This is a genomic window from Streptomyces sp. NPDC055955 (assembly GCF_042270245.1).
Classification (GTDB): domain Bacteria; phylum Actinomycetota; class Actinomycetes; order Streptomycetales; family Streptomycetaceae; genus Streptomyces.
In genome coordinates, this window is sequence record NZ_JBHJYS010000011.1 from 230687 (window position 1) to 324642 (window position 93956).

Genomic DNA, 93956 nt, shown 5'->3' on the forward strand with positions numbered 1-93956 from the left:
CGGGCGTCATCGTGCGCACCGCCGCCGAGGGCGCGAGCGAGGAGGAGCTGCGCCGCGACGTCGAGCGTCTGCAGGCCCAGTGGGAGGACATCCAGAAGAAGTCGAAGCAGATCTCGACGTCGTCGCCGAGCCTGCTGTACGGCGAGCCGGACATGACCGTCCGCGTCGTGCGCGACATCTTCAACGAGGACTTCTCCAAGGTCGTCGTCAGCGGTGACGACGCGTGGGACACCATCCACGGATACGTCAACCACGTGGCGCCCGACCTGGCCGACCGCCTCTCGAAGTGGACCTCCGAGGTCGACGTCTTCGCGACGTACCGGATCGACGAGCAGCTCGCCAAGGCGCTCGACCGCAAGGTCTGGCTGCCCAGCGGCGGTTCGCTGGTGATCGACAAGACCGAGGCGATGATCGTCGTCGACGTCAACACCGGCAAGTTCACCGGCCAGGGCGGCAACCTCGAAGAGACCGTGACGAGGAACAACCTCGAAGCGGCCGAGGAGATCGTGCGCCAGCTGCGCCTGCGTGACCTCGGCGGCATCGTCGTCATCGACTTCATCGACATGGTCCTGGAGTCCAACAGGGACCTGGTCCTGCGCCGGCTCCTGGAGTGCCTGGGCCGTGACCGGACCAAGCACCAGGTGGCCGAGGTCACTTCGCTCGGGCTGGTCCAGATGACCCGTAAGCGTGTGGGCCAGGGCCTCCTGGAGTCCTTCTCCGAGACCTGCGTCCACTGCAACGGGCGCGGTGTCATCGTCCACATGGAGCAGCCCACGTCTGCCGGTGGCGGCGGCAAGCGCAAGAAGCGCGGCCGTGGCGGCAACGGCGCGGAGCCCACGCACGAGCACGACCACGAGCAGGCGGCGCCGGAGACGGAGGTGGAGACCGAGGCTGAGGTCGCCGCCGAGGTCGCGGCCCCGGTCGCGCTCGCCGAGCCCGAGTTCGTGCCCGACGAGGAGCTGTACAGCAGCCCCGCCGAGGCGGAGGCCGCGGCCCGTGGTGGCCGTTCGCGCCGTCGTGCGACCCGCAGGGCGTCGGCTCCGGCCGGCGCGCCCAAGGGCGAGGCGGCCCCGAAGGAGGCCGCCGAGGCGGAGGCTCCGAAGGCGGAGGCCGCGCAGGTCGAGGCTCCCAGGGCTGAGGCCCCGCAGGCCGAGGCGGAGCCGGTCGTGGCCGAGCCCGCCCCGGTCGAGGACGCCGCTCCCAAGGGGCGTACGCGTCGCCGGGCGACCCGTAAGGCGACGGCCCCGGCCGGTTCGCCGAAGGCCGCCGCCGAGGCCGAGGCCGAGGTGACCGTCACGGCGCCCGCCAAGCCCGAGCCGGAGCCCGTCGTGGCCGAGGAGCCCGAGGCCGCTGTGGCCGAGGAGAAGGCCGAGGCGCCCGTCGAGAGCGCGGCTCCGGCCCGCCCGCGTCGCCGTGCCGTCCGCAAGGCCACCGCGCCCACCGCGTCCGAGGAGACGGCCGTCGTGGTCGTCCCGTCGGCCACGGAGGCGCAGGCCGAGCCGGAGCAGGCCGAGCCCGAGGCCGCCGAGGAGGCGCCCGCCGCCAAGAAGACGGCCCGTAAGACGGCCAAGAAGGCGACGGCGAAGAAGGCCGCCACCAAGAAGACCGCGGCCAAGAAGACGGCCGCGAAGAAGACGACGGCCAAGAAGGCGGCGACCAAGACCGCCGCCAAGAAGGCGACCGCGAAGAAGACCGTGGCGGCCGAGCAGAAGGCTCAGCCGTCCGTCTCCGCCGCGGCCGACGAGGCCTGAGCAACGCGGTAGTTCCGGATCCGACGCCCCCGAGCCGCACTCCGCGGAACGGGGGCGTCGGCGTGTCACAGGTCATGTGACGCCGGCTGGACCGCCCCCTGCTCTTGGAGAGCGGCCAACTACCTGTAAAACTCATGGAGTCGCACGAGTGAACATGAACGATCACGCGACCGCGCGTTGGGGAGAATGCGCGGCCCGTGAATCCGGGGAGGGGTAGCAAATGGCGCACGCGCGCCTGAGAGGCACGGGCCGTCACCGTGCCGTGAAGCCGGTCAAGGGCGGCAGACAGGCCGTGGCCATCGCCACGGTCCTCTCGGCGGCCGGGATCCAGGCCACCGCGTCCGGGGGGACCGCAGCCGCGGACACCCCGACGTGGACCGAGGGGCCGATCTTCAACGACCCGCACGGCACCACGGACCAGCAGTACGCGATCCGCACCAGGCTGATCGCGCTGACGAACGCGGCGCTGCCGGGTTCGGTGATCAAGGTCGCGGTCTACCACGTGTGGGAGCAGTCGGTCGTCGACGCGCTCGTCGCGGCCAAGAACCGCGGCGTGAACGTGCAGATACTGCTCGACGAGTCCAGTGTCAGCGACCGCCCCACCAACACGTCGTACACCCAGTTGAAGACGGCCCTGGGCACCACCAGGACGAGCCCGTCCTTCGTGACGCTCTGCCCGGCGCACAAGTCCTGCCTGGGCGATCCCAAGTACGGCCAGTCGATCATGCACAACAAGTTCTGGCTGTTCTCCGCGGTCGAGGGCGCCACGAACGTCGTCGTGCAGACCACGTCGAACTCGACGCCGTCGGCGCACACGAGGTTCTACAACGACGCGCTGATGCTGCCGAACAACGGCGTGATGTACGAGGCGTACTCGGACTACTTCACGGACATGACCGGCAAGAGCTGGTCGACGTGGGACTACCGCACCGTCAGCAACGGCCTGTACAAGGCGTATTTCTTCCCGCGGGCCGGCACGGTCAACGAGTCCGACACGATGTACTCGGTCCTCAACAACGTCGCCTGCTCCTACAAGGACCCGGTGACCGGCGCCGCGAAGAAGACGGTCATCCGGGCCGCGATCTTCAAGGTCACCCGCAAGCAGATCGCCGACAAGCTGGTCTCGCTGAAGAAGCAGGGCTGCACCGTCAGCCTCATGTACGCGGAGACCGACAGCGCCAAGAGCCTGGGCGGCTCCAAGGGGACGTGGGAGGCGCTGCACGCCTCCGGCGGGCCCTCGCTGCGCTGCTTCAACGACGACCGGGACCCGCTGAACCCCGGCAAGAAGCTCACGACGCCGTACATCATCCACTCGAAGTACCTGCTGGTGGACGGCATGTACGACGGCAAGCCGAACAAGATCACCTTCACCGGGTCGCAGAACTACACGGGCCCCGCGCTGCGCGAGAACGACGAGGCGATCGTCAAGGTCGACGACGACTCCGTGCACGACGCCTACCGCGACCACTTCAACCGGGTGTGGAACGTCACCTGGCCCGGCACGGCCGACGCCACGGACCTGTGCAAGGGCGTGAAGCCGCTGCCGCAGGACGGTGAGAAGCCGCCCGCGTAGTCCGCGCGCACCCGGCGGAAGGGGGCTGGTTTGACCCTTTCGGCGGGTGACCCGTAACCTTGACCGTCGGCGTCTGTTGCGCGCCGCACCCCTGAGCACCTCACCTCCCGGTCCGCCGGGGGAGGCCGCTCGTCCAATCCGGAACATCACGGGCCCTCGGGCACGTGTGAGCGGCTGGCTTCAGGGGTTTCGTTCCGAGCGAGAGAGAGATCCGCGTGTACGCCATCGTGCGCAGCGGTGGTCGCCAGCACAAGGTTGCTGTCGACGACATCGTTGAGGTTGACAAGATTTCCACCGCCAAGGTTGGCGACACCGTAGAGCTCTCTACGCTGCTCGTTGTCGACGGCGACGCTGTGACCAGCGACCCGTGGGTGCTGGCCGGCATCAAGGTGCAGGCCGAGGTCGTGGACCACCACAAGGGTGCCAAGATCGACATCCTTCGGTACAAGAACAAGACCGGCTACCGCCGTCGTCAGGGTCACCGTCAGCAGTACACGGCGATCAAGATCACCGGCATCCCCACGGCTGCGAAGTAAGGGACTGAGACAAGATGGCACACAAGAAGGGCGCATCGTCCACTCGGAACGGGCGCGATTCCAATGCTCAGCGGCTCGGTGTGAAGCGCTTCGGCGGTCAGACCGTCAACGCCGGTGAGATCCTGGTCCGCCAGCGCGGCACCCACTTCCACCCCGGCACGGGCGTCGGTCGCGGTGGCGACGACACCCTGTTCGCGCTGAACGCCGGTGCGGTGGAGTTCGGTACGCACCGCGGCCGCAAGGTCGTGAACATCGTTCCGGTCGCCTGAAACCCCTAGTTCCTAGGACTCAGGCTCCGTAGAGCGTTTTCGCGAGGGCGGACCTTGCTTGCCCGGCCAGAAGCTTCGGCTTCCGGATCGGGAAGCAGGTCCGCCCTTCGTGTGTTTCCAATGAACGACGAGCAAAGACATTTCGTACTCCTCCGGCCTCTCGCCGGGGGAACCCCCAGGAGGCACTGAACCATGACCACCTTCGTGGACCGCGTCGAACTGCATGTCGCCGCGGGTAACGGAGGCCACGGCTGTGCCTCCGTTCACCGTGAGAAGTTCAAGCCGCTCGGCGGCCCGGACGGCGGCAACGGCGGCCGTGGCGGCGACGTCATCCTGGTCGTCGACCAGTCGGTGACGACGCTCCTCGACTACCACCACTCGCCCCACCGCAAGGCCACGAACGGCAAGCCGGGCGAGGGCGGGAACCGCTCCGGCAAGGACGGCCAGGACCTCGTCCTGCCCGTGCCGGACGGCACCGTCATCCTCGACAAGGCGGGCAACGTGCTGGCCGACCTCGTCGGTCAGGGCACGACGTACGTCGCCGCCCAGGGCGGCCGCGGCGGCCTCGGCAACGCGGCGCTGGCCTCGGCCCGCCGCAAGGCGCCCGGCTTCGCGCTCCTCGGCGTGCCCGGTGACCTCCAGGACATCGTCCTCGAGCTCAAGACGGTCGCGGACATCGCGCTCGTCGGCTACCCGAGCGCCGGAAAGTCGTCCCTCATCTCGGTCCTGTCGGCCGCGAAGCCGAAGATCGCCGACTACCCGTTCACGACGCTCGTCCCGAACCTCGGCGTCGTGACGGCCGGTTCGACGGTCTACACCATCGCCGACGTGCCGGGCCTCATCCCGGGCGCCAGCCAGGGCAAGGGCCTCGGCCTGGAGTTCCTGCGCCATGTCGAGCGCTGCTCGGTCCTGGTCCACGTACTCGACACGGCCACCCTCGAATCGGACCGCGACCCGGTCTCCGACCTCGACATCATCGAGGAGGAGCTCAAGCAGTACGGCGGCCTCGACAGCCGCCCGCGCCTCGTCGTCCTCAACAAGATCGACGTGCCGGACGGGCAGGACCTCGCGGACCTGGTCCGCCCGGACCTGGAGGCCCGCGGCTACCGCGTCTTCGAGGTGTCGGCCGTGGCCCACAAGGGCCTCAAGGAGCTGTCCTTCGCCCTCGCCGAGATGGTCGCCGCGGCGCGCGCCGCCAAGCCCAAGGAGGAGGCGACCCGCATCGTCATCCGCCCGAAGGCGGTCGACGACTCGGGCTTCACGGTCGCGCAGGAGGAGGACGGCCTCTTCCGCGTGCGCGGCGAGAAGCCGGAGCGCTGGGTGCGCCAGACCGACTTCAACAACGACGAGGCCGTCGGCTACCTCGCCGACCGCCTCAACCGCCTCGGCGTCGAGGACGCTCTCCTGAAGGCCGGCGCGGTCACGGGCGACGGCGTGGCCATCGGCCCCGAGGACAACGCGGTCGTCTTCGACTGGGAGCCCACGGTCATGGCAGGTGCCGAGATGCTCGGCCGCCGGGGCGAGGACCACCGCTTCGAGGAGCCGCGTCCCGCGGCCCAGCGCCGCCGCGACAAGCAGGCGGAGCGGGACGACGCGGAGCAGGAGTACGACGAGTTCAAGCCGTTCTAGGCGGTCGGGCGGTCCGGCTCAGCTCATGAAGAAGGCCCCCGGGAGAATCCTCCCGGGGGCCTTCTTCATGAGCTGCCTGCGCGCCGAGCTTCAGTGTCCGGCCTGCGCGCCGAGCGCTATGCCGTGACCGTGTCGCCGGACTCCGCGTCGGAGTCCAGGGCCTCGGCGAACTCGTCCGCGTCCGTGTCGCGCTGGCCGGGGATCTCGGCCGCGAGGCGGGACTCCATGCGGACGCGGCGCTCGTCGGCCCGGTCGCACAGCGCGCGCACCGCGTCGTTGAAGCGATCCAGGGACGGCGGGTCGGAGGGGCCCAGGAGGTGCTCCTTGAGCTCCGCGCGGGCCTCCGCGTGGGAATCCGTCTCCGGGGCGCGTACGGCCGCGAGAAGGGCGGGTACCTCCGTTGCCGCGGGCGTCAGGATCGTCGCCGCGCTCACCGTCGGGAATCCGGCGCGGAAATCGCTCTCGGACATGCCGGAGGTGTTCGCCACGGCGTACGGCTTCTCGCTCGTCAGCCAGTCGGAGACGACCGAGGAGACATCGCTGATGAGGACGTCGGCCTGGTTGAAGCAGGTGAAGATCGCCGGGCGGGCGTCCGTGATGACCAGGTGCTCCCACTCGGGGAAGGACGCCCAGTAAGCGGCCTCCCACGCGGCGGTCGCCTCGGTGACGGCGGACTGCCGGTCGCCGTCGGGCGAGCCCTGGAGCATCATGCGCTCCATCTCGTCCGCGCTGGCACGGAACGCGGTCGAGGTCAGCGTGTCCAGCTCCGCCGCGCGGCGGACCAGCTCGGTGGCGGCCTCGGGGCCGGGCCGGGCGCCGGAGCGCTTCGCGGCCGCCTCGCGGACCATCGCCTTGATGCGCTCGTTCGCGACGCCCGCGCGCGGGTCGACCGAACCGGTCATCGGGTGCGGCTTGTAGAGGAGGCGTACGGAGTCGTCGGCGAGCAGGTGCTTGACGATGTTCTCGCCGGCGAGCAGCACCGACGTGTTGCCCGGGTTGCCGTCCCAGCCCTCCCAGGTGGGGGCGTAGAGGACCGTCGTGTACGTGCCCCGGGGCGCGCCGGTGGCGCGCTTGATGGGCGACAGCTGCGGGCGGCCCACCTCCACGACGTCCTTGTCCTCGACGCCGATGTCGGCGAGCTGGTAGCGCTCGCGGGCCGCGGGCCCCGCCACCCACACCTCGTCGTACGCCTTCGCGTAGGGGTTGCAGGAGGACAGCTTGTCGCTCTCGCCGTGGTTGATGAAGGCGTGCTTGATCGTCGGGATGCGCAGGACCTGGGAGGTCTTCGCGGCGTTCGCCGGGTGCAGCACCATCTTCAGCGTCGAGTTCTCCAGGGAGAACATCGTGGCGACCTTGGGGAAGCAGATGATCGGCACGTCGGTGGCGTCGATCTTCTGGACCATGAACCGCTCGCGCAGCACGATCAGCGGCTTGCCGTCGACCTCGGAGAGCGTGGAGAGCCACATGTTGGCCTGGTACGCGGACGACGTGCCGCCCGAGAAGTACATCGCGACGGTCGGCTTGTAGTCGGCCAGCCACCGGTCGAGCCAGGCCATGACCTTCTGCTCGCTGAGGGCGCGCTTCTTCGGGAGCAGCCAGGTCGCGAGGTAGACCGTGCCGCCGCCGAGCAGCGCGATCGAGACGGCGAGGCCGATGCCGCCCCAGAGCGCGTCGGTGGTGGCCGCGGTGATCAGCAGGCCCACGGTGCCGGGGGCGGCGAAGCTGAGCAGGCGGTGGCCCTGGCGGCGGGCCAGGATGCGCGGCGGGGCCGCGGAGAGCCGCAGCTCGGACGCGTCGATGTTCCGCGTCACGATGGGCAGCGCGCGCGTGCGTCGCACCAGCACGGCCACGGCCTGGCACACGAAGTGCAGGGCGTAGAAGGCGAGCAGCGCGATGGTGAGGGGGGACTGCTCTGCCAGCGGCTCGATGCCGTCGATGCGCAGGAGACCGACCAGGATCAGCATGTCGCGCAGCAGCTGCCGGACGGTGACATCGAAGCGGATCTTGCCGAGGAGGGAGAGCAGGCCGGGCTGCTTGTACTGGAGATACGTGTCGAGCGCGAGACCTGCTGCGCTCGCGGCGACGAACACCGGGACGTACGGGATCAGCGCGCTGACGAGCTGGGCCGTGTAGAGCGCGAACATCGCGAAGAGCGCGGAGAGCTGCACGACGCGGCGGGGGGCAAGGCCGGCGGAGGGCACTGGGCGGGGCTCCTGGCAGGGGGGTCGGGTGGGGAAAGATGTGCGGGGGGTGCGCGGCATTCTTCGACGAAGGCCGACCACTGACCGTATGACTTTCGCGCCCTCGCTAGCAATCCTTCGTGACAGCAATCACCGGATAAAGGGGCAAAGGCCCCACGATCTCTGGGCAGCGATTGCTATCGCCGGCTCCGGTGGAATTCCTTTCGCGTGAGCCTGCCGTCCGCCCCTCGGAACCCGGAGGCGCCGCGCCGTGTCGCTCACGTAGATTGCAGGACCTGGGCCGTGGCCGGGACGAGGCCCGCGGCCGGTCAGCACCGATGGGGAACGCACGTGTCAGCGGCAGGGCAGGACATGAGGCAGGGCGTGGCGGAAGCCCGCAGGATCGTGATCAAGGTCGGATCCTCCTCGCTCACCACCGCCGAGGGCGGCCTGGACGCCGACCGGGTCGACGCCCTCGTCGACGTGCTCGCCAAGGTCCGCAGCGGCAGCGAGAAGGAGATCGTGCTCGTCTCGTCCGGCGCCATCGCCGCCGGACTCGCGCCGCTCGGCCTGCGCAGGCGTCCCAAGGACCTCGCCCGCCAGCAGGCGGCCGCGAGCGTCGGCCAGGGACTCCTGATGGCCCGCTACACCGCCTCCTTCGCGCGCTACGGCGTCCGCGTCGGCCAGGTTCTGCTCACCAGCGACGACATGGCCCGCCGCGCCCACCACCGCAACGCGTCGCGCACCCTCGACCAGCTCCTCGCGATGGGCGCCCTGCCCGTCGTGAACGAGAACGACACGGTGGCCACGGACGAGATCCGCTTCGGCGACAACGACCGGCTCGCCGCCCTGGTCGCCCACCTCGTCCACGCCGACCTCCTCGTCCTCCTCTCCGACGTCGACGGCCTCTACGACGGCGACCCCGCCAAGCCCGGCAGCTCGCGGATCTCCGAGGTCCGCAACCCCGCCGACATCGCGCACGTCAAGATCGGCAGTGCCGGGAAGGCGGGCGTGGGCACCGGCGGCATGGTGACCAAGGTCGAGGCGGCCGGGATCGCCGCGGCCGCGGGCATCCCCGTAGTTCTCACCAGCACGGTGCACGCGGCCGACGCGCTCGCCGCCCGCGACACGGGCACGTACTTCCACCGCACGGGCCGGCGCAGCGCCGACCGCCTCCTGTGGCTCCAGCACGCCTCCACGCCGCAGGGCGCGCTCACGCTCGACGACGGGGCGGTGAAGGCCGTCGTGGAGCGCCGCAAGTCACTCCTTCCCGCGGGCATCGCGGCCGTCGAGGGCGAGTTCAACGCGGGTGACCCCGTCGAGCTGCGCGACACCACGGGGCGCGCGGTGGCGCGCGGCCTGGTCAACTTCGACGCCAAGGAGATCCCGCAGCTCATCGGCCGCTCCACCCGTGAGCTGGCGCGCGAGCTGGGGCCCGCGTACGAGCGTGAGGTCGTCCACCGTGACGACCTCGTGCTGCTGCAGTCCTGATCGCACCGGCGCATTCGTGAAGATCTTGCGTCCGCGCCCGTCGTAAACCGTGTAGACGGCCGAAAGCCGGGCCTCCGGCGGGGGACCTTCCCCAAAACGGCCCCACGATGCCGCTTGGCCTGCTCAACTTTGTTTCAGGAAGTTCCGCACGACCATTGCGCAAAGGAGGCCGTCGTGAGACGAGCGCGCCCGGGGGCGACGTCCCGAGGGTCGGCGGAGCGGGCACTGACCAGCGTCGCGGCCGGCGAGTCGTACCAGGGCAGCGGGCAGGAGGAGAGTGTTGTGACGGAGGAAGGCCCCCGCCTCTGGCATGTCACCCTCAGCGTCTCCGGCGCCGATGCGCCCCTCGCGGAGGTGCGGCGGGGACTCGAACAACTGGCGCATGACCACCCCTTTCTGCTGACGAGCCGGTACGCCGTCGACCACGCCGAGATCCGCTACTGGGAAGAGGCCCGCGACCTGCACGACGCGGCCGCCGTGGCGCTGCGCCTGTGGGGCGAGCACCGCCAGAGTTCCCAGCTCCCGCCGTGGGAGATCGTCGGCCTCGAGGTCATCGACCGCGACACGTACCACCAGCGCATCGCCGAGGGGTACGGGCCGCTGCCGGCCACTCCGGTCGGCGTACACCCCTTTTAGGTCACATCTCAGGGTTCGGAACAGCCGCCGGACGGCCCCGGCGCGCCCATTACCCTGCCGGTATGACCTCGCTCTCGCCGTACGACTCGATGACCCCCGTCACCCAGGCCGCCTACCGCGCCCGGTCCGCGGCCGGTGTGATCGCCCCGCTGCCGCGGGCCGCGAAGGACGATGCCCTCGCCGCGATCGCCGACGCGCTCGAGGTGCGCACGGCCGAGATCGTCGAGGCGAACGCCAAGGACATCGCCCGCGCCCGCGAGGCCGGCACCAGCGAGTCGATCATCGACCGCCTCACGCTCACGCCCGAGCGGGTCCGCGCCATCGCCGCCGACGTGCGCGACGTCGTCGCCCTGCCCGACCCGGTCGGCACGGTCGTCCGCGGCAACACCCTCCCGAACGGCATCGACCTGCGTCAGGTCCGCGTCCCGCTCGGTGTCGTCGGCATCATCTACGAGGCCCGCCCGAACGTGACCGTGGACGCCGCCGCCCTCTGCCTCAAGTCGGGCAACGCCGTCCTCCTGCGCGGCAGTTCGTCCGCGTACGAGTCCAACACCGCCCTCGTGCGCGTCCTGCGCGACGCCGTCGGCGGCTCCGGGCTGCCCGCCGACGCGATCCAGCTCGTACCCGGCGAGGGCCGCGACTCCGTCACCGAGCTGATGCGGGCGCGCGGCCTGGTCGACGTCCTCATCCCGCGCGGCGGCGCCTCCCTCATCAAGAACGTCGTCGAGAACTCGATCGTCCCCGTCATCGAGACCGGCACCGGCAACTGCCACGTCTACGTCGACGCCCACGCCGACCTCGACATGGCCGTCGACATCCTGATCAACTCCAAGGCGCAGCGCCCCAGCGTCTGCAACGCCGCCGAGACCCTCCTCGTCCACCAGGACATCGCCGACGCCTTCGTGCCCCGCGCCCTCGCGGCCCTCGCCGAGGCCGGCGTCACCGTGCACGCCGACGAGCGCGTCCTGGCGTACGCCGAGGGCTCCAAGGCCACCGTCGTCGAGGCGACCCCCGAGGACTGGGAGACCGAATACCTCTCGTACGACATCGCGGCCGCCGTCGTGCACTCCCTGGACGCCGCCGTGGAGCACATCCGCCTCTGGTCGTCCGGCCACACCGAGGCCATCGTCACCACCTCGCAGCAGGCGGCCCGCCGTTTCACCCAACTGGTCGACTCCACGACGGTCGCCGTGAACGCCTCGACACGCTTCACGGACGGCGGCCAGTTCGGCTTCGGCGCCGAGATCGGCATCTCCACCCAGAAGCTCCACGCCCGGGGCCCCATGGGCCTTCCGGAGCTGACGAGCACCAAGTACATCGTCACGGGCGACGGCCACATCCGGTAGCCGTGGGCATGCGGACAGGAACAAGGGAATTCCCGCACCGACTGCCCAAAACGACCCCCCAGGTCTACTCTGGACGCGTGCCGGAGGACGTGGGGGGCACGCCGTTCCCTGACGGCTGGGAGCCCGACGACGACCGCGACCGCGGGGGTGCGGACGAAGAGTTCGCCTCCGTGGTCTTCGACGAGGACTTCGTGCAGGCCGCCGAGGTCCATGAACCGACCGCGGTCGAGCGGCTGCTCGCAGCGGCGCAGGCGCGCGCCGAGGCCCAGGAAGCCGAGGCGCGAAGGGCCCGCACGCGTGGCTCCGGGGTCGACGACGATCTCTACGACGACGGGTACGGCCCCGACCTGGGGGGCGGCTACGGTCACGGCCCGGACGCCGACGACCTCTACGACCCCGATGTCGACGAGGACGGCTACCCGCGCCCCGGCGCGTACGGCGCGAAGGTGCGCTGGCGCCGCCCCGTCGCCTGGCTGCTCGCCCTCGTCATGGGTGTCGGCATGGTCGCGCTCGCCTTCACCGCCGTCTACCGCGGCGCCTCGTCGGGCGGCCGCCCGGACCGGGTCCCGCCGCCCGCGACGACGGAGCTGGAGAAGGGCTTCCCGTCCGCCCCCGGCGCCTCCGCCGACTACTCCCCGTCACCGGTCCCCGCGACTCCGCGGATTCCCTGACCACGGACGGGTGCACCCCGTCAGCACAGGGTGGAGACCCTGTCGGAAGTTGTCGTGTACCAGGGCGTTTACCGGACCTTCCGCAGACCTACCCTGAAGGTATGGGCGAGCCAGGAGACCCACCGGAGGGGACCCCCGAGAGCGCTCCCGGCGGTGGTGGGGAAGACGAGTACCGATCCGTCGTCTTCGACGAGTCGTTCATCCGCGCTGCCCGGCTCCAGGAGTTCTCCGCGCAGGAGCGCATCACCGACCACGCGCCCGCCGTACGCCGGCGCCCCGGTCTGCGCCACGGCCTCACCCGGCAGGCCGTCATCCTCGTCGTCCTGATCGTCATCGCGTTCGGCACCGCGATCTACATGGGCGTACGCAACCCCTACCAGGGCGTCACCCCCGCCCGCCGCCCCGAACCGCTGCGGATGACCGTCATCCCGCTCGCGCCGCAGGGCCGGGTCCCCGGCGCCGTCTCGGTGTCCGAGCTCTACGCGCACAGCCCCGCCGCCCAGTTCGGGACGGCGGCCAAGGGCATAGCCCTGCCCCCGGCCCGGCACACCTCGCACTTCTCCGAGAGTGAGGTCTACGCCGCCCTGACCACCGCCAAGGACTACCTCGTCGAGTCCTCGCTCGACCCCGACGTGCTCACCGGGAAGTCGGTGCGGTCCGTGCGGATCCTGCTCGACCCGCAGCAGCTCGACCAGTTCGACCGGAGCTTCGACCGGCCCGCCGCCGACGGCCGGCACGAGGCCACGGGCTGGCTCGTCCGCTTCGACCCGAAACAGGCCGCGCTCGCCGGCACCGGGATCCGCGTCCACGGCACCCTGCGCGCCACGGAGTCCGACGCGAACACCCTGGAGGTCGCCTCCGACCACACGTTCGTCTACGCCCTGCGCCCGGCCGGCGCCGGCTCCCACGCGAAGGCGTCCCTGTTCACCGTCCGCCGTGAGCTGCGCTTCCGCTTCGACCGGGACGACCTGCGCATGCACCAGGCCGAGGTGCTCGTCAGCTATGTGCAGGCCGGGCCGCTGTCCTGCTCCGTCGACGCGACCGCGCGGCTGCACCCGCTGCTCGCGGAGCAGTCGCCGAAGAAGGGCGGCCCGGCCGGCACCGACCCGTACGCCACGAGCGGCACCACCTCGCTGTGCGGTGCGCTCGCGCCGGGCGCCCAGCCTTCGCTCTGAGCCCCGCGGGACCTACGCGTCGTCCGTCCCGTGGTTGCCCGTGTTCGCACCGCCGTTGCCGCCGCCGAACTTGCCGCGCAGCTTGCCGCCCAGGTCGCCCGCGCCGCCCGCGATGTCCGTGACCAGCTTCATCAGCGGGTCCTTGGAGCTGCGCACGTTGTCCGCGTAGTGCGCGGCCGACTGGCGGAACGAGTCGGTGACCGAGGTGTCCTTGTCCTCGGTGCGGCGCGGGTAGTGGCCGTCCATGATGCGCTGGTAGTCGCGGGTCGCGGCCCACTTCTTCAGCTCGGCCGCACGGACCGTGGTGAAGGGGTGCGTGCGCGGCATCACGTTGAGGATCTTGAGCACGGAGTCGCGCAGGTCGCCCCCGGCCTCGTACTCCTCGGCCTGCTTGAGGAACGCGTCCACGTTCATCTCGTGCAGGTGGTTGCCGCCCGCGATCTTCATCAGGCCGCGCATCGACGCCTTGAGGTCCTGGCCGACCAGCAGGCCGGCGCGGTCCGCCGACAGCTCCGACTTGCGGAACCACTCGCGCAGCGCCGTGACGATCGCCATGATCGCGAAATTGCCGAGCGGGATCCACGCGACGCGGAGCGCCAGGCTGGTCAGGAACAGCAGTATCGTCCGGTAGACCGAGTGGCCGGACAGCGCGTGGCCCACCTCGTGGCCGACGACCGCCTGCATCTCCTCGTGGTCGAGCAGCTCCACCAGGCCGGTCGTGACGACGATGATCGGCTCGTCCAGGCCGATGCACATCGCGTTCGGCTGGGGGTCCTGGTTGACGTACATCGGCGGGACCTTCTCCAGGTCCAGGATGTAACACGCGTCCCGCAGCATGTCGTTGAGGTGCGCGAACTGCTCGTCGGAGACCCGGACCGAGTCCGACAGGAACAGCAGGCGCAGGCTGCGCTCGGGCAGCAGCCCGCTGAGTGCCTTGAACACCGTGTCGAAACCGCTGAGCTTGCGCAGTGCCACCAGGGCCGACCGGTCCGCCGGGTGCTCGTACGCCCGCGAGGAGATCCCCTCGAAGCGCCGGCGCTGCCTGCTCGGTACGTGCTCGCGCTGGTCGTCGTTGCCGTCGTTGACGTCGGGCATGCGTCCCCCATGTTCGTGTGCCGTCATGTTCTGTTGTGCCCCCGAGGAGGTCTCCACAGTAGGCGGAGATACCGTGGCGGGGCAGCACACCGAAGGAGCGAAAACGTCATGGAGCACACACTCGACGCCGCCTGGCTCACCCACGTGGTCAGCGCCGCCGCCTCCGACCAGCAGGGCGCCGGCAATCTGCTGCGCACCGTGATCGTCGTGGGCGTCCTCGGCAGTGTGTTCCTGGGATGGTTCCTGCTGCGCGGCTACAAGCGCGACGAGTGACGCGGCCGCGGGGCGGACACGCGTACGGCAGAGTCGGCGTGATCGCCGAGGACACCCCCGCATACGATGGGCGGGAAGTCTTTATCCAGACCTCATGTCACCACCCAGAGCCCGACTCCCCATCCCGTCTCACCCGGATAGGTCCTGCTGACGATGAGCCTCCACAGCACCGCTGCCCAGCTGGCCACTCTCGCCGCCGAGGGCGGCGAGGGCGGCGGCAACCACCCGAGCCTCAGCCCCTTCCTCACCGGCGGCGGCGCCCTGTTCCTCCTGCTGCTGCTGCTGTGGATCGTCACCCGCTTCAACCGGGACCGCTAGACCCTGACGGCGAAGGCACCCCGATCGGGCCAGTAGGCTCTGCACGCATGGGAGAGCAGGACATGCCTACCGGCCCGGTCAACGGCCCGGCCGGCGGCCCGGACCGGGCCCGGATCAGCACCGCCAAGCGGCGTCTCGGCGTCATGGGCGGAACGTTTGACCCGATCCACCACGGACACCTGGTGGCGGCCAGCGAGGTCGCCGCGCAGTTCCACCTCGACGAGGTCGTGTTCGTGCCGACCGGGCAGCCGTGGCAGAAGACGGACCGCCTGGTCACCCCGGCCGAGGACCGCTATCTGATGACGGTCATCGCGACCGCCGAGAACCCGCAGTTCTCGGTGAGCCGCATCGACATCGACCGCGGCGGGCCGACGTACACCACGGACACGCTGCGCGATCTGCGCGCGCTCAATCCGGACACGGACCTCTTCTTCATCACGGGCGCCGACGCCCTGGGCCAGATCCTCACCTGGCGGTACACGGATGAACTGTTCTCCCTGGCGCACTTCATCGGGGTCACCCGGCCGGGCCACCCGCTGACCGACCCCGGTCTGCCGGAGGGCGGTGTCTCGCTCGTCGAGGTGCCGGCCCTCGCCATCTCGTCCACGGACTGCCGTGCGAGGGTCGCCAAGGGCGACCCCGTCTGGTACATGGTCCCGGACGGTGTGGTGCGCTACATCGACAAGCGCGAGCTGTACCGCGGCGAGTGAGCCGAGAGGGGCACCGGTGAACGACCGATACGACGGTTACTCGGGCAGTTACTCGGGGGACGCGTCCAACACGTCCGACCAGTACGAGCTCGTCGGCTACGACGAGTACGGGCAGCCCGTGTACCGGCAGGTGCCCCAGCAGCCTGCGCAGTACGAGTATCCGCAGGCGACCCAGAACCAGGGCTACGGATACGACCCGTACGCCACCGGCCAGCAGCCGCCCGTGCCCTCGTACGACACGTACGACCCCTACGGGGCGGGCGCGCCCGCCCAGCAGGGCTCGCCCCCTTCGTACGACCCCTACGGGGCTGTCGCGGGAACGGGGCAGCAGCAGCGCGTCGAGGAGCAGACCGCGACCGCCCACATCCCGGCGCAGGCCGGGCCCCGGAACGAGCCGGCGGCGCGCGAGCGCGACGGGGCGCCCGAGTACCGCACCGAGCAGTTCTCCTTCGTCGAGGAACCGGACGAGAACTCCGAAGACGTCATCGACTGGCTGAAGTTCACCGAGTCGCGCACCGAGCGCCGCGAGGAGGCACGCCGCCGCGGCCGCAGCCGGGTCGTCGCCCTCGTCGTGGTCCTCGTGCTCTGCGTGACCGGCGGCGTCGGCTACCTCTGGTACGCGGGCAAGCTGCCCGGCTTCGGCCCCGCCGACTCCGGCAAGGGCGCCGCGGACACCGCGGGGCCGCAGAACCGCGACGTGATCGTCGTCCATCTGCACAACACCAAGGGCGGCGGCACCTCCACGGCGCTGCTCGTCAACAACACCACCACCAAGCAGGGCACCACCGTCCTGCTCCCCAACTCCCTTGCCCTGACGGACGACGAGGGCAGCGCGACGACGCTCGGCAAGTCCGTCGACGGCGACGGGTCCTCCGGCACACGTGACGCCATCGACACCGTCCTCGGCACGGACGTCGAGGGCACGTGGCGGCTCGACACCCCGTACCTCAACAACCTCGTCGAACTCGTCGGCAACATCGACATCGACACGAACGCCGACGTCCCCGACCCGGCCGCCAAGTCCGGGAAGAAGGCGACGGCTCCGCTGGTCAAGAAGGGCAAGCAGCAGACGCTGAGCGGCCCCATGGCCGTCGCCTACGCCACCTACCGCGCGCCCGGCGAATCCGCGACCGCGCAGCTCATGCGGTTCGGCCAGGTCATGCAGGGCGTGCTGCGCAAGCTGTCGTCCGACCCGCACGCCGCCACCGTCACCGTCCAGTCCCTCGCCCAGATCCTCGACCCGTCGCTGGGCGAGAAGGACCTCGGCGCGTTTCTCGCCAAGCTCGCCGACCGGGCCAAGGGCGGCGACTACAAGACCGCGCTCCTGCCCGTGCAGCAGGACGGCACCCTGTCCGAGCAGGCCACCGACAGCGTCGTCAAGGACGTCCTCGGAGGCACGGTCAAGAACCCGGGCAAGGACGCCTCCGTACGCGTCGGCATCAAGAACGCCACCGGCGTGAAGGCCCGCACGGAGAAGGCCAGGGTCACGCTCGTGAACGGCGGCTACACCTTCGTCGACGCCGGGACGGGCGCCGCCGCCCAGGCCGCGTCGCAGGTCACCTACCAGGACGCCGACCGCAAGCAGGACGCCGTCGAGGTCGCCAAGACCCTGGGCCTTCCGGCGACCGCGGTGCGCAAGGGCAAGACCGTGGCGAACGCGGACGTGTCCGTGGTCCTCGGCCAGAACTACACGGGCGGACAGTAGGCGCGCCGGGCCCCGGGGGCGTGCTCCCGGGGCCCGGACAATCCAGTAAGGGCCGTCGGCGGTCCGTGAGACCCTTGGGGTATCCCTTCAGGGGATTACTGCCCGCCGACGGAAAGCCTTGTAGTGACCGCCACTGACCGTTCCCTCGAGCTCATCACCACCGCCGCACAGGCGGCCGCCGACAAGCTCGCGCACGACATCATCGCGTACGACGTCAGCGATGTGCTGTCGATCACCGACGCCTTCCTGCTGGCCTCCGCGCCCAACGACCGCCAGGTCAAGTCGATCGTCGACGAGATCGAGGAGCGCCTCAACAAGGAGCTCGGCGCCAAGCCGGTCCGCCGCGAGGGCGACCGCGACGCCCGCTGGATCCTCCTCGACTACGTCGACATCGTCGTCCACGTCCAGCACAGCGAGGAGCGCGTCTTCTACGCCCTCGAGCGCCTGTGGAAGGACTGCCCCGAGCTGGAGCTTCCCGAGGACGCCAAGGCCACCCGCGGCAAGGCGGAGGAGTACGCCCAGCGGACGCAGGCCGCGGAGGAGGCCGAGGAGCTTCGCGAGCTGGGCGGAGAGCTGCGTTGACCGCCGCGGGGGCCGGCGCCGGAGCGGCCGGGGGGCCGACCCGCGGACGGCGCGTCATCCTGTGGCGGCACGGCCAGACCGCCTGGAACCTGGAGCGTCGCTTCCAGGGCTCCACGGACATCGGCCTGACCGAGACCGGCGTCGCCCAGGCGCGCCGGGCCGCCCGGCTGCTCGCCTCGCTGAAGCCGGACGCCATCGTCGCGTCCGACCTCAGCAGGGCCGCCGCCACGGCCGCCGAGCTGGCCGCGCTCACGAGCCTCGACGTCACGCACGACGAGGGCCTGCGCGAGACCTACGCCGGTGAGTGGCAGGGCCTCACGCACGACGAGATCATCGGCCGTTACGGCGACCAGTACGCCGCGTGGAAGCGCGGCGAACCGGTGCGCCGCGGCGGCGGCGAGCTCGAGACGGAGGTCGCCGACCGGGCCGCCCCCGTCGTACTCAGCCATGCGGAGAAGCTGCCGCAGGACGGCACGCTCGTCGTGGTCAGCCACGGCGGCACGATCCGCACCACCATCGGGCGCCTCCTCGGTCTCGAGTCCCACCACTGGGAAGGTCTCGGCGGTCTCTCCAACTGCTGCTGGTCCGTCCTCGGCCAGGGTGCACGCGGCTGGCGGCTGCTCGAGCACAACGCGGGCACGCTCCCGGAGCCGGTGCTCGGCGACGACGACTGAGCCCTCCCGGCGGGGCGGGACGGCCGGATTTCACTTTCCGGCAGGTCGCAGGCTAAAGTTCTTCTTGTTCGCAGCCGCGCAGAGCGGGGAGAACGCAAGGGGCTATAGCTCAGTTGGTAGAGCGCCTGCATGGCATGCAGGAGGTCAGGAGTTCAATTCTCCTTAGCTCCACAGTCGAAGCGTCCGCTTCACAAAGATCCCGTCCGGGTAAGGGCGGGATTTTTTGTTACCCGGCGCACTTTTTCCAACTGCCTTGAGGCGCTCGGTGTCCCAGGGGCGTATAGGTCTGCGGATGTGCTCCTCGTGTGTGGGTGTGTGCGTAAGTGCTGGCCGGAGCGGGCGAACTCGGCGCCGTGTCCGGACCGGTACGCATGCGTCGCTGACCGTGACGCTCCGGCCGTGGCAGAATCGGACGGCCGGTAGAGGGTCGCGTCCGTTCGACGAAGACGGCCCGACGGGAGGGAGAACGCGATGCCCGCGCGCATCACCGAGGCGGCCGACCGCCCCCTCGGCGTGACAGTGAGACCGGCCGAAGCAGCCCATTGCGGGCAGCACCTGACGCTCCCTCCCCCCTCTCCCTCTTCTTCCTCTTTCCCCGACTGTCCGTCCTGCGGCTCCCTCCACGTCGCGCAGATGCTCGGCGACAACGGCGGGTTCTCGTACCTGTGCACGGCCTGCGGCCACAGCTGGAGCTGATCGATGGGTGCACACAGGAGGACGTGCGACTGGTGCGGCAGCGGCACGCCCATCGTCAGGGACATGGAGCCGGTCAACCCCGACTTCCAGTACTGGTGCGAGGAGTGCGCGCGGGCGCTGATCATAAAGGGCGACCCGATCGAGACGTATCGGGAGCTGGAGGGTGAGCCGATCTACGGCCGGCTGCTCGACGAGCACTGCACGCTCAAGCGGTTCTATTCGTTCGCCACTGCCTGAGGGTGGAGTAAATGCGGTCAAATCGGACCAAGCTGGAAACGATTTGGTGATGCACCGGGTGCCCGGTAATGTTGGCGTCGCCGCCGGGGAAACCGGGCGACACGGTGAACATGCGGCTCGGCCGCGTGGCCGCAAGGGGCTATAGCTCAGTTGGTAGAGCGCCTGCATGGCATGCAGGAGGTCAGGAGTTCAATTCTCCTTAGCTCCACAATAGTTGGACATGAAGACGGGCCACCCGAACAGGGTGGCCCGTCTTCGTATGCCGTCACGCAGCCTCGCGGGGTCAGCCGCGCCCGCTGCCCAGCGCCCTGCGCCCCCGGCCCGGCGGGAGCGCAGGCGGCAGGGCCGGGCGGGCCGCAGCCGCCGCCGGGTCCTCCTCGATGCGCAGGGCCAGCGCGGGGCACCGGCGCACGGCCCGTACGGCCCGCGCTTCCGAATAGCGCGCCACCGGGGCCTCCGCCACCGAGGGATAGCCGTCGGGGCCGAGCTGGATCAGCTCCGGCACGATGTCCGCGCACAGGCCGTGGCCCTCGCACAGCGTCCAGTCCACCGCGAGCCGCCGGCCGCTGGGGGACTCGCCCTGCGGCGCCTGCGTGTGCAGGGGCAGCACGCCCTGCACCGGGCGTCCGCAGCCGCCGCCCAGGACATGCTCGGCCAGATCGTCCGTGAACGCCGAGATCGTCGACTCCAGGAACGCCGCCGAACCGTCCGGGTGCTTGCACGCGCCGCGCCGCTTCACCGCCCTGGTGACCTGCTGGAGGGCTTCGAGGGCGGTGGGGCCGCCTCCGTTCAGCACGTCCTCCAGACCGCGCGCCGCCGCCGGCAGACCCAGGTAACAGGGCCCGCACTGGCCCGCGCTCTCCGAGGCAAGCCACTGCGCCACCCGCAGCGCCTCGCCGAGCGGGCAGGTGTCCGGGCCGATCGGCAGGATCGCGCCCGCGCCGAGCGCGCCGCCCGCAGCCTCCAGAGAGGCGCGGGAGACCACCGCCTCCTGTGCCGCGAAGGCGTCGAGCCACTTGCCGTGATAGCCACCCGTGAGCACGCCCTGGGGCATCGGCGGGGCGCCCGCGAGCTGGAGCACGTACCGCAGGGGCACCCCTGCCGGCACTTCGAGGACCATCGGGCGGGCGACGGCTCCGGAGAGGGTCAGCAGGATCGTGCCGGGCTCGTCGCGCAGGCCCGTGCGGCAGTAGCGCTCGGGCCCGGTGCGGGCCGCGACGGCGAGCTGGGCGAAGGTCTCGGCGTTCGACAGCAGCGTGGGCGCGCCGCCCACCCCGGAGTCGGAGGCGCGCACCTTGCGGCCCGGCGGCACCGGGGGGCCGCCGTCCGCCGAGCGGATCAGCGCGGAGGACTCCCCGGTGACCATGCGTACGGGGTTGCGCTGCACCCGCGCGCGCAGCGGGGCGCCACGGCGGTTGGACAGGCCCCTTTCGAGGAGCGCGGCCTGCATGGACGCCTCGGTGGAGTCGCGGGTCACGCCCACCACGAGGGTGCGGGCGCCGAGCGCCTCGGCGACCAGGAGCGCGCCGTCGAGGATGAGATGCGGGGCGCGGTTGATCAGCACCGTGTCCTTGCGGCAGGCGGGTTCGTCCTCGCTGCCGTTGACCACGACGACGGGCCGCACCCCGCGGCGTATCGCGGACTGGGCGACGGCGCGCAGCTTCTTGGCGAAGGGGAACCCGGCGCCGCCGCGGCCGCGCAGCGATATCTGCCCGGCCAGCGCGGCCAGTTGCTCGCCGCCCATCGGTTCGAGCGGGCCGTGCACTTTCAGATGCATGTCGAGGTCGAGTCGCTCGACCAGGTCGAAGCCCGAGGTGAGCTGGGGGAGACCGACGACGCGGACTTCGGGGACGTCGGGCAGCGCGGTGTTCACTGAATGCCTCCGGGCGGCGTGTTCCAGGGCTCACCCGCGGCGGGGGCCTGGAACGGGCCGGGCAGCGTTTCGGTGGCGGACTCTTCCCCGAAGCTCGGGATGCCGCCGTAGGGGGTGTCGAGCGTGGGGTCGTACGCCGAGGGGGGTGCCGGAGCGGGGGGCGGCGGGGACGGGGCCGGCCAGCGCTCGGGGGGCTCGGGGTCGACGAACGGGAGGGCCTCGGTGGGCTGGAGGTCCAGGAGGGTCAGCGGCTCCCCGGGGGGCGGGTCGCCGAAGAGCGGGTCCACCGGGGTCGAGACCGCGCGGTAGGCGGCCGAGAAGCCGATGCCCGCGGTGGCGGGGCGCGGCTCGAACGCGGGGCGCGCCGGAGCCTCGTACAGGGGTGGCGTGCCGGGCGACGGCATCTGGAGCGGGTTGTCGCGCGGCCGCGGCGGGGGCTCGCGGTTCACGTCGAAGCGGGGGCCGGACGGTGCGGCGCGGCCGGCGCCGCCGGGCAGCGGGGATTCGGTGACGTTCCTGCGGCGGGTGCCCTGGGTCCTGCCGTCACCGTCGAGGAGCGCGAGGACGCGGGCGGCGACCTTGCGCTTGACCGGGCCCGGCGCCGCGCGCAGGGCGACCGCACCGCCCACGGCGACCAGACACAGGCAGTACATGACCACCACGTAGGTCTTGGGCTGCCGGCCCGCGTACAGACCGTGGATCAGCGCGGAGCACCAGGCGGGGTAGGCCAGCATGTGCAGGGCGCGCCAGCGGGAGGCGATCTGGGCCGGGGAGGCGAAGGCCTTGCGCAGCGCGCCGGTGACGCCGGTGGTGATCATCAGGAGCCCGGCGAGCGAGCCGAGGCCGATCAGGCCCGCGCTGCCGGTCACGCCGAGCCCGAAGGGGATCAGCGCGCCGACCACGGACACATGGTCGAGGGCCAGCTTGACCGTGACGTGCAGCAGCAGGAAGCCGATCGAGGCCACCGCCGTGGCCCGGTGCACGCCCTGGGAGAGCAGGCGCTGGCGCGAGGTCAGGAACAGCCGGTCGGAAGCGACCAGGCCCCAGACGACGGACGCCGTCAGGGAGACCAGGGACAGCACCCCGGTGGTGAAGTCGAGCGCGGCGCGGAAGGCGTCGCTCCCGACGAGGACCACGAGGGGGATCAGCAGCAGCGCCGCCGCGCACAGGGCCCCTCGTAGCGTCCGGCTGGGTGCGGGGGACGGGCGGATCCTGCGCCGGGGGCGCCGGGTATTTCGAAGCTGGGGGAACGGATTCAGCGGCTGCCCGTTCGTCGGGGAGTTCAACGGGGAGTTCAGTGGAGGGTTCATGGGGGCGACTCCGAATGGTTCGGCAAAGTGGTCCCGCTGCCGCACTCTAGGTCGACCCATACCAGCCAGTACGAGGTTTGAGTTATCTCGTTGTTATCTATCGGAGGTGTGGACTTTGTGTTGCCCCGATAGGGGGCGGTACGCGGGGTAACCCTTGGCCCATGCACCTTCCGAGGGCCTCCTTCGGCCCTTGCGCGGCCGCCCCGAGGCCCTCCCCGGTAAGCCCGTCGCGGCCCGTGTGGGCCCTGCGGTACCCTGACGCCATGCGTGCCGTACGCCTTCTGCTTAGCGAGCCGCGCTGATCAGTCCCGACCGCTGACGAATCGCGGATCGGAATCGGCGCGGCGCCCCCTCCTGTGCGAGGGGCATTTTTGTTTGGCCAGCGCGGTCAGTTCCGTAAGCAGAGACGATCGATGGAGCTTTGAGGATCATGAGCGAGACGAATTCCGCTGCCGCTTCCGAGGTGGCCGCGCCGCACCGCTACACGGCGGCGATGGCCGCCGACATCGAGGCACGCTGGCAGGACTTCTGGGACGCCGACGGCACGTACGAGGCGCCGAACCCGAGCGGTGACCTGGCGGGTGACACGGAGGCGGCCAGGGCGCTGGCCGCCAAGCCGAAGAAGTTCGTCATGGACATGTTCCCGTACCCCTCGGGTGCGGGCCTGCACGTCGGCCACCCGCTGGGCTACATCGCCACGGACGTCTTCGCGCGCTTCCAGCGCATGACCGGGCACAACGTCCTGCACACGCTGGGCTTCGACGCCTTCGGCCTGCCCGCCGAGCAGTACGCCGTGCAGACGGGCACCCACCCGCGCACGTCCACCGAAGCCAACATGGTCAACATGAAGTCCCAGCTGCGCCGGCTGGGCCTGGGCCACGACAAGCGCCGGTCGTTCGCCACGATCGATCCCGAGTACTACAAGTGGACCCAGTGGATCTTCGTCCAGATCTTCAACTCCTGGTACGACGGCGAGGCGAAGAAGGCCCGTCCGATCGACCAGCTGATCGCGCAGTTCGAGAGCGGTGAACGCGCCGTACCGAACTCCACGCGCGCGTGGCACGAGCTGAACGCCGCCGAGCGGGCCGACGTACTGAGCGAGTACCGGCTGGCGTACGCCTCCGAGGCGCCCGTCAACTGGTGCCCGGGCCTGGGCACCGTCCTGGCCAACGAGGAGGTCACGGCCGACGGCCGCTCCGAGCGCGGCAACTACCCGGTCTTCAAGGCCAAGCTGCGCCAGTGGAACATGCGCATCACCGCCTACGCGGACCGCCTGCTGGACGACCTGGACGCCCTGGACTGGCCCGAGGCGATCAAGCTGCAGCAGCGGAACTGGATCGGCCGCTCCGAGGGCGCCCGCGTCGACTTCCCCGTCGGCGACGAGGCCATCACCGTCTTCACCACCCGTCAGGACACCCTGTTCGGCGCCACCTACATGGTCCTGGCGCCCGAGCACGACCTGGTGGACCGGATCGTCCCCGCCGCCTGGCCCGAGGGCACGCACGACGTCTGGACGGGTGGCCACGCGACCCCCGCCGAGGCCGTCGCCGCGTACCGCAAGCAGGCGGCCTCGAAGTCCGACGTCGAGCGCCAGGCCGAGGCCAAGGACAAGACCGGCGTCTTCACCGGCGCGTACGCGACCAACCCGGTCAGCGGCGAGCAGGTCCCCGTCTTCATCGCCGACTACGTCCTGATGGGCTACGGAACCGGCGCGATCATGGCCGTCCCCGCCCACGACACCCGCGACTTCGCGTTCGCGCGCGCCTTCGAGCTGCCGATGCGCTGCGTCGTGGAGCCCTCGGACGACCGCGGCACCGACACCTCCACGTGGGACGACGCGTTCGCCTCCTACGACGCGCGGCTGGTCAACTCGACGAGCGAGCAGATCTCCGTCGACGGCCTGGGCGTCACCGACGCCAAGGCGCGCATGACCGAGTGGCTGGAGCGCACCGGCATCGGCCGGGGCACCGTCAACTTCCGCCTGCGCGACTGGCTGTTCAGCCGCCAGCGCTACTGGGGCGAGCCCTTCCCGATCGTCTACGACGAGGACGGTGTCGCCCACTCGCTGCCCGAGTCGATGCTGCCGCTGGAGCTGCCGGAGGTCGACGACTACAGCCCCCGCACGTTCGACCCGGACGACGCCGACACCCAGCCCGAGACCCCGCTGTCCCGCAACGGCGACTGGGTCCACGTCACGCTGGACCTGGGCGACGGACCCAAGAAGTACCGCCGCGAGACCAACACCATGCCCAACTGGGCGGGTTCGTGCTGGTACGAGCTGCGCTACCTGGACCCGCACAACAGCGAGAAGCTGGTCGACCCGGCCATCGAGCAGTACTGGATGGGCCCCCGCGAGGGTCAGCCGACCGGTGGCGTCGACCTGTACGTGGGCGGCGCCGAGCACGCCGTGCTGCACCTGCTGTACGCCCGCTTCTGGTCGAAGATGCTGTTCGACCTGGGCCATGTCTCGTCGGCCGAGCCGTTCCACAAGCTGTACAACCAGGGCATGATCCAGGCGTACGTGTACCGCGACAGCCGCGGTATCGCGGTGCCCGCCGCCGAGGTCGAGGAGCGCGACGGCGCGTACTTCTACGAGGGCGAGAAGGTCTCCCGTCTGCTGGGCAAGATGGGCAAGTCCCTGAAGAACGCCGTCACCCCGGACGAGATCTGCGCCGAGTACGGCGCGGACACCCTGCGCCTGTACGAGATGGCGATGGGTCCCCTGGACGTCTCGCGGCCGTGGGACACGCGCGCGGTGGTGGGCCAGTTCCGTCTGCTGCAGCGCCTGTGGCGCAACATCGTCGACGAGGCGAGCGGTGAGGTCACCGTCGTCGACAACACCGAGGAATCCGCCATCGACGAGACCACGCTGCGTGCCCTGCACAAGGCGATCGACGGCGTCCGCCAGGACCTGGAGGGCATGCGGTTCAACACCGCCATCGCCAAGGTCACCGAGCTGAACAACCACCTGACCAAGGTCGGCGGCCCGCTGTCACGCAGCGTGGCCGAGCGCCTGGTGCTGCTGGTCGCGCCGCTGGCCCCGCACATCGCGGAGGAGCTGTGGCGCAAGCTGGGCCGCACCGACTCCGTCGTCCACCAGGACTTCCCCGTCGCCGACCCCGCGTACGTCGTGGACGAGTCCGTGACCTGCGTCGTGCAGATCAAGGGCAAGGTCAAGGCGCGCCTGGAGGTGTCCCCGTCGATCTCCGACGAGGAGCTGGAGAAGGTGGCCCTGGCCGACGAGCGCGTCGTCGCCGCCCTGGACGGCGCGGGCATCCGCAAGGTCATCGTGCGGGCGCCGAAGCTGGTGAACATCGTTCCCGCGTGAGCGGTGACAGCCGGCTCGCGTGAGCGCTGACATCGGCCTCGCGTGAGCGGTGGCCGGTGCCGGGCGACCACTCCGTCCCACCGGATCAGGGTTGTTCCCTACGGGCAGGTTGGGGGTTCCGATGGAACCTCCGGCCTGCCTTTTCCGTTTACGGTGGAAGAGGCGGACGGACCGCCGACCTTGTCGGGAGGAGCGTCATGGGAGAGGCAGTGATCGCGATCGTGGCGCTCATGTTCGTACTGTTCCTGGCCCTGGGCGCGTACGCGACGGTGAAGGTCGTCGGCGCCGCCAAGCGCGGAGTGGACCGCACGGTCGCGCAGGCCCGCCGGTCCGTCGAGGACACCACGCTCAAGGCGCGGACCTTCGTGCAGCCGGGCGCGGCCGGCGAACTCGCGCAACTGCGGCTCAAGCTGCGTACGTCGATGAGGTCCACGCAGGACGCGCTCCACGCGCGCGTGGCCGAGGACGCCTCGCTCAAGGAGTCGCTGGACCTGTTCGCCCGGCTCAGCGTGCACGGGCACGAGCTGGACGACGACCTCAAGCGGCTCGAGACCGAGCCGGACAAGGCGCATCTCGCCGAGCTCCTGCCCGACCTGCGCAAGCGGACGGAGCAGATCACCGCGTCGTCCGACTCCCTGCGCCGGGCGGCCAGGGACCGCGCCCACCGGATCGCCGATGACGACCTGGATTCCCTGAGCGCCCAGATCGACATCGAGGCCGGCGCGCTGCGGCACTGGACGACCGAACCGGCGCCCGAGCCCGCGCGGACGCCGCCCTCGTGGCCCGAGGCGCCGGCCTCGGAGCGCCCTGCCGCGCATCAGACCTGGCCAGGGAGTGCGCAGGGCGGGCAGGCCGAGGCGCCCGACCGGCCCGCGCTCTCGCCCACCGACCCGCGCCCGGCCTATCCTTGGCAGAAGAAAGCCCGCCCGGAGAGCACGACTTGACGTGTGACCGGACCACCGGGGCCGGGCTGCCGTCCACCGGCCCGGGCAGGTAATCTCCAGCTCATGTCCCGCCATGTCGCGATCGTCACGGATTCAACGGCCTACCTGCCGCAGCGGACGATGGAGCGCCACGGCATCATCGCGGTCCCTCTGACCGTGGTCCTTGGCGACCGGGCCCTCGAAGAGGGCGCCGAGATCTCCACCCGCTCACTCGCCGAAGCCCTGCAGAAGCGCCGGCCGGTGACCACGTCCCGGCCCAGCCCCGAGATCTTCGCCGCCACTTATCGCAAGCTGGCCGAAGACGGGGCGACCAGCGTCGTCTCCCTCCATCTGTCGTCCGAACTCTCCGGCACCTACGACGCCGCGGTACTCGCCGCGCGCGAGGCGCCGCTGCCGGTCAGAGTCGTGGACACCGGCATGGTCGCGATGGCCCTCGGTTTCTGCGCGCTGACCGCCGCCGAGGCGGTCGACGGCGGCGGCACGGTCGACGAGGCCGTGACCGCGGCCGAGAAGCGGGCCGCCGCCACGTCCGCGTTCTTCTACGTCGACACCCTGGACTACCTCCGCCGCGGTGGCCGCATCGGCACCGCCCAGGCCCTGCTCGGCTCGGCGCTCGCGGTGAAACCGCTGTTGCAGCTCGAAGGCGGTCGTATCGAACTGCTGGAGAAGGTGCGCACGTCGTCGAAGGCGATCGCCCGGCTCCAGGAGATCGTCGCCGAACGCGCGGGAGCGGGTGAGGTCGACATCGCGGTGCACCATCTCGCCGCGCCGGACAGGGCGGCGACGTTCGCGGACCGATTGCGGGAGCGGGTGCCGGGGCTCAAGGACCTTCATGTCAGCGAGGTCGGCGCGGTGATCGGTGCGCACACGGGGCCGGGGTTGCTGGGGGCGGTTGTTTCGCCTCGCTGAGGTGAGGTGCGGTGCTGTGCACCGCGGTGCGGTGCTCTGGGCCGGGGTGTGGTCCGTGAGTGGGGCTGCGCTTGTGGGTGACGGAGTTATCCACAACTGCCTGGTTTTCCCCGAGAATTGAGCAAGATCACCGCGGTCTCGGCGGAGTGCCTAGCGTGCGTGGCATGGCACTTGGATCAGCACATTCAGGGACATCGGTACGTTCACAGGGATCGGTACGTTCAGAGACGCTGGACGCGGCCGCGGGGCATGTGGCGGCGTCGGGGGTGACGTCCGGCGCCGGGGCGACGTCGGGGACGTGGCAGCGGCGTAGGAGGGTGCGGCGGCGCTACCGGCAGGCGTCGGCCGAGGCGTTGAGGTTGCGGGCGGAGGCGTTGTTCGCCGAAGGGCGTGGGGGGCCGCCGGGTTCACCGGGTCCTTCCGGCGCGCCGAGTCCCTCGCCCGGTCCTCCAGATCTGCCCGATCCACCGGGGGTGCCGGATCCACCGGGGGTGCCGGATCCGCCCGGTCCCGCCGAGTGGGCGCCGCCGGTGCGTCCGCCTCTTCCAGTGTGGGCCGGGACGGTCCCTTCCCGTCCCTCCCGGTGGGCTCGGGCCCATGCCGATGCCGATGCCGATGAGGGCGAGGTCGGGGGCGGGGTGGGTGCGGTGCCGGGGGAGTTCAGGGAGGACTGGGACGGTTCTGCGGGCGAGGCGGAGAGGGACGCGGCCTCGTGGCGGGAGCGGGCTGGGCTCGCCGTGCGGGAGCGACTGCCGCTGTGGATGCAGACGCGATGCGGGCTGGAGCGGCGGAGCGTGATCGCTCTGGTCGTGGTCCTGGTCACGGCGGCGGGCTTCGCCCTGCACCACTTCTGGACCGGACGGGCTCAGCCGGTGAGCGTGCCCGAGGTGGTCCGGTCGGCGGCGCTCGGGGAAGCGGCGGGTGGTTCGTCCGCAGCCGGTCAGGAGCCGGGCGCCGGGCGGTCTGCACCCACCGCGTCCGGGGCGTCGGCTGTGGGCGGTGCGGACGGGGCGGCCGGGGCGTCGGGGGCGGGGATCGTCGTGGACGTCAGCGGGAAGGTGCGGAGTCCCGGGATCCATCGGCTGCCGGCCGGTTCCAGGGTCGCCGACGCGTTGCGCGCCGCCGGAGGGATCCGCCCGGGCGTGGATCCCACGGGAATCAACCGGGCACGACTGCTGGCGGACGGTGAGCAGGTGGTCGTGGGCGCGCCGGCGGCACCGGGAGGGAACGGCTCGGCGGGTTCTGCGGGTGCTGGTTCTGCCGGGACGGCGGCCGGAACCGGGGCCGCGCCTGCGGGGCCGATCGGGCTCAACACCGCTACCGCAGAGCAACTCGACACGTTGCCGGGCGTCGGCCCCGTGCTGGCCCAGCACATCATCGACTACCGCACCGAGCACGGAGGCTTCCGTTCCGTCGACGAGTTGCGTGAGGTCAACGGCATCGGTGACCGGCGATTCTCCGATCTCCAGAATCTCGTACGGCCATGAGGGGCGCAGGAGTTGTACCGGCCTCGGACCCCTCCTCGGGTGACTCGAACCCTCGGCAGGAGGGTCCGGCGGACCTCCGTCTCGTCCCTCCGGCACTCGCGGCATGGGTCACGGCCGCGTTGACCCTGGACGCTCCGGCGGTCTGGGTGACGGCTCTGGCGCTGACCTGCGCGGCGGTGGCCGGAGTGCTGTTACTCGAAGGGGCGACGCGGGGGCGGTGCGGAAGGGCGGAGCCACCGCGTCCGCCACTGCAGCCCTCGCTCCCGGAACGGGGGTCACCTCCGTCCCGCCCTCTCCGCCGAGTGTTCTCGTTCTGGCCTCGCATGTCCGTGGCCGCCGTACTGCTGTGCGTTGCCGCCTCGGCGGCCTCGGCCGCCTTGCACGGCGCGGATCTGACGCGCGGGCCTGTCCCCGGGCTTGCCCGGCAATTCGCGCGGGTGACGGTCGAGTTGGAGGTGACGGCCGACCCGCGACTGACGCGGCCCCGCGTGACGGGGGACCACTCGGCCCCCTCCTCCGTCGTCATCGCCGCCGATGTGCTGAGAGTCGGCACGCCGGGCGGGTCCTCGGGTGGTGCCGGGACGCGGGTGCGCACTCCGGTCCTGGTCCTCGTCGACGTGGACCGAGCCGCCGCGGGGAGGACGCCGTGGCTGTCGCTCCTGCCCAGCACGCGGCTGGTCGTGCGCGGAGGGCTCGCACCCGCGTCGGCCGACGGAGGCCGGGTCGCGGCCCTGCTCCGTGTCGGGCGGGACGAGAGCCCGCGGGTCGTCGGCGCGCCCTCCACGGCTCAGCGGTTCGCGGGGAAGCTGAGGGGTGGCCTGCGGGAGGCGACCGAGGGGCTCCCGGGGGATGCGCGCGCCTTGCTTCCCGGGCTGGTCGTCGGGGACACCTCGCGGGTCCCGCCCGAGCTGCACGAGGCGTTCGAGGCCACCGACCTGCTGCACCTGACGGCGGTCAGCGGGGCGAACTTCACCATCCTGCTCGCCCTGCTCATCGGCCCGCCCGGCACCGCGCACCGGGCCGAGCGCCGTGGACTCGCGCCGAGCCTGGGGATCCCGCTTCGGGCAACGGCTGTGCTCGGCGGCGCGCTCACGCTCGGCTTCGTGATCGTGTGCAGACCTGAGCCGAGCGTGCTCAGGGCGGCGGCCTGCGGGTGCGTCGCGCTGCTCGCCATCGGCACCGGGCGCCGCAGGTCCCTGATCCCGGCCTTGGCCACCGTCGTACTGCTGCTGGTGCTGTACGACCCCTGGCTGGCTCAGAGTTACGGGTTCCTGCTGTCCGTCCTGGCCACGGGGGCGCTGCTGACCCTGGCACCGCGCTGGAGTGCGGCACTGCGACGGCGCAGGTGTCCGCCGCGACTGGCGGAGGCGCTCGCCGCGGCCGGCGCGGCGCAGGCGCTGTGTGCGCCGGTGGTCGCGGTCATCGCCTCACGGGTGAGTCTGGTGGCGGTGCCCTGCAATCTGCTCGCGGAGTTCGCGGTCGCGCCGGCGACGGTGCTGGGGTTCGCCGCGCTGGCCGCCGCGCCGGCGGCGATGCCGGTCGCGAAGGCCTTCGCCTGGTGCGCGAGCTGGCCCGCCGGATGGATCGCGGACATCGCACGCGCGGGGGCCGCACTGCCCGGCGCAGGTGTGGAATGGCCCGGTGGCCCGAGTGGCGGGCTGCTGCTCGCCGTCGTCACTCTGGGCGTGGTCCTGGTGGGCCGTCGGGTGCTCAAGTCTTCGTGGGCCATGGGGACATGTGTGCTGCTTCTGGTTCTCGTGGTCATGCAGCCGAGGCCCTTGACCCGAGTGATCACGGGGTGGCCTCCGCCGGGGTGGCGGATGGTGATGTGCGACGTGGGGCAGGGGGACGCGCTGGTGCTCGCGGCGGGTGCGGGGGCCGGGGTGGTGGTCGACGCGGGGCCGGACCCGGTGCTGGTCGACCGGTGTCTGCGCTCGCTCGGGATCACCCGGGTCCCACTCGTCCTGCTGACCCACTTCCACGCGGATCACGTCGCGGGTCTGCCCGGGGTGTTGCGGGGGCGTGAGGTGGGGGCGATCGAGGCGACGGGGTTCGACGAGCCGCCTGAACAGGTGCGTTTTGTCCAGGGGTTGGCGGAGGCGCGGCACATCGCGATGACCCGGGCCGTCGCGGGGGAGCAGCGGCGGACGGGCCGGCTCGCATGGCAGGTCCTGTGGCCGCCGCCGCGACCCGCCCCGGACCCGGACGGCCCGAACGACGCGAGCGTCACGCTGCTGGTCCGCACCGCCGGTCTCACCCTGTTGCTCATGGGGGATCTCGAACCACCGGCGCAGCGCGCCCTGTTGAGGTCCCCCGCGGCGGCGGCGCTGCCACCCGTGGACGTTCTCAAGGTCGCCCACCACGGCTCGGCCTACCAGGATCCGGTTCTCCTGCATCGGATCGCGCCCCGGCTCGCCCTGATCTCCTGTGGTGAGAACAACCCCTACGGACATCCGTCGGCGCGTACGGTCGCGGAGTTGCGGGCCGGGGGAGCGGCGGTCCTCCGGACGGACCGGGACGGGGCGTTGGCGGTCACCGGGTCCGGGCATGGCGGGCGGGGGTCGGACGGTTCCGGGCAGGACGGGCACGGGTCGGACGGTTCCGGTGAGAGGGACGGGCTGGGGCTCGGTGTCGTGACGAGCGGGGATTGACGGTGTGCCGCGCCACCGTGGTGAGCGCGCTGTTACCCGCTGGTAGAAATGCCCTTGAGCTGGCGAAACGGTAAGCGGAATGGGTAATTCGGGCATCTCTTTACTAGGGGTAACACTCTCGGGCATTCCCGCGATGTGGGCCTGTGTTGCCCCGAATGCCTCAACGATGGTCGAATGGATCTTCGTTGATGGTGGTGTCAAGTTTCACTGGGGTGTCTCGCACATGTTCGGCCGCTGGCTGGGAAACCGTACGAACCGGGCTCAACGAACAAGTCCGCTCGCGGGGGTGAGCGTGCCACCCGGTGCGGGGTTCGTCAGCTGCCGGGTGCTCGACCCCGTCAACGAGCCTGTGCGCGGCGCCGAGTTCGCGGTGAGCGACGCCATGGGGCGCACGGTCGTGAGCGGCGGGGCCGACCCGTTCGGCTCGTTCGTCGCGGCCGTGCCCGCCGGCGACTACCGGCTCGCGGTCACGGCGGAGGGCTACACGCCGTACCGGGGGAGCGCCTCGGTCGGCGACAGCGCGCACGCCTCTCTCGGTGACGTCATGCTCCAGGTCGCCCAGCCGCCCGCCCTGCCCGGCGCAGGGGACTGGGAGATCGAGCCGATGCACTCGTCGGTCGGGTTCACGGCGCGGCACATCGGACTGGCCCGGATCCACGGCCGGTTCAACACGTTCGCGGGCGCGCTGCGCATCGCCGAGCGGGTCGAGCAGTCCGCGATGCACGTGGTCATCGACGCGTCGTCCATCGACACGAACGTGAAGATGCGCGACGACCACCTCAGGTCGGCCGACTTCCTCGACGTGGACCAGTTCCCGACGCTCGAGTTCTACAGCGAGCGGTTCACGCACAAGGGCGGCAGCCGCTGGGCGATCACGGGCGCTCTCTCCCTGCACGGTGTGACGCGTACGGTCACGCTCGACGCGGAGTACCTGGGTCTCGGCAACGGCATGGAAGGGGAGACCCGTGCGGCCTGCCGCGCCACCACGGAGCTGCACCGCGACGACTTCACGGTCAACTGGCAGACGATGCTGGCCCGTGGGATCGCGGCGATCGGCTCCAGCGTGACGATCGAGCTCGACATCCAGATCGTCCCCAAGGGCTGACACCTCCAGCCAGCCCCGGCCCCCCCCGTAGCCCCGGCCGGCGCTTGCTCCGGCCCAGTGGTCCCGCTCGGGGGCTGCCCCGGTCGGCGCCTGCCCCGGTCGGCGCCTGCCCCGCCCTCCGCAGCCTCGCCCGGGGCTGCTGGGGCTGCTGGGGCTGCCGGGCCGCCGCGGCTAAGGCGCTTCGAGCCAGCCCTCGTGTTCCGCGGCGAATGCGTCGAGTGAGGCGGCGTCGAGGCGGCCGGTGGGGTCCTCGATCACCACGAGCCACTGGGCGTCCTCGGCGTCGTCCTCCCCGGCCAGCGCGTCCCGGACGAGCTGGGGCTCCTCGGTGACGCCGAAACGGTCGGGAAGCTCCTCGGCCACCTCTTCCGCGGCATCGCGGTCGGGCAGCACCAGTACATGTCGTGCATCGGTCACCCGCCCATTCTCCGGCACGGCGGGGGTTGTCAGTGCCGCGTGGGATGCTTGACCGCGATGGCCAGGAAGACTGCAACAGACGACGTGCTCGCCCCTGTCACCCTCGCCGTGGGGCAGGAGGACCTCCTGCTCGACCGCGCCGTGCAGCAGGTGGTGGCGGCCGCCCGCGCCGCCGACGCGGACACCGATGTGCGTGACCTCACGTCCGATCAGCTCCAGCCCGGCACGCTCGCCGAACTGACCAGCCCGTCGCTCTTCGCCGAGCGCAAGGTCGTGGTCGTACGCAATGCGCAGGACCTCTCGGCCGACACGATCAAGGACGTGAAGGGCTACTTCGCGGCTCCTGCCGAGGAGATCACGCTGGTGCTGCTGCACGCGGGCGGCGCCAAGGGCAAGGGGCTGCTCGACGCGGCCCGCAAGGCGGGCGCCCGCGAGGTCGCCTGCCCCAAGATGACCAAGCCGGCGGACCGGCTGGCGTTCGTGCGCAGCGAGTTCCGGGCGATCGGCCGTTCCGCGACGCCGGAGGCGTGCCAGGCCCTGGTCGACTCGATCGGCAGTGATCTGCGGGAGCTGGCGTCCGCCGTGACGCAGCTCGGCGCGGACGTCGAGGGCACGATCGACGAGGCGGTCGTCGCGCGGTACTACACGGGCCGGGCCGAGGCCTCCAGTTTCACCGTCGCCGACCGGGCGGTCGAGGGCCGCGCCGCGGAGGCGCTCGAGGCGCTGCGGTGGTCGTTGTCGACGGGGGTGGCGCCGGTGCTGATCACCAGCGCGCTCGCCCAGGGGGTCCGCGCCATCGGCAAGCTGTCGTCGGCGCGCGGCGGCCGGCCCGCTGATCTCGCCCGTGAGCTGGGGATGCCGCCATGGAAGATCGACCGGGTGCGTCAGCAGATGCGGGGCTGGACGCCGGACGGCGTGGCCGTCGCGCTGCTGGCCGTCGCCGAGGCCGACGCGGGCGTCAAGGGTGGCGGGGACGATCCCGAGTACGCCCTGGAGAAGGCCGTCGTCACCATCGCGAGGGCCGCGCGTTCCCGCCGCGGCTGAGCCGTCCGACGGCGGGTCCTGGGGCACGTATCCACGTATCCGCCTGAATGCCAGAACCCCGCCTGCACGCCAGAAACCCCGCTCGGCCGTCCTGGGGAAGGACCGCTGTGCGGGGTTTCAGGTTCACGCTCGATGGATCCGCACCCGCGTGGCGAACGCAGTCGCGTGCAGATCCGGGGTGCCGGCCGGGAGCGGAGAGAGAGGGCCCGCTCGGGTCCGTCCGGCGATCACATCAAAGGAGTGCCCGTCCCGTGAGGGAGTGGGTACTCAGCCCTTGAGGGAAGAAGCCTTGGAAGCAAGCGCCGACTTCTTGTTGGCGGCCTGGTTCTTGTGGATGACGCCCTTGGAGACGGCCTTGTCGAGCTTGCGCGAAGCCTCGCGCGTGAGCTCCTCGGCCTTCTGGGTGTCACCGGCGGCAACGGCCTCGCGAGCCTTGCGGATCGCGGTCTTCAGGGAGGACTTGACAGCCTTGTTGCGCTGACGAGCCTTCTCGTTGGTCTTGATCCGCTTGATCTGGGACTTGATGTTCGCCACGAAATGAGCCTTTTCAGGTTCAGGCACGCGAGCTCACGCCCACGTGCCGGTGATTTCTCTTGAAGTGCCTCGTGCTGAGAGGGCAAGAGACACAGCTGTCAACGTTACCAGCCGTGCTCCGAGCCTCCCAAACCGGGCGCAGTCCCGCGTCCGTGGGACCATGGAACCTACGTATCGATCCGACCCGAGGCGACAGGCGCCTCAAGAGACAGGACCCTGCGTGCCCGCGACCCCTAACAATGTGCCCGAGCCGAGCCGTACCGCCCCGGCTCTGATCCGCAATTTCTGCATCATCGCGCACATCGACCACGGCAAGTCCACGCTCGCCGACCGGATGCTCCAGCTGACCGGTGTGGTCGAGCAGCGGCAGATGCGTGCTCAGTACCTCGACCGTATGGACATCGAGCGCGAGCGAGGCATCACGATCAAGTCCCAGGCGGTGCGTCTGCCCTGGGCCCCGAGCGAGGACCCGGGCAACACTCACATCCTCAACATGATCGACACCCCGGGGCACGTGGACTTCACGTACGAGGTCTCACGGTCCCTCGCGGCCTGTGAGGGCACGGTCCTGCTGGTCGACGCGGCCCAGGGCATCGAGGCGCAGACTCTCGCCAACCTCTACCTGGCGATGGAGAACGACCTCAAGATCATCCCGGTTCTCAACAAGATCGACCTGCCGGCCGCCCAGCCCGAGAAGTTCTCCGAGGAGCTCGCGAACCTCATCGGCTGCGACCCGGACGACGTCCTGAAGGTCTCCGCGAAGACGGGCCTGGGCGTCGAGGCGCTGCTCGACAAGGTCGTGGCCGACATCCCGGCCCCGGTCGGTGTCGCCGACGCACCCGCCCGCGCGATGATCTTCGACTCGGTCTATGACTCCTACCGCGGCGTCGTGACCTACGTCCGAGTCGTCGACGGTCAGCTCAACAAGCGTGAGCGCATCCGGATGATGTCCACCGGCGCCACGCACGAGCTGCTCGAGATCGGCGTCTCCTCTCCGGAGATGACCCCGGCCGACGGCATCGGCGTCGGTGAGGTGGGCTACATCATCACCGGCGTGAAGGACGTCCGTCAGTCCAAGGTCGGTGACACGATCACCTCCCTGAACAACGGCGCCACCGAGGCGCTCGGCGGCTACAAGGACCCGAAGCCGATGGTCTTCTCGGGCCTGTATCCGCTGGACGGCTCGGAGTACCCGGACCTGCGCGAGGCCCTCGACAAGCTGCAGCTCAACGATGCCGCGCTCGTCTATGAGCCGGAGACCTCGGCCGCCCTCGGCTTCGGCTTCCGCGTCGGCTTCCTCGGCCTGCTCCACCTCGACGTGATCCGTGAGCGCCTGGAGCGCGAGTTCGGGCTCGACCTCATCGCCACCGCCCCCAACGTGGTCTACCGCGTGGCCATGGAGGACGGCAGCGAGCACACGGTCACCAACCCGAGCGAGTTCCCCGAAGGCAAGATCGACAAGGTCTTCGAGCCGGTCGTGCGCGCCACGATCCTCGCTCCCAGCGAGTTCATCGGCTCGATCATGGAGCTCTGCCAGACCCGCCGGGGCACGCTGCTCGGCATGGACTACCTCTCCGAGGACCGCGTCGAGATCCGCTACACGCTGCCGCTCGCGGAGATCGTCTTCGACTTCTTCGACCAGCTGAAGTCCAAGACGCGGGGCTACGCGTCCCTGGACTACGAGCCCACCGGCGAGCAGGACTCCAGCCTGGTCAAGGTCGACATCCTGCTGCACGGCGACAAGGTCGACGCCTTCTCCGCGGTCACGCACAAGGACGCGGCGTACGCGTACGGCGTGCGGCTGGTCGCCAAGCTGCGCGAGCTCATCCCGCGGCAGGCCTTCGAGGTGCCGATCCAGGCCGCCATCGGCTCCCGGGTCATCGCCCGCGAGACGATCCGCGCGATCCGCAAGGACGTCCTCGCCAAGTGCTACGGCGGTGACATCTCTCGTAAGCGCAAGCTGCTCGAGAAGCAGAAGGAGGGCAAGAAGCGCATGAAGATGGTCGGCTCCGTCGAGGTGCCGCAGGAAGCCTTCATCGCCGTGCTCTCCAGCGACGACAGCGGCTCGAAGAAGAAGTAGGCCGGTCGGCACAGCTGTCCGGAGGCCCGCCACGCGTCAGCGCGGCGGGCCTCTTGATTTCCCGGCATTGTTGTGCGGGCCTTTTGTGGGGGCCGTGTGTACAGCGGCTGTCGACAAGAAGTGACAGGCTGCGGCCCCTTACGCGCCGGGCGACTGCGCTCTACTCTGATCACTGCTCGGTAGTTACTCGCCAGTTAAACAAAATCCGCCAACAGCCAGCCGCGCCCAGTCTCGCCGCGCTGCCGCGGGCCCCCGGAGGACGTCGTGAGCGACACACAGACCCTGATCGAGAACCGCCCGCCGTCCGTGGCGGCCCTCTTCCTGGAGCGCGTGGCGGCCACGCCGGATACCGAGGCGTACCGCTACCCGGTACCAGCCGCCGGTGAGGGCCCCGACGAGTGGAAGTCGCTGAGCTGGGCGCAGGCCTCGACGCGGGTCTACGCGATCGCGGCCGGCCTGATCGAGCTGGGTGTGCAGCCGGAGGAGCGGGTCGCGCTCGCCTCCTCCACGCGGGTCGAGTGGATCCTGGCCGACCTCGGCATCCTGTGCGCGGGCGCCGCGACGACCACCGTGTACCCGCAGACCAACGCCGAGGAGTCGGCGTTCATCCTCGCGGACTCGGACAGCAAGGTCCTGATCGCCGAGGACGCGGCGCAGCTGGCCAAGGCCCGCGAGCGCCGGGCCGAGCTGCCGGATCTCGCCCATGTCGTCGTCATCGACGAGGCCGGGGTCGAGCCGCACGCCGCGGACCCCGAGGGCTGGTTGCTCACGCTCGCCGACCTGGAGAAGCGCGGCGCCGCGTACCTGGAGAAGCACCCGCACCTGATCAAGGAGAAGGTCGGCGCGATCACCGCGGACCAGCTCGCGACGCTGATCTACACCTCCGGCACCACCGGCCGCCCCAAGGGTGTGCGCCTCCCGCAGGACAACTGGTCCTACATGGCGAAGGCCATCGCCGCGACCGGCCTGGTCGGCCCGGACGACGTGCAGTACCTGTGGCTGCCCCTCGCGCACGTCTTCGGCAAGGTGCTCACCTCCGGGCAGATCGAGGTCGGGCACGTCACCGCTGTCGACGGCCGCGTGGACAAGATCATCGAGAACCTGCCCGTGGTGCAGCCGACGTACATGGCCGCGGTGCCGCGCATCTTCGAGAAGGTCTACAACGGGGTCGCGGCCAAGGCGCGGGCGGGCGGCGGCGCCAAGTACAAGATCTTCCAGTGGGCCGCCGAGGTCGCGCGCGAGTACGCGAAGGTCAGCCAGGACAACTTCCGCAGGACCGGTTCGGCCTCGGTGCCGTTCGGGCTCGGCGCCAAGCACAAGGTCGCCGACGCGCTCGTCTACTCCAAGCTGCGTGAGGCGTTCGGCGGCCGGCTGCGCGCCTGCGTCTCCGGCTCCGCCGCGCTCGCCCCCGAGATCGGCTACTTCTTCGCCGGCGCGGGTGTGCACATCCTGGAGGGCTACGGCCTCACGGAGACCTCCGCCGCGTCCTTCGTCAACCCCGGCGAGGCGTACCGCACCGGCACGGTCGGCAAGCCGGTGCCCGGCACGGAGGTGCGGATCGCGGACGACGGCGAGATCCTGCTGCGCGGCCCCGGCGTCATGCAGGGCTACCACGGGCTGCCCGAGAAGACGGCCGAGGTCCTGGAGTCCGACGGCTGGTTCCATACCGGCGACATCGGTGAGCTGTCGCCCGACGGCTACCTCAAGATCACCGACCGCAAGAAGGACCTGATCAAGACCTCGGGCGGCAAGTACGTCGCGCCCGCCGAGGTCGAGGGCCAGTTCAAGGCCGTGTGTCCGTACGTCTCGAACATCCTGGTGCACGGCGCCGACCGGAACTTCTGCACGGCGCTCATCGCTCTCGACGAGCCGTCCATCCTGGAGTGGGCCAAGGACAACGGGCTCGAGGGGAAGGCGTACGCCGACGTGGTCGCGGCCCCCGCCACGGTCGAACTGGTCGAGGGCTACGTCAAGGAGCTCAACCAGGGCCTCCAGAAGTGGCAGACCATCAAGAAGTTCAAGCTCCTGCCGCGCGACCTCGACATCGAGCACGGCGAGCTGACCCCGAGCCTGAAGCTGAAGCGGCCGGTCGTCGAGCGCGAGTACGGGCACCTGATCGACGAGATGTACGCGGGTTCGCGCGAGAAGTGACGCCCCGCGTCACCGCTCGAGGGATGCGTCGCGGTCCGCCACCACGGTGTGCGGCCGCGGCGCATCTCCCGTAACGGCTCCTGCGTCTGCGTCACCTGGCTGCGCGGTCGACCGCCTCGGTCACGTCCCGCCAACTCCCGGACGGGCCCGCGCCTCGGTCACGTCCCGCCAACTCCCGGACGGGCCCGGCGCCCGGCGTGTCCGCCGAGCCGGCCCTCGGCGCCGGCCTCGCGTGCCACCCGGGTCATCTCGCCCGTGAAGTCCGTGAGGCCCGTGAAGCCCCTGAACAGGGCGAGCCGGTCGACCATTTCGTTCACGGCGCGGCCGAGGCGGCGCAGGTTCCCCCAAGCTGACGGTTCCCGTCGTGCGGGCCGACCCGCTGCGTGAGGTCGCACCGCCACCGCTTCCAGGACGCGCGTCGCGTCCGCTGCCAGGTCCGCCGGCGCGCCGGTGATCGTGTTCACGCAGTTCATCCGCGACGCCCGCGTGCCCTGCCCCGGGCTCGCCTCGACCCGCTCGTCGAGCCGCCCGTGCGCACGATCTCCCGCCGCACACGCGTCGGTCCGGCGTCGTGGTGCCGGCTGCGGTCCATGGCCTGGCTGACCATCGCGCCGAGTTCGGCCCCAGACCCTCCCTGATCGCCGGTGTCTCGGTGAAGCCGCCGTCCCGCGCCGCCGTCCCGCGCCGCCGTCCCGCGCCGCCGTCATCGCGGCGAGCGGCGCGCGCGGTCCGGTGGCGTCGATCCGGCCCGGATCGAGAGCGCGCGTAGCACTGTTCTCGCTCATGGTGGTCCACTTCGGTAACTCGGTGCTTATGGACGGGTCCGGTCTGTCACTCTGTCCGTGTCGCCTGAGGCGTCATTGCCCGAACTGCTCAGGAGCCGCACCGTGGGGTCCATTCCGCTGCAACGGGAGACCGCCTACGCCACCGACGAGCCCTCCCGTCCGCCGGGAGCACCGGCCGCCGTGCGGACCTCGCTGCCCGGAAACCCGCTGGCCCCCGCCGCCGCCCGCCGCTTCGTACGGGGAGCTCTCGCCGACTGGGCCGAGCTCGGTCTGACCGCCACGGCCGGTGGCGGCGACCGGCTCACCGACGACGCCGTGGTCGTACTCAGCGAACTCGTCACGAACGCGGTCGTCCACGCGGGCACCAATGTCGAGCTGCTGTGCCGTCTGGAAACCGGCCGTCCCGACGACCCGGACGGCGGGTGCGCGCCCGCCGCCCTCGTGATCGAGGTCTCCGACCACCACCCGGCCCGCGCCGTCCGCAGCGACCGCACCGACCCGGGCCCCGACACCCCCGAGTGCGGGCGCGGCCTGCGCCTCGTGGCGTCCCTCTCCGACGCCTGGGGCATCACGTACCAGCGGGGCACCAAGACCGTCTGGGCCCGCCTCCCCGTCGACGGCGCCGAGCCGTGGGGCGGTGACCTCGAGGCGTTCCCCGGCGCAAGAACCTTTCAGCGCGGGCCGCGCGCCGCCGACATGCCGGCTCTCGCGCCGCGCCGCTTCCCGCACGACCAGGACTGGGTCAACCGCGGCGCGCTCTCCTTTCTCGCCGAGGCGTCCGATCTGCTGGCCGGACAGCTCGACGAGGACCAGGTCGCCTCACTCGCCGGGCAGATGCTGGTGCCGCGCCTCGCCGACTGGTGTGCCGTGTGGCTCGACGACGAGGACGGCAGGCCGGACCGGGGAGCCGCCGACCGGGCGGGCCGCGGCACCGGCGCCCTCGCCACGCCCCGCCTCGCCCGCGTGTGGCACACCAGCGAGAACCGCATGGAGGAGCTCCGCAAGATCCTGGAGAAGGACCCGCCGCAGCCCACCGACGCGGCGCGCAGCGCGGCCGTCCCCGTGCCGTGGCCCTTCGAGTCCCTCGGCGGTGATCCGGCCGGCGCCGCGCTCGCCTACCGCCTCAGCGCGGGCGGTCGCGCGGTGGGCACCCTCCTCATCGGACGGGCCGGTCTGACCCGCTTCCCCGACGAGGTCACCGGCCTCGTCGAGGACTTCGCCCGCCGCGTCGCCCTCGCCGTCAGCGCCGCCCGCCGCTACGCCCGCCAGGCCACGATCAGCCGCATCCTCCAGCGCGGACTGCTGCCCTCCGGCGTCGCCCGGATCCCCGGCATCGAGTCCGCGCTCGTCTACGAGCCGCGCGACGCGGGCGGCCCGGGCGGCGACTTCTACGACGTGTTCCCCGCCGGTGACGGCCGTTGGTGCTTCGCGCTCGGCGACGTCCAGGGAAAGGGCCCCGAGGCGGCCGTCGTCATCGGCCTCGCCCGGCCCTGGCTGCGGCTGCTCGCCCGCGAGGGGTACCAGGTCGCCGAGGTCCTCGACCGCCTCAACCGGCTCCTCCTCGACGACGCCACGGAGGCGGCCGACGCCGCGGCGCGCGCGCTCGCCGCCGCGGACGGCCAGGGCCTCACCTCCGAGGGCGCGCCCCGCTTCCTCTCCCTGCTCTACGGGGAGCTGGTGCCCACCGAGGACGGGATGCGCTGCACCCTGGCCTCCGCCGGACACCCGCTGCCGCTCCTGCTGCGGCCCGACGGCCTGGTCGTGTCCGCCGCCGAGCCCCAGGTGCTCCTCGGCGTCGTCGACGACCCCGGCTACACCAGCGAGAGCCTTGTGCTCCACGACGGCGACACCCTCCTGTGTGTCACGGACGGAGTGACGGAGCGCCGGGACGGGCACCGCCAGTTCGACGACGGAGACGGCCTCTCCCGCGCCCTCGCCGGCTGCAAGGGCCTCACCGCGCACCTGCTCGCCGAGCGGATCAGACGCCTGGTCCACGAGTTCTCCGAGAGCCCGCCGGACGACGACCTCGCCCTCCTGGTCCTCCAGGCCCGCTGACCTTGCACAGCGACGACCGGCGAGGCAACCCCACGGCTGCGGGACAATGGGTCCATGCCTTCCGCACTCCCCGACGGTGAGCCCGTCCCCGACGGCGGCGCGCTGCCCGCCTCCGCCCTGGCCGGGGCGGCGGACCGGCCCCTCGGGTTCTATCTGCACGTCCCGTACTGCGCCACGCGCTGCGGCTACTGCGACTTCAACACGTACACCGCGACCGAGCTGCGCGGCTCCGGCGGTGTGCTCGCCTCCCGTGACAACTACGCGGACACCCTCGTCGACGAGGTGCGCCTCGCCCGCAAGGTCCTCGGCGACGACCCGCGCCAGGTGCGCACCGTCTTCGTCGGCGGCGGCACCCCGACGCTCCTCGCGGCAGACGACCTCGTACGGATGCTCGGGGCGATCCGCGACGAGTTCGGGCTCGCGCCCGACGCCGAGGTGACGACGGAGGCCAACCCCGAGTCCGTCGGCCCCGCCTACCTGGAGACCCTCCGCGAGGGCGGCTTCAACCGGATCTCCTTCGGCATGCAGAGCGCCAAGCAGCACGTCCTGAAGATCCTCGACCGCACCCACACCCCCGGCCGCCCCGAAGCCTGCGTCGCCGAGGCGCGCGCCGCGGGCTTCGACCACGTCAACCTCGACCTGATCTACGGCACCCCCGGCGAGAGCGACGACGACTGGCGGGCCTCGCTGGAGGCCGCCATCGGCGCCGGGCCCGACCACGTGTCGGCGTACGCGCTGATCGTTGAGGAGGGCACCCAGCTCGCCCGGCGCATCCGCCGAGGCGAGGTCCCGATGACGGACGACGACGTCCACGCGGACCGCTACCTGATCGCGGACGAGGTCCTCGGCGGGGCGGGCTTCGACTGGTACGAGGTGTCGAACTGGGCCACCACCGACGCCGGGCGCTGCCTGCACAACGAGCTGTACTGGCGCGGCGCCGACTGGTGGGGTGCGGGCCCCGGCGCGCACAGCCACGTCGGCGGGGTGCGCTGGTGGAACGTGAAGCACCCGGGCGCCTACGCCGGGCGCCTCGCACAGGGGCACTCGCCCGGCGCGGGGCGCGAGCTCCTGTCGGACGAGGACCGGCGCGTCGAGCGCATCCTGCTGGAGCTGCGCCTCTTGGAGGGCTGTCCCCTGTCGCTCCTGAAGCCTGCGGGCCGCGCCGCCGCCGGCCGGGCCCTGTCCGACGGCCTGCTCGAAGCGGCCCCGTACGAGTCCGGGCGCGCCGTCCTCACCCTGAGGGGACGCCTCCTCGCCGACGCGGTCGTCCGCGACCTCGTCGACTGAGGCGGGCCCCCGCACTCCTGGGACGGCCCCCTGACCGTCCTAGGAGTGGTCCCCGGGCAGCGTCACGAAATCGATCAACTCCTCGACCCTGCCCAGGAGTTCGGGCTCCAGGTCGCGGTAGCTGTGCACTCGCGACAGGATGTGCTGCCAGGCCGCGCCGGTGTTCTCCGGCCAGCCGAGCGCCCGGCACACGCCCGTCTTCCAGTCCTGGCCGCGCGGCACCCGGGGCCACGCCCGGATGCCCACGGCCGACGGCTTCACGGCCTCCCACACGTCGATGTAGGGGTGGCCGACGACCAGCGCGTGCTCGCCGGTGACCTGCGCTGCGATGCGCGACTCCTTCGACCCGGGCACGAGATGGTCGACGAGGACGCCGAGCCGCGCGTCGGGCCCCGGGGCGAATTCCGTGACGATCGCGGGCAGGTCGTCGACGCCCTCCAGGTACTCCACGACCACGCCCTCGATGCGCAGGTCGTCGCCCCAGACCCGCTCCACCAGCTCCGCGTCGTGCCGGCCCTCCACATAGATGCGCCCGGCCCGCGCGACCCGGGCCCGCGCCCCGGGCACCGCGACCGACCCGGAGGCCGTGCGGGTGGGGCGTACGGGCGCGGCGGACACGGGACGTACGAGGGTGACGACCCGGCCCTCGAGCAGGAAGCCGCGCGGGTCCATGGGGAACACCCGGTGCTTGCCGAAGCGGTCCTCCAGGGTCACCGTCGGGCCCTGGGCCGTCTTCTCGCAGCGGACGACCGCTCCGCAGAACCCGGTCGTGACCTCCTCGACCACGAGATCCACGTCCGCCGCCACCTCGGGCGCGGCCTGCTGCTTCTTCCACGGCGGGGTGAAGTCGGGGGAGTACTGACGCATGGTGCAGACGATAGGAGTGCGAACGGCCGTGCGGTTACGACACGCCGAAACGCGCCGCCAGCGCGTCACGCTGCGCACGGACAAACTCCGCATTCACCGCGGCTCCGTGCCCAGGAACGTACACGGCATCTTCACCGCCCAGCTCCAGCAGCCGGTCCAGGGCGGCCGGCCAGCGGCTCGGCACCGCGTCACGGCCCGCCTGCGGCTCGCCCGACTCCTCGACCAGATCGCCGCAGAAGACGATCTCGGGCGTGCCCGGCACCAGGACGGCCAGGTCGTGCCCGCTGTGCGCCGGGCCCACGTTCGCGAGGAGCACCTGGAGTCCGCCGCCCAGATCGAGCGTCCACTCCCCGCACACGCGGTGCTGCGGCACGACCAGCACGTCAGTGGCCTCGGCCGCCTCCTCGCGCGGTACGCCGTGGGCCACCGCGGACGCCCGCAGCTCGTCGCGGCCCCGCGTGAACACCGTGTCGATGCCCGCGGCTCCGTACACCTCGACACCCGCGAACGCCGCCGTGCCCAGAACATGGTCGAAATGGGGGTGCGTCAGCGCGATATGCGTCACGCGCGCGTGCGGGCCCATCAGGCGCCGGGTGTCCGCGCGCAGCGCCGCACCCTCACGAAGTGATGAACCCGTGTCGACGAGCAACGCCGCCCCGTCGCCCACCACAAGGCCCGTCGTGCAGTCCCAGCCCGGCAGCCGGACCCGCCCCGCCCGAGCGGACAGCTCCTCCCAGCCCATCGCATTCCAGTCCAGGTCGTCCATGGGCCCGACGCTAGCGCCCTTGCCGGGCCCGTACCCACCGGCCGTACACTGACCCGGAGACCATTGGCACTCGGCCGCACCGAGTGCCAGCCGCGGACGACACAGCTGGAGGTGCGCGCGAATGCTCAGTGAACGCAGGCTCGAAGTGCTGCGCGCCATCGTCCAGGACTACGTGGGGACCGAGGAGCCGGTCGGCTCCAAGGCGCTCACCGAGCGGCACAGCCTCGGCGTCTCACCGGCGACGGTGCGCAACGACATGGCGGCGCTCGAGGAGGAGGGGTTCATCGCCCAGCCCCACACGAGCGCCGGGCGGATCCCGACCGACAAGGGCTACCGCCTGTTCGTGGACAAGCTGACGGCGGTCAAGCCGATGACGGGGCCCGAGCGCCGCGCCATCCAGAACTTCCTCGACGGCGCCGTAGACCTCGACGACGTCGTCGGCCGGACCGTGCGGCTGCTCGCGCAGCTGACGCGGCAGGTCGCCGTGGTGCAGTACCCGTCCCTGACGCGGTCCACCGTGCGCCACGTGGAACTGCTCTCGCTCGCCGCCGCCCGCCTGATGCTCGTACTGATCACGGACACGGGGCGGGTCGAGCAGCGGATGATCGACTGCCCGGCGCCGTTCGGCGAGACCTCTCTCGCCGATCTGCGGGCCCGGCTCAACAGCAGGGTCGCGGGACGTCGCTTCGCGGACGTGCCGCAGCTGGTGCAGGACCTGCCGGAGTCCTTCGACGCGGAGGACCGCGGCACGGTCGCGACGGTGCTCTCCACTTTGCTGGAGACGCTCGTCGAGGAGACCGAGGAGCGGCTGATGATCGGCGGCACCGCCAATCTCACCCGCTTCGGACATGACTTTCCCCTCACCATCCGGCCCGTTCTCGAGGCCCTTGAAGAGCAGGTCGTGCTCCTCAAGCTCCTTGGTGAGGTCAATGATTCGGGCATGGCCGTACGGATCGGTCATGAGAACGCCCATGAGGGACTCAGCTCTACCTCTGTGGTCTCGGTCGGCTACGGTTCGGGCAGCGAGGCAGTCGCCAAGCTCGGCGTGGTCGGACCGACCCGCATGGACTATCCGGGAACGATGGGAGCAGTACGCGCAGTGGCACGTTACGTCGGACAGATCCTGGCGGAGTCGTAAGTGGCCACGGACTACTACGCCGTACTCGGCGTGCGCCGCGACGCCTCCCAGGACGAGATCAAGAAGGCCTTCCGAAGGCTGGCCCGTGAGCTTCACCCGGACGTGAATCCGGACCCGAAGACTCAGGAGCGGTTCAAGGAGATCAACGCCGCCTACGAGGTGTTGTCGGACCCGCAGAAGAAGCAGGTCTACGACCTCGGCGGCGACCCCCTCTCGCAGGCGGGCGGAGGCGGGGCCGGCGGCTTCGGCGCCGGTGGCTTCGGGAACTTCTCCGACATCATGGACGCGTTCTTCGGGACGGCGTCCCAGCGTGGTCCCCGCTCGCGCACGCGCCGCGGCCAGGACGCCATGATCCGGCTCGAGATCGAGCTGGACGAGGCCGCCTTCGGGACCACCAAGGACATCCAGGTCGACACGGCCATCGTCTGTACGACCTGCAGCGGCGAGGGTGCCGCGCCCGGCACGTCCGCGCAGACCTGTGACATGTGCCGCGGCCGCGGCGAGGTGTCCCAGGTCACGCGGTCCTTCCTCGGCCAGGTCATGACCTCGCGGCCGTGCCCGCAGTGCCAGGGCTTCGGCACGGTCGTGCCGACGCCGTGCCCGGAGTGCGCCGGCGACGGCCGCATCCGCTCGCGGCGCACGCTCACCGTGAAGATCCCGGCCGGTGTCGACAACGGCACGCGCATCCAGCTCGCGGGCGAGGGCGAGGTCGGCCCCGGCGGCGGCCCCGCCGGTGACCTGTACGTCGAGATCCACGAGCTGTCGCACCCCGTCTTCCAGCGGCGCGGCGACGATCTGCACTGCACCGTCACCATCCCGATGACGGCCGCGGCGCTCGGCACGAAGGTGCCGCTCGAGACGCTCGACGGCCTCGAGGAGATCGACATCCGGCCGGGCACGCAGTCCGGTCAGTCGGTCCCGCTGCACGGGCGCGGCATCACGCACCTGCGCGGCGGCGGTCGCGGCGACCTCATCGTGCACGTCGAGGTCCTGACGCCGACGAAGCTGGACCCCGAGCAGGAGCGGGTGCTGCGTGAGCTGGCGAAGCTGCGCGGCGAGGAACGTCCCACGGGGCAGTTCCAGCCCGGGCAGCAGGGACTGTTCTCGCGGCTCAAGGACGCGTTCAACGGCCGGTAGGCGGATTCGGACTTGTACGGGGGACGTGGCACGATGCGGTCATGTCCCCCACGCTGACCGATCTCTGTCACTATCCGATCGTGCAGGCACCCATGGCGGGCGGTGCCTCCTGTCCGCAGCTCGCCGCCGCCGTGTCGGAGGCAGGCGGGCTCGGATTCCTCGCCGCCGGGTACAAGACCGCCGACGGGATGTACCAGGAGATCAAGCAGGTACGGGGGCTGACCAACCAGCCGTTCGGCGTGAATCTCTTCATGCCGCAGCCCGAGTACGCGGACCCCGCGGCCGTCGCCGTCTACGGCAGCCAGCTCGCAGGTGAGGCCGCCTGGTACGAGACGCACCTCGGCGACCCGGACAGCGGCCGCGACGACGGCTTCGACGCGAAGCTCGCGATCCTCCTCGACGACCCGGTACCGGTCGTCACCTTCACGTTCGGCTGCCCGAGCCGCGACGTCCTCGACTCCCTCGCCCGCGTCGGCACCCTGACCGCCGTCACCGTGACCACCCCGGAGGAGGCGCAGGCCGCCCAGCAGGCCGGGGCCGACGCGGTGTGCGTCCAGGGCATCGAGGCGGGCGGGCATCAGGGCACCCACCGGGACAACCCGGAGGCCGACGGCTCCGGCATCGGACTCATCGCGCTGATCGCCCAGGTCCGTGAGACCGTGCAGATCCCGATCATCGCCACCGGCGGCCTCATGCGCGGCGCGCAGCTCGCCGCCGTGCTCGCCGCGGGCGCGGACGCCGGACAGTTCGGCACGGCCTTCCTGGTCTGCCCCGAGTCCGGCGCCAACCTGCTGCACAAGCAGGCCATGACCAACCCGCTGTTCGTGCGCACCGAGCTGACCCGGGCGTTCTCCGGACGCCCGGCGCGCGGCCTCGTGAACCGGTTCATGCGCGAGCACGGCCGGTACGCGCCCGCCGCCTACCCGCAGATCCACCACATGACGTCGACCCTGCGCAAGGCCGCAGCCAAGGCGGGGGACCCGCAGGGGATGGCGCTGTGGGCGGGGCAGGGCCACCGGCTCGCCCGTGAGCTGCCCGCCGGCCAGCTCGTCGAGGTGCTCGCGGCCGAACTCGCCGAGGCGAAGGACGCGTTGGGTGCGGGAGGTGCCGCGTGACGGCGCCGGTGTTCGTCGTCGACGAGGTGCCGTCCGCCACGACGTTCGTGCTCGACGGGGCCGAGGGGCGGCACGCGGTCTCCGTGAAGCGACTGCGGGCCGGTGAGGACGTCGTCCTGACCGACGGCCGGGGGCGCTGGAGCGAGGCGGTCGTGGAGGCCGCCGAGGGCAAGGACCGGCTCGTCGTCACGGCGGGCCCCGTCCAGGAGGAGCCCGCGCAGGCGCCCAGGATCACCGTCGTCCAGGCCCTGCCCAAGGGCGACCGGGGCGAACTCGCCGTCGAGACCATGACGGAGACCGGTGTCGACGCGATCGTGCCGTGGCAGGCCGCCCGCTGCATCACCCAGTGGAAGGGCGACCGCGGCGCCAAGGCGCTCGGCAAGTGGCGGGCCACCGCGCGCGAGGCGGGCAAGCAGTCCCGACGGGTGCGCTTCCCGGACGTCGCGGACGCCGCGACGACCAAGCAGGTGGCGGCACTTCTCGCCGGAGCGGACTTCGCTGCGGTCCTGCACGAGGACCGCGACTGCGACAGCGGCGCGCTCGCCACCGTCGAGCTGCCCACGGCCGGGGACATCGTCCTCGTGGTCGGCCCGGAGGGCGGCGTCTCGCCCGACGAGCTCGCCGCGTTCGCCGAGGCGGGCGCGCGTCCGTACCGGCTCGGGCGTAGCGTTCTGCGTACGTCGACCGCGGGCACCGCCGCGACGGCGCTGCTCCTCGGCCGCACCGGCCGCTGGTCCTGATCGACCCCCGAGGGGAACGCGTGGAACTCGCCCAGGTCAGACTCCTCGTCACCGACTTCCGTGCCTGTTACCACTTCTACGCGGACGTGCTCGGCCTCCAGCCGCAGTCGGGCGCCCAGGACGGCCCGTACGAGAAGTTCAGCCCCGCGGCGGGCTCGGCGGGCATCGGGCTCGAGGACCGGGCGATGATGGCGGGGATCATCGGCGAGCTGAGCGGCGACCCGGACGGGTACCGCTCCCTCGTCGTGCTGCGCGTCGACGACCTGGACCAGTACTGCGAACAGATCGCCGCGCGCGGCGCCGAGATCCTTCACGGTCCCGCGCCGATGACCGACCGGATGCGCGTCGCACACCTCAAGGACCCCGAGGGCAACATCGTGGAGCTCCAGGAGTGGCTGCTGATGCGCGGCTGAGCACGCGGCGGTCTCGGGTCCCGCGGGGCGCCGGAACAAGCCGTATCGGCGCGGGCAAGTGCCGAAAGCCCTGACCGGGCGGGGTGCGCGTGCCTAGGGTGATCGGGTGACACGGACAGCGCACTCTGGATATCTCCGGTTCCCGCATCTGCACGGCGAGTTGGCCGCCTTCACCGCCGAGGACGACGTCTGGGTCGCCCCTCTCGACGGCGGGCGCGCCTGGCGCGTCAGCGCCGACAACGTCCCCGTCAGCCACCCCCGGATCTCGCCCGACGGCACCACCGTCGCCTGGACGTCGACCCGCGACGGCGCCCCCGAGGTGCACATCGCCCCGGTCGACGGCGGACCCTCGAACCGCCTCACGTACTGGGGCAGTTCGAGGACGACGGTGCGCGGCTGGACCCCCGACGGGCGGGTCCTCGTGCTCAGCACCCAGGGCCAGGCGTCCCTGCGCCGCAGCTGGGCGAGGGCCGTACCCCTCGACGGCGGACCCGCCACCACGCTCCCGTACGGGCCCGTGGGCGACGTCGTGACGGGGCCCGGCGGGCAGGTCGTCCTGCTCTCCGCGCCGATGGGCCGCGAGGCCGCCTGGTGGAAGCGCTACCGGGGCGGCACCGCGGGGAAGCTGTGGATCGACCGGGCGGGCGACGGAGAGTTCGTCCGCCTCCACGAGGAGCTCGACGGGAACATCGAGTACCCCATGTGGGTGGGAGACCGGGTCGCCTTCCTGTCCGACCACGACGGCGTCGGCGCCCTGTACTCGTCTCTCGCGGACGGCAGTTCACTGCGCCGGCACACCCCCCTCGACGGCTTCTACGCCCGGCACGCGTCGAGCGACGGCATACGCGTCGTGTACGCGTCGGCCGGAGAACTGTGGATCGTGGACGCCCTCGACGGCGCCGAGGACGCCGTGCCGCGCCGCCTGGACGTCCGCCTCGGCGGGCAGCGCGTCGACCTCCAGCCGCACCCCGTCAGCGCCGCCCGCTGGTTCGGCGCGGCGGCCCCCGACCACACCGCGCGCGGCAGCGCCGTCGCGGTGCGCGGCGCCGTCCACTGGGTCACCCACCGCTCCGGGCCCGCCCGCGCCCTGGCCGCCCGGCCCGGCGTACGGGCCCGCCTCCCGCGCACCTTCCGCGTCGAGGGCGAGGAGCACGTGGTGTGGGTGACGGATGCCGAGGGCGACGACGCCCTGGAGTTCGCGCCCGCCACCGGCATCGCGCCCGGCGCCACCCCGCGCCGGCTCGCCGCCGGGCGGCTCGGCCGCGTACTGAACCTCGCGATGGCGCCCGACGGCAGCCGGGCCGCCGTCGCCTCGCACGACGGGCGGGTGCTGCTCGTCGAGCGCGAGAGCGGTGAGGTCAGGGAGGTCGACCGCAGCGAGGACGGCGACGTGACGGGGCTCGTCTTCTCGCCGGACTCGGCGTGGCTCGCCTGGTCGCACCCCGGCCCCTCGCCCCTGCGCCACCTGAAACTCGCCAACACCGCCGACCTGTCGGTGACGGAGGCGACGCCGCTGCGGTTCCGGGACTACGCGCCCGCGTTCACCCTCGACGGCAAACACCTCGCGTTCCTCTCCGCGCGCTCCTTCGACCCCGTCTACGACGAGCACGTCTTCGACCTCGCGTTCGTCGGGGGCTCGCGGCCCCACCTGATCACGCTCGCCGCGACGACGCCGTCCCCGTTCGGCCCGCAACGCCACGGCCGCCCCTTCGACACCCCGGACAGCCCCGCCGCCGAGACCCCCGACAGCGAAGGCACCCCCACCACCCGTATCGACCTCGAAGGGCTCGCCGACCGCATCGTCGCGTTCCCCGTGGAGGCGGCCCGCTACACGACCCTGCGGGCCGCCAAGGACGGCGTCCTGTGGCTGCGGCACCCGCTCCAGGGCGTACTCGGCGCGTCCCGGGCCACCCCCGACGACCCCGAACCCAAGAGCGAGCTCGAACGCTACGACCTCGCCCAGCAGCGCATCGAGCACCTCGCCTCCGACGCCGACCACCTGGCCGTCAGCGGCGACGGCAAGCGGGTCCTGCTGTGGACCGACGGCAAACTGAAGGTCGTGCCGAGCGACCGGCGCGCCTCCTCCGACGACGACAGCGACACCAACATCACCGTCGACCTGAGCCGGGTCCGCCAGGACGTCGACCCCGTCGCCGAGTGGCGGCAGATGTACGACGAGGCGGGCCGCCTCATGCGGGACAACTTCTGGCGCGCGGACATGGACGGCGTCGACTGGGACGGTGTCCTGGAGCGTTACCGGCCCGTCCTGGACCGCGTCGCCACGCACGACGACCTCGTCGATCTCCTGTGGGAGGTCCAGGGTGAGCTCGGTACGTCCCACGCCTACGTCACACCGGGCGGCGGCTGGAGCGGCGGCGACCGGCAGCAGGGCCTCCTCGGCGCGGACATCTCCCGTCACGAGGACGGAAGTTGGCGTATCGACCGCGTCCTGCCCAGCGAGACGTCCGACCCGCGCGCCCACGCGCCGCTCGCCGCGCCCGGGGTGGCCGTGCGCGCGGGTGACGCGATCGTCGCGGTGGCCGGACGCCCCGTCGACCCGGTGACCGGTCCGGGACCGCTCCTCGTCGGGACGGCGGGCAAGCCCGTCGAGCTGACCGTCTCCCCGGCCGGCGGCGGCGACCCGCGCCACGCGGTCGTCGTCCCCGTGGCCGACGAGGAGCCGCTGCGCTACCACGCCTGGGTCGCCGACCGCCGCGCCCACGTCCACGCGCTGTCGGGCGGCCGCCTCGGCTATCTGCACGTGCCCGACATGCAGGCCCCCGGCTGGGCCCAGATCCACCGTGACCTGCGGGTCGAGGTGGCCCGTGACGGACTCGTCGTCGACGTGCGCGAGAACCGCGGCGGACACACCTCGCAGCTCGTCGTCGAGAAGCTGGCCCGCCGGGTCGTCGGCTGGGACCTGCCGCGCGGCTCCCGCCCCTTCAGCTACCCGATGGACGCGCCCCGCGGTCCCGTGGTGGCCGTCGCCAACGAGTTCTCCGGCTCCGACGGCGACATCGTCAACGCGGCGATCAAGGCGCTCGGGATCGGCCCCGTGGTCGGCGTACGCACCTGGGGCGGCGTGATCGGCATCGACAGCCGCTACCGGCTCGTCGACGGCACGTTGGTGACCCAGCCGAAGTACGCGACCTGGCTGGACGGCTACGAGTGGGGGCTGGAGAACCACGGCGTCGACCCCGACGTCGAAGTGGTCACCGCCCCGCAGGACCACGCGGCCGGACGCGACCCGCAGCTCGACGAGGCCGTGCGCATCGCCCTCGCGGCGCTCGCCGAGAACCCGGCGCGGACGGCACCCGGACTCCCGGAGCCGCGCGGGCGGGCGCAGGGCCCGTCGTAGGGCCTGTCGCGGGAGGCAGGCGCCGCGGGTGGCGGCGGGCCGGATAGCATTCCCGGCGTAGTGACCGGACGGTGTGAGGAGACGTGATCGTGGCCGGAGAGCCGCAGGCCGACTGCCTGTTCTGCAAGATCGTCGCGGGGGAGGTCCCGGCCACGCTGGTACGGGAGACCGAGACCACCGTCGCCTTCCGGGACATCAACCCGCAGGCGCCGACCCACGTCCTCGTCATCCCGCGCGTCCACCACCGCGACGCCGCGACCCTCGCCGCCGTCGATCCGCAGATCGCCGCCGACGTGCTGCGGGAGACGGCCGAGGTCGCCGCCGAGGAGAAGCTCGACAGCTATCGCGTCGTGTTCAACACCGGCAGCGGCGCCGGCCAGACCGTCTTCCACGCCCACGCCCACGTCCTCGGGGGCCGCGGCCTCCAGTGGCCCCCCGGCTAGCGGGCGCCGGTCAACGCACCGTGTCCGTAAGGGAATTGGTGGTGCTCGGCACCGCGAGCCAGGTGCCGACGAGGCACCGCAACCACAACGGCTACCTGCTGCGCTGGGACGGGGAGGGCATCCTCTTCGATCCCGGCGAGGGCACGCAGCGCCAGATGCTGCGGGCCGGCGTCGCCGCGCACGACCTCAACCGGCTGTGCGTCACGCACTTCCACGGCGACCACTCCCTCGGCCTCGCCGGGGTCATCCAGCGCATCAACCTGGACCGGGTGCCGCACCCCGTCACCGCGCACTACCCGCGCTCCGGGCAGCGTTTCTTCGACCGGCTGCGGTACGCCACCGCGTACCGCGAGAGCGTCGCCCTCGCCGAGGAGCCGGTGCGCGGCGAGGGCGGTGTCCTCGCCGAGACACCCTCGTACACGCTGGAGGCGCGCCGTCTCTCCCACCCCGTCGAGTCCTACGGCTACCGCCTCGTGGAGCCCGACGGGCGCCGCATGCTGCCCGGACTGCTCGCCGAACACGGCATCTCCGGGCCCGACGTGGGGATCCTTCAGCGTGACGGGTCCCTGCGCGGCGTCACCCTCGACGACGTGAGCGAGGTACGGCGCGGGCAGCGGTTCGCGTTCGTCATGGACACCCGGCTCTGCGACGGGGTGAGCGCGCTCGCCGAGGGGTGCGACCTGCTCGTCATCGAGTCCACCTTCCTCGACGGCGATCACCGACTGGCGTCCGACCACGGCCACTTGACCGCCGGGCAGGCCGCGCGCGTCGCGGCCGAGGGCGGGGTGCGGCATCTCGTGCTCACACACTTCAGCCAGCGCTACTCCGACCCCGAAGAGTTCGAGCGCCAGGCCCGCGCGGCCGGGTTCACGGGAGAGCTGACCGTGGCGCGGGACCTCGACCGCGTGCAGGTGCCCAAACGGGTCTAATCCCGGGCGTACCATGCTCTGATGTCCCTCGCTTCGCTCCCCAAAGCCGAACTCCACCTGCACATCGAAGGCACCCTCGAACCCGAGCTCGCCTTCGAGCTCGCGGCCCGCAACGGCGTCGACCTGCCGTTCGCCGACACCGAGGCCCTCCGCAAGGCCTACCTCTTCGAAGACCTGCAGTCCTTCCTCGACCTGTACTACGGCCTGATGGCGGTCCTGCGCACCGAGGAGGACTTCGAGCAGCTCGCCGACGCCTATCTCGCGCGCGCCGCCGCGCAGGGCGTGCGGCACGCCGAGATCTTCTTCGACCCGCAGGCCCACACCGCCCGCGGCGTCCCGATCGGGACCGTCGTCGAGGGCCTGCACGCCGCCCTGTCGAAGAGCGTGGAGCGCCACGGCATCTCCACCCGGCTCATCATGTGCTTCCTGCGCGACCAGTCCGCCGAGTCGGCGATGCAGACCCTGGAGTCCGCGAAGCCCTACCTCGACCGGATCGTGGGCGTCGGCCTCGACTCCGCCGAGGTCGGCAACCCCGCCTCCAAGTTCCGTGAGGTGTACGAGGCCGCGGGCGCGCTCGGGCTGCGCAAGGTCGCCCACGCGGGCGAGGAGGGCGACCCCTCGTACGTATGGGAGGCGCTCGACGTGCTCGGCGTCGAGCGCATCGACCACGGGCTCCGCTGCGTAGAGGACCCGGCGCTCGTCGAGCGACTCGTGCGGGACCGGGTGCCCCTGACGCTGTGTCCGCTGTCGAACGTGCGGCTGCGCGCCGTCGACGTGCTGGAGGACCACCCGCTGCCGCGGATGATGGACGCCGGTCTGCTGTGCACAGTGAACTCCGACGACCCGTCCTACTTCGGCGGGTACGTCGGAGACACCTTCCACGCGGTCCACGAGGCGCTCGCGCTCGACCACGAGCGGCTGCGCGAGCTCGCCCGCAACTCGTTCGTCGCGTCGTTCCTCGACGACGACGAGGAACTGCGCTCGCGCTACCTCGCCGAGGTCGACGCGTTCGCGTTCGACGACTGACCGAGCCCCGCCGAGCCGCCCCGCGGTCCCGCCGTGGAGAACTCCTCCTGCGTCGGGGCCGGTTGGGGCGTGCTCACCGTGATCTCCACGACCGGCTGCTCCGGCGCGCCCATCTGCGGGACCGCGCCCGCCGGGGCGCCCGTCACGCCGGCCACCAGGGCGGCGGGGGCGCCGCCCCGCCTGCGGACCGTGCCGGGCCGCAGCAGCGGGCTGCCGCCCGTGTGCAGGGCCACCGCCGTGAGCGGCAGTGCCAGGAGGAGCAGGGCCACGGCGAGCGTCGCGCCCATCGCCGGGTAGCCCGCCGTCTGTGACAGGACGCTGCCGGTGAGCGGTCCGCAGGCCGTGCCGAGCGACGCCGCCGAGCCGACGAGGACCGCCCAGCGGCCGCGCGGGTCCAGGGACGCGGCCAGCCCGATCAGGTACGACAGGACGACCGGGTACAGCGTGTTCCACGCGATCTCACCGGTCGCGAACGACGTGAGGTCGTCCGCGCGGGCGCTCACCACGATGCAGCACGCGATCAGCGCCGTGCCCGCGCCGATGGGGGTGGCGCGGCCGAGCCGCGACCCGAGCGCCCCCGCGCCGAGCACACCCACGAGCGCCGTGCCGAGCGCCACCGCGAAGACCGCGCCGACGGTGATCTCCGTCAGGCCCGCCTGGTCCGTGCCGATGCGGCTGCTGACGCCCCACAGGGAGTTCTGCGCCATCGACCAGCAGAGCATCGCCGCGGCGAGGACCAGGCCCGAGCGGCGGAAGGGGAGCGGGCCGGCGGGCCTGGGCTCCCCGGCCGGGGTGGGGAGCCCGGCGCTGCCGGCCGCCAGGCAGGAGGTCGCCGGCCACGTCGCCAGTGCCGTCAGCGCGATCGCCGCGAACGGCAGCGCGTGACCGGTGCCCAGATGCGGCATCGTCAGATACAGCGCGCCGGCCAGTGCCGAGACGCTGAGCAGGCCCAGTGTCGACGCCCGGTGCGGGTCGCGCTGCCCCGCGATTCCCGTCGCGGCGACCGTCGTCGCCGTGCCCGAGCCGAAGCCTCCGGCCATCGCGCCGATGACCACCAGCGGCACGAAGGACGTCGCCGCGGCCGCGCTGTATCCCAGCGCCGCCAGCAGCAGGCCCGCTCTCGCGAGGGTGCGGGGGCCCATACGGTCCACGCGGCCGGCGAAGGTGAAGCCCGCCGCGGCCGAACTCATCAGCAGCGCACTGCCGATGAGGCCCGCCTGCGCCGGGGAGAGATGGAGGCTGTCGCCGAGGCGGCCCACGACGGTGGGCAGCAGATACGGGGCCAGATAACCGGCCGTGAAGAGAGCGACAAGGGGCCGGGGAGTGCGGCGGGACACGGGCGTTCCAAGGCGTGGCGGTGTACGGGGATCAGGGCATGCGGAAATACGGGGATGCCTGAACAGGCAAGAGAATTGGGGGTGCGCCGGGGCTCGCGACACGAGGGGGCGCGGCCAATTTGTATCAAGCGCGGGGAGGGTGAAAACAGCCGGGCCGGTGTGATCTGGGCCACGTTCTGTTTGCAGGGTGGGAGTGGGGGTAGGCGAGCCTGTTTTTCCGGGGTTCCGGATGGTGGCCGCGGCCTCGGGCCGGGGCCTCCGGCTGCCGATCCGTACGCCGTGCTACGCGCGTTGTCCGGGGGGTATCAGGCACACTGTGCGGACCCTCACCACTCTGGGGAGCCCATCGTGAACTCCAACGACCCGGCGCATGTGGATCCGCTCGCCCGGCTGCGCACCCCCGCCGATCCGCCTTGCGACGTCTATCTGACGGGGACCGTCTTCCTCGACATCATCTTCACGGGGCTGGACAGTGCCCCGGTGCGGGGGACCGAGTCCTGGGCGCGCGGCATGGGGTCCAGCCCCGGTGGAGTCGCCAACATGGCCACCGCCCTGGCCCGGCTCGGGCTGCGGACGTCGCTGGCCGCCGCCTTCGGGGACGACCACTACGGCGAGTACTGCTGGGACAGCCTGGAGCAGGGCGAGGGCATCGACCTGACGTCGTCGCGGACCGTGGCCGGCTGGCACTCGCCCGTCACCGTCTCCATGGCGTACGAGGGCGAACGGACCATGGTCAGCCACGGCCACGAGCCGCCGCCGGAGGAGCCCGCCCCCCAGTGCCCGCCGCAGGCGCGGGCCGCCGTCGCGTCGCTGGCCCCCGGGGTGAGCGAGCCCTGGATCGCCACGGCCGCGGACCGCGGGACGCGGATCTTCGGTGACGTGGGATGGGACGACACGGGCCGCTGGGACCTGAGCTCCCTCGACGACCTGTCGCGCTGCGAGGCCTTCCTGCCGAACGCCGAGGAAGCCATGCGCTACACCCGCACGTCCTGCCCCCGGGCCGCCGCGCACGCCCTGGCCGAACACGTGCCGATGGCCGTGGTCACGCTGGGTGCCGAGGGCGCCTACGCCGTGGACGCCCGGAGCGGGGAGACCGCCTCCGTGCCCGCCATCGAGGTCGCCGCCCTCGATCCCACCGGCGCGGGGGACGTGTTCGTCGCCGGGTTCGTGACCGGGACGCTCGCCGGGTGGCCGCTGGCCGACCGGCTCGCCTTCGCCGGGCTCACCGCCGCCCTGTCCGTGCAGGAGTTCGGCGGATCGCTGTCCGCGCCCGGCTGGTCGGAAGTGGCCGCCTGGTGGCGGCATGTGCAGGCCTACGACGACCAGGAGCCCGCGGCCCTGCGCCGCTACGCCTTCCTGGAGGCGCTGCTGCCCGAGGTGGGCCGGCCGTGGCCCCTGCGGCGCGCGGTGCCGACGATCGGCTTCGGGCGGTCCGTCTAGAGTCCTCGGCGACCGAGGGCAACGTCGCGAGACGCGGTGCCAGGCGCCCCTGGGCCCGCGGAAAAGGCCTACGGCGTTGTCGGTGCACCGTCGTACCCTGGGCAGTGCAAGGCTGTCGACGCGGCGCGAGCCCCCGCACGAGGAGGATGAGCAGGCCTTCAGTGCCGGCCCATGACTCAGACACCCACCGCTCAGGCGCGAGCGCATTTCACGGTCCCGGCGAACCATCCCATGGTGACCGTCCTCGGATCGGGCGACGCGCTCCTTCGCGTGATCGAGAAGGCCTTCCCGGCGGCCGACATCCATGTCCGGGGCAACGAGATCAGCGCTGCGGGCGACGCGAAGGAAGTCGCCCTCATCCAGCGCGTGTTCGACGAGATGATGCTGGTGCTCCGCACCGGTCAGCCGATGACGGAGGACGCAGTGGAACGCTCGATCGCCATGCTCAAGGCGAGCGAGAACGGGGAGGGTGACGGCCAGGAGACCCCGGCCGAGGTTCTCACTCAGAACATTCTCTCGTCGCGGGGCCGGACCATCCGTCCGAAGACCCTCAACCAGAAGCGCTACGTCGACGCCATCGACAAGCACACGGTCGTCTTCGGGATCGGCCCCGCCGGTACGGGCAAGACCTATCTCGCGATGGCCAAGGCGGTGCAGGCCCTGCAGTCCAAGCAGGTCAACCGCATCATTCTGACGCGGCCCGCCGTGGAGGCGGGGGAGCGGCTCGGATTCCTGCCGGGCACGCTCTACGAGAAGATCGACCCCTATCTGCGCCCTCTGTACGACGCGCTGCACGACATGCTCGACCCGGACTCCATCCCCCGCCTGATGGCCGCGGGCACCATCGAGGTGGCGCCGCTGGCCTACATGCGAGGCCGCACGCTGAACGACGCCTTCATCATCCTGGACGAGGCACAGAACACGAGCCCCGAGCAGATGAAGATGTTCCTCACCCGCCTCGGCTTCGACTCGAAGATCGTCATCACCGGTGACGTGACGCAGGTCGACCTGCCGAGCGGCACGAAGAGCGGTCTGCGACAGGTCCAGGAGATCCTGGAGGGCCTCGACGACGTCCACTTCTCGCGGCTCACGTCCCAGGATGTCGTCCGGCACAAGCTCGTCGGCCGTATCGTCGACGCGTACGAGAAGTACGACAGCCAGCACGGCACCGAGAACGGCTCGCACCAGGGCCGCGGCAGAGGGAAGTAGCAAGCACCGCATGTCGATCGACGTCAACAACGAGTCCGGAACCGAGGTCGACGAGCAGGCGATCCTCGACATCGCCCGCTACGCGCTCGCGCGGATGCGCATCCACCCGCTCTCCGAGCTCTCGGTGATCGTCGTGGACGCCGACGCCATGGAGCAGTTGCACATCCAGTGGATGGACCTGCCGGGGCCCACCGATGTCATGTCGTTCCCGATGGACGAGCTGCGGCCGCCGTCGAAGGACGACGAGGAGCCCCCCCAGGGCCTGCTCGGCGACATCGTGCTGTGCCCGGAGGTCGCGAAGAAGCAGGGCGAGGACGCGCCCACGCAGCACTCCATGGACGAGGAGCTCCAGCTGCTCACCGTGCACGGGGTGCTGCACCTGCTCGGTTACGACCACGAGGAGCCCGACGAGAAGGCCGAGATGTTCGGGCTTCAGGCGGCCATCGTGGACGGGTGGCGTGGTGACAAGGGCCTGACCGGCCCGTCCCCCGCGCCCACCGTGTCATGAGTCCTTCGCTCGTCGCGGGCGCCGTGGCCCTCGTCGTGGTCGCCTGGCTGGCGGCCTGCGCCGAGGCCGGCATCGCCCGCACCTCCAGCTTCCGCGCCGAGGAGGCCGTCCGGTCCGGGCGGCGCGGCAGCGACCGGCTCGCCCAGGTGGCCGCCGACCCGACCCGCTATCTGAACGTGGCCCTGCTGGTCAGGGTCGCCTGCGAGATGGCCGCCGCCTCGCTGGTCACGTACGCCTGTCTCCAGGAGTTCGACGCGACCTGGGAGGCGCTGGCCGTCGCCATCGGCGTGATGGTGCTCGTCTCGTACGTGGCCGTCGGCGTCTCGCCCCGCACCATCGGGCGCCAGCACCCGCTGAACACGGCCACGGCCGCCGCGTACGTGCTGCTGCCGCTGGCCCGGATCATGGGGCCCATTCCGCCGCTGCTCATCCTCATCGGCAACGCCCTGACCCCCGGAAAGGGGTTCCGGCGCGGTCCCTTCGCCTCCGAGGCCGAGCTGCGCGCCATGGTCGACCTCGCCGAGAAGGAGTCCCTCATCGAGGACGAGGAGCGCCGCATGGTGCACTCCGTCTTCGAGCTGGGGGACACCCTGGTGCGCGAAGTCATGGTCCCCCGCACCGACTTGGTCGCCATCGAGCGGTACAAGACGATCCGGCAGGCGCTCACGCTGGCGTTGCGGTCCGGGTTCTCGCGCATCCCGGTCACCGGCGAGAGCGAGGACGACGTCGTCGGCATCGTGTATCTGAAGGACCTGGCCCGCAAGACGCACATCAGCCGGGACGCCGAGAGCGAGCTCGTCTCGACCGCGATGCGGCCCGCCACGTTCGTGCCCGACACGAAGAACGCGGGCGATCTCCTGCGCGAGATGCAGCAGCTGCGCAACCACGTCGCCGTCGTCATCGACGAGTACGGCGGCACCGCGGGCATCGTCACCATCGAGGACATCCTCGAGGAGATCGTCGGCGAGATCACCGACGAGTACGACCGTGAGCTCCCGCCCGTGCAGGACCTCGGCGACGAACGCTTCCGCGTGACGGCCCGCCTCGACATCGGCGACCTCGGCGAGCTGTACGGCATCGAGGAGTACGACGACGAGGACGTGGAGACCGTCGGCGGGCTCCTCGCCAAGGCGCTCGGCCGGGTGCCGATCGCGGAGGCCTCCTCCGTCGTCGAACTGCCCGACGGGCGAGCGCTGCGACTCACCGCGGAGGCCGCCGCGGGCCGGCGCAACAAGATCGTGACCGTGCTCGTGGAGCCGGTGGGCGAAGAGGGGGAGTGACGTCGTGACGCCGCAGGAGCTGCGCACCTTGTGTCTGTCGTTCAACGCGGCCGTCGAGGAGTTCCCGTTCAACCCCGACACGTCCGTCTTCAAGGTCCTCGGCAAGCTCTTCGCCCTGACGAACCTGGACGCGCGCCCCCTCACCGTCAACCTCAAGTGCGACCCCGAGGACGCGGTACGCCTGCGCGCCGAGCACGACGCGATCGTGCCGGGCTGGCACATGAACAAGCGGCACTGGAACACGGTGACCGTCGGCGAGCTCCCGGACAGGATGGTCCGGGAGCTCGTGGAGGACTCGTACGACCTCGTGGTGGCCGGTCTGCCGAGGGCCGAGCGCCTCAAGCTCGACCGCGGCTGACGACGGCAGGGCCTGCCGCCGGCGGGAACCGAGCGGGTTCCCCGAGGGGCGGCGTGGGGCCGCGCACCCCGTTGCCGGGTGGGCGTCGCGGCGTTCCCTATGCTCACCCCATGACTGAGAGCAACGACCTCACCGCCGAGGACCGCAAGATCGTCACGCTGGCGCGCAGCGCCCGCGCCCGCAACGGAGTGCCCGAGGGGGCCGCCGTACGGGACGAGACGGGGCGTACGTACGTGGCGGGGACCGTCTCGCTGGACTCCCTGAAGCTTTCCGCCCTGCGGACCGCCGTCGCGATGGCCGTGGCCTCGGGTGCGCAGTCTCTGGAGGCCGCCGCCGTCGTCTCCGACGGTGCGGAGGTCGACGGGGAGGACCTGGCGGCGGTGCGGGATCTGGGCGGCGCGGGTACCCCGGTGTTCCTCGCCGGGGCCGACGGCGTGGTGCGCGGGGCCGTGGCCGCCGACTGAGAGACCGGCCCCGGGCCGGAACGGCTGCACCGTGTCCGGTCCGGCCGGAACGGCTACACCGCGTCCGGCCCGCGCTCGCCCGTCCGCACGCGGACGACCGTCTCCACCGGGACCGCCCACACCTTGCCGTCGCCGATCTTCCCGGTCTGCGCCGCGCTCACGATCGCGTCGATGACCGGGTCGAGGTCCGCGTCCTCGACGACGACCTCGACCCGGATCTTGGGGACGAGGTCGATCCGGTACTCGGCCCCGCGGTAGACCTCGGTGTGGCCGCGCTGGCGCCCGTACCCGCTGGCCTCCGTGACGGTCAGGCCCTGCACGCCGAGCTCCTGGAGCGCGGTCTTCACCTCGTCCAGGCGGAACGGCTTGACGATCGCGGTCACGAGCTTCATGCGGGGGGCTCCTTCGACAGGGCGGAGTGGGCGGTGTGCGGGGCGGTGTGTCCGCCGTGGACGCCGTGATCGTAGGCGCTCTCCGCGTGCACCGTCTGGTCGAGGCCCGTCAGTTCCTCTTCGGCGGAGGCCCGGAAGCCCATCACCCGCTCGATCGCCCTGCCGACTCCGTACGTCACCAGGAACGTGTACGCCGCGACGGTGAGCACGGCGAGCGCCTGCCTGCCGAGCTGCCCGAACCCGCCCCCGTAGAACAGGCCCTCCTTGCCGCCGGTCATCGTGGCCGTCGCGAACAGGCCGATCAGCAGGGTGCCGACGACACCGCCGACGAAGTGCACACCGACGACGTCCAGCGAGTCGTCGTAGCCGAAGCGGAACTTCCACGCGACGGCGTACGAGCAGACGACGCCCGCCGCCAGACCCACCACGCAGGCGCCCGGCACGCCGACCACGCCGCACGCCGGGGTGATCGCGACGAGGCCGGCGACGGCGCCGGACGCGGCGCCGAACGTCGTGGGGTGACCGTCGCGCTTGTGCTCCACGAAGAGCCAGCCGAGCAGCCCTGTGCAACCCGCGACCAGCGTGTTGAGGACGGAGGCGGCCGCCACGCCGTTCGCGGCGAGCGCCGAGCCTCCGTTGAAGCCGAGCCAGCCGAACCAGAGCAGACCCGCGCCCGTCATCACCATCGGCAGGTTGTGCGGGCGCATCGCGTCCTTCCTGAAGCCGAGGCGCGGTCCCAGGACCAGGCACAGGGCCAGACCGGACGCGCCCGACGCGATCTCCACGACGAGGCCGCCCGCGAAGTCGAGCCCGCCGAGCGACTGCGAGATCCAGCCGCCGGGACCCCACACCCAGTGCGCCACGGGAACGTATACGAGCAGCGTCCACACCGGCACGAACACCAGCCAGGCCGCGAACTTCGTGCGGTCCGCGACCGCGCCGCTGATCAGCGCGGCCGTCAGGAACGCGAACGTGAGCTGGAAGGTGGAGAACAGGAACGTGGGGACCGTACCGGTCAGGCTGTGCGGGCCGATGCCCGCCATGCCCGCGTGCTCCAGACCGCCGATGAGGCCCGCGAACGCGTCGTCGCCGAACGCGAGCGAGTAGCCGGCGACCAGCCACACGACGGTGACCAGCGCGATCGACACGAACGACATCAGCAGCATGTTCAGGACGCTCTTCGTGCGGACCATGCCGCCGTAGAAGAGGGCCAGGCCCGGCGTCATCAGGAGGACGAGCGCCGTCGCGGCCAGCAGCCACGCGGTGTCGCCGGTGTCGAGGCCGGCGGCGGCCAGCGGCGCGTTCTCGGTCTGCACGGGGGGTCTCCTCGGGCGTGGGGGCGGACGACGAGCCTCACCGTCGCGCGTTTCCGTTCGCTGACCCGCGCGTTTCCGCGGTGTTTCGTGTTGCGCGGGGGTTTCCGGAGCCTCACGGCGGACCGGCTCGGCCCGCAGGTGCGGCGGGGCGCGGTGGATCAGGGACAATGGGCGCCATGAGCGTTCGTACCCAGTCATCCGAGCCGTCCGGGGAAGCGTCCCACCGGGCCGGCTTCGCCTGCTTCGTCGGCCGCCCCAACGCGGGCAAGTCCACCCTCACGAATGCTCTGGTCGGCAAGAAGGTCGCGATCACCGCGGACCAGCCGCAGACCACGCGGCACACGGTGCGCGGCATCGTGCACCGGCCCGACGCCCAGCTGATCCTGGTCGACACCCCGGGCCTGCACAAGCCGCGCACGCTGCTGGGCCAGCGGCTCAACGACGTCGTGCGCACGACGTGGGCCGAGGTCGACGTCATCGGCTTCTGCCTGCCCGCGAACGAGAAGCTCGGCCCCGGCGACCGCTTCATCGCCAAGGAGCTCGCCTCCATCAAGAAGACGCCGAAGGTCGCGATCGTCACCAAGACCGACCTGGTCGACAGCAAGCAGCTCGCCGAGCAGCTCATCGCCATCGACCAGCTCGGCAAGGAGCTCGGCTTCGAGTGGGCGGAGATCGTGCCCGTCTCGGCCGTCGGCGACAAGCAGGTCGACCTGCTCGCCGACCTGCTCGTCCCGCTGCTGCCTCAGGGCCCCGCGCTCTACCCGGAGGGCGACCTCACGGACGAGCCCGAGCAGGTCATGGTGGCGGAACTGATCCGCGAGGCCGCGCTGGAGGGTGTGCGTGACGAGCTGCCGCACTCCATCGCCGTCGTCGTCGAGGAGATGCTGCCGCGCGAGGACCGCCCGGCGGACCGGCCGCTCCTCGACATCCACGCCTTCGTCTACATCGAGCGCCCCAGCCAGAAGGGCATCATCATCGGCCCGAAGGGCAAGCGCCTCAAGGACGTGGGCATCAAGTCCCGCAAGCAGATCGAGGCGCTCCTCGGCACGCCTGTCTTCCTGGACCTGCACGTGAAGGTCGCGAAGGACTGGCAGCGTGACCCGAGGCAGCTGCGCAAGCTGGGGTTCTGAGCCGGAATCCACGGGCCGGCTGGGTGAGCGGGGGTCCGTGTCGGTCGCGCGAGCGGGGGTCCGTGTCGGCCGGGCGAGTCGGAACGTTCGTCGGCCGCGCGGGCTCGGCTTTCAGGTCCGGTAGGCGCTAGCTCTCGTACGTGCTCGGGGTCAGGTCCTGGAGGCCCACGACCCTCAGCAGCTCCAGGCGTTCGTACGCCTCCGTACCCGGCCGTGCCGAGTGCACGACGAGCTGCTGGTCGTGGCCGTCGCTGAGCAGCACCTCGCAGTCGAGGTCGAGGGCGCCGACCACGGGGTGCAGGAAGCGCTTCGGTGAGGGGCGGCGCACCACGACGTCGTGGGACTGCCACAGCTCCTCGAACTCCCGTGACCCCGCACGCAGTTCGGCCACCAGGGCGGCCGGGCCCGGGTCGTCCGGGCGGGCCGCGGCCACCTTCCGCAGGCTCGCCACGTGGGCGCGGGCGTGCGCCTCGTGGTTCTCGGGCGGGAACATGGGCCGGGTCGCCGGGTTCGTGAACCAGTCGCGGATCATGTTCCTGCCGGTGTGGTCGCCGGTCAGGGCCACCGACATCGTGTTCTGGGCGAGCATCTCGCCCCAGTCGCTGATCACCGACGCCGGCAGATCGTGCAGCCGGTCCAGAATCAGCAGCAGCCCCGGCCGCACATGCCCACAGGAACGGCCGGGACGGGGCGGCTCCTCGCCCGCCAGATGGAACAAATGGTCGCGCTCGGCGTCGTCGAGCCGCAGCGCACGGGCCAGCGCCGTCAGCATCTGCCGCGACGGATGGGACCCGCGGCGCTGCTCCAGGCGCGTGTAGTAGTCCGTGGACATCCCGGCGAGCTGTGCCACCTCCTCGCGGCGCAGTCCCGGCGTGCGGCGCCGCACGCCCGCGGTCAGGCCCACGTCGGCGGGCACCAGGCGGGCGCGGGAGCGGCGCAGGAAGTCGGCGAGTTCGGCTCGGTTCACCTCTTCAGGATCGCTCGGAACCGGTCGCGTAACCAGGGAGCGCCAGTCCCTGGACAACCGCGTCTCTCCCGCCCGGCCCGCCGGGCGCGCAGGCTCAGGACATGGCTACGAACACGAGGAGGCGGCCATGCTGACACTGGTGACGGGTGCGACGGGCAAGGTCGGGCAGCGGTTCGTGCCGCGACTGCTGCAGGGCACGGCGCCGGGCGACCAGGTGCGGGTGCTCGTGCGGGACGCGGCGCGCGGTGAGCGGTTCGCCGCGCTGGGCGCGGACGTGGTGGTCGGCGACCTGCGGGACGCGGACGTGCTCGGCAAGGCGACGGCCGGGGCGGACGCCGTGGTGAACGTCGCCGCGGCCTTTCGCGGAGTACCCGACGAGGAGGCGCGGGCGGTCAACCGGGACGCCGCCATCGAGCTGGCCCGGGCCTCCGTGGCCTCGGGAGTGCGGAGGTTCGTGCAGGTCAGCACGGGTCTGGTGTACGGCAGCGGGCGCGGCAGGCCGCTGGCCGAGGACGACGAGACGGTGCCGGGCGGCCATCTGTGGGGGGCCTACCCCGAGTCGAAGTGGGAGGCGGAGCGCGCGCTGCGGGCGATGGACGGTCTCGACGACCTCCGCATCGCCCGGCTTCCCTTCGTGTACGGGGACGGGGATTCGCACCTGGCCGACGTGACGCAGATGGCGTCGAACTGGCCGGCCATGCAGCGCCTGCACATGGGCCACCACGCGGACGTCGCCCAGGGCCTGCAACGGCTGCTCCACGCGCCGGGCGCGCACGGCGTCTACAACATCGCCGACGACGCCCCGGTCACCCTGGTCGACGTGCTCGGGCTCAACGGCGTGCCGGTGCCGCCGGAGGCGTACGACAAGGTGGACCCGGATCCCTGGGCCGGTGTCATGTCGACGGCGCGCATCCGCCGCGAACTGGGCTTCCGCCCGTTCTTCCCGTCCGTGTGGACGGCGCTGGACGCCGGCGCGCTGTAGCCCCCGCCCGTCAGGCCACCGACCGGATCCGGCGCACCAGGAGCGCCCCCGCGAGTCCGATCACCGCCGCGACCAGATACAGGACGCGGTAGCCGCCGAGGTACGTGACGATCGGCGCGGCGAGCGCGGGCGCGGCGACCTGGGGCAGGGAGTTGGCGACGTTGATGACGCCCAGGTCCTTGCCCCGGTCCATGGCCTTGGGCAGGACGTCCGTCATCAGCGCGAAGTCGACCGAGGTGAAGACACCGAAGCCGACGCCGAGGACCGCGGCCGCGACGATCGCGCCGGGCCAGGTCTGCCAGCCGGACAGCGCGGCCGTCGCCACGGCCATCAGGACGCCCGACCAGATCACGAAGGGCTTGCGGCGCCCCACCCGGTCGGAGGCGACCCCGGCCACGACGACGGTGCACAGCAGGGTCACGCCGTTGACCGCCGTCAGGATCAGCACCCCCTGGTCGGGGTCGCCGTAGTGGAGGCGGTCGCGCAGGTAGTAGAGGAGGTACAGGAGCACCAGCGCGTTGCTGAGGTTGATCAGGAAGCGGGTCAGCCAGGCCCATCCGAGGTCGGGGTGGCGGCGGGGGCTGAGCCAGAACCCGGCCAGGAAGGTCCGCCAGGCCCACGGCGGCCGGTCGGCCGCCGCGAGCCGCAGGTCGGGATGGCGCAGCACGTACGGCAGGACGCCCACCAGGGCGAACACCGCGCACGCCGTGTACCCGGCGCCCACCCCGCCCACGACCGTCGCGAGCCCCGTGCCGACGACCACGCCCAGGATCTGCGCGGCGCCCAGCCAGCCGCCCACCGCGCCGCGCTGGAGCCGCGGCACCCGGTCGGGCACGGCCGCCGTCACCGCCGCGAACGCCGCGTTCAGCGTCAGCTGCACCAGGCACCAGCCGGCCGCCATCGTCCACACGGACCCGGCCCCGGCCAGCAGGAGCAGCGCGCACGCGCCGCCGCCCGCGCCCGCCACGATCCACGGCGTACGCCGCCCGAATCGCGACACCGTACGGTCCGAGAGCGCGCCGAAGAAGGGGTTCGCGGCGAGCGACACCACGGCGCCCACCCCGGTCACCCACGCGAGCAGCGTCTCCTTGGACATGCCGGTGCCGGGCGCGAAGTCCTCGGCCTGGAGGGCGAGCAGGATCTGCAGGGGCCCGTACCAGCCGACCCAGATCGCCCCGTTGGCCAGCGACAGCGCGGCCGTCCAGCCGCGCCCGACGCGCTCGACGGGCTCGTCGAGCGCCGCGACGGCGGCCGTCATGCGCGCTGCGCCCGCAGCACGTCCCGCAGCCAGTGGTACGACGCCTTCGGCGTGCGCTCCAGGGTCGTGTAGTCGACGTGGACGAGGCCGAAGCGGCGCGCGTAGCCCTCCGCCCACTCGAAGTTGTCCATCAGCGACCACACGAAGTAGCCGCGCACGTCGACGCCCGCCTCCAGAGCGCGGTGCAGGGCCCGCAGATGGCCGTCCAGGTACGCGATCCGCTCCTGGTCGTCCACACCCTCGTAGCTGCAGCCGTTCTCGGTGATGACGAGGGGCGGGAGCCGGTCGCCGTAGCGGTCGCGGAAGGCGAGGAGGAGCTCGGTGAGCGCTTCGGGGACCACCGGCCAGCCGAAGTCGGTGACGGGGTATCCCTCGATCTCCCTGGGGGAGAAGGGGAGTTCGGGCGGCAGGGTGAGGCCGGAGAACTCCGTCGCCCCGCCGGAGGTGAGCGGTGCGCCCACCTTGGTCGGCTGGTAGAAGTTGATCCCGTACCAGTCGACGGGCTCCGCGATCACTTTCAGATCGGCGTCCACGTCGCCCGGCATCAGGTCGCCGATGCCCTCCGGGTAGGCGCCGAGGAGCAGCGGGTCGGCGAAGAGCCGGTTGAGGAGCACGTCGTAGAAGTCCGCGGCCTCACGGTCGGCGGGGTCGTCGGAGGCGGGCCAGGTCGGGCCGTGCGAGTTCGCGATCCCGATGTCCGTGGCGCCGGCCGCGCGCAGCGCCCGCACGGCGAGGCCGTGGGCGAGGAGCTGGTGGTGGGCCACCGGCAGTGCGTCGAAGAGGAGCTGCCTGCCGGGCGCGTGCTGGCCGAGCGCGTGGCCGAGGAGGGTGTGCTCGGCGGGCTCGTTGAGGGTGATCCACTTCTGTACGCGGTCGCCGATGCGGTCCGCGACCTCGGCCGCGTAGTCCGCGAAGAGTGACGCCGTGTCCCGCTTCAGCCAGCCGCCCGCCTCCTCCACGGACAGCGGGGTGTCCCAGTGGAAGAGCGTCGGCACGGGCTGTACGCCCGCCGCGCACAGCGCGTCGACGAGCCGGTCGTAGAAGTCGAGGCCGCCCGGCGACATGACCCGCGGCCAGGAGACGGAGAAGCGGTACGCCCCGACCCCGAGGCCGGCGATCAGCGCCACGTCCTCGCCATAGCGGTGGTAGTGGTCGCAGGCGACGGCGGCCGTCGAGCCGTCCTTCACCCGCCCCGGCTGTGCCGTGAATGCGTCCCACACCGAGGGGACGCGCGCGTCGATGGCGCCCTCGATCTGGTGGGCCGAGGTGGACACGCCCCACAGGAAGTCGTGCGGGAACTGAGGTACCGGATCGCTCGCTGCCATGCGCGCGATCATCGGTACCGTCGGTAACAGAAGTCAACGCCCGTGCAGGAAAAGGTCGTTGCACCCACGAAAGGCGGCTACGCCCCTTCCTTCAGGACCCGCGAGATCAGCCCCCGCTGCTCGTCCGTGAGCCGCGGGTCCGCGCAGTACACGGTCCTCCCGTCCACCGTGATCGTGTAGCTGAACCCGTCCGGCACCCCCACCGGCGGCGTGCCCCGGCCCGCGGCCAGCGCCTGCTCGGCCAGGGCGTGCCACTCGTGGGCGTCGGCACGGCCCGAGGTGTCGACCTCGGCCCGCCGCTCGATCCCGGCGAAACCTCCGGTGCGGATGACCTGAATACGCATGGGACCTGTCTACTCCAGCGGCCGCCCGCTGCCCAGCCGGGCGACCGCCGAGCTCCGTCCCGCGCCGGCCCTACTCCGTCGGTACGCCGACCTGCGACCAGGCCTTCTGGACGGACTCCAGCTCCTCGCCGCCCTCGAAACGGGTGCGCGCCGCCTTCACCGTCAGCTTCGCGAAGTCCGCGAAGGACGCGTCCTGCGCCAGCTCGCCGCCGGTCAGGACGTCGTACCAGATCTGCCCGGCCCGCTCCCACGCGTTGCCGCCGAGCGCCACGGCCAGCAGGTAGAAGGCGTGGTTCGGGATGCCGGAGTTGATGTGGACGCCGCCGTTGTCGCTGCTCGTCCGCACGAAGTGGTCCATGTCGGCGGGCTGCGGGTCCTTGCCGAGCACGTCGTCGTCGTACGCCGTGCCGGGCGCCTTCATGGAGCGCAGCGCCTTGCCCGTGACGCGCGGCGCGAGGAGGCCCGCGCCGATCAGCCAGTCGGCGTCGGCGGCACTCTGGCCGAGCGAGTACTGCTTGATCAGGGAGCCGAAGACGTCCGACACCGACTCGTTCAGGGCGCCCGGCTGCCCGAAGTAGGTGAGGTTCGCCGTGTGCTGGGTGACACCGTGCGTCAACTCGTGGCCGATCACGTCGACCGGGATGGTGAAGTCGAGGAAGATCTCCCCGTCCCCGTCGCCGAACACCATCTGCTCGCCGTTCCAGAACGCGTTGTTGTACTCGTTGTCGAAGTGCACGGACGCGTTCAGCGGCAGGCCGCTGCCGTCGATGGAGTCGCGGGCGAACTTCTCCAGGTACAGCTCGAAGGTCGCGCCGAGGCCCGCGTACGCGCGGTTGGCGGTCGCGTCCTTGCCGGGCTCGTCGCCCTCGCCGCGGACCTTCGTGCCCGGCAGCTCGGTGCGGTGGCCCGCGTCGAAGACGGTGCGGTGCGGCTTGTGCGCGACGGCGTCCGCGGGCCCGGCCACCGACGGGGCGCCGATCACGGTGGTCAGGCGGCGGCGCGTGCGCTCCAGGGCGTCGCGTTCCAGGGTGCGGCGGGCCGGTGCCGAGAGCGCGGGGTCGCCGGACCGGGCGGCCTTGTCGAGGATGTGGGGCGGCACGATGGTGCAGAAGACGGGCTCGAAGCCCGTACGGTTCGCGGTCATGGCGGCAATGTGGCACTGCGTGACCTCACTGTCACTACCCGCGGTCGAAGTTCATGAAATAGAGGTATTCGTCACCTCTTGCCCGTTACCTGACGTCGATCCCGCATACTGATACACACCCGCGTCCCTCCCACGGCTGGGTTAGGCTGCGACGCATCATGCGTTACGGGCTGCTTCTCCTTAGCTGCCGCGGCGAGGGCCTGTAGTCGAGGCCGACCCCCTCCCCGCGGAGTTCGGTGTTGCGCTTAGACCGTCGGCCGTCCTTCCGGACACACCCGAGGAGCTCCCGCACATGCCGAACTTCCAGCGCCCCACTTCCATGCCGGTCCACAAGTACGGACAGTACGAGCAGGTCGACATCCCCGACCGCACGTGGCCCGGCAAGCGCGTCACCGTCGCCCCCCGCTGGCTCTCCACCGACCTGCGCGACGGCAACCAGGCGCTGATCGACCCGATGTCCCCGGCCCGCAAGCGCGAGATGTTCGATCTCCTGGTCCGCATGGGATACAAGGAGATCGAGGTCGGCTTCCCCGCCTCCGGCGAGACCGACTTCGCCTTCGTACGGTCGATCATCGAAGAGGGCGCGATCCCGGACGACGTGACGATCTCCGTGCTGACGCAGGCGCGCGAGGAGCTCATCGAGCGCACGGTCCAGTCCCTGAAGGGCGCCAGGCGCGCGACGGTGCACCTGTACAACGCGACGGCGCCGACCTTCCGCGAGATCGTCTTCCGCGGCTCCAAGGAGCAGATCAAGCAGATCGCCATCGACGGCACGCAGCACGTCATGGACTACGCGGAGAAGATCCTCGGCCCCGAGACGACCTTCGGCTACCAGTACAGCCCGGAGATCTTCACCGACACCGAGCTGGACTTCGCACTGGAGGTCTGCGAGGCGGTCATGGAGGTCTACAAGCCGGGTCCCGGCCGCGAGATCATCCTCAACCTGCCCGCCACCGTGGAGCGTTCGACGCCGTCCACGCACGCGGACCGCTTCGAGTGGATGCACCGCAACCTGTCGAACCGCGAGTACGTCTGCCTGTCCGTGCACCCGCACAACGACCGCGGCACGGCCGTCGCCGCCGCCGAGCTGGCCCTGATGGCCGGCGCCGACCGCATCGAGGGCTGCCTGTTCGGCCAGGGCGAGCGCACCGGAAACGTCGACCTGGTCACGCTGGGCATGAACCTGTTCTCGCAGGGTGTCGACCCGCAGATCGACTTCTCCGACATCGACGAGATCCGCCGCACCGCCGAGTACTGCAACCAGATGGAGGTCCACCCGCGCCACCCCTACGCGGGCGACCTGGTCTACACGTCCTTCTCCGGCTCCCACCAGGACGCCATCAAGAAGGGCTTCGAGGCGATGGACGCGCGGGCCGAGGCCGCCGGCAAGTCCGTCGACGACATCGAGTGGGCGGTCCCGTACCTGCCCATCGACCCGAAGGACGTCGGCCGCTCCTACGAGGCCGTCATCCGCGTCAACTCGCAGTCCGGCAAGGGCGGTATCGCGTACGTCCTGAAGAACGACCACAAGCTGGACCTGCCGCGCCGCATGCAGATCGAGTTCTCGAAGATCATCCAGGCGAAGACGGACGCCGAGGGCGGCGAGGTCACGCCGAAGGAGATCTGGTCGGTCTTCCAGGACGAGTACCTGCCCAACGGCGAGAACCCGTGGGGCCGCATCCAGGTCAAGGCCGGGCAGAGCACGACCGACACGGACGGCGTCGACACGCTGACCGTCTCGGCCGACGTCGACGGCGAGGCCACCGTTCTGACCGGTACGGGCAACGGCCCGATCTCGGCGTTCTTCGACGCCCTGCAGGCCGTCGGCATCGACGCCCGCCTGCTGGACTACCAGGAGCACACGATGAGCGAGGGTGCCTCCGCGCAGGCCGCCTCGTACATCGAGTGCGCGATCGGCGACAAGGTCCTGTGGGGCATCGGCATCGACGCGAATACGACACGCGCGTCGCTGAAGGCCGTGGTCTCCGCGGTCAACCGCTCCGCGCGCTGACCCAGGTCACCGGCACCTTCACCGGCCCCGTCCGCCCTCGTGGCGGGCGGGGCCGCGTCGTATACCGGCCACGGTCCCGTACAAGGTGATGACGCCGTATCAACAATGTGGCTAACATCACGCCCAACCAGGCGATGTGGCCTGGGGGTCGACGGAGGTGTGCGACGTGCTGCCGATTTGGGGACGAACCGACCGTAACGGGCTTGCTGGTCAAGCATCGCTTCCAGCCGCGCGTCCCCTGTCGCGTCTCATCGGCGTCCGCACGGCCTGGACCACCGTCGGCGACGGGGAGTTCTTCTGTCCCGGCTGCGGCGGTGACCGCAACTACCGACGCCGCACGGGCCGTCGCCGCTTCGTGCTCCTCGGCATCCCGCTCCTCCCGCGCGGCGCCACCGGGCCCGTCGTCGAATGCGCCGCCTGCGAGGGCCGGTTCGCCGCCGACGTCCTCGACCACCCCACCACGCACCGCTTCTCCGCGATGCTCCGCGACGCCGTCCACACCGTCGTCCTCGCGGTCCTCTCCGCGGGCGGAGTCTCCTCCCGCACCGCCCTCGAGACCGCCGTCGCGACACTGCGCGGCGCCGGGTTCGACGACTGCTCGGACGTCCGACTCGCCGCGCTCGTCGAGGCGTTGCTCACCGACGCGGGCCGCGTCCTCGAGCACTGCGGGCCCGGCGCCGGACTCGCCATCGAACTCCACGAGGCCCTCGACCCGCTCGCCCCGCACCTCGCCCCCGCCGGACGCGAGTCGATCCTCCTCCAGGGCGCCAGAATCGCGCTCGCCGACGGGCCCTACACGCCGGCCGAACGCGACGTACTCAGCACCGCGGGCGCCGCCCTCACCATGTGCACCGATGAGGTGTCCCAGCTCCTGGAAGCGGCCCGCACCCCGTCGTGACGCCGTACGGCGGGCCCGTACTCCCCAGGGAGTAACGAGCCGCCGCACGCACCCCCGGCAGTACCCCGCACCTCGCCCTCACGCCCGACGAACCGAGGCCTCCCCGACGGGAGTCTGGAGACGTCCTGTCCGACCGGACGGTGACACCGGACACCGTGATGCGAGGGAGGCCCACCGATGGGGGGCGTACCGACAAAGAGGCGCCGGGCCGCCGTGCCCTGGACGCTGCTCGGCCTGTGGATCGTCGTGCTCGCGATCGCCGGGCCCTTCGCGGGCAGGCTGAGCGACGTCCGGCACGACCGGGCCGTCGACTATCTGCCGGCGAGTGCCGACTCCACGCAGGTGGCGAAGATCCAGGACGAACTGCCGGGTGGCGAGAGCACCGAACTCGTCCTCGTCTACCACCGCGACGGCGGACTCACCGCCGCCGACCGCACCACGGCCGCCGCCCAGGTCGCCCGCGTCGACCGGACCTTCGACCTCACCGCGGTCCCGAAGGGCGTACCGTCCCGCGACGGCGCCACCCTCATGTACCCGGTTGCCAGCACCACCCCGGGACACGACGAGAAGGCCCGCGACGCCTTCGTCCACGAGGTGCGCGACATCGCCCACGACACCGGCGGCCTGAGCGTCGACACCGGCGGAGCGGGAGCGCTCGCCACCGACGCGAGCGAGGTCTACGGCTCGCTCGACGGCCCCCTGCTCTACACGACCGTCGCCGTCGTCGCGATCCTGCTCGTCCTCATCTACCGCAGCCCGTTCCTGTGGCTCGTGCCACTCGTCGTCGCGGGCATCGCCGACTTCCTGTCGATGGGCGTCGCCTACGGGCTCCACCAGGCGTTCGGCACCACCGTCAGCGGCCAGAGCTCCGGCGTGATGACGATCCTCGTCTTCGGCGCGGGCACCGACTACGCGCTGCTGCTCGTCTCCCGATACCGCGAGGAACTGCGCCGCACCGAGCGGCCCCACGACGCGATGCGGGCCGCCCTGCGCGGCTGCGGGCCCGCCGTCCTCGCCTCGTCGGGGACCGTCGCCGTCGGCCTGTTGTGCCTGCTCGCCGCCGACCTCAACAGCAGCCGCGGCATGGGACCGCTCGGCGCCGTGGGCGTCCTGTGCGCGCTGGCCGCCATGCTGACACTGCTGCCCGCCGTCCTCGTCCTCCTCGGAAGGCGCGTGTTCTGGCCGCTCGTCCCGGCGTACGGCTCCACGCCCAAGGCCCGCAGGTCCCTGTTCGCGGCGATGGGCAGCTCGGCCGGGCGCCGGCCGCTGACCGTCCTCGCCTCCGGCGCCCTGCTCCTCGGGGCGCTCGCGCTCGGCGTGTTCAGCCTGCCCGGCAACCTCAAGCAGGAGGACACCTTCACCGACAAGCCGGACTCCGTCGTCGCGATGCAGACCCTCGCCGCCGCCTACCCCGAGCGCGGTACCCAGCCCATCAGCGTGATCACCCCGACGGGCCGCGCCGGCCAGACGCTCGCCACCGCGCGCGACGTGCCCGGGGTCGCCGCCGCCGAGCGCGTGCGCAGCGGACACGGCTGGACGGAGATCTCCGTCACCGCCTCCGCCCCGCCCCAGTCCTCGGGCGAGACCACCACCATCGAGACCCTGCGCGACCGGCTCGACGGCGAGGGCTCCTACGTCGGCGGACAGAGCGCCCAGCAGCTCGACCTGAAGGACACCGACTCCCGTGACCGCAAGGTCGTCGTGCCGATCGTCCTGGCCGCCGTCCTGCTGATCCTCGTCGTGCTGCTGCGCAGCCTGGTGGCGCCGCTGATCCTGCTCGGCGCGGTCGTCGCCGTGTGGGGCGCCTCGCTCGGCATCGCCGGGCTCGTCTTCGGGCCGCTGTTCGGCTTCCAGGGCACCGATCCCGGACTCGGCCTGCTGACCTTCGTGTTCCTCGTCGCCCTCGGTGTCGACTACGGCATCTTCCTCATGCACCGCATGCGCGAGGAGTCCCTCGCGGGCGCCGAACCCGGAGCCGCCGCGCTGACCGCGCTGCGCACCACGGGAGGGGTGATCGCCTCGGCGGGACTCGTCCTCGCCGCGACCTTCTCGGTCCTCACCGACATGCCGCTGGTGTCGCTCGTCGAGATGGGCTTCGTCATCGCGGTCGGGGTGCTCCTGGACACGTTCCTCGTGCGTACGTACCTGGTGACGTCGGCGAGCATGGCCCTCGGCCGTACGGTGTGGTGGCCCGGGCCGCTGTCCAGGAAGCCGCAGCCCCAGCCACCGGCGGAGGAACCGGAGCGCACCCTCGCGCCCGCCCCCTGACCGTACGGCGCCCCTCACTCCCCGGAGGGGCGTCCTCCGCGCCCTCCTGACGGAAGATGAACCGGTGGACGTCAAACACATCCTGGTCCCGGGCCTCGGCCGGCGCGACGTCAGCGCCGCCCGGACCCTGCGCGAGGACACGCTCCTCGCCGCCGTCATGGCGGTCGCCGCCGTCGTGATCGCGCTGACGACGAGCGGCAACGGCCGTCAGCCCGACGCGCTCGGCTGGGCCCTGCTCATGGCCGCGCACGTCCCGTCGGCGTTCCGGCGGCGGGCGCCGGTGCGGGCGTTCCTCGGCCTCGTCGTCTGCGTGGCGCCGTACCACGCGCTCGACTACAACCACACGGCGCCGATGGCCGTCTCCATGACCGCCCTCTACACGGTCGCCGCGACAGGGCGTCCCCTGCGCACCCTGTTCCTCGGCGCCGGCGTCCTCGGCATCATGCTCGGCGTCAAGTTCGGCGAGGGCATGAACGAGGGCACGCAGGCGCTGCGGATCTCCGGCTGGATCGTCGCGTTCCTGCTGGTGGGCGTCATCGTCCGTGTCCACCGCCAGTACGTCGCCTCGGTCGTGGAGCGCGCCGAGCGAGCCGAACGCACCCGTGAGGAGGAAGCCCGGCGCAGGGTCGCGGAGGAGCGGCTGCGCGTCGCCCGCGACCTGCACGACCTGCTCGCCCACAGCATCACCCTCGTCGGCGTCCAGACCTCGGTGGCCGCCCACGTCCTGCACGCCGACCCGGACCGCCTGGACCGCGCCGCCGTCGCCAAGGCGCTCGACGACATCGCCGAGACCTGTCGCACCGCCCGCGGCGAACTGCGGGCCACCCTCGAAGTGCTGCGCGCCGGCCCCGACGACGGCCGCGGCCCGCTCCCCGGGCTCGACGGCCTGCCCGACCTCGCCGAGGCCGCCCGCACCGCCGGAGCCACCGTCGACCTGTCCGTCGAGAACGTGGAGGCGCCGCCCGCCGTGGGCGCCGCGGCCTACCGCATCGTGCAGGAGGCACTCACGAACGCCGTCCGGCACGGCGGTCCCGGACTCACCGTCCGCGTCGGCATCCGCAGCCGGGGCGATGCCCTCCACCTGCGTGTCGCCGACGACGGCACGGCGCCGCCCTCGTCACCGTCCTCGTCCTCGCCCGAGCCGGGCCGGCCCGCGGGCTTCGGCCTGCTCGGCATGCGCGAGCGGGCCCGCAGCGTCGGCGGCACCCTCGACGCCGGGCCGCGCGCCCAGGGCGGATTCGAAGTCGCGGCGGTCCTGCCGACCGGGGTGGCACAGTGACCGGGGCCCAGCCCGTGCGCGTACTCCTCGCCGACGACCAGACCCTCGTACGGGCCGCGTTCGCGATGCTCGTCGAGTCGGCGCCCGACATGGAGGTCGTCGGCCAGGCCGGTACCGGCCGCGAGGCCGTGGAACAGGCCCGCACACACCGTGCCGACCTGATCGTCATGGACATCCGCATGCCCGACCTCGACGGCATCGAGGCGACCCGCCTGCTCGCCGCCGACGAGGACCTCGCGGGCGTCAAGGTCCTGATGCTGACGACGTACGACACCGACGAACACGTCGTCGAGGCGCTGCGGGCGGGCGCGTCCGGATTCCTCGTCAAGGACACCAAGCCGGCCGAACTCCTCGACGCCATCCGCGTCGTGGCCGCCGGCGAGTCCCTGCTGTCGCCCGGCCCCACGGCCCGCCTGATCGCCCGCGTCCTGCGCGCCCCGGCCGAACCCGGGCCCGTCCCGCCCGGCCTCGCCGCGCTCACCGACCGCGAGCGCCAGGTCCTGACCCTCGTGGCACGCGGCCTCACCAACACGGAGGCCGCCGAGGTCCTCGGCCTCAGCCCACTCACGGCGAAGACGCACGTGAGCCGCATCATGGGCAAGCTGGGCGCGCGCGACAGGGCCCAACTCGTCATCGTGGCCTACGAGTCGGGACTGATCGAGCCGGGTGGCGCCTGACCGCCGCGCTACAGCAGACCCGCCGCCGCGAGGAACTTCCCCACCCGTTCGATCTCCTCCGCGGACAGCGGGATCTGTGGATCCGCCGTCAGGGGGCAGTCGATCACGCCCCGCAGATACAGGGCCGCCTTGAACGCCCCGAGCGCGGACGAACTCCCGCCCATCCGCGCCGGATCCCCCACCCGCACCATCCGGAACAGCGCACACAGCCGCTCCTGCTCGCCGCGCGCCCGCTCCCGGTCACCGGCCCGGCAGTACGCGTACAGCCGCGCGTATCCGGCCGGATCGACGTTCCCGAGCCCCGGTACCACCCCGTCCGCGCCCATCGCGAGCGCCGAGTCCACGGTCAGCTCGGACCCGGTCAGGACGCTGAACCCCGTGATGTCGGCGCGCGAGCGCGCGCCGACGACCACCTCGCGGAACGCGCCCTCGTCACCGCTGGAGTCCTTCAGGCCGGCGAGCGTCCCGTCGGCGGCCAGGTCGAGGACGAGGTCGGCGCCCAGTTTGGAGTGCACCGACACCGGCAGGTCGTAGGCGAACACCGGCAGGCCGCACCGTTCGGCAAGGAGCCGGAAGTGGCGGGCGATCTCGGCCGGGTGGGTGCGCGTGTAGAAGGGCGCCGTGGCGACGATCGCGTCCGCGCCCGCCTCCGCCGCCGTACGGGCGTGGTCGAGGACGCGCAAGGTCGCCATGTCGATCGCCCCGGCCAGGACGGGCAGCTGACCGGCGACGTGACCCACGACGGTGTCGACGACCACTTTGCGGTGCCGGTCGGGCAGGAAGGCCGCCTCACTGGAGGAGCCGAGCACGAAGAGTCCGTCGACGCCACCCGCGACGAGGTGGTCGACAAGGCGTACGAGGGAACCGACGTCCACCTCGTTGTCCGGGGTCAGGGGCGTGCAGACGGGCGGGACGACTCCGGTCAGCGGGGTGAGTGGCGTCATGAGACCTCCTGGACGAGTTCGTGCGTGGACTGCCCCTCGCGCACGGGATGGTGACAGCGGAAACGATGCCCCTCACCGCCCTGCTCGAACTCCGGCATCGACTCCGCGCACATCGCGTCGGCCTTCCAGCACCGCGTGCGGAACGGGCAGCCGCTCGGCGGATGCGTGGCCGACGGCACCGGGCCGACCAGCGGGATCGGGTCGATCGGGGCGAGCAGACCGGGCGTCGCCGAGAACAGCGCACGGGTGTACGGGTGCCTGGCCCGGTCGAGCACGTCGTCCGACGGCGACTCCTCCACGATCCGGCCCAGATACATCGTGATCACGCGGTCGCTCATGCGCCGCACCGTCTGGATGTCGTGCGAGACGAACACGAGGGCGAGGCTGAGGCGTTCCTTCAGGTCGAGCAGCAGGTTCAGGATCTGCGCCCGCACCGACACGTCGAGCGCGCTCGTCGGCTCGTCCGCCACGACCAGCGCGGGTTCGAGCGCCAGCGCGCGGGCGATGGCCACACGCTGGCGCTGCCCTCCCGACAACTGCCCGGGCAGCGCCCCGGCGAGCGCCCCCGGCAACCCGACCAGGGACATCAGCTCCCGTACGCGTTCCGCGCGTGTGGCGGGTGTGCCGCGGCGGTGGACGTCGAGGGGGTCGCGCAGGATCTGGCGGACGGTCAGGCGCCGGTTCAGGGCCGTCGACGGATCCTGGAAGATCATGCCGACGCCCTCGCCGACGGTGGCGCGCCGCTCGCCCGGCTTCATGGTCCACAGGTCGTGGCCGTCCACGACGACCGTGCCGGACGTCGGGCGCTGCACCCCCACGAGGACCTTGGCGAGGGTCGACTTGCCACAGCCCGACTCGCCCACCACGCCGACCGTCTCGCCGGGCGCCACGGACAGGTCGGCGCCGGTGAGGGCGTAGACCCGGTCGCGGGTGAACAGGCCGCCGGAGCGGGCCCGGTGCACCACATGGGCGTCCCTCAACTCGACCACGGGATCCGTCACTTCAGAGCCTCGCTTCCCCGGGGAGCCGGAACCGTGGGCGGTGGGACCACCGCCGGATGGTGACAGGCCGACGCGTGCCGCCGGCCGCCGAGCAGGTCGGGCGCCGTCGTCCGGCACACCTCGCTCGCCATCGGGCACCGGTCGGCGAAGCGGCAGCCCGCCGGGAAGTCGGCCGGCGACGGCACGACGCCCCTGATCTGCGTCAGCCGGTCCGCCGCCGTCTCCAGTGAGAGGACCGAGCCGAGCAGCCCGCGCGTGTAGTGGTGGGTGGGCGCCTCGACGAGGTCCGCCGTCACGCCCGTCTCCACGATCTGCCCGCCGTACATCACGACCACCCGGTCCGTGACGTCGGCGACGAGCGCCAGGTCGTGCGAGACGAGGATCAGCGCGAAGCCCAGCTCCTCGCGCAGCCGCAGCAGCAGCTCGATGACCTGCGCCTGCACGGTCACGTCGAGCGCGGTCGTCGGCTCGTCGGCGACGATCAGCTTCGGGCTGCGCGACAGGGCCATCGCGATCAGGACGCGCTGGCGCTGCCCGCCCGACAGCTCGTGCGGATAGCTGCGCAGGGTCCGCTCGGGGTCGAGACCGACGAGGGAGAGCAGTTCGGCCGGGGTGCGCCGGCCACCGCGGCGTACGACCTGCTTGAGCTGGGAGCGTACGGTCATCGCCGGATTCAGGGACGACAGGGCGTCCTGGTAGATCATCGCCATGTCGTGGCCGAGGAGTCGGCGCCGGGCGCCCGGCGCGCGGCCGACCAGCTCCTGGCCGTCGAAGGTGACCCGGCCGCGGATCCGTGCGCCCTTGGGTTCGAGGCCCATCACGGTCAGCGCGGTCAGCGACTTGCCGCACCCCGACTCACCGACCAGGCCGAGGACTTCACCGGGCCGCACGTCGAACGTGATGCCGTCGACGATGTCCACGCCGCCGTGCCGCGCGTCGAAGCCGATCGCGAGATCGGTGACCTGGAGGACGGGGTCACCCTCGGGCAGGGGCCGGGCACGGGACCTCAACCGGGTGGCGGCCTCGGTGAGGCCGGGCAGTTCGAGGACCGTGCCGCTGCCGGGCTTCGGCGCTTCGAGACGGTCCGCCTCGGCACCGGACACGTCCCGCGCGGCGGGCGCGGCCCACGCGTCGGACACGCCCTCGGACAGGATGTTGAGCGCGAGCACCGTGAGCAGCATCAGCAGGCCGGGGAAGACGGTCGCCCACCAGCCCCCGATCAGGACCATGTTCTTGCCGTCCGCGATGACACTGCCCCACGACGGGTCGGGCGGCCGGACCCCCGCCCCGATGAACGACAGCGACGCCTCGAAGACGATGGCCTCCGCGACCTGCACCGTGCAGAACACCAGGACCGGCGCCGCGCAGTTGACCGCGACGTGCCGCAGCACGATGTGCGGCGTGCGCGCCCCGATGACCCGCTCGGCCGTCACGTAGTCCTCGCCGTACTGGTCGAGCACGTTGGCCCGCACGACACGGGCGACGGGCGGAGTGAACAGGAACGCGATCGCGCAGATGAGTACGGGGATGCCGCCCCCGAACACGGCGACGAGGACGGCCGCGAGCGCGATCCCGGGGAACGCCATCACGACGTCGAGGCAGCGCATCAGCGTCTCGTCCACCGCCTTGCGCGACGTCGCCGCGAGCGCGCCGAGCACCGCGCCCACCACCAGCGCGAGCAGCGTCGCGCCGAGCCCGATGGCCAGCGACCAGCGGGCCCCGTACATCAGCCGGCTGAGGATGTCGCGGCCCAGGCTGTCCTGGCCCATCCAGTGACTGCCCGACGGGTGCCCGGTGCCGTCGGTCTGCGGCTGCTGGTCGAGCGGGTCGTGGGGCGCGAGCAGCGGCGCGAACAGCGCCATGAGGACGACGACCGCGACCACGGCGACCGCGATCCGGGACAGGACGGGCAGCCGGCGCAGGGAGCGCAGCCGGACGCCCGGCCGGGACAGCGCCTCGGTGAGCGCCTTGCGGGAGGTGACCATCTAGCTCTGCGCCCCCCTGAGCCGCGGGTTGACCATCAGATACAGGATGTCGATGGCGAGGTTGACGACGACGAACCCGACGGCCGTCGTCAGGACGACCCCCTGGACCACCGCCGGGTCACCGTTCTTCACCGCGTCGATCATCAGCTTCCCCATCCCCGGCAGGGAGAAGATCGTCTCCGTGACGACCGCCCCGCCCAGCAGATAGCCGACCCGCAGTCCGAGCACGGTCAGCGGATTGATCAGGGCGTTGCGCAGCACGTTGCGCCCCACCACGACGACCGGCGGCAGCCCGCTGCCGATCGCCGTACGGACGTAGTCCTTGTCCAGCTCCTCGACGACCGCCGTACGCACGATGCGCGTCAGCTGCGCCGCGACGGGCAGGGACAGCGAGAGCGCCGGGAGCGTCATGCACGTGAGCCAGCCCGTGAAGGAGTCCGCCGGGTTGATGTAGCCGCCGGTCGGGAACCAGCCCTGCCCGACCGCCAGATACTGGATCATCAGCAGCGCCAGCCAGAACCCGGGCGCCGCCACGCCCGTCAGCGACACGACGCGGATGATCTGGTCGAGGAGCCGGTCGCGGTGGATGGCCGCCGTGACACCGAGCACCAGGGACACCACGACCGCGACCGCGAGGCCGAGGAACGTCAGTTGCAGCGTCAGCGGCAGCGCGGTGGTCACCTGGTCGACCACCGGCTGCCGGGTCAGGGCGCTGACGCCCATGTCGCCCCGGACGAGATCGCCCACGAAGTGGAAGTACCGCACGGGCAGCGGATCGAGCAGCCCGTTGCGCTCCCGGAAGTCGTGCAGCTGCTGCGGCGTCGGATTGGCGCCCTGGAAGAACGCCGACGCCGGGTCGCTGTCCGAGAACCGCATGACGAGAAACACGAACAGGACGATGCCGAGCAGCAGCGGCACGAGCAGGACCAGGCGGCGGGCCAGAATTCTGGCGATCACGACCACGGGCACGAACTCCTTCGCGGGAAAGGCGCGTTACGCGGGCTTGGCCTTGAGCACGTTGATCCCGGGATAGGGCTGCGCCTGCACACCGGTGATCTTCTTCGGGTCCCAGGCCGTCATCAGCTCGTTGTGCACGACCGGGTAGAGCACGGCCTGCTCGGCGACGACGTCGATGTACTCCTGGATCATCGTCTTCTTCTTCGCCGGGTCCGGCTCGCGCGTGGCCTGGTCCATCAGCTTGAAGAGGTGCTTGGCGTCGGAGCTGTCCGCCCAGCGCGCGTAGCCCATCCACAGGTTCGAGGGGCCGTAGTTGTAATGCATGATCAGGTCGGCGTCGAGCCCGAACTGGTTGGGGTTCGAGGCGGCCGCCACGATCTGGTAGTCCTTCTTCTGGTCCATCTTCGTGAAGACGGCCGTGGTCTCCTGCGGATCGAGCGTGGTCTTCACGCCGATCGCGTCCCACGACGCCTTGATCGTCGGCAGGCAGTCCATGATCCACGACACGTTGACGGACATCAGGGAGACGGTGAGCCCACTGACCCCGGCGTCCTTGAGGAGCTTCTTCGCCTTCTCGGGGTCGTAGTCGTACACCGTCTTCGCCGGCCGGTGGTCGGGGTTGCCCTCGTTGAGGAACGAACTCGACGCCTTTCCGTGCCCCTTGAGCGCGACCTCGATCATCTTCTGCTTGTCGATGGCGTAGTGCAGGGCCTGACGCACCCGCACGTCGTCGAACGGCTTGTGCGCGGTGTTGAACATCAGGAAGAGGTTGTTCATCCCGGCCCCGCCCTCGACGGTGAGGCCGCCCTTCTTCAGCTGCGCGATGTTCGCGTACGGGATGTTGTCCGCGATCTGCGCGTCCGCGCTGCCCCCGGAGATCTTCGCGACGCGGGGCGCCGCGTCCACGATGGTCAGCCAGTTCATCTTCTTGAACGACGCCTTGCGCGGCCCGTTGTAGTCCGCGAACGCCTCGAACGTGGTGTTCGTCTTCGGCTGGTGCGAGGTCTGCCTGTACGGGCCCGAGCCGACCGCCTTGCCCTTGGTCGCGTCGTCCCACGCGCCCGGCTTCGAGAACACGTGCTTCGGCATGATCTTGGCGAGGGTCAGCCGCGCGGCCCCGTCCGGGAACGGGAACTTGAGGACGAGCTCGACGGAGTCGTCACCCGTCTTCCTGACCTCCTTGAGCCAGCTCTCGAAGAAACCTTTGGCGAGCGACTGCGTGCCCGGGTCGAGGATCCGGTCGAAGACGAACACGACGTCGTCCGCGGTGACGGGCTTGCCGTCGTGCCACTTCGCGCCCGCGCGCAGGGTGAACTTCCAGGACGTGGTGGCCAGTTCGGCGTCCGTCGGCACCTTCGTGGCGAGCGCCGCGTACGGCTCGCGCGTGATCGGGTCGGTGTCGAGGAGCCCTTCGTAGATGTGCTGGTTGCCGGCCATGGCGAAGGCCGACGCGGTCTGCGTCGGGTCCCAGCTTCCGTCGTTGCCGTACCCGATGACCGCGGTCAGCGAGGCTCCGCCGCCCTTGCCGCCGCCCGTGTCGTTGGTGGACTTCGGCCCGGACGAACAGGCCGACAGGGAGGTGGAGAGGGCAGCGGCCGCGCCGAGGGCGCCGGTGTACTTGAGGAAGGATCGGCGGCCGGTCGGCTCGTGGTCGCTCATGGTGCCTCCAGAGAGGGAGATGCGCGGAGATCCAACGTCCTACGTCTTGGTAGCGACGTGACCATAAGAGCGCCGCGAGGGCCGGTCAAGAGATCGCGCACAGAAGCCCGGAGGGTCCCGGGCGCCGGACGGGAAGAAGTTTGGTTCCGACATGGGACGTGGGACGTCTGCTGCGCCTACGATGCGGCGCATGTCTGAGGAGCCCAGGAACCCGGCGATACGGCACCGCCGCGTCAGCCAGCAAGTGCAGCGCGCGGTCACGCAGCTCATCCTCGACCAAGGGCTGCGACCCGGTGAACTGCTGCCCACCGAGGCCGAGTTGATGGAGTCGCTCGGCGTCAGCAGAAACTCCGTACGGGAGTCCCTCAAGGCCCTCCAGGCGCTCGACATCGTCGAGATCAGACACGGCTACGGCACCTATGTCGGCCAGGCCTCCCTCACCCCGCTCGCCGACGGCCTCACCTTCCGCACCCTGCTGCGGCCCGCCTCCGACGCGCACGCCCTCGCCGAGATCCTCCAGGTCCGCGAGATCCTCGAGGAGGGGCTGATCCGCAGGGTCGCCGCGGCCCCGCTCCCCCCGGAGATCCTCGACCGGCTCGACGCCATCGTCCGGAAGATGGCCGCCGCGGGCCAGGCCGACGAGCCCTTCGCCGACCTCGACCGGGACTTCCACGAAACCCTCTACCGCTCGCTGGGCAACGAGCTGATCCCGCAGCTCCTCGGCGCGTTCTGGAACGTCTTCGACCGTGTCGCCGGCGCGCGCTCCTGGTCCAGCGACCCCGATCCCGACGTCACCGTCAGCCGCCACCGCGACATCGTCACGGCCCTGCGCGCCCGGGACGCCGCCGGCGCGCAGCGGGCCATGGCACATCACTTCCGGGGCATCGAGGCACGCGCGGAACAGGAGACGAGAGGCGTCGAGTGAGCGCGCCGGATTCCTGTGGAGTTACGCGCACACATTCCCCCTGATGCAAACAGTATCGAGCATCCCCGTTCCGAATGGGGTGTTCGAATTGGCTCGCCGCATAGAGCCCAGAGGTCCTTCCCACTCTAATTGGCACGCGTACCCGCCGGTGCGGGAAGCGTGAAATTCGACAGCGGCGGGGAGCCATCTGACGTGGGCGGAACGGCGGCCCGGGCATGCGGTCCCAGGCGCGGGAAGAGCTGGGAGAATACCCGCGGCGGAGGTCAGGAATTACCTCTCGCGTCACAGCGCCGACGATTCAGCGCCACGTCCCGTGTCCGGTCGTGGAATGGGGCCGTTGTTTCGGTTGACGCCGCCGCCCGCCGGGAAACGCACGGAACGTATGGACAGGAGCCAACGCCGATGAAGCCGCCAATCGGTTCTTACGCCGTCGACATCAGCACCGGCCAGGTGGGCCGGGTCATGGGGCACGAGGGTCCGTACGTTCAGCTCCGGCCCTTCGGAGGCGGCCGCGAATGGGACTGCGCCCCGGACACGGTGCGGGTGGCGACGACCTCCGAGCGGCTGCGGGCGGCAACGGCCTACGCGAACGCCAGGAGCCGCGGCGAGGTCACCTGACCCCACCCCTTCACAGGTCCCCCGACTCCACTCCTGAGGCGTAGGCGAGAATGGGCCCATGAGCCTGTTCCGCGACGACGGCATCGTGCTGCGCACCCAGAGGCTGGGTGAAGCGGACCGCATCCTGCTGTTCTCTCCCGGGGGGCGACCCCCGTACCCCCGGCCGGAGCTTCGCGGGGGCGTGCGATGAGCCTGTTCCGCGACGACGGCATCGTGCTGCGCACCCAGAAGCTGGGTGAAGCCGACCGCATCATCACGCTGCTCACCCGCAACCACGGGCGCGTGCGCGCCGTGGCGCGCGGTGTGCGGCGCACCAAGTCCAAGTTCGGCGCCCGGCTCGAACCCTTCTCGCACGTCGACGTGCAGTTCTTCGCGCGGGGCAACGAGCTGATCGGGCGCGGGCTGCCCCTGTGCACCCAGAGCGAGACCATCGCCCCGTACGGCGGCGGCATCGTCAGCGACTACGCCCGCTACACCGCCGGCACCGCCATGCTGGAGACCGCCGAGCGCTTCACCGACCACGAGGGCGAGCCTGCCGTCCAGCAGTACCTGCTCCTGGTGGGCGGACTGCGGACCCTCTCCAGAGGCGAGCACGAACCCCACCTCGTCCTCGACGCCTTCCTGCTGCGCTCCCTCGCAGTGAACGGCTACGCCCCGAGTTTCGGTGACTGCGCGAAGTGCGGCCTCCCGGGCCCCAACCGGTTCTTCTCCGTCGGCGCGGGCGGCTCGGTTTGCGTCGACTGCCGGGTACCGGGCAGCGTCGTACCCTCACCGCAGGCCCTCGGCCTCCTCGGCGCGCTGCTGACCGGCGACTGGGAGACGGCGGACGCGTGCGAGGCACGCTTCGTGAGAGAGGGCAGCGGACTGGTGTCGGCGTATCTGCACTGGCACCTGGAGCGCGGACTGCGCTCCCTGCGTTACGTAGAGAAAAGCTAGAACTGAGCTAGGGGAGAGCCCACATGGCACGTCGCGGAATCCTCGGACGGTCCCGCCGTGAGTACAAGACGCCCGAACCGCACCCGACGGGCGCGCGGCCGCCGAAGATCCCCGGCGAGCTGGTGCCGGAGCATGTCGCCATCGTGATGGACGGCAACGGCCGGTGGGCGAAGGAGCGCGGGCTGCCGCGCACGGAGGGCCACAAGGTCGGCGCCGAGCGGGTCATGGACGTCCTCCAGGGCGCGATCGAGATGGGCGTCGGCGCGATCTCGCTCTACGCCTTCTCCACGGAGAACTGGAAGCGCTCACCCGACGAGGTCCGCTTCCTCATGAACTTCAACCGCGACTTCATCCGCAAGACCCGCGACCAGCTCGACGAGCTGGGCGTACGGGTGCGCTGGGTGGGCCGCATGCCCAAGCTGTGGAAGTCGGTCGCCCAGGAGCTGGAGATCTCCCAGGAGCAGACCAAGGGCAACGACAAGCTGACCCTCTACTTCTGCATGAACTACGGCGGCCGCGCCGAGATCGCCGACGCCGCGCAGGCCATCGCCGAGGACGTGAAGGCGGGCCGCCTCGACCCGTCGAAGGTCAGCGAGAAGACCTTCGCGAAGTACCTCTACTACCCGGACATGCCGGACGTCGACCTGTTCCTGCGCCCCAGCGGCGAGCAGCGCACCTCCAACTACCTTCTGTGGCAGAGCGCTTACGCCGAAATGGTCTTCCAGGACGTCCTGTGGCCCGACTTCGACCGCCGTGACCTGTGGCGCGCCTGCCACGAGTACGCCTCCCGGGACCGCCGCTTCGGCGGAGCGATCCCGAACGAGCAGCAGCCGCCGGCGGCGGGCGACACCGGGGAGTGACGCGACAGGGTCCCCGGCTACTCTCCCCTTGATCATCTGCCGAGGTCCAGGGGAGGGACCGTGGAACACGTCGAACCGACGGTGGGGGTGCGCGTCGAGCTGGAGTACCAGCTGACGCGGCAGGACATGAGACAAGCGCTGCGGGCGCGGGCGAAGGTGTCGGCCGCCGAGCGCCGGCTGCGGATCATCACAGCGGTCGTCGCGGTGCTCATGGCCGCGAGCGCCGTGCTGCGGCTGGCCGACGGCAGGGGACCGGACTTCCAGCTGGCCCTCGGGGTCTACGCCGTGGTCGCGCTCGGGGTGCTCCGGCCCCTGCTCATGGTGCGCCAGTTCCTCAAGCTGGCCATCCGTCACGGCGGCTGCCGGACCCTGGCCGACGACCGGGGCGTCACCGTCACCAACGCGGGCGGCTCCAACGCGCTGAACTGGACCGCCGCCTCGCGCTACGCCGAGACCCGGGACACCTTCGTCCTGCTCAGCGCCGACAAGAACGCGTCCTGCCTGACGGTGCTGCCCAAGCGCGGAGCGCGGGAGGCCGGGGGAGTGGACACGTTGCGGGCACTGCTCGACCGGCACATCAGCCGTATCTGACCAGCCGGTGGGGGCGACCGCACGACGGGAGTCGCGGTCGCCGCCGAGACGCAACCGGCGGACGCGGAGGCGGAAACGCTCAGCCCGCGGAGCACTCCGCGCACGTACCGAAGATCTCCACCGTGTGCGCCACGTTCACGTATCCGTGCTCCGCGGCGATCGCCTCGGCCCACTTCTCCACGGCCGGGCCCTCGACCTCGACGGCCTTGCCGCACACCCGGCACACCAGGTGATGGTGGTGCTCACCGCTGGAACAGCGCCGGTAGACGGCCTCGCCGTCCGACGTGCGCAGGACATCGACCTCGCCCGCGTCGGCGAGGGACTGCAGGGTGCGGTAGACGGTCGTCAGGCCCACCGAGTCACCCTTGTGCTTGAGGACGTCGTGGAGCTCCTGGGCACTGCGGAACTCGTCCACCTCGTCGAGCGCCGCCGCCACGGCCGCACGCTGGCGGGTCGACCTGCCTCGAACCGGGGCTCCCACTGTTGCCTCCTCGGATTTACTGCCGGCGGCCCATTGTGCCAGGCCGCACGGTGCCCGGGTCAGACCTCGACCCGGGCCTGACCGGGGATCCGGCCTGGAATCGCGCACTCCGCCGGGTCGCCCGCCGCGCTCGCCGCCGCCCGCGCCCGGCGCCTGGCCAGCGGAGTGGCGATCAGGCTGAAGACGATGAATGCCGCGATGGTCAGCAGCACGATCGTCGCGCCGGGCGGGATCTCGACGTAGTAATTGGTGATCGTGCCGCCCAGCGTCGTGGTGACGCCGATGGCGACGGCGATCGCGAACGTCGCCGCGAAGCTCCGGGTGAGCTGCTGCGCGGCCGCCACCGGGACCACCATCAGCGCGGACACCAGGAGCAGACCCACGACGCGCATCGCGACGGTGACGGTCGCGGCCGCCGTCACCGCGACGAGCAGGTTCAGGACGCGCACCGGCAAGCCGGTGACCCGGGCGAACTCCTCGTCCTGGCTGACCGCGAACAGCTGCCTGCGCAGACCGATCGTGACCACGGCGACGAATCCGGCGAGGACGCAGATCGACACGAGGTCGCTCTGCGAGACCGTCGACAGCGAGCCGAAGAGATAACTCTGCAGGTTCGCCGTGGAACCGCCGGGGGCGAGATTGATCAGCATCACGCCGCCCGCCATACCTCCGTAGAAGAGCATCGCGAGCGCGATGTCGCCGCGGGTCTTCCCGTACCAGCGGATCAGCTCCATGATCACCACGCCGACGACGGAGACGGCCATCGCCATCCACACGGGCGACGTGGAGAGCAGAAAGCCGAGACCGACGCCCGTCATCGCCACATGGCCGATGCCGTCACCCATCAGGGCCTGCCGGCGCTGGACGAGATAGATGCCGATCGCGGGGGCGGTGATGCCCACCAGGACCGCGGCGAGCAGGGCGCGCTGCATGAAGGCGGAGTCGAGGAATTCCATGTCAGCTCAGCAGTCCTGTGCGTACGGGGGTGAGATCCGAGGTGTGCGGGTGGACGTGGTCGTGGCCCGGCAGCGCGTGCTGGCCGACCGCCTCCGGCGGCGGCCCGTCGTGCAGGACGCAGCCGTCGCGCAGCACGACCGCACGGTCGATCAGCGGCTCCAGCGGACCCAGCTCATGCAGGACGAGCAGCACGGACGCGCCGGCCTCGACCTGCGCCCGCAGCGTCTTCGCGAGGATCTCCTGGCTCGCCAGGTCGACGCCCGCCATCGGCTCGTCCATGATCAGCAGCTCGGGCTCGGAGGCCAGGGCGCGCGCGATGAGGACGCGCTGGTGCTGGCCGCCGGAGAGCGCGTCCACCGAGTCCTTGGCACGGTCGGCCATCCCGACCAGGTCCAGCGCCCGGCGCACCGCCTCACGGTCCGTCCTGCGCAGCAGACCGAAGCGCGCCCGCGACAGCCGCCCCGAGGACACGACCTCGGTGACCGTGGCCGGCACCCCGCCCGCGGCGGTCGTCCGCTGCGGCACGTAACCCACCCGCGCCCAGTCCCGGAACCGCCGACGCGGCGTACCGAAGATCTCGACCTCGCCTCCGCTGACGGGCACCTGGCCGATCACGGTGCGCACGGCCGTCGACTTGCCCGAACCGTTGGCACCAAGCAGGGCCACGACCTCACCGCGCCGCACGATCAGGTCGATGCCGCGCAGCACCGGACGTGAGCCGAGCTCGGCCGTCACACTGCGCAGGGCTATGACGGGCTCGCCGGCCTGCACCGATGTGTCCATACCGCTTCCCTCCGTGGTCACTTGGCGCCGAGCGCCGTCTGCAGGGCCTTCAGGTTCGACTCCATGACCTGGATGTAGTCGTCGCCCTTGGACCGGTCGGTGATGCCCTCGAGCGGGTCGAGCACATCGGTCTTGAGGCCCGAGTCACCAGCGAGGGTCTTCGCCGTCCTGTCGCTGACGAGGGTCTCGTAGAAGACCGTGGTCACCCCGTCGGCCTTCGCCATGTTCTGGAGGTCCTTCACACGCGCCGCGCTGGGCTCGCTCTCCGGATCGAGGCCGCTGATGGCCTCCTCGGTGAGCCCGTACCGCTCCGCCAGATAGCCGAAGGCCGCGTGGGTCGTGATGAACACCTTCGAATCGGTGTTCCTCAGTCCGTCCTCGAACCGCGTGTTCAGCCCGTCGAGCTTGCCGACCAGCGCCGCGGTGTTCTTCCGGTACGCCGCCGCGTGATCCGGGTCGGCCTTCTCGAAGGCCTTGCCCACACCCTTGGCGACCTCGGCGTACTTCACCGGGTCCAGCCAGATGTGCGGATCCCGGCCGCCCTCGCCGCCGTGCTCGTGGTCGTGCTCCGCGGCGTGCCCGCCGACCTCGGTGCCGTGCTTCTCCAGCTGCGTCAGCGAGGCGGCATCGACCTTGGTCCTGATCCCGGACTGCTGTATCGCGTCGTCGACGGCCGGCTGGAGGCCCTTGAGATAGAGGGCGACACCCGCGTCCTGAAGCTGCGCGGTCTGCTTCGCGCTGAGCTCCAGGTCGTGCGGCTCCTGGCCGGGCTTGGTCAGATTGGTGACGGCGACGTGGTCCCCGCCGATCTGCTGCGCGAGGTACTGCATCGGATAGAACGACGCCACCACCGCGAGCTTGCCGTCGCTGTTCCTGCCGTCACCCGAGGCGGCGGAGCAGGCCGACAGGCCCGTGATGCCGAGCACGGTGACGGAGGCGACGGCGGCGGTGGGTATGAGGCGTCGTACGTTCATGACACTCATTTTCAACAAATCTGGAAACGATTGTCAACAAGCGGTCGCCGTGATCACACCGAAACGGGCATCCCACCCCAGCCCGGGCTGCGGACCTCCAACCGATTTGATCCGGAGCCCCACGCCGCCGGTAACCTGAAGCATTCGCATTCGCTCTGAAGCAGCAGCTTCGTCGTCGTCGTAATGAAGAGAGCACCGTGGCCGCCGACAAGATCGACACCATCGTCAGCCTGAGCAAGCGCCGTGGCTTCGTCTACCCGTGCAGCGAGATCTACGGCGGCCAGCGCGCCGCCTGGGACTACGGGCCGCTGGGCGTCGAACTGAAGGAAAACCTCAAGCGCCAGTGGTGGCGCTACATGGTCACCTCGCGCGAGGACGTCGTCGGTATCGACTCGTCCGTGATCCTGGCGACCGAGGTCTGGCAGGCCTCCGGTCACGTCGCCACGTTCACCGACCCGCTCACCGAGTGCACCTCCTGCCACAAGCGGTACCGCGCGGACCACCTGGAGGAGGCGTACGAGGCCAAGCACGGCAAGCTGCCGGAGAACGGCCTCACCGACCTCAACTGCCCCAACTGCGGCAACAAGGGCACCTTCACCGAGCCCAAGCAGTTCTCGGGCCTGCTCTCCACGCACCTCGGCCCCACGCAGGACAGCGGCTCCATCGCCTACCTGCGCCCCGAGACCGCCCAGGGCATCTTCACCAACTTCGCCAGCGTCCAGCAGACCTCGCGTCGCAAGCCGCCGTTCGGCATCGCCCAGATGGGCAAGAGCTTCCGCAACGAGATCACGCCCGGCAACTTCATCTTCCGCACCCGCGAGTTCGAGCAGATGGAGATGGAATTCTTCGTCAAGCCGGGCGAGGACGAGAAGTGGCAGGAGTACTGGATGGAGCAGCGCTGGAACTGGTACACCGGCCTCGGCATGCGCGAAGAGAACATGCGCTGGTTCGAGCACCCGGCGGAGAAGCTCTCCCACTACTCCAAGCGCACCGCTGACATCGAGTACCGCTTCCGCTTCGGCGGGAGCGAGTGGGGCGAGCTCGAGGGCGTCGCCAACCGCACGGACTACGACCTCTCCGCGCACTCCAAGGCCTCGGGCCAGGACCTCTCCTACTTCGACCAGGAAGCCGGCGAGCGTTACACCCCGTACGTCATCGAGCCCGCCGCCGGTGTCGGCCGCTCCATGCTCGCCTTCATGCTCGACGCCTACGTCGAGGACGAGGCGCCCAACGCCAAGGGCAAGATGGAGAAGCGCACCGTCATGCGCTTCGACCACCGCCTCGCCCCGGTCAAGGTCGCGGTCCTGCCCCTGTCCCGCAACCCGGAGCTGTCTCCGAAGGCCAAGGGACTCGCCGCCGCGCTGCGCCAGAACTGGAACATCGACTTCGACGACGCGGGCGCCATCGGCCGCCGCTACCGCCGTCAGGACGAGATCGGTACGCCGTACTGCGTCACCGTCGACTTCGACACCCTCGACGACAACGCCGTCACGGTGCGCGAGCGCGACACCATGAAGCAGGAGCGTGTCTCCCTCGACCAGATCGAGGGCTACCTGGCGACGCGTCTCGTCGGCTGCTGATCACCCCTGGGGGACCAGGCGCCACGGAAGCGGCCCAGGAGCGTGCACCTCGCGCTCCTGGGCCGCTTCCGTCGTCTGCGGCGGCCGCGGACGCCGGAGAGAGGCACAACGCATCACAGAAACCCCCCTGTTGATATTGCTCTTGCTGCACACTCCTTGCGGAACGCACGCCCACAGGGGCTGCGGAGGAGGCGTCATGCTGCCGAACACCACCACGAGCAAGGTCAGCCGCTGGGACCAGCACGGCCGGGAGCACACGGTGCGGGTACAGAGCTCGGGACCGCGCCGCGCCATCAGATGCGACACGTGCGGCTGGCGGAAACCCGCCCAGTTCCTGCCCTGGCTCAAGGCCGAGGAGCACCTCGCCCAGGAGCACCAGGCGACGGTGGACCCGACGGCCCGGGGGCCCCAGTAGGGCCGAATTGACACGGGGCCCGGAGATCTCTAGAGTCCTCCGAGTTGTCACCCGGCCAGTCGGCCCCGCGACAGCACCTCCGCCGCTCAAGCGGCACCCAAACAAGCAGCACGATCTCCCACCGGGAGTGAATTCGGCGCGCCCGAATTCAATTCGCGGTGGACTCGGTGGCCCGATTAGGAACCGCCGGGGGAATCCGCTAAAGTTTGGGACGTCGGAACGGCCCAACAGCCGAGAAGACAAGCCCCGCTGACTGGGAGTCAG

84 protein-coding genes and 2 tRNA genes (1 of these 86 cut by a window edge) are annotated in these 93956 nt (G+C 71.3%); 60 read left to right on the forward strand and 26 right to left on the reverse strand.

The window, feature by feature from the left end; genetic code table 11:
- From ACFC96_RS23280 to obgE, 5 genes are all read left to right on the forward strand, one after another.
- Positions 1-1751 carry the final stretch of a ribonuclease E/G gene (locus ACFC96_RS23280; RefSeq protein ID WP_376613918.1) on the forward strand. It extends 2158 nt beyond the left edge of the window, so 1751 of the gene's 3909 nt are visible here — the last part of the coding sequence; its start codon lies beyond the left edge, outside the window; its stop codon occupies positions 1749-1751.
- A gap of 220 nt (positions 1752-1971) precedes the next feature.
- Positions 1972-3324, forward strand: coding sequence for a phospholipase D-like domain-containing protein (locus tag ACFC96_RS23285; RefSeq protein ID WP_376256145.1), 1353 nt, complete (start codon positions 1972-1974; stop codon positions 3322-3324).
- 215 nt (positions 3325-3539) lie between these two features.
- Entirely contained in the window at positions 3540-3860 is a 321-nt protein-coding gene (rplU, locus tag ACFC96_RS23290; protein ID WP_055566950.1) for a 50S ribosomal protein L21, read from the forward strand.
- A gap of 14 nt (positions 3861-3874) precedes the next feature.
- A complete protein-coding gene (gene rpmA / locus ACFC96_RS23295; RefSeq protein WP_100594223.1) occupies positions 3875-4129 on the forward strand; it encodes a 50S ribosomal protein L27 in 255 nt (84 codons plus the stop codon).
- Positions 4130-4321: 192 nt separating this feature from the next.
- Positions 4322-5758, forward strand: coding sequence for a GTPase ObgE (obgE, locus tag ACFC96_RS23300; RefSeq protein WP_376613920.1), 1437 nt, complete (start codon positions 4322-4324; stop codon positions 5756-5758).
- 116 nt (positions 5759-5874) lie between these two features.
- Here obgE and ACFC96_RS23305 read toward each other — a convergent pair whose 3' ends face one another.
- The gene (locus tag ACFC96_RS23305) at positions 5875-7959 is read right to left on the reverse strand and encodes a hypothetical protein (RefSeq protein WP_376613922.1); all 2085 of its coding nucleotides are present in this window, start codon (positions 7957-7959) and stop codon (positions 5875-5877) included.
- A 363-nt stretch (positions 7960-8322) separates the two neighbouring features.
- Here ACFC96_RS23305 and proB point away from each other — a divergent pair, with 363 nt between their 5' ends.
- The 5 genes from proB (at position 8323) to ACFC96_RS23330 (ending at position 13257) form a co-directional block, all read left to right on the forward strand.
- Positions 8323-9429 (forward strand): glutamate 5-kinase, encoded by a 1107-nt coding sequence (gene proB, locus ACFC96_RS23310; protein ID WP_376256825.1) that lies wholly within the window; start codon positions 8323-8325, stop codon positions 9427-9429.
- 174 nt (positions 9430-9603) lie between these two features.
- Positions 9604-10065, forward strand: a complete 462-nt coding sequence (locus tag ACFC96_RS23315; RefSeq protein ID WP_116513011.1) for a hypothetical protein — start codon at positions 9604-9606, stop codon at positions 10063-10065.
- A gap of 62 nt (positions 10066-10127) precedes the next feature.
- Positions 10128-11411 carry a glutamate-5-semialdehyde dehydrogenase gene (locus tag ACFC96_RS23320; protein WP_227294634.1) on the forward strand — a complete coding sequence of 428 codons (1284 nt, stop codon included), beginning with the start codon at positions 10128-10130 and terminating at the stop codon, positions 11409-11411.
- Positions 11412-11488: 77 nt separating this feature from the next.
- Positions 11489-12082, forward strand: a complete 594-nt coding sequence (locus tag ACFC96_RS23325; protein WP_376256137.1) for a hypothetical protein — start codon at positions 11489-11491, stop codon at positions 12080-12082.
- Positions 12083-12183: 101 nt separating this feature from the next.
- A complete protein-coding gene (locus ACFC96_RS23330; RefSeq protein WP_376613924.1) occupies positions 12184-13257 on the forward strand; it encodes a hypothetical protein in 1074 nt (357 codons plus the stop codon).
- A 12-nt stretch (positions 13258-13269) separates the two neighbouring features.
- Here the strand turns inward: ACFC96_RS23330 and ACFC96_RS23335 are convergent, their stop codons facing one another.
- Positions 13270-14352 carry a M48 family metallopeptidase gene (locus ACFC96_RS23335; RefSeq protein ID WP_376256134.1) on the reverse strand — a complete coding sequence of 361 codons (1083 nt, stop codon included), beginning with the start codon at positions 14350-14352 and terminating at the stop codon, positions 13270-13272.
- Between the two features lie 108 nt (positions 14353-14460).
- On the opposite strand from ACFC96_RS23335, the gene ACFC96_RS23340 reads away from it, so the two are divergent.
- The 10 genes from ACFC96_RS23340 (at position 14461) to ACFC96_RS23385 (ending at position 19755) form a co-directional block, all read left to right on the forward strand.
- Positions 14461-14625 carry a hypothetical protein gene (locus ACFC96_RS23340; RefSeq protein ID WP_376613925.1) on the forward strand — a complete coding sequence of 55 codons (165 nt, stop codon included), beginning with the start codon at positions 14461-14463 and terminating at the stop codon, positions 14623-14625.
- Positions 14626-14778: 153 nt separating this feature from the next.
- Positions 14779-14943 (forward strand): hypothetical protein, encoded by a 165-nt coding sequence (locus ACFC96_RS23345; protein ID WP_376256130.1) that lies wholly within the window; start codon positions 14779-14781, stop codon positions 14941-14943.
- Positions 14944-14990: 47 nt separating this feature from the next.
- The gene (gene nadD, locus ACFC96_RS23350; RefSeq protein WP_376256128.1) at positions 14991-15653 is read left to right on the forward strand and encodes a nicotinate-nucleotide adenylyltransferase; all 663 of its coding nucleotides are present in this window, start codon (positions 14991-14993) and stop codon (positions 15651-15653) included.
- Positions 15654-15669: 16 nt separating this feature from the next.
- On the forward strand, positions 15670-17358 hold the full coding sequence (locus ACFC96_RS23355; RefSeq protein ID WP_376613927.1) for a LytR C-terminal domain-containing protein: 1689 nt from the start codon (positions 15670-15672) through the stop codon (positions 17356-17358).
- Positions 17359-17481: 123 nt separating this feature from the next.
- Positions 17482-17940, forward strand: a complete 459-nt coding sequence (gene rsfS, locus ACFC96_RS23360; protein ID WP_376613929.1) for a ribosome silencing factor — start codon at positions 17482-17484, stop codon at positions 17938-17940.
- Positions 17937-18614, forward strand: coding sequence for a histidine phosphatase family protein (locus ACFC96_RS23365; protein WP_376613931.1), 678 nt, complete (start codon positions 17937-17939; stop codon positions 18612-18614). The genes rsfS and ACFC96_RS23365 overlap by 4 nt, the downstream gene beginning before the upstream one ends.
- Before the next feature lie 98 nt (positions 18615-18712).
- Positions 18713-18785 (forward strand) — tRNA-Ala (locus tag ACFC96_RS23370).
- Positions 18786-19085: 300 nt separating this feature from the next.
- The gene (locus ACFC96_RS23375; RefSeq protein ID WP_376256120.1) at positions 19086-19310 is read left to right on the forward strand and encodes a hypothetical protein; all 225 of its coding nucleotides are present in this window, start codon (positions 19086-19088) and stop codon (positions 19308-19310) included.
- A 3-nt stretch (positions 19311-19313) separates the two neighbouring features.
- Positions 19314-19547, forward strand: a complete 234-nt coding sequence (locus ACFC96_RS23380) for a hypothetical protein (protein ID WP_376256118.1) — start codon at positions 19314-19316, stop codon at positions 19545-19547.
- 135 nt (positions 19548-19682) lie between these two features.
- Positions 19683-19755: transfer RNA gene (locus ACFC96_RS23385), tRNA-Ala, on the forward strand.
- Between the two features lie 75 nt (positions 19756-19830).
- Here the strand turns inward: ACFC96_RS23385 and ACFC96_RS23390 are convergent.
- Positions 19831-21420: an NADH-ubiquinone oxidoreductase-F iron-sulfur binding region domain-containing protein gene (locus tag ACFC96_RS23390; protein WP_376613932.1), complete on the reverse strand. Its 1590-nt coding sequence runs from the start codon at positions 21418-21420 to the stop codon at positions 19831-19833.
- Positions 21417-22730: a cytochrome b/b6 domain-containing protein gene (locus ACFC96_RS23395; protein WP_376256115.1), complete on the reverse strand. Its 1314-nt coding sequence runs from the start codon at positions 22728-22730 to the stop codon at positions 21417-21419. The genes ACFC96_RS23390 and ACFC96_RS23395 overlap by 4 nt, the downstream gene beginning before the upstream one ends.
- Before the next feature lie 430 nt (positions 22731-23160).
- On the opposite strand from ACFC96_RS23395, the gene leuS reads away from it, so the two are divergent.
- From leuS to ACFC96_RS23425, 6 genes are all read left to right on the forward strand, one after another.
- The gene (gene leuS / locus ACFC96_RS23400; protein ID WP_376613934.1) at positions 23161-26058 is read left to right on the forward strand and encodes a leucine--tRNA ligase; all 2898 of its coding nucleotides are present in this window, start codon (positions 23161-23163) and stop codon (positions 26056-26058) included.
- Between the two features lie 197 nt (positions 26059-26255).
- Complete coding sequence (locus ACFC96_RS23405) at positions 26256-27002, forward strand: hypothetical protein (protein ID WP_376613936.1); 747 nt, start codon at positions 26256-26258, stop codon at positions 27000-27002.
- 63 nt (positions 27003-27065) lie between these two features.
- Positions 27066-27911, forward strand: a complete 846-nt coding sequence (locus ACFC96_RS23410; protein WP_376256109.1) for a DegV family protein — start codon at positions 27066-27068, stop codon at positions 27909-27911.
- A gap of 647 nt (positions 27912-28558) precedes the next feature.
- Entirely contained in the window at positions 28559-29398 is an 840-nt protein-coding gene (locus tag ACFC96_RS23415) for a helix-hairpin-helix domain-containing protein (protein WP_376613938.1), read from the forward strand.
- A complete protein-coding gene (locus tag ACFC96_RS23420) occupies positions 29395-32049 on the forward strand; it encodes a ComEC/Rec2 family competence protein (protein ID WP_376613940.1) in 2655 nt (884 codons plus the stop codon). The genes ACFC96_RS23415 and ACFC96_RS23420 overlap by 4 nt, the downstream gene beginning before the upstream one ends.
- A 223-nt stretch (positions 32050-32272) precedes the next feature.
- Entirely contained in the window at positions 32273-33154 is an 882-nt protein-coding gene (locus ACFC96_RS23425) for a YceI family protein (RefSeq protein WP_376613942.1), read from the forward strand.
- Between the two features lie 171 nt (positions 33155-33325).
- Here the strand turns inward: ACFC96_RS23425 and ACFC96_RS23430 are convergent, their stop codons facing one another.
- Positions 33326-33571 (reverse strand): hypothetical protein, encoded by a 246-nt coding sequence (locus ACFC96_RS23430; RefSeq protein ID WP_376256101.1) that lies wholly within the window; start codon positions 33569-33571, stop codon positions 33326-33328.
- A gap of 57 nt (positions 33572-33628) precedes the next feature.
- Between ACFC96_RS23430 and holA the strand changes: the two genes are divergently transcribed.
- The gene (gene holA, locus ACFC96_RS23435) at positions 33629-34615 is read left to right on the forward strand and encodes a DNA polymerase III subunit delta (RefSeq protein ID WP_376613944.1); all 987 of its coding nucleotides are present in this window, start codon (positions 33629-33631) and stop codon (positions 34613-34615) included.
- A gap of 267 nt (positions 34616-34882) precedes the next feature.
- Here holA and rpsT read toward each other — a convergent pair whose 3' ends face one another.
- Entirely contained in the window at positions 34883-35149 is a 267-nt protein-coding gene (gene rpsT / locus ACFC96_RS23440) for a 30S ribosomal protein S20 (protein WP_100594244.1), read from the reverse strand.
- Between the two features lie 220 nt (positions 35150-35369).
- Here rpsT and lepA point away from each other — a divergent pair, with 220 nt between their 5' ends.
- On the forward strand, positions 35370-37229 hold the full coding sequence (lepA, locus tag ACFC96_RS23445; protein ID WP_376256097.1) for a translation elongation factor 4: 1860 nt from the start codon (positions 35370-35372) through the stop codon (positions 37227-37229).
- A gap of 264 nt (positions 37230-37493) precedes the next feature.
- The gene (locus ACFC96_RS23450; RefSeq protein WP_376613946.1) at positions 37494-39380 is read left to right on the forward strand and encodes an AMP-dependent synthetase/ligase; all 1887 of its coding nucleotides are present in this window, start codon (positions 37494-37496) and stop codon (positions 39378-39380) included.
- 158 nt (positions 39381-39538) lie between these two features.
- On the opposite strand, the gene ACFC96_RS23455 is transcribed toward ACFC96_RS23450, so the two are convergent.
- A complete protein-coding gene (locus tag ACFC96_RS23455) occupies positions 39539-39844 on the reverse strand; it encodes a hypothetical protein (protein ID WP_376613948.1) in 306 nt (101 codons plus the stop codon).
- A 423-nt stretch (positions 39845-40267) separates the two neighbouring features.
- Between ACFC96_RS23455 and ACFC96_RS23460 the strand changes: the two genes are divergently transcribed.
- Positions 40268-42220: a SpoIIE family protein phosphatase gene (locus ACFC96_RS23460; protein WP_376613950.1), complete on the forward strand. Its 1953-nt coding sequence runs from the start codon at positions 40268-40270 to the stop codon at positions 42218-42220.
- Between the two features lie 54 nt (positions 42221-42274).
- Positions 42275-43507, forward strand: coding sequence for a radical SAM family heme chaperone HemW (gene hemW / locus ACFC96_RS23465; RefSeq protein WP_376613952.1), 1233 nt, complete (start codon positions 42275-42277; stop codon positions 43505-43507).
- A 39-nt stretch (positions 43508-43546) separates the two neighbouring features.
- Here hemW and ACFC96_RS23470 read toward each other — a convergent pair whose 3' ends face one another.
- Together ACFC96_RS23470 and ACFC96_RS23475 are read right to left on the reverse strand one after the other, a co-directional pair.
- The gene (locus ACFC96_RS23470) at positions 43547-44374 is read right to left on the reverse strand and encodes a DUF3097 domain-containing protein (RefSeq protein ID WP_376256089.1); all 828 of its coding nucleotides are present in this window, start codon (positions 44372-44374) and stop codon (positions 43547-43549) included.
- A gap of 34 nt (positions 44375-44408) precedes the next feature.
- A complete protein-coding gene (locus ACFC96_RS23475) occupies positions 44409-45140 on the reverse strand; it encodes an MBL fold metallo-hydrolase (protein ID WP_376613954.1) in 732 nt (243 codons plus the stop codon).
- A gap of 121 nt (positions 45141-45261) precedes the next feature.
- Between ACFC96_RS23475 and hrcA the strand changes: the two genes are divergently transcribed.
- The 9 genes from hrcA (at position 45262) to ACFC96_RS23520 (ending at position 55439) form a co-directional block, all read left to right on the forward strand.
- Complete coding sequence (gene hrcA, locus ACFC96_RS23480; protein ID WP_266564353.1) at positions 45262-46278, forward strand: heat-inducible transcriptional repressor HrcA; 1017 nt, start codon at positions 45262-45264, stop codon at positions 46276-46278.
- Positions 46279-47415 carry a molecular chaperone DnaJ gene (dnaJ, locus tag ACFC96_RS23485; protein WP_376256085.1) on the forward strand — a complete coding sequence of 379 codons (1137 nt, stop codon included), beginning with the start codon at positions 46279-46281 and terminating at the stop codon, positions 47413-47415.
- 41 nt (positions 47416-47456) lie between these two features.
- Positions 47457-48530 (forward strand): nitronate monooxygenase, encoded by a 1074-nt coding sequence (locus ACFC96_RS23490; RefSeq protein WP_376256083.1) that lies wholly within the window; start codon positions 47457-47459, stop codon positions 48528-48530.
- Complete coding sequence (locus ACFC96_RS23495; protein ID WP_376613956.1) at positions 48527-49270, forward strand: 16S rRNA (uracil(1498)-N(3))-methyltransferase; 744 nt, start codon at positions 48527-48529, stop codon at positions 49268-49270. Before ACFC96_RS23490 ends, ACFC96_RS23495 begins: the two co-directional genes overlap by 4 nt.
- Before the next feature lie 20 nt (positions 49271-49290).
- Complete coding sequence (locus ACFC96_RS23500) at positions 49291-49683, forward strand: VOC family protein (protein ID WP_376256079.1); 393 nt, start codon at positions 49291-49293, stop codon at positions 49681-49683.
- Between the two features lie 106 nt (positions 49684-49789).
- Positions 49790-53041 (forward strand): S41 family peptidase, encoded by a 3252-nt coding sequence (locus tag ACFC96_RS23505; RefSeq protein ID WP_376613958.1) that lies wholly within the window; start codon positions 49790-49792, stop codon positions 53039-53041.
- Between the two features lie 89 nt (positions 53042-53130).
- Complete coding sequence (locus tag ACFC96_RS23510; protein WP_376256075.1) at positions 53131-53484, forward strand: histidine triad nucleotide-binding protein; 354 nt, start codon at positions 53131-53133, stop codon at positions 53482-53484.
- Between the two features lie 20 nt (positions 53485-53504).
- Complete coding sequence (locus ACFC96_RS23515; RefSeq protein WP_376256073.1) at positions 53505-54413, forward strand: ribonuclease Z; 909 nt, start codon at positions 53505-53507, stop codon at positions 54411-54413.
- 21 nt (positions 54414-54434) lie between these two features.
- Positions 54435-55439 (forward strand): adenosine deaminase, encoded by a 1005-nt coding sequence (locus ACFC96_RS23520; RefSeq protein ID WP_376256071.1) that lies wholly within the window; start codon positions 54435-54437, stop codon positions 55437-55439.
- Here ACFC96_RS23520 and ACFC96_RS23525 read toward each other — a convergent pair.
- Positions 55400-56776, reverse strand: coding sequence for an MFS transporter (locus ACFC96_RS23525; protein ID WP_376613960.1), 1377 nt, complete (start codon positions 56774-56776; stop codon positions 55400-55402). The two genes, ACFC96_RS23520 and ACFC96_RS23525, sit on opposite strands and share 40 nt — an antisense overlap.
- A gap of 348 nt (positions 56777-57124) precedes the next feature.
- Here ACFC96_RS23525 and ACFC96_RS23530 point away from each other — a divergent pair, with 348 nt between their 5' ends.
- The 6 genes from ACFC96_RS23530 (at position 57125) to ACFC96_RS23555 (ending at position 62035) form a co-directional block, all read left to right on the forward strand.
- Positions 57125-58216: a carbohydrate kinase family protein gene (locus ACFC96_RS23530; protein WP_376256067.1), complete on the forward strand. Its 1092-nt coding sequence runs from the start codon at positions 57125-57127 to the stop codon at positions 58214-58216.
- Positions 58217-58387: 171 nt separating this feature from the next.
- Positions 58388-59425 carry a PhoH family protein gene (locus ACFC96_RS23535; protein ID WP_376256066.1) on the forward strand — a complete coding sequence of 346 codons (1038 nt, stop codon included), beginning with the start codon at positions 58388-58390 and terminating at the stop codon, positions 59423-59425.
- A gap of 10 nt (positions 59426-59435) precedes the next feature.
- Entirely contained in the window at positions 59436-59933 is a 498-nt protein-coding gene (gene ybeY, locus ACFC96_RS23540) for an rRNA maturation RNase YbeY (protein WP_376256064.1), read from the forward strand.
- On the forward strand, positions 59930-61213 hold the full coding sequence (locus ACFC96_RS23545) for a hemolysin family protein (RefSeq protein WP_376256062.1): 1284 nt from the start codon (positions 59930-59932) through the stop codon (positions 61211-61213). Before ybeY ends, ACFC96_RS23545 begins: the two co-directional genes overlap by 4 nt.
- Positions 61214-61217: 4 nt before the next feature.
- Positions 61218-61571 carry an MmcQ/YjbR family DNA-binding protein gene (locus ACFC96_RS23550; RefSeq protein WP_376256060.1) on the forward strand — a complete coding sequence of 118 codons (354 nt, stop codon included), beginning with the start codon at positions 61218-61220 and terminating at the stop codon, positions 61569-61571.
- 110 nt (positions 61572-61681) lie between these two features.
- Positions 61682-62035: a cytidine deaminase gene (locus tag ACFC96_RS23555; RefSeq protein WP_376256058.1), complete on the forward strand. Its 354-nt coding sequence runs from the start codon at positions 61682-61684 to the stop codon at positions 62033-62035.
- 53 nt (positions 62036-62088) lie between these two features.
- On the opposite strand, the gene ACFC96_RS23560 is transcribed toward ACFC96_RS23555, so the two are convergent.
- The gene (locus ACFC96_RS23560) at positions 62089-62427 is read right to left on the reverse strand and encodes a P-II family nitrogen regulator (protein WP_376256056.1); all 339 of its coding nucleotides are present in this window, start codon (positions 62425-62427) and stop codon (positions 62089-62091) included.
- On the reverse strand, positions 62424-63743 hold the full coding sequence (locus tag ACFC96_RS23565; protein ID WP_376613962.1) for an ammonium transporter: 1320 nt from the start codon (positions 63741-63743) through the stop codon (positions 62424-62426). Before ACFC96_RS23565 ends, ACFC96_RS23560 begins: the two co-directional genes overlap by 4 nt.
- Positions 63744-63910: 167 nt before the next feature.
- On the opposite strand from ACFC96_RS23565, the gene era reads away from it, so the two are divergent.
- On the forward strand, positions 63911-64873 hold the full coding sequence (gene era / locus ACFC96_RS23570; RefSeq protein ID WP_376256053.1) for a GTPase Era: 963 nt from the start codon (positions 63911-63913) through the stop codon (positions 64871-64873).
- Positions 64874-65000: 127 nt separating this feature from the next.
- On the opposite strand, the gene ACFC96_RS23575 is transcribed toward era, so the two are convergent.
- Positions 65001-65840: a helix-turn-helix transcriptional regulator gene (locus ACFC96_RS23575; RefSeq protein WP_376256052.1), complete on the reverse strand. Its 840-nt coding sequence runs from the start codon at positions 65838-65840 to the stop codon at positions 65001-65003.
- Between the two features lie 127 nt (positions 65841-65967).
- On the opposite strand from ACFC96_RS23575, the gene ACFC96_RS23580 reads away from it, so the two are divergent.
- Positions 65968-66822 carry an NAD-dependent epimerase/dehydratase family protein gene (locus tag ACFC96_RS23580; protein WP_376256050.1) on the forward strand — a complete coding sequence of 285 codons (855 nt, stop codon included), beginning with the start codon at positions 65968-65970 and terminating at the stop codon, positions 66820-66822.
- Between the two features lie 10 nt (positions 66823-66832).
- Here the strand turns inward: ACFC96_RS23580 and ACFC96_RS23585 are convergent, their stop codons facing one another.
- From ACFC96_RS23585 to ACFC96_RS23600, 4 genes are all read right to left on the reverse strand, one after another.
- Positions 66833-68080: an MFS transporter gene (locus ACFC96_RS23585; RefSeq protein ID WP_376256049.1), complete on the reverse strand. Its 1248-nt coding sequence runs from the start codon at positions 68078-68080 to the stop codon at positions 66833-66835.
- Complete coding sequence (locus ACFC96_RS23590; protein WP_376613964.1) at positions 68077-69417, reverse strand: GH1 family beta-glucosidase; 1341 nt, start codon at positions 69415-69417, stop codon at positions 68077-68079. The genes ACFC96_RS23585 and ACFC96_RS23590 overlap by 4 nt, the downstream gene beginning before the upstream one ends.
- Positions 69418-69482: 65 nt before the next feature.
- Positions 69483-69749 (reverse strand): protealysin inhibitor emfourin, encoded by a 267-nt coding sequence (locus ACFC96_RS23595; protein WP_376256045.1) that lies wholly within the window; start codon positions 69747-69749, stop codon positions 69483-69485.
- 70 nt (positions 69750-69819) lie between these two features.
- Positions 69820-70893, reverse strand: coding sequence for a M4 family metallopeptidase (locus ACFC96_RS23600; RefSeq protein ID WP_376613966.1), 1074 nt, complete (start codon positions 70891-70893; stop codon positions 69820-69822).
- A gap of 292 nt (positions 70894-71185) precedes the next feature.
- Here ACFC96_RS23600 and leuA point away from each other — a divergent pair, with 292 nt between their 5' ends.
- The 5 genes from leuA (at position 71186) to ACFC96_RS23625 (ending at position 78026) form a co-directional block, all read left to right on the forward strand.
- Positions 71186-72904, forward strand: a complete 1719-nt coding sequence (leuA, locus tag ACFC96_RS23605; protein ID WP_376256041.1) for a 2-isopropylmalate synthase — start codon at positions 71186-71188, stop codon at positions 72902-72904.
- A gap of 166 nt (positions 72905-73070) precedes the next feature.
- Positions 73071-73802 carry a TerB family tellurite resistance protein gene (locus ACFC96_RS23610; RefSeq protein ID WP_376256039.1) on the forward strand — a complete coding sequence of 244 codons (732 nt, stop codon included), beginning with the start codon at positions 73071-73073 and terminating at the stop codon, positions 73800-73802.
- A 177-nt stretch (positions 73803-73979) separates the two neighbouring features.
- Complete coding sequence (locus tag ACFC96_RS23615; RefSeq protein ID WP_376613968.1) at positions 73980-76070, forward strand: MMPL family transporter; 2091 nt, start codon at positions 73980-73982, stop codon at positions 76068-76070.
- Between the two features lie 64 nt (positions 76071-76134).
- Positions 76135-77349, forward strand: a complete 1215-nt coding sequence (locus ACFC96_RS23620; protein ID WP_376256036.1) for a sensor histidine kinase — start codon at positions 76135-76137, stop codon at positions 77347-77349.
- Positions 77346-78026 (forward strand): response regulator, encoded by a 681-nt coding sequence (locus ACFC96_RS23625; RefSeq protein WP_376256034.1) that lies wholly within the window; start codon positions 77346-77348, stop codon positions 78024-78026. The genes ACFC96_RS23620 and ACFC96_RS23625 overlap by 4 nt, the downstream gene beginning before the upstream one ends.
- Before the next feature lie 8 nt (positions 78027-78034).
- Here ACFC96_RS23625 and ACFC96_RS23630 read toward each other — a convergent pair whose 3' ends face one another.
- From ACFC96_RS23630 to ACFC96_RS23650, 5 genes are read right to left on the reverse strand one after another with little or no spacing between them, the layout of a single operon-like run.
- Positions 78035-78970: a dihydrodipicolinate synthase family protein gene (locus tag ACFC96_RS23630; RefSeq protein WP_376256032.1), complete on the reverse strand. Its 936-nt coding sequence runs from the start codon at positions 78968-78970 to the stop codon at positions 78035-78037.
- Entirely contained in the window at positions 78967-79971 is a 1005-nt protein-coding gene (locus ACFC96_RS23635) for an oligopeptide/dipeptide ABC transporter ATP-binding protein (RefSeq protein WP_376613970.1), read from the reverse strand. Before ACFC96_RS23635 ends, ACFC96_RS23630 begins: the two co-directional genes overlap by 4 nt.
- Entirely contained in the window at positions 79968-81956 is a 1989-nt protein-coding gene (locus ACFC96_RS23640) for a dipeptide/oligopeptide/nickel ABC transporter permease/ATP-binding protein (RefSeq protein WP_376613972.1), read from the reverse strand. Before ACFC96_RS23640 ends, ACFC96_RS23635 begins: the two co-directional genes overlap by 4 nt.
- The gene (locus tag ACFC96_RS23645; protein WP_355688136.1) at positions 81957-82919 is read right to left on the reverse strand and encodes an ABC transporter permease; all 963 of its coding nucleotides are present in this window, start codon (positions 82917-82919) and stop codon (positions 81957-81959) included.
- Between the two features lie 30 nt (positions 82920-82949).
- Positions 82950-84572: an ABC transporter substrate-binding protein gene (locus ACFC96_RS23650; protein WP_376256026.1), complete on the reverse strand. Its 1623-nt coding sequence runs from the start codon at positions 84570-84572 to the stop codon at positions 82950-82952.
- A gap of 181 nt (positions 84573-84753) precedes the next feature.
- Here ACFC96_RS23650 and ACFC96_RS23655 point away from each other — a divergent pair, with 181 nt between their 5' ends.
- From ACFC96_RS23655 to ACFC96_RS23675, 5 genes are all read left to right on the forward strand, one after another.
- Positions 84754-85497, forward strand: a complete 744-nt coding sequence (locus tag ACFC96_RS23655) for a FadR/GntR family transcriptional regulator (protein ID WP_376256024.1) — start codon at positions 84754-84756, stop codon at positions 85495-85497.
- Between the two features lie 402 nt (positions 85498-85899).
- Entirely contained in the window at positions 85900-86115 is a 216-nt protein-coding gene (locus ACFC96_RS23660; protein WP_376256022.1) for a hypothetical protein, read from the forward strand.
- A gap of 186 nt (positions 86116-86301) precedes the next feature.
- Positions 86302-87051 (forward strand): DNA repair protein RecO, encoded by a 750-nt coding sequence (gene recO, locus ACFC96_RS23665; protein ID WP_376256020.1) that lies wholly within the window; start codon positions 86302-86304, stop codon positions 87049-87051.
- A 23-nt stretch (positions 87052-87074) separates the two neighbouring features.
- A complete protein-coding gene (locus ACFC96_RS23670) occupies positions 87075-87911 on the forward strand; it encodes an isoprenyl transferase (RefSeq protein ID WP_376613974.1) in 837 nt (278 codons plus the stop codon).
- A gap of 60 nt (positions 87912-87971) precedes the next feature.
- Positions 87972-88502 (forward strand): YcxB family protein, encoded by a 531-nt coding sequence (locus ACFC96_RS23675; protein WP_376613975.1) that lies wholly within the window; start codon positions 87972-87974, stop codon positions 88500-88502.
- Between the two features lie 79 nt (positions 88503-88581).
- On the opposite strand, the gene ACFC96_RS23680 is transcribed toward ACFC96_RS23675, so the two are convergent.
- The 4 genes from ACFC96_RS23680 to ACFC96_RS23695 are packed head-to-tail and all read right to left on the reverse strand — an operon-like array spanning position 88582 to position 91697.
- Entirely contained in the window at positions 88582-88983 is a 402-nt protein-coding gene (locus ACFC96_RS23680; RefSeq protein WP_355688132.1) for a transcriptional repressor, read from the reverse strand.
- A gap of 59 nt (positions 88984-89042) precedes the next feature.
- On the reverse strand, positions 89043-89939 hold the full coding sequence (locus ACFC96_RS23685; RefSeq protein WP_376256015.1) for a metal ABC transporter permease: 897 nt from the start codon (positions 89937-89939) through the stop codon (positions 89043-89045).
- 1 nt (position 89940) lies between these two features.
- Entirely contained in the window at positions 89941-90723 is a 783-nt protein-coding gene (locus tag ACFC96_RS23690; protein ID WP_376613977.1) for a metal ABC transporter ATP-binding protein, read from the reverse strand.
- Positions 90724-90740: 17 nt separating this feature from the next.
- The gene (locus ACFC96_RS23695) at positions 90741-91697 is read right to left on the reverse strand and encodes a metal ABC transporter substrate-binding protein (protein WP_376256011.1); all 957 of its coding nucleotides are present in this window, start codon (positions 91695-91697) and stop codon (positions 90741-90743) included.
- 197 nt (positions 91698-91894) lie between these two features.
- Here ACFC96_RS23695 and ACFC96_RS23700 point away from each other — a divergent pair, with 197 nt between their 5' ends.
- Positions 91895-93277, forward strand: coding sequence for a glycine--tRNA ligase (locus ACFC96_RS23700; protein WP_376256009.1), 1383 nt, complete (start codon positions 91895-91897; stop codon positions 93275-93277).
- Between the two features lie 196 nt (positions 93278-93473).
- Positions 93474-93692 (forward strand): hypothetical protein, encoded by a 219-nt coding sequence (locus tag ACFC96_RS23705; protein ID WP_376613979.1) that lies wholly within the window; start codon positions 93474-93476, stop codon positions 93690-93692.
- Positions 93693-93956: the final 264 nt, after the last annotated feature.

Coding starts and splice junctions, on each gene's coding strand:
- ACFC96_RS23420 (WP_376613940.1), top strand. CDS start 29,395: ATGAGGGGCGCAGGAGTTGTACCGGCCTCGGACCCCTCCTCGGGTGAC.
- ACFC96_RS23535 (WP_376256066.1), top strand. CDS start 58,388: ATGACTCAGACACCCACCGCTCAGGCGCGAGCGCATTTCACGGTCCCG.
- leuS (WP_376613934.1), top strand. CDS start 23,161: ATGAGCGAGACGAATTCCGCTGCCGCTTCCGAGGTGGCCGCGCCGCAC.
- ACFC96_RS23690 (WP_376613977.1), bottom strand. CDS start 90,723: ATGGACACATCGGTGCAGGCCGGCGAGCCCGTCATAGCCCTGCGCAGT.
- obgE (WP_376613920.1), top strand. CDS start 4,322: ATGACCACCTTCGTGGACCGCGTCGAACTGCATGTCGCCGCGGGTAAC.
- ACFC96_RS23670 (WP_376613974.1), top strand. CDS start 87,075: ATGGCACGTCGCGGAATCCTCGGACGGTCCCGCCGTGAGTACAAGACG.
- ACFC96_RS23615 (WP_376613968.1), top strand. CDS start 73,980: ATGGGGGGCGTACCGACAAAGAGGCGCCGGGCCGCCGTGCCCTGGACG.
- ACFC96_RS23340 (WP_376613925.1), top strand. CDS start 14,461: ATGGAGCACACACTCGACGCCGCCTGGCTCACCCACGTGGTCAGCGCC.
- ACFC96_RS23655 (WP_376256024.1), top strand. CDS start 84,754: ATGCGGCGCATGTCTGAGGAGCCCAGGAACCCGGCGATACGGCACCGC.
- ACFC96_RS23560 (WP_376256056.1), bottom strand. CDS start 62,427: ATGAAGCTCGTGACCGCGATCGTCAAGCCGTTCCGCCTGGACGAGGTG.
- ACFC96_RS23490 (WP_376256083.1), top strand. CDS start 47,457: ATGTCCCCCACGCTGACCGATCTCTGTCACTATCCGATCGTGCAGGCA.
- ACFC96_RS23520 (WP_376256071.1), top strand. CDS start 54,435: ATGTCCCTCGCTTCGCTCCCCAAAGCCGAACTCCACCTGCACATCGAA.
- ACFC96_RS23410 (WP_376256109.1), top strand. CDS start 27,066: ATGTCCCGCCATGTCGCGATCGTCACGGATTCAACGGCCTACCTGCCG.
- ACFC96_RS23470 (WP_376256089.1), bottom strand. CDS start 44,374: ATGCGTCAGTACTCCCCCGACTTCACCCCGCCGTGGAAGAAGCAGCAG.
- ACFC96_RS23705 (WP_376613979.1), top strand. CDS start 93,474: ATGCTGCCGAACACCACCACGAGCAAGGTCAGCCGCTGGGACCAGCAC.
- ACFC96_RS23590 (WP_376613964.1), bottom strand. CDS start 69,417: ATGATCGCGCGCATGGCAGCGAGCGATCCGGTACCTCAGTTCCCGCAC.
- ACFC96_RS23285 (WP_376256145.1), top strand. CDS start 1,972: ATGGCGCACGCGCGCCTGAGAGGCACGGGCCGTCACCGTGCCGTGAAG.
- ACFC96_RS23650 (WP_376256026.1), bottom strand. CDS start 84,572: ATGAGCGACCACGAGCCGACCGGCCGCCGATCCTTCCTCAAGTACACC.
- nadD (WP_376256128.1), top strand. CDS start 14,991: ATGGGAGAGCAGGACATGCCTACCGGCCCGGTCAACGGCCCGGCCGGC.
- ACFC96_RS23695 (WP_376256011.1), bottom strand. CDS start 91,697: ATGAACGTACGACGCCTCATACCCACCGCCGCCGTCGCCTCCGTCACC.
- ACFC96_RS23545 (WP_376256062.1), top strand. CDS start 59,930: ATGAGTCCTTCGCTCGTCGCGGGCGCCGTGGCCCTCGTCGTGGTCGCC.
- ACFC96_RS23330 (WP_376613924.1), top strand. CDS start 12,184: ATGGGCGAGCCAGGAGACCCACCGGAGGGGACCCCCGAGAGCGCTCCC.
- ACFC96_RS23555 (WP_376256058.1), top strand. CDS start 61,682: ATGACTGAGAGCAACGACCTCACCGCCGAGGACCGCAAGATCGTCACG.
- ybeY (WP_376256064.1), top strand. CDS start 59,436: ATGTCGATCGACGTCAACAACGAGTCCGGAACCGAGGTCGACGAGCAG.
- era (WP_376256053.1), top strand. CDS start 63,911: ATGGGCGCCATGAGCGTTCGTACCCAGTCATCCGAGCCGTCCGGGGAA.
- leuA (WP_376256041.1), top strand. CDS start 71,186: ATGCCGAACTTCCAGCGCCCCACTTCCATGCCGGTCCACAAGTACGGA.
- ACFC96_RS23640 (WP_376613972.1), bottom strand. CDS start 81,956: ATGGTCACCTCCCGCAAGGCGCTCACCGAGGCGCTGTCCCGGCCGGGC.
- rpmA (WP_100594223.1), top strand. CDS start 3,875: ATGGCACACAAGAAGGGCGCATCGTCCACTCGGAACGGGCGCGATTCC.
- holA (WP_376613944.1), top strand. CDS start 33,629: ATGGCCAGGAAGACTGCAACAGACGACGTGCTCGCCCCTGTCACCCTC.
- ACFC96_RS23425 (WP_376613942.1), top strand. CDS start 32,273: ATGTTCGGCCGCTGGCTGGGAAACCGTACGAACCGGGCTCAACGAACA.
- ACFC96_RS23405 (WP_376613936.1), top strand. CDS start 26,256: ATGGGAGAGGCAGTGATCGCGATCGTGGCGCTCATGTTCGTACTGTTC.
- ACFC96_RS23685 (WP_376256015.1), bottom strand. CDS start 89,939: ATGGAATTCCTCGACTCCGCCTTCATGCAGCGCGCCCTGCTCGCCGCG.
- ACFC96_RS23600 (WP_376613966.1), bottom strand. CDS start 70,893: ATGACCGCGAACCGTACGGGCTTCGAGCCCGTCTTCTGCACCATCGTG.
- ACFC96_RS23395 (WP_376256115.1), bottom strand. CDS start 22,730: ATGAACCCTCCACTGAACTCCCCGTTGAACTCCCCGACGAACGGGCAG.
- ACFC96_RS23380 (WP_376256118.1), top strand. CDS start 19,314: ATGGGTGCACACAGGAGGACGTGCGACTGGTGCGGCAGCGGCACGCCC.
- ACFC96_RS23660 (WP_376256022.1), top strand. CDS start 85,900: ATGAAGCCGCCAATCGGTTCTTACGCCGTCGACATCAGCACCGGCCAG.
- ACFC96_RS23580 (WP_376256050.1), top strand. CDS start 65,968: ATGCTGACACTGGTGACGGGTGCGACGGGCAAGGTCGGGCAGCGGTTC.
- hrcA (WP_266564353.1), top strand. CDS start 45,262: ATGCTCAGTGAACGCAGGCTCGAAGTGCTGCGCGCCATCGTCCAGGAC.
- recO (WP_376256020.1), top strand. CDS start 86,302: ATGAGCCTGTTCCGCGACGACGGCATCGTGCTGCGCACCCAGAAGCTG.
- ACFC96_RS23585 (WP_376256049.1), bottom strand. CDS start 68,080: ATGACGGCCGCCGTCGCGGCGCTCGACGAGCCCGTCGAGCGCGTCGGG.
- ACFC96_RS23375 (WP_376256120.1), top strand. CDS start 19,086: ATGCCCGCGCGCATCACCGAGGCGGCCGACCGCCCCCTCGGCGTGACA.
- ACFC96_RS23320 (WP_227294634.1), top strand. CDS start 10,128: ATGACCTCGCTCTCGCCGTACGACTCGATGACCCCCGTCACCCAGGCC.
- ACFC96_RS23595 (WP_376256045.1), bottom strand. CDS start 69,749: ATGCGTATTCAGGTCATCCGCACCGGAGGTTTCGCCGGGATCGAGCGG.
- ACFC96_RS23475 (WP_376613954.1), bottom strand. CDS start 45,140: ATGGACGACCTGGACTGGAATGCGATGGGCTGGGAGGAGCTGTCCGCT.
- ACFC96_RS23345 (WP_376256130.1), top strand. CDS start 14,779: ATGAGCCTCCACAGCACCGCTGCCCAGCTGGCCACTCTCGCCGCCGAG.
- ACFC96_RS23335 (WP_376256134.1), bottom strand. CDS start 14,352: ATGCCCGACGTCAACGACGGCAACGACGACCAGCGCGAGCACGTACCG.
- hemW (WP_376613952.1), top strand. CDS start 42,275: ATGCCTTCCGCACTCCCCGACGGTGAGCCCGTCCCCGACGGCGGCGCG.
- ACFC96_RS23630 (WP_376256032.1), bottom strand. CDS start 78,970: ATGACGCCACTCACCCCGCTGACCGGAGTCGTCCCGCCCGTCTGCACG.